This window comes from Achromobacter sp. PD1 (genome assembly GCF_048541815.1).
GTDB classification, from domain to species: Bacteria; Pseudomonadota; Gammaproteobacteria; order Burkholderiales; family Burkholderiaceae_B; genus Achromobacter; species Achromobacter bronchisepticus_A.
In genome coordinates, this window is the sequence record NZ_CP183349.1 from 6729084 (window position 1) to 6840391 (window position 111308).

The 111308-nt window shown below is 66.7% G+C and carries 104 protein-coding genes and 2 tRNA genes (2 of these 106 cut by a window edge); 50 read left to right on the forward strand and 56 right to left on the reverse strand.

Going from position 1 to position 111308, the window contains the following annotated elements:
* The 4 genes in view from otnI (ACM1PE_RS31765) to otnK are tightly spaced (at most 46 nt apart) and all read left to right on the forward strand, a layout consistent with a single transcriptional unit that may run on beyond the window.
* Positions 1 to 598 carry the 3' portion of a 2-oxo-tetronate isomerase gene (gene otnI / locus ACM1PE_RS31765; protein ID WP_419342120.1) on the forward strand. Its footprint begins 203 nt before the window's first position, so only the last 598 of its 801 coding nucleotides appear in the window; its start codon lies off the left edge, out of view; it ends in the stop codon at positions 596 to 598.
* Complete coding sequence (denD, locus tag ACM1PE_RS31770; RefSeq protein ID WP_059378065.1) at positions 595 to 1569, forward strand: D-erythronate dehydrogenase; 975 nt, start codon at positions 595 to 597, stop codon at positions 1567 to 1569. Before otnI (ACM1PE_RS31765) ends, denD begins: the two co-directional genes overlap by 4 nt.
* A 46-nt stretch (positions 1570 to 1615) precedes the next feature.
* The gene (gene ltnD / locus ACM1PE_RS31775; RefSeq protein ID WP_280015735.1) at positions 1616 to 2524 is read left to right on the forward strand and encodes an L-threonate dehydrogenase; all 909 of its coding nucleotides are present in this window, start codon (positions 1616 to 1618) and stop codon (positions 2522 to 2524) included.
* Positions 2521 to 3777 (forward strand): 3-oxo-tetronate kinase, encoded by a 1257-nt coding sequence (otnK, locus tag ACM1PE_RS31780; protein ID WP_419342121.1) that lies wholly within the window; start codon positions 2521 to 2523, stop codon positions 3775 to 3777. Before ltnD ends, otnK begins: the two co-directional genes overlap by 4 nt.
* 36 nt (positions 3778 to 3813) lie before the next feature.
* Here otnK and ACM1PE_RS31785 read toward each other — a convergent pair whose 3' ends face one another.
* Positions 3814 to 4521, reverse strand: a complete 708-nt coding sequence (locus ACM1PE_RS31785) for a FadR/GntR family transcriptional regulator (protein WP_059378058.1) — start codon at positions 4519 to 4521, stop codon at positions 3814 to 3816.
* 242 nt (positions 4522 to 4763) lie between these two features.
* Here ACM1PE_RS31785 and ACM1PE_RS31790 point away from each other — a divergent pair, with 242 nt between their 5' ends.
* Positions 4764 to 6788 carry a TonB-dependent receptor domain-containing protein gene (locus ACM1PE_RS31790; RefSeq protein ID WP_419343873.1) on the forward strand — a complete coding sequence of 675 codons (2025 nt, stop codon included), beginning with the start codon at positions 4764 to 4766 and terminating at the stop codon, positions 6786 to 6788.
* A gap of 94 nt (positions 6789 to 6882) precedes the next feature.
* Here ACM1PE_RS31790 and ACM1PE_RS31795 read toward each other — a convergent pair whose 3' ends face one another.
* Positions 6883 to 7773, reverse strand: coding sequence for a LysR substrate-binding domain-containing protein (locus ACM1PE_RS31795; RefSeq protein WP_059378055.1), 891 nt, complete (start codon positions 7771 to 7773; stop codon positions 6883 to 6885).
* A 190-nt stretch (positions 7774 to 7963) separates the two neighbouring features.
* Here ACM1PE_RS31795 and ACM1PE_RS31800 point away from each other — a divergent pair, with 190 nt between their 5' ends.
* The 11 genes from ACM1PE_RS31800 to ACM1PE_RS31850 all read left to right on the forward strand — a co-directional run bounded on the left by ACM1PE_RS31800 (position 7964) and on the right by ACM1PE_RS31850 (position 20623).
* A complete protein-coding gene (locus ACM1PE_RS31800; protein WP_118931658.1) occupies positions 7964 to 9433 on the forward strand; it encodes an NAD-dependent succinate-semialdehyde dehydrogenase in 1470 nt (489 codons plus the stop codon).
* A gap of 18 nt (positions 9434 to 9451) precedes the next feature.
* Complete coding sequence (locus tag ACM1PE_RS31805) at positions 9452 to 11086, forward strand: GMC family oxidoreductase (RefSeq protein ID WP_306634383.1); 1635 nt, start codon at positions 9452 to 9454, stop codon at positions 11084 to 11086.
* 43 nt (positions 11087 to 11129) lie between these two features.
* The gene (locus ACM1PE_RS31810) at positions 11130 to 12332 is read left to right on the forward strand and encodes an ABC transporter substrate-binding protein (protein ID WP_118931660.1); all 1203 of its coding nucleotides are present in this window, start codon (positions 11130 to 11132) and stop codon (positions 12330 to 12332) included.
* A gap of 78 nt (positions 12333 to 12410) precedes the next feature.
* Positions 12411 to 13325, forward strand: a complete 915-nt coding sequence (locus tag ACM1PE_RS31815) for a branched-chain amino acid ABC transporter permease (protein WP_118931661.1) — start codon at positions 12411 to 12413, stop codon at positions 13323 to 13325.
* Complete coding sequence (locus ACM1PE_RS31820) at positions 13322 to 15088, forward strand: ABC transporter permease subunit (RefSeq protein WP_419342123.1); 1767 nt, start codon at positions 13322 to 13324, stop codon at positions 15086 to 15088. The genes ACM1PE_RS31815 and ACM1PE_RS31820 overlap by 4 nt, the downstream gene beginning before the upstream one ends.
* A 9-nt stretch (positions 15089 to 15097) precedes the next feature.
* Positions 15098 to 15820, forward strand: coding sequence for an ABC transporter ATP-binding protein (locus ACM1PE_RS31825; RefSeq protein ID WP_059378045.1), 723 nt, complete (start codon positions 15098 to 15100; stop codon positions 15818 to 15820).
* A gap of 10 nt (positions 15821 to 15830) precedes the next feature.
* Entirely contained in the window at positions 15831 to 17021 is a 1191-nt protein-coding gene (locus tag ACM1PE_RS31830; protein WP_059378044.1) for a CaiB/BaiF CoA transferase family protein, read from the forward strand.
* Positions 17022 to 17032: 11 nt separating this feature from the next.
* Entirely contained in the window at positions 17033 to 17986 is a 954-nt protein-coding gene (locus ACM1PE_RS31835; protein ID WP_059378042.1) for a hydroxymethylglutaryl-CoA lyase, read from the forward strand.
* Between the two features lie 70 nt (positions 17987 to 18056).
* Positions 18057 to 18842: a 2-oxo-tetronate isomerase gene (otnI, locus tag ACM1PE_RS31840; protein ID WP_419342124.1), complete on the forward strand. Its 786-nt coding sequence runs from the start codon at positions 18057 to 18059 to the stop codon at positions 18840 to 18842.
* Between the two features lie 112 nt (positions 18843 to 18954).
* A complete protein-coding gene (locus ACM1PE_RS31845) occupies positions 18955 to 19935 on the forward strand; it encodes a Bug family tripartite tricarboxylate transporter substrate binding protein (RefSeq protein ID WP_419342125.1) in 981 nt (326 codons plus the stop codon).
* A 112-nt stretch (positions 19936 to 20047) separates the two neighbouring features.
* Complete coding sequence (locus ACM1PE_RS31850) at positions 20048 to 20623, forward strand: hypothetical protein (protein ID WP_059378036.1); 576 nt, start codon at positions 20048 to 20050, stop codon at positions 20621 to 20623.
* Between the two features lie 36 nt (positions 20624 to 20659).
* Here the strand turns inward: ACM1PE_RS31850 and ACM1PE_RS31855 are convergent, their stop codons facing one another.
* Positions 20660 to 21565 (reverse strand): EamA family transporter, encoded by a 906-nt coding sequence (locus ACM1PE_RS31855; RefSeq protein ID WP_088143173.1) that lies wholly within the window; start codon positions 21563 to 21565, stop codon positions 20660 to 20662.
* 43 nt (positions 21566 to 21608) lie between these two features.
* Positions 21609 to 22253 carry a LysE family translocator gene (locus ACM1PE_RS31860; protein ID WP_419342127.1) on the reverse strand — a complete coding sequence of 215 codons (645 nt, stop codon included), beginning with the start codon at positions 22251 to 22253 and terminating at the stop codon, positions 21609 to 21611.
* A gap of 193 nt (positions 22254 to 22446) precedes the next feature.
* Between ACM1PE_RS31860 and ACM1PE_RS31865 the strand changes: the two genes are divergently transcribed.
* The 4 genes from ACM1PE_RS31865 (at position 22447) to ACM1PE_RS31880 (ending at position 24637) form a co-directional block, all read left to right on the forward strand.
* Positions 22447 to 22908: an Lrp/AsnC family transcriptional regulator gene (locus ACM1PE_RS31865; RefSeq protein WP_280015743.1), complete on the forward strand. Its 462-nt coding sequence runs from the start codon at positions 22447 to 22449 to the stop codon at positions 22906 to 22908.
* A gap of 120 nt (positions 22909 to 23028) precedes the next feature.
* A complete protein-coding gene (locus ACM1PE_RS31870; RefSeq protein WP_280015744.1) occupies positions 23029 to 23556 on the forward strand; it encodes a DUF4142 domain-containing protein in 528 nt (175 codons plus the stop codon).
* Positions 23549 to 23923 carry a cupredoxin domain-containing protein gene (locus tag ACM1PE_RS31875; RefSeq protein ID WP_240633189.1) on the forward strand — a complete coding sequence of 125 codons (375 nt, stop codon included), beginning with the start codon at positions 23549 to 23551 and terminating at the stop codon, positions 23921 to 23923. Before ACM1PE_RS31870 ends, ACM1PE_RS31875 begins: the two co-directional genes overlap by 8 nt.
* 21 nt (positions 23924 to 23944) lie before the next feature.
* Positions 23945 to 24637, forward strand: coding sequence for an RNA polymerase sigma factor (locus tag ACM1PE_RS31880; protein WP_419342129.1), 693 nt, complete (start codon positions 23945 to 23947; stop codon positions 24635 to 24637).
* Positions 24638 to 25030: 393 nt separating this feature from the next.
* Here the strand turns inward: ACM1PE_RS31880 and ACM1PE_RS31885 are convergent, their stop codons facing one another.
* From ACM1PE_RS31885 to ACM1PE_RS31910, 6 genes are all read right to left on the reverse strand, one after another.
* The gene (locus ACM1PE_RS31885) at positions 25031 to 27388 is read right to left on the reverse strand and encodes a copper-transporting P-type ATPase (protein WP_419342131.1); all 2358 of its coding nucleotides are present in this window, start codon (positions 27386 to 27388) and stop codon (positions 25031 to 25033) included.
* A 128-nt stretch (positions 27389 to 27516) separates the two neighbouring features.
* Positions 27517 to 27912 carry a hypothetical protein gene (locus ACM1PE_RS31890; protein WP_059378024.1) on the reverse strand — a complete coding sequence of 132 codons (396 nt, stop codon included), beginning with the start codon at positions 27910 to 27912 and terminating at the stop codon, positions 27517 to 27519.
* 135 nt (positions 27913 to 28047) lie between these two features.
* Complete coding sequence (locus ACM1PE_RS31895) at positions 28048 to 28815, reverse strand: hypothetical protein (protein ID WP_419342132.1); 768 nt, start codon at positions 28813 to 28815, stop codon at positions 28048 to 28050.
* 41 nt (positions 28816 to 28856) lie between these two features.
* Complete coding sequence (locus ACM1PE_RS31900) at positions 28857 to 30596, reverse strand: ABC transporter ATP-binding protein (RefSeq protein WP_419342133.1); 1740 nt, start codon at positions 30594 to 30596, stop codon at positions 28857 to 28859.
* Between the two features lie 116 nt (positions 30597 to 30712).
* A tRNA-Phe gene (locus ACM1PE_RS31905) sits at positions 30713 to 30788 on the reverse strand.
* Between the two features lie 35 nt (positions 30789 to 30823).
* Complete coding sequence (locus ACM1PE_RS31910; protein WP_419342134.1) at positions 30824 to 33322, reverse strand: mechanosensitive ion channel family protein; 2499 nt, start codon at positions 33320 to 33322, stop codon at positions 30824 to 30826.
* A 214-nt stretch (positions 33323 to 33536) separates the two neighbouring features.
* Between ACM1PE_RS31910 and ACM1PE_RS31915 the strand changes: the two genes are divergently transcribed.
* Both ACM1PE_RS31915 and ACM1PE_RS31920 read left to right on the forward strand, forming a co-directional pair.
* The gene (locus ACM1PE_RS31915) at positions 33537 to 34082 is read left to right on the forward strand and encodes a MarR family transcriptional regulator (protein WP_118931677.1); all 546 of its coding nucleotides are present in this window, start codon (positions 33537 to 33539) and stop codon (positions 34080 to 34082) included.
* The gene (locus tag ACM1PE_RS31920; RefSeq protein WP_306634362.1) at positions 34072 to 34755 is read left to right on the forward strand and encodes a hypothetical protein; all 684 of its coding nucleotides are present in this window, start codon (positions 34072 to 34074) and stop codon (positions 34753 to 34755) included. Before ACM1PE_RS31915 ends, ACM1PE_RS31920 begins: the two co-directional genes overlap by 11 nt.
* Positions 34756 to 34846: 91 nt before the next feature.
* On the opposite strand, the gene ACM1PE_RS31925 is transcribed toward ACM1PE_RS31920, so the two are convergent.
* A tRNA-Phe gene (locus ACM1PE_RS31925) sits at positions 34847 to 34922 on the reverse strand.
* Positions 34923 to 35223: 301 nt separating this feature from the next.
* On the opposite strand from ACM1PE_RS31925, the gene hemA reads away from it, so the two are divergent.
* The 5 genes from hemA (at position 35224) to ACM1PE_RS31950 (ending at position 39496) form a co-directional block, all read left to right on the forward strand.
* Positions 35224 to 36498, forward strand: coding sequence for a glutamyl-tRNA reductase (gene hemA, locus ACM1PE_RS31930; RefSeq protein WP_059378015.1), 1275 nt, complete (start codon positions 35224 to 35226; stop codon positions 36496 to 36498).
* 90 nt (positions 36499 to 36588) lie between these two features.
* Positions 36589 to 37671: a peptide chain release factor 1 gene (gene prfA / locus ACM1PE_RS31935; protein WP_419342135.1), complete on the forward strand. Its 1083-nt coding sequence runs from the start codon at positions 36589 to 36591 to the stop codon at positions 37669 to 37671.
* 8 nt (positions 37672 to 37679) lie between these two features.
* Positions 37680 to 38504, forward strand: coding sequence for a peptide chain release factor N(5)-glutamine methyltransferase (gene prmC, locus ACM1PE_RS31940; RefSeq protein ID WP_251878062.1), 825 nt, complete (start codon positions 37680 to 37682; stop codon positions 38502 to 38504).
* Between the two features lie 94 nt (positions 38505 to 38598).
* Positions 38599 to 38925, forward strand: a complete 327-nt coding sequence (gene grxD / locus ACM1PE_RS31945; protein ID WP_042797530.1) for a Grx4 family monothiol glutaredoxin — start codon at positions 38599 to 38601, stop codon at positions 38923 to 38925.
* A 7-nt stretch (positions 38926 to 38932) separates the two neighbouring features.
* The gene (locus ACM1PE_RS31950; RefSeq protein ID WP_054457626.1) at positions 38933 to 39496 is read left to right on the forward strand and encodes a UbiX family flavin prenyltransferase; all 564 of its coding nucleotides are present in this window, start codon (positions 38933 to 38935) and stop codon (positions 39494 to 39496) included.
* A gap of 72 nt (positions 39497 to 39568) precedes the next feature.
* Here ACM1PE_RS31950 and ACM1PE_RS31955 read toward each other — a convergent pair whose 3' ends face one another.
* The 6 genes from ACM1PE_RS31955 to ACM1PE_RS31980 are packed head-to-tail and all read right to left on the reverse strand — an operon-like array spanning position 39569 to position 43387.
* Positions 39569 to 40609 carry a cyclase family protein gene (locus ACM1PE_RS31955; protein ID WP_419342136.1) on the reverse strand — a complete coding sequence of 347 codons (1041 nt, stop codon included), beginning with the start codon at positions 40607 to 40609 and terminating at the stop codon, positions 39569 to 39571.
* Between the two features lie 5 nt (positions 40610 to 40614).
* The gene (gene pcaD / locus ACM1PE_RS31960; RefSeq protein ID WP_419342137.1) at positions 40615 to 41394 is read right to left on the reverse strand and encodes a 3-oxoadipate enol-lactonase; all 780 of its coding nucleotides are present in this window, start codon (positions 41392 to 41394) and stop codon (positions 40615 to 40617) included.
* 19 nt (positions 41395 to 41413) lie between these two features.
* Positions 41414 to 41710 carry a YciI family protein gene (locus ACM1PE_RS31965; protein WP_059378009.1) on the reverse strand — a complete coding sequence of 99 codons (297 nt, stop codon included), beginning with the start codon at positions 41708 to 41710 and terminating at the stop codon, positions 41414 to 41416.
* A 13-nt stretch (positions 41711 to 41723) separates the two neighbouring features.
* Complete coding sequence (gene catC, locus ACM1PE_RS31970; RefSeq protein WP_042796227.1) at positions 41724 to 41999, reverse strand: muconolactone Delta-isomerase; 276 nt, start codon at positions 41997 to 41999, stop codon at positions 41724 to 41726.
* Positions 42000 to 42056: 57 nt separating this feature from the next.
* Positions 42057 to 42701 carry a 3-oxoacid CoA-transferase subunit B gene (locus ACM1PE_RS31975; RefSeq protein WP_013396545.1) on the reverse strand — a complete coding sequence of 215 codons (645 nt, stop codon included), beginning with the start codon at positions 42699 to 42701 and terminating at the stop codon, positions 42057 to 42059.
* Entirely contained in the window at positions 42698 to 43387 is a 690-nt protein-coding gene (locus tag ACM1PE_RS31980; RefSeq protein ID WP_013396544.1) for a 3-oxoacid CoA-transferase subunit A, read from the reverse strand. The genes ACM1PE_RS31975 and ACM1PE_RS31980 overlap by 4 nt, the downstream gene beginning before the upstream one ends.
* 145 nt (positions 43388 to 43532) lie before the next feature.
* On the opposite strand from ACM1PE_RS31980, the gene ACM1PE_RS31985 reads away from it, so the two are divergent.
* Positions 43533 to 44315 (forward strand): IclR family transcriptional regulator, encoded by a 783-nt coding sequence (locus ACM1PE_RS31985; RefSeq protein WP_059378008.1) that lies wholly within the window; start codon positions 43533 to 43535, stop codon positions 44313 to 44315.
* A gap of 47 nt (positions 44316 to 44362) precedes the next feature.
* Here the strand turns inward: ACM1PE_RS31985 and ACM1PE_RS31990 are convergent, their stop codons facing one another.
* From ACM1PE_RS31990 to ppc, 7 genes are all read right to left on the reverse strand, one after another.
* Positions 44363 to 45091 carry an SDR family NAD(P)-dependent oxidoreductase gene (locus ACM1PE_RS31990; protein WP_054459427.1) on the reverse strand — a complete coding sequence of 243 codons (729 nt, stop codon included), beginning with the start codon at positions 45089 to 45091 and terminating at the stop codon, positions 44363 to 44365.
* Between the two features lie 152 nt (positions 45092 to 45243).
* Positions 45244 to 46584, reverse strand: a complete 1341-nt coding sequence (locus ACM1PE_RS31995) for a short-chain fatty acid transporter (RefSeq protein WP_118931682.1) — start codon at positions 46582 to 46584, stop codon at positions 45244 to 45246.
* Between the two features lie 179 nt (positions 46585 to 46763).
* Positions 46764 to 47699, reverse strand: a complete 936-nt coding sequence (locus tag ACM1PE_RS32000) for a 3-hydroxyacyl-CoA dehydrogenase family protein (RefSeq protein WP_419342138.1) — start codon at positions 47697 to 47699, stop codon at positions 46764 to 46766.
* A gap of 278 nt (positions 47700 to 47977) precedes the next feature.
* On the reverse strand, positions 47978 to 50437 hold the full coding sequence (locus ACM1PE_RS32005) for a TonB-dependent siderophore receptor (protein WP_419342139.1): 2460 nt from the start codon (positions 50435 to 50437) through the stop codon (positions 47978 to 47980).
* A 120-nt stretch (positions 50438 to 50557) separates the two neighbouring features.
* Entirely contained in the window at positions 50558 to 51559 is a 1002-nt protein-coding gene (locus ACM1PE_RS32010; RefSeq protein ID WP_419342140.1) for a FecR domain-containing protein, read from the reverse strand.
* A gap of 6 nt (positions 51560 to 51565) precedes the next feature.
* Positions 51566 to 52087 (reverse strand): sigma-70 family RNA polymerase sigma factor, encoded by a 522-nt coding sequence (locus ACM1PE_RS32015; protein WP_059377995.1) that lies wholly within the window; start codon positions 52085 to 52087, stop codon positions 51566 to 51568.
* 97 nt (positions 52088 to 52184) lie between these two features.
* Positions 52185 to 55034: a phosphoenolpyruvate carboxylase gene (gene ppc, locus ACM1PE_RS32020; RefSeq protein WP_419342141.1), complete on the reverse strand. Its 2850-nt coding sequence runs from the start codon at positions 55032 to 55034 to the stop codon at positions 52185 to 52187.
* 223 nt (positions 55035 to 55257) lie between these two features.
* Here ppc and queC point away from each other — a divergent pair, with 223 nt between their 5' ends.
* Positions 55258 to 55977 carry a 7-cyano-7-deazaguanine synthase QueC gene (gene queC / locus ACM1PE_RS32025; protein ID WP_306634348.1) on the forward strand — a complete coding sequence of 240 codons (720 nt, stop codon included), beginning with the start codon at positions 55258 to 55260 and terminating at the stop codon, positions 55975 to 55977.
* 33 nt (positions 55978 to 56010) lie between these two features.
* Here the strand turns inward: queC and ACM1PE_RS32030 are convergent, their stop codons facing one another.
* On the reverse strand, positions 56011 to 57201 hold the full coding sequence (locus ACM1PE_RS32030) for an MFS transporter (protein ID WP_059377989.1): 1191 nt from the start codon (positions 57199 to 57201) through the stop codon (positions 56011 to 56013).
* Complete coding sequence (locus ACM1PE_RS32035; RefSeq protein WP_059377986.1) at positions 57198 to 57743, reverse strand: GNAT family N-acetyltransferase; 546 nt, start codon at positions 57741 to 57743, stop codon at positions 57198 to 57200. The genes ACM1PE_RS32030 and ACM1PE_RS32035 overlap by 4 nt, the downstream gene beginning before the upstream one ends.
* Positions 57744 to 57856: 113 nt before the next feature.
* Here ACM1PE_RS32035 and ACM1PE_RS32040 point away from each other — a divergent pair, with 113 nt between their 5' ends.
* The 11 genes from ACM1PE_RS32040 (at position 57857) to ACM1PE_RS32090 (ending at position 71036) form a co-directional block, all read left to right on the forward strand.
* Positions 57857 to 58747: a LysR family transcriptional regulator gene (locus tag ACM1PE_RS32040; protein ID WP_251878052.1), complete on the forward strand. Its 891-nt coding sequence runs from the start codon at positions 57857 to 57859 to the stop codon at positions 58745 to 58747.
* Positions 58748 to 58811: 64 nt separating this feature from the next.
* Positions 58812 to 59627, forward strand: coding sequence for an AraC family transcriptional regulator (locus ACM1PE_RS32045; RefSeq protein WP_059377979.1), 816 nt, complete (start codon positions 58812 to 58814; stop codon positions 59625 to 59627).
* 107 nt (positions 59628 to 59734) lie between these two features.
* Entirely contained in the window at positions 59735 to 61603 is a 1869-nt protein-coding gene (gene ilvD / locus ACM1PE_RS32050) for a dihydroxy-acid dehydratase (RefSeq protein WP_419342142.1), read from the forward strand.
* 622 nt (positions 61604 to 62225) lie between these two features.
* The gene (locus ACM1PE_RS32055) at positions 62226 to 64577 is read left to right on the forward strand and encodes a bifunctional salicylyl-CoA 5-hydroxylase/oxidoreductase (protein WP_419342143.1); all 2352 of its coding nucleotides are present in this window, start codon (positions 62226 to 62228) and stop codon (positions 64575 to 64577) included.
* A complete protein-coding gene (locus ACM1PE_RS32060) occupies positions 64574 to 65365 on the forward strand; it encodes an SDR family NAD(P)-dependent oxidoreductase (protein WP_419342144.1) in 792 nt (263 codons plus the stop codon). Before ACM1PE_RS32055 ends, ACM1PE_RS32060 begins: the two co-directional genes overlap by 4 nt.
* Positions 65366 to 65406: 41 nt before the next feature.
* Positions 65407 to 66264, forward strand: a complete 858-nt coding sequence (locus ACM1PE_RS32065) for an enoyl-CoA hydratase family protein (protein ID WP_042796271.1) — start codon at positions 65407 to 65409, stop codon at positions 66262 to 66264.
* 2 nt (positions 66265 to 66266) lie between these two features.
* Positions 66267 to 67436 carry an acyl-CoA dehydrogenase family protein gene (locus ACM1PE_RS32070; protein WP_419342145.1) on the forward strand — a complete coding sequence of 390 codons (1170 nt, stop codon included), beginning with the start codon at positions 66267 to 66269 and terminating at the stop codon, positions 67434 to 67436.
* A gap of 62 nt (positions 67437 to 67498) precedes the next feature.
* Positions 67499 to 69139: an AMP-binding protein gene (locus ACM1PE_RS32075; protein WP_280016918.1), complete on the forward strand. Its 1641-nt coding sequence runs from the start codon at positions 67499 to 67501 to the stop codon at positions 69137 to 69139.
* A 20-nt stretch (positions 69140 to 69159) separates the two neighbouring features.
* Positions 69160 to 69585, forward strand: coding sequence for an acyl-CoA thioesterase (locus ACM1PE_RS32080; protein ID WP_013391343.1), 426 nt, complete (start codon positions 69160 to 69162; stop codon positions 69583 to 69585).
* Between the two features lie 42 nt (positions 69586 to 69627).
* Entirely contained in the window at positions 69628 to 70035 is a 408-nt protein-coding gene (locus ACM1PE_RS32085; RefSeq protein WP_042796274.1) for a RidA family protein, read from the forward strand.
* Between the two features lie 119 nt (positions 70036 to 70154).
* Complete coding sequence (locus ACM1PE_RS32090; RefSeq protein ID WP_059379131.1) at positions 70155 to 71036, forward strand: LysR family transcriptional regulator; 882 nt, start codon at positions 70155 to 70157, stop codon at positions 71034 to 71036.
* A 25-nt stretch (positions 71037 to 71061) separates the two neighbouring features.
* On the opposite strand, the gene lpdA is transcribed toward ACM1PE_RS32090, so the two are convergent.
* From lpdA to ACM1PE_RS32145, 11 genes are all read right to left on the reverse strand, one after another.
* Complete coding sequence (lpdA, locus tag ACM1PE_RS32095) at positions 71062 to 72459, reverse strand: dihydrolipoyl dehydrogenase (RefSeq protein WP_419342147.1); 1398 nt, start codon at positions 72457 to 72459, stop codon at positions 71062 to 71064.
* A gap of 8 nt (positions 72460 to 72467) precedes the next feature.
* The gene (locus tag ACM1PE_RS32100) at positions 72468 to 73754 is read right to left on the reverse strand and encodes a pyruvate dehydrogenase complex dihydrolipoamide acetyltransferase (RefSeq protein WP_419342148.1); all 1287 of its coding nucleotides are present in this window, start codon (positions 73752 to 73754) and stop codon (positions 72468 to 72470) included.
* Between the two features lie 10 nt (positions 73755 to 73764).
* On the reverse strand, positions 73765 to 74250 hold the full coding sequence (locus ACM1PE_RS32105) for a VOC family protein (RefSeq protein ID WP_118933923.1): 486 nt from the start codon (positions 74248 to 74250) through the stop codon (positions 73765 to 73767).
* Positions 74247 to 76430 carry an alpha-ketoacid dehydrogenase subunit alpha/beta gene (locus tag ACM1PE_RS32110; RefSeq protein ID WP_306634333.1) on the reverse strand — a complete coding sequence of 728 codons (2184 nt, stop codon included), beginning with the start codon at positions 76428 to 76430 and terminating at the stop codon, positions 74247 to 74249. Before ACM1PE_RS32110 ends, ACM1PE_RS32105 begins: the two co-directional genes overlap by 4 nt.
* Positions 76431 to 76468: 38 nt before the next feature.
* Positions 76469 to 77257, reverse strand: a complete 789-nt coding sequence (locus ACM1PE_RS32115) for an SDR family NAD(P)-dependent oxidoreductase (protein ID WP_059379121.1) — start codon at positions 77255 to 77257, stop codon at positions 76469 to 76471.
* Between the two features lie 34 nt (positions 77258 to 77291).
* The gene (locus ACM1PE_RS32120; protein WP_042795454.1) at positions 77292 to 78011 is read right to left on the reverse strand and encodes an ABC transporter ATP-binding protein; all 720 of its coding nucleotides are present in this window, start codon (positions 78009 to 78011) and stop codon (positions 77292 to 77294) included.
* Positions 78008 to 78760 (reverse strand): ABC transporter ATP-binding protein, encoded by a 753-nt coding sequence (locus ACM1PE_RS32125; protein ID WP_059379120.1) that lies wholly within the window; start codon positions 78758 to 78760, stop codon positions 78008 to 78010. Before ACM1PE_RS32125 ends, ACM1PE_RS32120 begins: the two co-directional genes overlap by 4 nt.
* The gene (locus tag ACM1PE_RS32130; RefSeq protein WP_118933919.1) at positions 78757 to 80025 is read right to left on the reverse strand and encodes a branched-chain amino acid ABC transporter permease; all 1269 of its coding nucleotides are present in this window, start codon (positions 80023 to 80025) and stop codon (positions 78757 to 78759) included. Before ACM1PE_RS32130 ends, ACM1PE_RS32125 begins: the two co-directional genes overlap by 4 nt.
* Complete coding sequence (locus ACM1PE_RS32135) at positions 80022 to 80963, reverse strand: branched-chain amino acid ABC transporter permease (RefSeq protein ID WP_054458937.1); 942 nt, start codon at positions 80961 to 80963, stop codon at positions 80022 to 80024. Before ACM1PE_RS32135 ends, ACM1PE_RS32130 begins: the two co-directional genes overlap by 4 nt.
* Before the next feature lie 169 nt (positions 80964 to 81132).
* Complete coding sequence (locus ACM1PE_RS32140) at positions 81133 to 82368, reverse strand: branched-chain amino acid ABC transporter substrate-binding protein (protein WP_059379114.1); 1236 nt, start codon at positions 82366 to 82368, stop codon at positions 81133 to 81135.
* Positions 82369 to 82410: 42 nt separating this feature from the next.
* Entirely contained in the window at positions 82411 to 83229 is an 819-nt protein-coding gene (locus ACM1PE_RS32145) for a shikimate dehydrogenase family protein (RefSeq protein WP_306634329.1), read from the reverse strand.
* Positions 83230 to 83469: 240 nt separating this feature from the next.
* Here ACM1PE_RS32145 and ACM1PE_RS32150 point away from each other — a divergent pair, with 240 nt between their 5' ends.
* Complete coding sequence (locus ACM1PE_RS32150) at positions 83470 to 84207, forward strand: SDR family NAD(P)-dependent oxidoreductase (RefSeq protein ID WP_059379111.1); 738 nt, start codon at positions 83470 to 83472, stop codon at positions 84205 to 84207.
* A 107-nt stretch (positions 84208 to 84314) separates the two neighbouring features.
* Positions 84315 to 85061 (forward strand): FadR/GntR family transcriptional regulator, encoded by a 747-nt coding sequence (locus tag ACM1PE_RS32155; RefSeq protein ID WP_059379110.1) that lies wholly within the window; start codon positions 84315 to 84317, stop codon positions 85059 to 85061.
* Between the two features lie 33 nt (positions 85062 to 85094).
* Here ACM1PE_RS32155 and ACM1PE_RS32160 read toward each other — a convergent pair whose 3' ends face one another.
* From ACM1PE_RS32160 to ACM1PE_RS32185, 6 genes are all read right to left on the reverse strand, one after another.
* Positions 85095 to 86432 carry an NAD(P)H-dependent oxidoreductase gene (locus ACM1PE_RS32160; protein WP_059379109.1) on the reverse strand — a complete coding sequence of 446 codons (1338 nt, stop codon included), beginning with the start codon at positions 86430 to 86432 and terminating at the stop codon, positions 85095 to 85097.
* A gap of 70 nt (positions 86433 to 86502) precedes the next feature.
* The gene (locus ACM1PE_RS32165; protein ID WP_059379108.1) at positions 86503 to 87063 is read right to left on the reverse strand and encodes a 5'-3'-deoxyribonucleotidase; all 561 of its coding nucleotides are present in this window, start codon (positions 87061 to 87063) and stop codon (positions 86503 to 86505) included.
* Positions 87064 to 87110: 47 nt separating this feature from the next.
* Complete coding sequence (gene thpR / locus ACM1PE_RS32170) at positions 87111 to 87662, reverse strand: RNA 2',3'-cyclic phosphodiesterase (protein WP_223283466.1); 552 nt, start codon at positions 87660 to 87662, stop codon at positions 87111 to 87113.
* A gap of 26 nt (positions 87663 to 87688) precedes the next feature.
* Entirely contained in the window at positions 87689 to 88435 is a 747-nt protein-coding gene (gene cheD / locus ACM1PE_RS32175) for a chemoreceptor glutamine deamidase CheD (RefSeq protein WP_059379106.1), read from the reverse strand.
* A 288-nt stretch (positions 88436 to 88723) separates the two neighbouring features.
* Positions 88724 to 89632, reverse strand: a complete 909-nt coding sequence (locus tag ACM1PE_RS32180; RefSeq protein ID WP_059379105.1) for a cell division protein FtsX — start codon at positions 89630 to 89632, stop codon at positions 88724 to 88726.
* Complete coding sequence (locus tag ACM1PE_RS32185) at positions 89629 to 90387, reverse strand: cell division ATP-binding protein FtsE (RefSeq protein WP_306634325.1); 759 nt, start codon at positions 90385 to 90387, stop codon at positions 89629 to 89631. Before ACM1PE_RS32185 ends, ACM1PE_RS32180 begins: the two co-directional genes overlap by 4 nt.
* A 290-nt stretch (positions 90388 to 90677) precedes the next feature.
* On the opposite strand from ACM1PE_RS32185, the gene ACM1PE_RS32190 reads away from it, so the two are divergent.
* The 6 genes from ACM1PE_RS32190 to ACM1PE_RS32215 all read left to right on the forward strand — a co-directional run bounded on the left by ACM1PE_RS32190 (position 90678) and on the right by ACM1PE_RS32215 (position 96903).
* Positions 90678 to 91694, forward strand: coding sequence for an amino acid ABC transporter substrate-binding protein (locus ACM1PE_RS32190; RefSeq protein ID WP_059379103.1), 1017 nt, complete (start codon positions 90678 to 90680; stop codon positions 91692 to 91694).
* Positions 91695 to 91824: 130 nt separating this feature from the next.
* Positions 91825 to 93015, forward strand: a complete 1191-nt coding sequence (locus tag ACM1PE_RS32195; RefSeq protein WP_118933915.1) for an amino acid ABC transporter permease — start codon at positions 91825 to 91827, stop codon at positions 93013 to 93015.
* Position 93016: 1 nt separating this feature from the next.
* The gene (locus tag ACM1PE_RS32200; RefSeq protein ID WP_059379100.1) at positions 93017 to 94117 is read left to right on the forward strand and encodes an amino acid ABC transporter permease; all 1101 of its coding nucleotides are present in this window, start codon (positions 93017 to 93019) and stop codon (positions 94115 to 94117) included.
* Between the two features lie 60 nt (positions 94118 to 94177).
* Positions 94178 to 94918: an amino acid ABC transporter ATP-binding protein gene (locus tag ACM1PE_RS32205; protein WP_042795434.1), complete on the forward strand. Its 741-nt coding sequence runs from the start codon at positions 94178 to 94180 to the stop codon at positions 94916 to 94918.
* 167 nt (positions 94919 to 95085) lie between these two features.
* Positions 95086 to 96102, forward strand: a complete 1017-nt coding sequence (locus ACM1PE_RS32210) for a Bug family tripartite tricarboxylate transporter substrate binding protein (protein WP_059379098.1) — start codon at positions 95086 to 95088, stop codon at positions 96100 to 96102.
* A gap of 438 nt (positions 96103 to 96540) precedes the next feature.
* The gene (locus tag ACM1PE_RS32215; protein ID WP_419342149.1) at positions 96541 to 96903 is read left to right on the forward strand and encodes a glyoxalase superfamily protein; all 363 of its coding nucleotides are present in this window, start codon (positions 96541 to 96543) and stop codon (positions 96901 to 96903) included.
* Here the strand turns inward: ACM1PE_RS32215 and ACM1PE_RS32220 are convergent.
* The 12 genes from ACM1PE_RS32220 to gtdA form a co-directional block, all read right to left on the reverse strand.
* The gene (locus ACM1PE_RS32220; protein WP_059379096.1) at positions 96900 to 97592 is read right to left on the reverse strand and encodes an ABC transporter ATP-binding protein; all 693 of its coding nucleotides are present in this window, start codon (positions 97590 to 97592) and stop codon (positions 96900 to 96902) included. The genes ACM1PE_RS32215 and ACM1PE_RS32220 overlap by 4 nt on opposite strands.
* Positions 97592 to 98344: an ABC transporter ATP-binding protein gene (locus tag ACM1PE_RS32225; RefSeq protein ID WP_419342151.1), complete on the reverse strand. Its 753-nt coding sequence runs from the start codon at positions 98342 to 98344 to the stop codon at positions 97592 to 97594. Before ACM1PE_RS32225 ends, ACM1PE_RS32220 begins: the two co-directional genes overlap by 1 nt.
* Positions 98337 to 99305 carry a branched-chain amino acid ABC transporter permease gene (locus tag ACM1PE_RS32230; RefSeq protein ID WP_251878031.1) on the reverse strand — a complete coding sequence of 323 codons (969 nt, stop codon included), beginning with the start codon at positions 99303 to 99305 and terminating at the stop codon, positions 98337 to 98339. Before ACM1PE_RS32230 ends, ACM1PE_RS32225 begins: the two co-directional genes overlap by 8 nt.
* A gap of 11 nt (positions 99306 to 99316) precedes the next feature.
* Positions 99317 to 100231 (reverse strand): branched-chain amino acid ABC transporter permease, encoded by a 915-nt coding sequence (locus ACM1PE_RS32235; RefSeq protein WP_419342152.1) that lies wholly within the window; start codon positions 100229 to 100231, stop codon positions 99317 to 99319.
* A gap of 61 nt (positions 100232 to 100292) precedes the next feature.
* Positions 100293 to 101468: an ABC transporter substrate-binding protein gene (locus tag ACM1PE_RS32240; protein ID WP_419342154.1), complete on the reverse strand. Its 1176-nt coding sequence runs from the start codon at positions 101466 to 101468 to the stop codon at positions 100293 to 100295.
* Positions 101469 to 101497: 29 nt separating this feature from the next.
* On the reverse strand, positions 101498 to 102709 hold the full coding sequence (locus ACM1PE_RS32245; protein WP_419342155.1) for a 3-hydroxybenzoate 6-monooxygenase: 1212 nt from the start codon (positions 102707 to 102709) through the stop codon (positions 101498 to 101500).
* An 18-nt stretch (positions 102710 to 102727) separates the two neighbouring features.
* Positions 102728 to 104080, reverse strand: coding sequence for an FAD-dependent oxidoreductase (locus ACM1PE_RS32250; RefSeq protein WP_419342156.1), 1353 nt, complete (start codon positions 104078 to 104080; stop codon positions 102728 to 102730).
* 46 nt (positions 104081 to 104126) lie between these two features.
* On the reverse strand, positions 104127 to 105116 hold the full coding sequence (locus tag ACM1PE_RS32255) for a Bug family tripartite tricarboxylate transporter substrate binding protein (RefSeq protein WP_059379085.1): 990 nt from the start codon (positions 105114 to 105116) through the stop codon (positions 104127 to 104129).
* Positions 105109 to 105492, reverse strand: coding sequence for a chorismate mutase (locus ACM1PE_RS32260; protein ID WP_059379083.1), 384 nt, complete (start codon positions 105490 to 105492; stop codon positions 105109 to 105111). Before ACM1PE_RS32260 ends, ACM1PE_RS32255 begins: the two co-directional genes overlap by 8 nt.
* On the reverse strand, positions 105489 to 106127 hold the full coding sequence (gene maiA, locus ACM1PE_RS32265; RefSeq protein WP_419342158.1) for a maleylacetoacetate isomerase: 639 nt from the start codon (positions 106125 to 106127) through the stop codon (positions 105489 to 105491). Before maiA ends, ACM1PE_RS32260 begins: the two co-directional genes overlap by 4 nt.
* A gap of 17 nt (positions 106128 to 106144) precedes the next feature.
* Positions 106145 to 106843 (reverse strand): fumarylacetoacetate hydrolase family protein, encoded by a 699-nt coding sequence (locus tag ACM1PE_RS32270; protein WP_059379080.1) that lies wholly within the window; start codon positions 106841 to 106843, stop codon positions 106145 to 106147.
* Between the two features lie 78 nt (positions 106844 to 106921).
* Positions 106922 to 107974 carry a gentisate 1,2-dioxygenase gene (gtdA, locus tag ACM1PE_RS32275; protein ID WP_251878022.1) on the reverse strand — a complete coding sequence of 351 codons (1053 nt, stop codon included), beginning with the start codon at positions 107972 to 107974 and terminating at the stop codon, positions 106922 to 106924.
* A 167-nt stretch (positions 107975 to 108141) separates the two neighbouring features.
* Between gtdA and ACM1PE_RS32280 the strand changes: the two genes are divergently transcribed.
* Together ACM1PE_RS32280 and ACM1PE_RS32285 are read left to right on the forward strand one after the other, a co-directional pair.
* A complete protein-coding gene (locus tag ACM1PE_RS32280; protein WP_419342159.1) occupies positions 108142 to 109077 on the forward strand; it encodes a LysR family transcriptional regulator in 936 nt (311 codons plus the stop codon).
* Positions 109077 to 109622 carry a hypothetical protein gene (locus ACM1PE_RS32285; RefSeq protein WP_059379077.1) on the forward strand — a complete coding sequence of 182 codons (546 nt, stop codon included), beginning with the start codon at positions 109077 to 109079 and terminating at the stop codon, positions 109620 to 109622. The genes ACM1PE_RS32280 and ACM1PE_RS32285 overlap by 1 nt, the downstream gene beginning before the upstream one ends.
* Before the next feature lie 207 nt (positions 109623 to 109829).
* On the opposite strand, the gene ACM1PE_RS32290 is transcribed toward ACM1PE_RS32285, so the two are convergent.
* Positions 109830 to 111308 carry the 3' portion of a ribonuclease catalytic domain-containing protein gene (locus ACM1PE_RS32290; RefSeq protein ID WP_059379075.1) on the reverse strand. The gene runs 426 nt beyond the window's last position, so the window shows 1479 of its 1905 coding nt (coding positions 427–1905); the start codon falls outside the window, past its right edge; the stop codon is at positions 109830 to 109832.

Consider the following 111308-nt stretch of genomic DNA (forward strand, 5'->3'; position numbering starts at 1 on the left):
AGGCGAGCGCGGCACCGCCTCGCTGCCGGGCCGCGCCAGCGAGTTCCGGCGCGGGGTCGACCTGGCCTTGGAATATGCCGCCGTGCTGGGCAACCGCAAGCTGCATCTCATGGCCGGGCTGATACAGCACGGGCAGGACCGCGCAGCGCATCGCGCGGTCTATCTGGAGAACCTCGCCTGGGCCGCGCGCGCCGCGGCATCCGCCGGGGTGACAGTGGTGATAGAGCCGATCAACACGCGCGACATTCCGGGCTTTTTCCTCAACCGTCAGGACGAGGCCCAGGCCATATGCGCCGAGGTCGGCGCCGATAACCTGAAGGTGCAGTTCGACATCTATCACTGCCAGATCGTGGAAGGCGATATCGCGGTCAAGCTCAAGCGGGACATGGCGGGCATTGGCCACATCCAGATCGCTGGCGTGCCGGACCGCCACGAGCCGGACCAGGGCGAGCTGAACTATCCCTATCTGTTCGAACAGATCGATGCGCTGGGCTATGCCGGCTGGATCGGCTGCGAATACCGGCCCCGGGCCGGCACCTCCGCCGGGCTGGGCTGGGCCCGGTCCTATCTGACGCACACGGGGCATACCGCGATATGAAGATACTCATCACCGGCGGCGCCGGATTCCTGGGGCAGCGCCTGGCCCGCAAGCTGCTGGAGCGCGGCACGCTGGCATTGGATGGCGGCAAGCCTGAAGTCATCACGCGGATCGACCTGCTGGACGTGGTGCTGGCTCCGGGGCCGGACGATCCGCGCATCCATGCGCAGGTCGGCGATATCGCCGATCCCGCAGTGTTGCGGCAGGCCATCGACACCGAGACTCGCGCCATCTTCCATCTGGCGGCCATCGTCAGCGGGCAGGCGGAGGCCGATTTCGATCTGGGCATGCGCATCAACCTGGACGCATCGCGCGCGCTGCTGGAGACCTGCCGCGCGCTGGGCCACAAGCCGCGGGTGATCTTCACCAGTTCGGTCGCGGTGTACGGCGGCGCGCTGCCCGACACCGTGCGCGACGATACCGCGCTCAATCCCCAATCGTCCTACGGCACGCAGAAGGCCATTGCCGAACTGCTGCTGGCGGACTACACGCGGCGCGGCTATGTGGACGGGCGCGTGCTGCGCCTGCCCACCATCAGCGTGCGTCCGGGGCGGCCCAATGCGGCGGCTTCCTCGTTCGCCAGCGGCATCATCCGCGAACCCTTGAACGGCCTGGAGGCCGCCTGCCCGGTGAGCGCCGACACGCGCCTGTGGCTGCTGTCGCCGCGCGGCGCGATCCAGGCCCTGATCGCCGGCTGCGAACTGGAAGCGGCCGCCGTCGCGGACCGTGCGCCCATCAATCTGCCAGGCGTTTCGGTCACGGCAAGCGAGATGGTGCAGGCGCTGCGCCAGGTCGCGGGCGAGGAGGTCGCCGGCCGCGTCGGCTGGCAGCCTGACGAGCGCGTCGAGCGCATCGTGGGCAGCTGGCCTGGCCGCTGGGACACCGCTCGGGCCGAGCGCCTGGGCTTGCGCGGCGACGCCGATTTCGCGGACATCATCCGCGCCTACATGGCCGACGACCTGCCGCGCTGAGCGCAGGCTGCTCTCCATTCCTACCGTAGCCGGGACCGCCAACGATATGAGCAATCCTCAAACCCCCTCCCGCCGCGTCGGCGTCATCGGCCTCGGCGCCATGGGCGCGGGCATCGCGCAAAGCCTGCGCCGGGCCGGCCACGACGTGCACGTGTTCGACGTCCGCCAGGAAGCTTGCGCGGCATTCGCGGCGCAGGGCGGCGTGGCCTGCGCCACCCTGGCCGACATGGCGGCCGCCTGCGACATCGTCATCAGCGTGGTCGTCAATGCCCAGCAGACCGAGGAGGTGCTGTACGGGGAAGGCGGCCTGGCCGCCGCGCTGCGCCCGGGGGCGGTGTTCGTGATGTGTTCCACCGTGGATCCCAACTGGTCCATCGCGCTGGAGGCGCGGCTCGAAACGCAGGGCATCCTGTACTTGGATGCGCCCATCTCGGGCGGCGCCGCGCGCGCGGCCTCCGGCGAGATGACCATGATGACTGCGGGCCGCGCGGCGGCTTACGCCGCCTGCGGCGCGGTGCTGGAATCCATGGCCGGCAAGGTCTACCGCCTGGGCGATCGCGCCGGCGCGGGCAGCAAGGTCAAGATCATCAACCAGCTGCTGGCGGGCGTGCACATCGCCGCTGCGGCGGAAGCCATGGCGCTGGGCCTGCGCGAGGGCGTGGACGCGGACGCCCTGTATGAAGTGATCACGCACAGCGCGGGCAACAGCTGGATGTTCGAGAACCGCATGGCCCATGTGCTGGCGGGCGACTATACGCCGCTGTCCGCGGTCGACATCTTCGTCAAGGACTTGGGACTGGTGCTGGACACCGCCCGGCATACCCGCTTTCCCTTGCCGCTGGCTTCCACCGCGCACCAGATGTTCATGCAGGCCTCCAGCGCCGGCCACGGCCGCGAGGACGACAGCGCGGTCATCAAGATATTCCCGGGCATCGCCTTGCCGGAGGCCAAATGAGCATCAAACTGGGCTGCATCGCCGATGACTTCACCGGCGCCACCGATCTGGCCAACAACCTCGTGCGCGCCGGCATGCGCGCGGTGCAGACCATAGGCGTTCCTGGCGAACCCCTGCGCGGCGAGGCGGATGCGGTGGTGGTCGCGCTCAAGACCCGCACGCTGCCTGCGGCCGAGGCCGTGGCGCAGTCGCTGGCGGCGCTGGACTGGTTGCTGGCGCAGGGCGCGGAACAGATCTACTTCAAGTATTGCTCCACCTTCGACAGCACGCCCGAGGGCAACATCGGACCGGTCGCGGATGCGCTGATGGCGCGGCTGGGCACGGATTTCACCATCGCCACGCCGGCCTTTCCGGACAACAAGCGCACGGTGTTCAAGGGCTATCTGTTCGCGGGCGACGTGCTGCTGAACGAATCGGGCATGCAGCACCATCCGCTGACGCCCATGACCGATCCCAATCTGGTGCGCGTGTTGTCCGCGCAGACTTCGCGCCGCGTCGGGCTGATCGACTACAGCGTCGTGGCGCGAGGTAGCGAGGCCATTCGCGCCCGCATCCGGGAGTTGCGGGCGCAGGGAGTGGAGATCGCGATCGTGGATGCCGTGTCCAATGCCGACCTGCTGGCTTTGGGACCCGCGCTTGCCGGCATGCCGCTGGTGACGGCGGGTTCGGGCGTGGCGATCGGACTGCCCGGCAACTGGGGCCTGACGGCGGCGTCCGCAGACGCGCGGCAACCGCGCGCGCCCGGTTTGCAGGCAGTGGTCGCGGGCAGTTGCTCGGCGGCGACCAATGGCCAGGTGGCCGCGTTCATGGAAAGCGGCCGGCCGGCGCTGGCGCTGGATCCGTTGCGGGTGGCGGCGGGCCACGACGTCGTGGGAGAGGCGCTGGCCTGGGCCGATGCGCGCATGCATGACGGCCCGGTGCTGATCTACTCCACCGCTCAGCCCGAGCAGGTGCGGCAGGCGCAGAGCGAACTCGGCGCCGCGCGCGCGGGCGCCATGATCGAGGACGCCATTGCGCGCATCGCGGCGGGCCTGGTCGAACGCGGCGTGCGGCAACTGATCGTGGCGGGCGGCGAGACCTCGGGGGCGGTGGTACAGGCCTTGGGATTGCAGCAGGTCGTCATTGGCGAGCAGATCGATCCCGGCGTGCCCTGGTGTTCCGGCCATGCGCCCGCGGCGCAAGGCGACATCAGCATCGCGCTGAAATCAGGCAATTTCGGCACGCGGGATTTCTTCATCAAGGCATTCGGCTAGGCGCCGGCCGCAGCGCGCGCGCCGCGGCTTTCCCGCCTAGCGGTGCGCCTGGCTCAAGCGCTTGGCCGCGTTCACCATATGGATGCGCGCGGCCTCGCGCGCGCCGTCCACGTCCTTGCTGCGTATGGCTTCGACGATGGCGACGTGTTCCTGCAGCACGTCGCGCATCAGGCTGGCGTGGCGGGCCTCGTTGGCGCGCGTGACGCGTGTGGCCGCTTCCAGGAACTGGCTGACGAAGGCCAGGGTCGTCAGGAAATAGGGATTGCCGGTGGCGCGGGCGATGCTGCGATGGAAGGCTACGTCTTCCTGCACGCCGTCGCCGCCGTTTTCCACCGCCTGCGAAATGGCGGCCAGCGCGGCGTCGATCTCCGCCATGTCCTGCTTTTTCCGCACTGCCGCGGCTTGCGCTGCGATCTCGGTTTCCAGCGCGCGGCGCAGGTCCACGATATGCAGCACGGCGTCCAGCGAGGACAGGTCGGCCGCATCGATGCGCAGGGCGCGGTTGCCGGCGTGGCCGGTGACGTACACGCCGCTGCCTTGCCGCGCTTCGACGATACCGTCCTGCCTCAGCCGCGAAACCGCTTCGCGGATGACCGTGCGGCTGACGCCGAATTGTTCGGCCAACGCGGTCTCCGTGGGCAATTTTTCCCCGGGCGGCACGCGACCCTCGTCAATCTCGGCGAGCAGGCGCTTGGCGACCGTGTCGGTCAGCGTGGGAGGAGTCGGGAGTCGGGGGAACACCATCGCCCTATGATACGCGCGCCCGCGCCGGCCCGGCCATGAGCCGCGGCGGCCGATTCACGGCGTCCCCGAGCTTGCGCCATTTTCGAAATGTTATATCATTCGCCTATTATTTGGTACATTATAACATTTGAAAGAGGGCGATGATGAATGGCAAGAAACTGGGGTGGCAGAGGGAACGCGGCGGCAGGGTTGCCCTGCGGGCGGGCCGCCGGGGCGCGCTGAAACCTCTGGTCTGCGCGTTGATGCTGGCCGCGCCCGCCGCGCAGGCCGACGAAGCTGCGGAAGCCGCCGCGGAACGTTCGGCCGCCAGAACCCTGGCGCCGATCACGGTTTCCGCCAACCCGCTGGGGCTGGACCTGAACAGCACCACCTTGCCGGCTTCGGTGCTGGAAGGCGACGCGCTGATCGAACAGCGCAACGGCACCCTGGGCGACACGCTGAAGAATCTGCCCGGCGTTAACAGCGACACCTTCGGCGGCGGCGCCAGCCGCCCCGTGATCCGCGGCCAGACCGCGCCGCGCGTGAAGGTGCTGTCCGACGGTTCCGAGGTCATGGACGCGTCCAGCATATCTCCCGACCATGCCGTGACCGTGGAGCCGCTGCTGGCCGAACGCATCGAAGTGCTGCGCGGTCCGGCTACGCTGCTGTATGGCGGCGGCGCGATCGGCGGCGTGGTCAATGTGGTGGACAAGAAGATCCCGACGGCGGTGCCGGAGAAGGGCATCGAGGCCGAGGCTGAACTGCGCGGCGCCACGGGCACCAAGGAACGTGCGGGCGCGGTCGGCATTACCGCGGGCGAGGGGCAGTTCGCCGTGCGCGTGGAGGGCCTGAAGCGCCGCACCAGCGACTACGACGTGCCCGACTGGCCGGGCGGCAAGCTGGAGGGCTCGTACAGCGAGTCGACGCAGGGCACGGTGGGCATGTCCTGGATTACGCCGCGCGGCTACGTCGGCCTGGCGTTCACGCATCTGGAAAGCAAGTACGGCCTGCCCGGACACAACCACGAATACGAAGGGTGCCACCCGCATGGCACGCACCTGCATTGCGGCGGCCATGATCATGGCCACGACGAAGACGGCCGCGATCACGACCACGAGCACGAACACGGCGGCGTGCCTTACGTGAAGCTGCGCAGCAACCGCCTCGATCTGCGCGCCGAGTACCAGGATCCGTTCGCTGGCTTCGAGAAAATCCGCGTGCGTGGCGGCCTGACCGACTACCAGCATGACGAAATCGAAGGCGGCGAGGTGGGTACCCGCTTCAAGAACAAGGGCTACGACCTGCGCGTGGAAATGCAGCACAAGCCCATCGCAGGCTGGCGCGGGGTGGTGGGGGTGCAGAATGCCTACAGCGATTTCCGCGCCGATGGCGAAGAGGCCTTCCTGCCGCGCAGCAAGACGCGCTCTTACGGCCTGTTCGTGCTGGAGGAGTACCAACTGAACGACTGGCGCTTCGAGCTGGGCGCGCGGCAGGACTGGCAGCGCATCTCGCCCACGGGCGGCGCGCAACGCAGCAGCCTGTCCGGTACGTCATTGTCGGCCGCGGCCATCTGGGACTTCGCGCCGCAGTATTCCGTGGCCCTGTCGTTGTCGCGCTCGCAGCGCCTGCCCACCGCGCAGGAACTGTATGCGGACGGCGTGCACCTGGCCACCAACACCTACGAACTGGGCAATCCGGACCTTGGCCGCGAGACCTCGCACAACATCGACCTGACCCTGCGCAAGCATTCCGGCGACACGACGTTCTCGGCCAGCGTGTTCCATAACCGGGTGAAGAACTACATCTACGCCAACACGCTGGACCGCTACGAGGACTTCCGCCTGATCGAGTACACCCAGCGCGACGCGGAGTTCACGGGTGTGGAAGGCGAACTGCGCCACCAGTTCACCCCGGTGTTCTCGGCCGCGGTGTTCGGCGACTATGTGCGCGGCAAACTGACGGGCGGCGACGGCAACCTGCCGCGCATCCCGGCAGCGCGCGCCGGCGTGCGCGCCGATATGAAGTGGCAGCAGTGGTCGGGCGGCGTCGAATACGCGCGCGTGTTTGCACAGAAGGACATCGCCGCCTACGAGGAAAGCACGCCTGGCTACAACATGGTCAATGCGGTGGTGGCCTATCGCGGCCAGTATGGCGCCACGGGCTATGAGGTCTATTTGCGCGGCACCAACCTGCTGAACAAGCTGGCGTACAACCATGCCTCCTTCATTTCGACGGTGGCGCCGCTGCCCGGGCGCAGTGTGCTGCTGGGCGTGCGCATGACGTACTGAGGCACCGAAACACACAGCAGCAGCGGAGACGGCAACCCCGTCTCCGTTTTTTTTACACGCGCGCCGATGCAGGGACCGGTTCCACGGCGTCCGCTCAGGGCTGGCGCTTGCTCAGATGGTTTACGAAGAGCTTGGCGGCGGTCGGCAGGGCGTCGAAGGAGCGCACGCAGATCTGGATCTGGCGCCGTGCCCAGGGCTCGGTCAGGGGAATGATGCGGATGTCGAACATGGCCGAGTAGCGGCGCGCGATGTCCAGTGGCAGCACGCCTATGCCCAGCCCAGAGTTCACCATGAAGCACAGCGCGTCGAAGCCAGTGACCTGCACCTTGAGCTGGATGTTGCGCTTTTCATCGCTGGCGGCGTTGGAGAGGATGCGGTTGATGGCGCTGCCGCGGTGCAGCCCCACGAAGTCGTATTCCAGCGCGTCGGCGAAACGAAAGCCAGGCCTGTCCTGCAGCGGGTGGTCAGCGGGCACCACCAGCGCCAGTGTGTCTTCGCGGTAGGGGTGGATCTCGACGTCGTGGTCCGGCGCGGTGCCCGAAAAGATGCCCACGTCCGCCGCGTTCTCGGCGACCGATTTGATGATGGTCGAGGTGATCTTCTCTTCCAGATCGACTTGCACGTTGGGGTAGTCGTTCAGGAAGAGCTTGATGTCCTGAGGCAGGAACTGGGTGATCGCGGAAATATTGGCGTGTACCCGGATGAAGCCCCGCAGGCCGCGCGAGTAGTCGCGCATGTGCACCGATATTTCATCGAGTTCATGCAGCGCGCGCCGCGCCATGGTGGACAGCGCGACGCCGGCCGGCGTGGGGCGGATGCCCTTGTTGGTGCGGATGAGCAGCCGGATCTTGAGGTTCTCTTCCAGTTCGCTGATGCGCTTGCTGATGGCGGCCGCGGCGATGTGCTCGTGTTCGGCCGCCGCGGCGATGGTGCCTTGCTCGACCACGCTGATGAAGAGCTTGAGGGAGGTGGGGTCGAGACGCATGGCGGGGCGGGCGGGAAAGCGGACGAGAGGTTCCATTGTAGCCATGGGCGGGCTTGTCATCGCGGATGGTGATGGCGGCATCGCTAATGACTGCTGTTGCGCAGGCGGGCGCCAGGGCTATCCTCCCCAAAAAATTTCGCACGGCCCAAGCGCGGACGGTGCGGAGCATGATGGATGGAGCGCGAGACAAATGAATTTGCAGAATAGCCAGCTGCTGCGGCAGCAGGCCTACATCGGCGGCGCCTGGTGCGACGCCGACAACGGCGCCACCATCACGGTGCGCAATCCCTTTGACGCCAGCGTACTGGGCACGGTGCCCAATCTGGGCCAGGCCGAGACGGCCCGCGCCATCGCGGCCGCCGATGACGCCCTGCCGGCCTGGCGGGCCAGGACGGGCAAGGAGCGCGGTGCCATCCTGCGCAAATGGCATGCCCTGATCGAGGCGCACGCCGACGACCTGGCGCTGCTGCTGACGCTGGAGCAGGGCAAGCCGCTGGCCGAGGCCCGCGGCGAACTGAATTACGCCTTGTCCTTCGTCGAATGGTTCGCGGAAGAGGCCAAGCGCGTCTACGGCGACGTGCTGCCCCACACGCGGGGTGACCAGCGCATGCTGGCCATCCGCCAGCCCGTGGGCGTATGCGCGGCCATCATCGCCTGGAACTTTCCGTCGGCCCTGGTCACGCGCAAGGTCAGCCCGGCGCTGGCCGCCGGCTGCACGGTGGTGCTCAAGCCGTCCGAACTGACGCCGTTCACCGCGCTGGCGCTGGCCTGGCTGGGCGAGCAGGCCGGCATACCGCCCGGCGTGCTCAACGTGGTCATTGGAGATCCCGCGCCAATCGGCACGGAACTGACGCAGAACCCCACGGTGCGCAAGCTGACCTTTACCGGGTCCACCCAGACGGGTCGGCTGCTGATGCAGCAGAGCGCCTCCAACATCAAGAAGCTGTCGCTGGAACTGGGCGGCAACGCGCCGTTCATCGTGTTCGAGGATGCCGACCTGGACGAGGCCGTGCAAGGCCTGGTCCTTTCCAAGTTCCGTAACGCGGGCCAGACCTGCGTCTGCGCCAACCGCGTCTATGTCCACGCCAGGGTCGCCGACGCCTTCAATGACAAGCTGCTGGCGGAAATGCGCCGCATGAAGGTGGGCGGCGGGCTGGAAGAGGGCGTTACCCAAGGGCCGCTGATCGACCAGCGCGCCGTGGACAAGGTGGCCCGCCTGGTGGACGACGCCACGGCGCGCGGCGCACACCTCTTGGCAGGCGGCAAGCTGCGCGAGCCCGGCTCGCTGCTGTATGAGCCGACCCTGCTGGCCGGCATCACGGATGCCATGGAACTGGCGCACGAAGAGATCTTCGGCCCGGTGGTGGGTATCAGCACCTTCGAGTCCGAAGCCGCCGTGCTGGCGCGGGCCAACGATAGCGCCTCGGGCCTGGCCGCCTATTTCTACACCGCCAACCTGGAACGGGTCTGGCGCATGATGGAAGGGCTGGAGTACGGCATCGTCGGCGTGAACACCGGCGCCGTGTCCAACGAGGTCGGGCCCTTTGGCGGCATCAAGGAGTCGGGCGTGGGCCGCGAGGGCTCCAAGTACGGCATCGAAGAGTTCCTGGAAATCAAGTACGTCTGCCTTGCCGGCAAGTCGTTCAACGCGATTCCCTGACGCCCGCGGATTCCAGACATGAGCCAAGCACAGCAGCCCTCCCTCCGCGACGCGGATCAGTTCGATTATGTGATCGTGGGATCCGGCGCGGCCGGTTCCATCCTGGCCAACCGCCTGAGCGCGGACGGCTCGACGGTCTGCGTGCTGGAGGCCGGCCCGCCGGACCGCAGTCCCTACCTGCACATACCCGCAGGCTTCATCAAGGCGGTATTCAACAAGAAGTACGCCTGGCAGTTCTCCAGCGAAGGTACGGCGCAGACCAACGGACGGCGCGTGCCGATTCCGCAGGGCCGAACCCTGGGCGGGTCGACTTCCATCAACGGCCTGGTCTACAACCGCGGCCAGGCGGCCGACTTCGACCACTGGGCCGCGCTGGGCAACAGCGGCTGGTCCTACGACGAAGTGCTGCCGTACTTCAAGTCCATGGAACGGCGCGTGGGCGGCGACGACCGCTACCGCGGCCGCAAGGGCGAGCTGCCGGTCACGGACATAGACTGGATCCATCCGCTTTGCGAGGCCTTCATTGCCGGTGCGGTGGAACAGGGCATCCCGCGCAACCCCGATTACAACGGCGCGGATCAGGCCGGCGTGGGCTACTTCCAGCGCACCATCGACCGCGGTTGGCGCATGAGCACGGCCAAGTGCTTCCTCAAGCCCGCCATGGGCCGCAAGAACCTGGAAGTGCGTACCTACGCGCAGGCGACGCGCATCCTGTTCGATGGCGGCAAAGCTGCCGGCGTGGCCTATTGCCACCCGGCGCATCCTTCACAGGTCCGCGCGGTGCGTGCTCGTCGGGAAGTGATCGTGTCCTGCGGCGCGATCAACACGCCCAAGCTGCTGCAGCTGTCGGGCCTGGGGCCGGCGGACCTGCTGCGCCAGCACAATATCGACGTGGTGTGCGACCTGCCGGGCGTGGGCGAGAACCTGAGTGACCATTATTCGGTGCGGGTCGTGGCGCGCGTGAAGAACAGCCAGACCATGAACCAGCTGGTCAAGGGTCTGAGCCTGGCCGGCCAGATCAGCCGCTGGATGATGAAGCGTCCCAGCATCATGGCCCTGAGTCCGTCGCTGCTGCATTACTTCTGGAAGTCCACGCCTGACCTCGTCTTGCCCGACCTGCAGGGCGTGTTCACGCCGGCCAGCTACAAGGAAGGCTATGTGGGCATGCTGGATGACTTCCCCGGCATGACAGCGGGCGTCTGGCAGCACCGGCCCGAAAGCCGCGGCCAGGTGCGCATCCGTTCAGCGGACCCGCTGCAGGACCCCGTGATCCTGGCCAACTACCTGGAGAACGAGCGCGACCAGATGACGTTGGTGCGCGGTATCCGGCTGGCGCGCCAGCTGCTGCGTTCACAGGCCCTGGCGCCTTACTTCGACAGCGAGGTGCTGCCCGGCCCGCTGTGCGAATCCGATTCCGAATTGCTGGACTTCGCGCGCCGCTATGGCGTGTCGTCTTATCACGTCAACGGCACGGCCCGCATGGGCCAGGCCGATGACAAGTACGCGGTGGTCGACCCCCAGCTGCGGGTGCACGGCGTGGGCAATCTGCGCGTCATCGACTCCTCGGTGATGCCGGCCATGCCGTCGGCCAATATCTGCGCGGCCACCATGATGATCGGCAACAAGGCCGCCGACCTCATCAAACAATCCTGAATTGCCAATCAGCGGTCACCAGAGTGATCCAGAAGGAGACAAGATGTACTTCAAACATTTCCCCAAGACCATGAAATCCCTGCTGCTGGCGGCGGCGTTGGCGGGCGCCAGCGGCGCCGCGCTGGCCGACGACATCAAGATCGGCTTCAACAGCGACATGTCGGCCACTGGCTCGGCGGACTTCGGCATTTCGGCCCTGGCTGGCGCGCGCCAGGCGGCCGACGAGCTGAACGCGGCCGGCGGCGTGCTGGGCAAGAAGGTCGTCATCGTTGAGCGCGATGACGTGGGCGCGCCGCCCAAGGCCATCCAGAACACCAACGAGCTGGTCGACAACGTCAAGGTCAACGCCATGCTGGGCGGAGTCAACTCCGGCAATATGCTGGCCTGGCTGCACCTGGTGCAGCAGAAGAAGATCCCGACGATCTCGCCGGTAGCCACTGCCACCGACATCACCGGCCGCTATGCCAAGTCGCCGCCGAACTACGTGTTCCGCGTGTCCATGCGCGATCGCGACCAGATCGCGTTGCTGGCGGCCTACGCCGCCCGCGCCAGCAAGAACGGCAAGGTCGCCATCATTGCCGACACCACCGGCTACGGCCAGCAAGGCGCCAAGGACGCGGTCGAGATCCTGGCCCTGCACAAGATCACGCCCGTGGCCAACGAGAAGTTTGGTCCCAAGGACACGGACATGTCGTCGCAGCTGAACAAGATCAAGAGTTCGGGCGCCGACACGCTGATCGTCTATGCGCTGGCGGATTCCAACGCGCACGTCATGCGCAGCCTGGAGAAGATCAGCTACTTCCCGACCACGCTGGCCTCCTGGGCCAACCTGAGCTCGCCGTTCCTGCGCATCGCCGGTCCCGAGCTGGCCAGCAAGATGATCTTCACGGCGTCGATCACCGAAGACTCCTCGCCCGAGTCCAAGGCGCTGTATGACACGTTGATGAAGCGCGACGGCCGCGTGCCGACCTACGTCATGGCCGCGCAGGCGTATGACTCCGTCAAGCTCATCGCTGCCGCCATGGAGCAGGCCAAGTCGACCGAAGGCGAAGCCGTGCAGGCCGCGCTGCAGAACCTGGCCCAGGCCAAGGGCGTCATCAAGACCTACGAGAAGCCGTTCACCGCGGAAAACCACGAAGCCCTGTCGGTGAAGGACTTCCGCCTGGTGCGCTGGATCGACGGCAAGGTGGTGTCGGTGGATGACGAATACACCCGCGCGATCAAGCCGGAAGACCTGAAGCTGTAAGACGGCGCGGCAACGAGAAAGATCTCTCCCCGGTGCGCCGCGGCGCGCCGGGGAGTCGTCAATAGGGGGGCATCCAGCATGCAAATACTACAAGCCATCTTGAGCGGGCTGGCCATGGGCAGCGTCTATGCCCTGGTCGCGTTCGGGTTCAGCATCACGTACACCACGACCAAGACCTTCAACTTCGGACAGGGTGCGTTCCTGGCGCTGGCCGGCCTGATAGGCATCAGCGCCATCCTGCTGGTCAGCCAGGGCAAGCTGATCGGCTTTCCAAATCCGGAGGACGTGACCTGGGGCACGTTCCTGTTCGCCCTGCTGGCCGCCATGCTGGTCCTGAGCTTGCTGGGGTACGTGCTCTACATCACCGCCATCCGCCACTTCGTGGGCGAGGCGGGGCTGTCATGGGTGATGAGCACCATCGGCTTTGGCATCATCATCCAGAACCTGGCGCTGCTGGTCTGGGGACCGGCGCCGATAGCAGTGGCTTCGCCGCTGGGCGAGGGCATCATCACGGTCCTGGGGACCGGCGTGCGGCCGCAGGAGATCCTGGTTTTCGGCACCACGCTGGCGCTGATGATCGTGTTCGATTGGGTCTTGCACAAGACCAAGATGGGCAAGGCCGTGCGCGCGGTGGCGTTCAGCAAGACCGCCGCGAGCTTGATGGGCATTAATGCCAACGCGGTGGCGATCGCCGTGTTCGCGATCAGTTCGGCATTGGCCGCGATCGCCGGCGTGATGGTGGCGCCGATTGCGACCGCCTCGGTATTCGTGGGCACGCTGTTGTCGCTCAAGGCCTTTTCGGCCGCGATCCTGGGTGGGTTGGAGAATCCGCGCGGCTGCATTTTTGGCGGCTTTCTGATCGGGTTGCTGGAATCGCTGATCGGCCTCTGGTATTCGAACCTGCGCGAAATCGCCGTGTTCGCGCTGATCATCGTGGTGCTGTATTTCCGCCCGGCCGGCATCCTCGGCCGCGTGCACGCGGAGAAAGTATGAAGCTCTCCAAGATTCTCATTCCGCTGGTCATCGCGGCGCTTGCCATCGGCTACGCCTATTCGGGCCTGAATGACTTCTATCTGTTGATCCTGTTCAACATCGGGGTCTATTACATCGCTGCCACCGGTTTCAACATCCTGGTCGGCCAGACCGGCCAGAAATCGCTGGGCCATGCCGGCCTGTTCGGCGTGGGCGCCTATACGGTGGCGCTCCTGACCGTGAATTACCAGGTTGATCCCTGGCTGGCGCTGGGCTGCGACGCGGTTGTGTCCGCGGTCTTCGGCGTGGTGATCGCCATCCCGGCGCTGAAGGTCAAGGGGCCGAGCCTGGCGATGGTGACCATCGCCTTCGGCCTGCTGATCGAGAAGATCGTGTCCGAATGGACCGACGTGTTCAAGGGCCAGGAAGGCTTCTACGGCATCACCGGCCTGACCTTCGGCGGCGCCACGCTGGACAGCCGCCAGTGGGTGGTGGTGGTCGTGGTGCTGGGCCTGGCGCTGCACGCCATGACCTCGCTGCTGTTGAACGGCCGTTTCGGCCGCGGCTTTGCCGCGGTGCGCACCTCTGAAATTGCGGCCGAGAGCGTGGGCATCAGCGTCTACCGCTTCAAGATCCTGGCCTTCGCCATCAGCGCCATCACCTGCGGCATCGCGGGCGGCCTGGTGGCGCAGCAGAACCAGTACATCAATTCGGACTTCGTCAATTTCAACTTGTCGGTGTTTTTCCTGGTGCTGGTGCTGTTCGGCGGCCGTACGCCGGCGGGCTCCTTCCTGGGCGCCGTGGTGCTGACGGTGATCGACGCCATGCTGGCGCGCTGGCCGGAAGTGCAGCATTTCGCCTACGGCCTGATCCTGCTGTTCGCGCTGTACGCCATGCCGGAAGGACTGGCTGGCTTGTTGGCCAAGGTGCTGCCCAAGCGCGGCCAGCGCGAGGCGCTGGCCGCCGAGGCGGGCGCGGCCGATTGGACGCCGGCGCCTCCTGCCGACCATGGCGGCGCGGCGTCCGGCTTCCTGGAAGTGAAGGACCTGTACAAGGCCTTCGGCGGCGTGGTGCCGACCAACAAGGTGTCGTTCTCGCTGGAGCGCAGTTCCGTCGTGTCGCTGATCGGTCCCAACGGCGCCGGCAAGACCACCACGCTGAACCTGCTGTCGGGCCTGGTGGCGCCGGACGCCGGCAGCATCCGCTTCAAGAACCGCCAGATGGTGGGCCTGTCGCCCAATGAGATTGCTGCGTCGGGCATTGGCCGCACGTTCCAGAACCTGAAGCTGTTCGACGGGCTGAGCGCCCTGCAGAACGTGATGGTGGGCTTCTATCGGGTGCAACAATCCAGCTTCTTCTCCAACCTGCTGGGCCTGCCCGGCAGCCTGGCGGAAGAGCGACGCATCCGCCGCCAGGCCTACGCCATCCTCAAGTTCTTCGAACTGGACCGCTACGCGGACGAGGCCGCCAACAGCCTGCCCTACGGCCTGCAACGCCGCCTGGAAATCGCCCGCGCGGTGGCGGCCATGCCGGACCTGTTGCTGCTGGACGAGCCTGCCGCCGGCCTGAATCCCGCGGAAACCGACCAGCTGACGGACCTGATCGTGAAGCTGAAGAACATGGGCCTGACCATCCTGTTGATCGAGCATCACATGGATCTGGTCATGGCGATTTCCGACCATATCGTGGTGCTGGATTACGGCGTGAAGATTGCCTCAGGCCTGCCGAACCACATCCAGGAGAATCCGAAAGTCATCGAAGCCTACCTGGGCGCGCCGGCATAGGAGACCGCAATGAGCCGTTTACTCGACATCAAGAACCTGGCGGTCAGCTATGGCGCCGTCAATGCCCTGAAGCAGGTGTCGCTGCATGTGGACACGAACGAGATCGTGACCATCATCGGCGGCAACGGCGCGGGCAAGAGCACCATGATGCGCGCGCTGTCGGGCATCGAAAAATCCACCGGCGACATTGCGTTCGCCGGGCAGGACTTGGGCGGAATCAGCGCGCACAAGCGCGTAGGGCTGGGTATCGCCCACGTGCCGGAAGGGCGCCAGGTGTTCCCCGACCAAACCGTCTACGACAACCTGATGCTGGGCGCGTTCCTGCGCAAGGAGCCGCCCGCTGAACTGGCCGCGCAGATCGAGCAGTGCTTTGCGATGTTCCCGCGGCTGAAAGAGCGCCGCACGCAGTACGCGGGCACGCTTTCTGGCGGTGAACAGCAGATGCTGGCCATCTGCCGGGCCCTGATGAGCAAGCCGCGCATCCTGATGCTGGACGAGCCTTCGTTGGGACTGGCGCCGCTGATCGTGGCCGAGATCTTCAAGATCATCAAGTCGTTGAAAGAGCGCGGCATGACGATCCTGCTGGTCGAGCAGATGGCCAACCAGGCGTTGGCTATTTCCGACCGCGCATATGTCCTGGAAGTGGGCTCCATTGTGATGGAGGGCACGGGCCAGGAGCTGTTGGCCAGCGAGCGCGTGCGCGAGGCCTATCTGGGCAAACACAAGAGCTGACGAGGCAATCATGTCATCCAAACCATTGAGCGGTATCCGAGTGCTGGAGTTGGGCCAGCTGATCGCCGGACCGTTCGCCGCCAAGATGCTGGGCGAATTCGGCGCCGAGGTCATCAAGATCGAACCGCCCGGCAAGGGCGATCCGCTGCGCAACTGGCGCCTGATCCACGACGGCACTTCCGTCTGGTGGCAGGTGCAGTCGCGCAACAAGAAATCGGTCAGCCTGGACCTGCGCAAGCCCGAAGCGCAGGACCTGATCCGGGCCTTGGTCAAGGACATCGACGTGGTGGTCGAGAACTTCAAGCCCGGCACCATGGAAGGTTGGGGCCTGGGCTGGGAAGAACTGCGCGCCATCAACCCGCGGCTGGTGATGCTGCGCGTGTCCGGCTACGGTCAGACCGGTCCGTACCGCGATCTGCCCGGATTCGGCGCTATCGGCGAGGCCATGGGCGGACTGCGCCACCTGAGCGGCGAGCCCGACCGCACGCCGGTGCGCGTGGGCGTGTCCATCGGCGATTCGTTGTCAGCGTTGCACGGCGTCATCGGCATCCTGCTGGCGCTGCGCGCGCGCGACCAGAATGGCACGGGCCAGATGATCGACGTGGCGTTGTATGAATCCGTCTTCAACATGATGGAGAGCCTGTTGCCCGAGTATTCGGTGTTCGGCGAGATCCGCCAGCCGGCCGGCAGCAGCCTGCCGGGCATCGCGCCCAGCAATGCTTACCGCTGTCAGGACAACAAGTACGTGCTGATTGCCGGCAATGGCGACAGCATCTTCAAGCGCCTGATGGGCGTGATCGGCCGGCCCGACCTGGCCGAAGCGCCGGAACTGGCAAACAACGCCGGACGCGTGAAGCACGTGGTCATGCTGGACGACGCGATTTCGCAATGGACCGGCCAGCATCCGCTGGACCTGGTGCTGGAGCGCCTGAATGACGGGCAGATTCCCGCGGGCAAGATCTATGACGTGGCCGACATCGCGGCCGACCCGCATTACCAGGCGCGCGGCATGATCCTGGACGGCGCGCTGCCCGACGGCACGCCCGTGCAGGTGCCGGGCATCGTGCCCAAGCTGTCGGAAACCCCGGGCGAAGTGCGCAGCCCGGCGCCCGCCCTGGGCCAGGACACCGACGAGGTGCTGGCCGGCCTGGGCATCGGCGAGACGCAGCGCCAGGACTGGCGCACGCGCGGCATCATCTGAGGATAGCGGCCATGAATATGACCAACCCCGAAACCACTGCCAGCCGCCCGCGGCTGTACATCCAGGAAGTCGCGCCGCGCGACGGCTTCCAGAACGAAAAGCAGTTCATCGAAACGCAGGACAAGATCGCCTTCATCAACCGGCTGTCCGCCAGCGGATTCGCCAAGATCGAAGCTACGTCGTTTACGTCGCCCAAGGCCATTCCGGCCCTGCGCGACGCCGAGATCGTGATGCACGAGATCGAGCGCAATCCGGACGTCGTCTACACGGTGCTGGTGCCTAACGTGCGCGGCGCGCAGCGGGCGCTGGAGTGCAAGGTGGACGAGGTCAATCTGGTGATGTCGGTCAGCGAGACCCATAACCGCGCCAACCTGCGCATGACGCGGGAGCAGTCGTTCGAGCAATTGAGCGATGTGGTCAATGCGGTGCGCGGCAGCCGCGTCGCCATCAACGTGTCGCTGTCCACCGTGTTCGGTTGCCCCATGGAAGGCGACATCAATGCCTTCGAGGTGTTCGAACTGGTGGGGCGCTTCGCGGCGTTAGGCGTGGACGGGGTGACGCTGTGCGATACCACCGGCATGGCCTTTCCCACGCAGGTCGGCAAGATCGGGCGCGAGGTTCGCAAGCTGTTCCCGGGATTGATCACCACCATGCACTTCCACAATACGCGCGGCATGGCGCTGGCCAATACGCTGATGGCCATCGAGGCGGGCATCGACCGCTTCGACGCGTCGCTGGGCGGGTTGGGCGGCTGCCCCTACGCGCCTGGCGCCAGCGGCAACGTCTGCACTGAAGAACTGGTGCACATGCTGGAACTGATGGGCTATGACACCGGCGTGGACCTGGACGCCATACTTGGCGTATCGGCGACCTTGCCCGCGCTGGTGGGACACGACATTCCCAGCCAGCTGCTCAAGGCGGGACCGCGGCTGACGCTGCACCCGGCGCCGGACTTCGGCGCCTAGCGCCCCGGCGATGGCGGGGCGGGCGGTTGTGCTAATTTCCATGCATGCCGCCCGGTCCGGAGCCTCCGCCATGTTGAAGTTCGCCGCCAATCTTTCGATGATGTACACGGAACACGCGTTCCTGGACCGCTACGCGGCCGCCGCGGCGGACGGGTACGCCGGCGTGGAATGCATGTTTCCCTACGAGGCCCCGGCTGCCTTCGTGCGCGAGCGCATGGACGCGGCCGGCGTGACGCAGGTGCTCTTCAACGCGCCGCCTGGCGTGGCCGCTCGCGGCGATCGCGGACTGGCCGCGCAGCCGGGCCGGCAGGCGGAATTCCAGGCGGGCATTGAACAGGCGCTGTCCTACGCCACGGCGCTGGCCTGTCCGAATCTCCATGTGATGGCGGGGCTGGTCCAGCCCGGCGCGGCGCGCGAGGCCATGCTGGACTGCTATCGCGAGAACCTGGACTGGGCCGCGTGCCAGGCGCGCTCGGCCGGGGTCACCGTGCTGATCGAACCCATCAATACCCGCGACATACCCGGCTATTTCCTGAACCGCCAGGACGAGGCGCATGCCGTGGTGCAGGCGGTCGATGCGTCCAACCTGAAAGTGCAGATGGATCTCTACCACTGCCAGATCGTCGAGGGCGACGTCACCATGAAGCTGCGCGAATACCTGCCTACCGGGCGGGTCGGCCATCTGCAGATTGCCGGCGTGCCGCTGCGCCAGGAGCCCGACCGCGGCGAACTGGACTATGGCTGGGTGTTCAACGTGCTGCGCGAACTGGAATACGGCGGCTGGATAGGCTGCGAGTATCGGCCGGCCGCCGGCACGTCGGCGGGCCTGCGCTGGCTTGCCGCCGCGCGCACCTGACCCGTGCCGCATCCACGGACTCCGGGTTTCTCCCGTGGTGTGTACCTGCGTGCCGGGCCCGATAATAAATCATTAATATGTTAAATAAATAAGCAGGCGAGGAGAGCGCGTCATGTTCAAAGGCACACTGCATCGCGCCTTGCTGGCCGCGGTGCTGGCAGGGGCTGCGATCGTCCCGGGCCAGGCTGCGGCGGCAGGGTTTCCCGATCATCCGATCCGCTGGCTGGTGCCGTTCAGCGCGGGCGGGGGCAGCGACATCGCCACCCGCATCGTCGCCAAGCATGTGGGTGACGCGCTGGGACAGCCGGTGGTGGTGGAAAATCGTCCGGGCGCGGCCACCATCGTTGCCGCGCAGGAAACCGCCCGCGCGACGCCTGATGGCTACACCCTGCTGACGGCCGGCATGAGCACGCTGGCGCTGAACCCCTGGCTGTACCAGAAGCTGCCCTACGATCCGGGGAAGGACCTGACCCCGGTTTCCACGCTGGTGTCGCTGCCCATTGTGCTGGTGGTGTCGCCCGATTCCCGGATGCATACGCTGGCCGACGTGAAGGCTTACCTCAAGCGCGATCAGCCGGGCAGCTATGCGTCCCTGGGCGTGGGCAGCCCCCATCACCTGGCCATGGAGCTGTTCCTGGATACCGTCCAGGGCCGCGCCACGGCCATTCCCTACAAGGGTACGCCGCCCGCCCTGCAGGACGTGGCTTCCGGCGTGGTGCCGATGATGATGGCCGACCTGGCCGCCGCCCGGCCCTTGATCCAGGCGGGCAAGCTGCGCGCCATTGCGGTGCCGGCGGCGCAGCGTTCCGGGCAATTGCCGCAGGTGCCGACCTTCGCCGAGGCGGGTGGTCCGGCGTTCGAGGCGGCAGCCTGGCAGGGCGTGGTGGCACCCGCTGGCACGCCAGCGCCAGTGGTGGAGAAGCTCAGCCTGGCCATCGCGCAGGCCTTGCGTTCGCCGGAGGTGGCCGAGCAGTTGAAGCTGCAGGGCATGGAACCCACGGGCAGCACGCCGCAGGCCTTCGCGGACTATGCGCGCAAGGAATACGAGCGCTGGGGGGCGGTGATCCGGAGCAAGAACATTTCCGCCAACTGACGGCGGCCGGTAACAGCCGCCGCAAGGTGTAACCGGCGCGCGCGCGCAGGCGGCGCGGGCGTACGATAAAGACACGTACATCCTGCCCGGCAGCCCGGGCAAGGAGCACATCATGTCTCTGATCGTAGCAGCCCGGTTCGAGGGTTTCGAAGCGGCGAACGCCGCGGCCGAGCGCCTGTCCGCCAGCGGTTTTCCCGACTGGGACATCAATACGTTTTACGTCAATCCGGCCGGCGAGCATGGCCGCTACCCCTTGGGCGGCGACCGCCGCTCCGACCCAGACTCGGGACGCGCCGACATCGGCGCATTTCTGGGCGCGGGCGGGGTGGGCGCAGGTTTTGCGGTGTTTGGCGGGTTCGTGATGTCCGAGATCAGCGATTCCACGCCGCTGATCCTGGCCGCGGCCGGGGTCGGCGCCTATCTGGGATCGCTCTTTGGCGCCCTTTGGGTGACGGGCCACGGCAGCACCCAGCATGGTCATTTCAATCCCGATTCCCATGCCGAGATCCGGCAGGCCGGCGTGATGGTCGCGGTACGCACGCGGCCGCAGCGCGAAATGGTGGCATGCCGCGTCCTGCGCGATGCCGGCGGCGTGGACGTGGAACACGCCAACGGCCGCTGGCGCAACAACCACTGGGAAGACTTCGACCCGCTGGCGCCGCCCCAGCGCGAGATCGGATTCGGCTGAAGCGGCCTGGGCCACGGCGGCGGCGCGCGTCCGCGCTCAGTCCGGCGCGGGCGTGGGGGCGGTATTTTGCCGCCGGGCGGTCGCCGCGCAGCCTGCGGAAGCGACGATGATCCCGCAGATGGCCAGCCATTGCGTCTGCGACAGTTGCTCGTTCAACACGATCACGCCAGCCAGCGCGCCCATGGCGGGTTCCATGCTGAGCAGCACGCCGAAGGTCTTTTGCGGCAGGCGGCGCAGCGCAACCATTTCCAGCGAATAGGGCAAGGCGCTGGACAGCACGCCCACCGCGATGCCGGCCAGGATCAGGGTCGGGTCCAGCAGGGCCGTGCCGGCGTGCGCCGCGCCTATGGGCAGCGCCACCAGCGTTGCCGCGGTCAGTCCCAGCGAGGTGGCCTGTCCGCCATGCACGTTGCCGGCCATCTTGCCGAAGATGATGTAGAGCGCCCAGCACACCGCCGCGCCCAGCGCAAAGGCGATGCCGACGGGATCCAGGTCATGCACCGATTGCCCAGTGGGAATCAGCAGCACCAGCCCGGCGATGGCGCAGCCGATCCAGACGAAGTCGATGGCGCGCCGCGACAGCGCCACCGCCAGGGTCAGCGGGCCGATGAATTCGATGGCGATGGCCACGCCCAGCGGCAGCGTGCGCAAGGCCATGTAGAACAGCAGGTTCATGCAGGCCAGCGTCACGCCGTACAGCGCGATCTTGGCCGCGGCCTGGCGCGTCAGCGGAAAGCGCCACGGGCGCCAGATCGCCACCAGGATCAGCGCGCCGATGGCGATGCGGTAGGCGGTGGTGCCCTGCGCGCCCACCATCGGGAAGAGCGACTTGGCGAACGACGTGCCAACGCATAGCGAGGCCATCGCGCCGATCAACGACAGGATGGGGAGCAGGGTGGAGGACGACGCGTTGCGTCCGGTGTTCAGGGTTGCGGCGGTCATGGCAATGGCGGAAAGGCTGGATACGTACAGGACGGCGGGCGGCTCAGGGCGTCAGATTTGCGGCGGTGGAGTAAAGCACATACAGCGCCAGGCCGAGCATGACGGCGCCCAGCAGGCCTTGCTGCATGCGCAGGAACCAGGGATTGCGCCCCACCCAGCCGCGGATGCGCGAAGCGCCGTAGGCGAAGAAACTGCCGTAGGGCAGGCTCAAGACTTTCATCGTCACGCCCAGCACCAGCATCTGGATCCACACCGGCCCATTGTCCGGCGTGGTGAACTGCGGCAGGAAGGCGATCATGAACAACAGCACCTTGGGGTTCAGCAGATTGGTCGTGAAGCCCTGCCAGAATGCGTCGCGCGCATCCCCGGGGCGCGCGGCCAGCGACACGTCGGCCGAGCGCGCGCAGCGGACGATGGCCTTGATGCCCAGGTAGCCCAGGTACATGCCGCCGGCCGCCTTGATCCCCATGAACAGCGACGGGAACGCCTGCAGCACCGAGGCCAGGCCCAGCACCACCGCCGGCACCTGGATGAATCCGGCGGCGACGTTGCCCAGGACGCTATGGAAGGCGGGCCGGAACCCCTGCGTCATGCCCCGGGAAAGGGTCAGCGCCATATCGGGGCCGGGCGTGAGTTTGAGCGCCGCGTCGGCAGCGAGGAACAGCAGGAAAAGCTGGAGTGACGGCATGATACGGGGGGACGGACGTACCCGCGGCGCGGGCAGAGGGCTCTCAGTGTAAGCAAGCCTGCTGAATAATTCCTGCATCGCGGGACGCGGAAATGAAGTTTCCCGTCAAAATGGGGCCGGATTCCGGCGCGGCCGGGCTTAGAATCTGTTGGCGAGCCCTTTCCAGCCCGTTTCCAGCCGTTCCGAGACCCTTATGGAACTAGACGATTTTGACCTTCAGATCCTGCAAAGCCTGCAGGAAGACAACCAGCGCACCAGCCAGGAAGTCGCGCAGCGCGTGAACCTGTCGCCGGTGTCCTGCCTGCGCCGCATGAAGCGGCTGCGCGAATCCAAGGTCGTGCTGGGGGACGTTTCCGTGGTCGATCCGGTCGCCGTGGGCCGCGGCATCATGATGGTCGTGCTGGTGACGCTGGAAAGCGAACGCGCCGACAAGCTCGACCAGTTCAAGCGCGCCATGCAGTCCGCGCCGGAAATCATGCAGTGCCTGTCGGTGACGGGCGAGGTGGACTTCGTCCTGACCATTACCATGCGCGACATGGCCGAATACGAGGCCTTCGCCCAGCGCAATTTCTGGGGCAACCCCAACGTCAAGCGCTTTTCCACGCTGGTGGTGCTGAACCGCGCCAAGTACGGCATGGCGGTGCCGGTGGGCTGATTCCCCCCCCCCGTGCAGTCCGCGCCGGAACGCGGCGCGTTTTCGCGACATCCAACCCCATAAGCAGGCAAGGTTCATGGCCATTCCGGCCGCGCCTGCATTCATGGTTTGAGGGATGAGATGAAAGCGATTCAAGCAAGATGGTTCTATGCGCTGGCCCTGGTGAGCTGCGGCGTGTTTGCCCATGGCAACGGGCCGACGGATCCGCAGATCGCGGCCATAGTCGTGGTTGCCAACCAGGTCGACATCGACGCCGGCAAACTGGCGCAGGACAAGACCGGCAACAAGGATGTGCGCGAGTTCGCCGCGTTGATGGTGACCGACCATGGCGCCGTCAACCAGTCGGCCGGCGAACTGGTGCAAAAGCTGAAGGTCACGCCCGAACCCAATCCGACCAGCGACAACCTGCAGCAAGGCGGCGACAAGAACCTCGCCGCGCTCAAGGGCATGAGCGGCGCCGCGTTCGACAAGGCTTATGTGGATCACGAGGTGGCCTATCACGAGGCCGTGATCCAGGCGTTGGATACGACCCTGATTCCGGGCGCGACCAACGCGGAGTTGAAGGCCTTGCTGGTCAAGGTGCGGCCCGCGTTCATCGCGCACCTGGAGCATGCCAAATCCCTGCAAAAGAGGCTCAACGGTGGCTGAAAGAACGATCCCCGGCGCGCGCGGGTCCGGACGCGCAAGTCTGGCCGCGCTGGCTGCGGGCCTGTTGCTGGCGGGCGGGTTGGCCACCGCCCAACAGATCCCGCCCGCCACTCAGCAGGCCGAACATGTGGTGACCATCGAAGGGATGCAGTTCACGCCTGCGACGCTGACGCTGAAGCCGGGCGAAAAGGTTACTTGGATCAACAAGGACCTGGTCCCGCATACCGCCTCCGCGGTATCCAAGGCGTTCGACTCAGGGGTTATCGCAGCCGGCGCCTCATGGACCTACACTGTGCGGGAGGCGGGCAGCAGCGCTTATGTCTGCCTGTTCCATCCGACGATGCAGGGCACGTTGATTGCGCAATGACGCATGGCGGAGGTCAGACCCATGACTGCACTTGCGGCGCTGGCGGCACCGCTGGACGAAGATGAAGACCTGGCGCTCGCGCATCGTATCGTGGCGGGCGAGCAGACCGCGTTCGAATTGATGATGCGGCGGCACAACCGGCGGCTCTACCGCCTGGCGCGAGCCACCCTGCGCAACGACGCCGACGCCGAGGATGCCTTGCAGGAAGCCTACCTGGCGGCATACCGGAACATGGCCGCGTTCCGCGGCGAATCGACGCTGTTCACCTGGCTGACGCGGCTCTTGCTCAACGAATGCTACGGCCGGCTGCGCAAGCACAGCCGGCGCGAGGCATTGTTTCCCGTCGCCGACGACATCGAGAAAGAGGTTGATGCGATGACCATCAACGACTTCAACCCGCCTTACCATGCCGCTGCTCGAGCAGAGCTCAGGGGCCTGCTCGAAGCGCGGCTGGACGCCTTGCCGGTCTCGTTCCGGACCGTGTTCGTGCTGCGCTCGGTCGAGGAGCTTTCCGTCGAGGAAACGGCGCATTGCCTGGGCATCCCCGAGGCCACCGTCCGCAGCCGCCATTTCCGCGCCAACGCCTTGCTGCGCGAGGCGCTGGCGCGGGATGTGGGGGTGGTGGAGAAGAGCTTGTTTGAGTTCGATGGGGATGATTGCGACAGGGTGGTGGCGAGGACGCTGCAGCGGTTGGGCGAGTGTTCCGGAAACTAGGTAAATGTTGATATGTACCTACTTACAGGAACAAAAGCATCTGAGCGGAGGCATCTTATAGGCTGGAAATGTCCCATACGCCGTTGTGTGCATTGTCGATGCAGCGCCAGAATTGCAGGAATCCGCAACGAAGAGAGAAGCGCATGCAATCGACGAAGCAATGGTCTGTGTGTCAGTCTTATAGTGCAAGAACGGGCGTTTCCATTACCGAGCCTCTCGGTATACTGCGCTTAACAACACCCGCCACACTTCAGGCCAGTGCACGAGCGCAGGCACAGTGCTCCCAGGGCGGGTTTCTCATTTCTGCGATGAATCGAGTTTGGCCAGTGCGAGCGCATTGACGTGGCCGTTCGTACTACCCCAAGTAATGGACGTCCATGCAGTATGGGGCGTTTATTTTTCGCCCCGCAACCTCAACGCATTGAATATCACCGAAGCCGAACTCAGGCTCATCGCCAGCGCCGCAATCATCGGTGACAGCAGCCAGCCCGTGAACGGATACAGGACGCCCGCCGCTATCGGCACGCCGATGCCGTTGTAGACGAAGGCGAACATCAGGTTCTGCCGCATGTTGCGCACGGTGTCGATGGAGATCTGGCGCGAGGCGGCGATGCCGCGTAGGTCGCCCTTGACCAGCGTCACCTGCCCGCTGTTCATGGCCACATCGGTGCCCGTGCCCATGGCCACGCCCACGTCGGCGCGCGCCAGTGCCGGCGCGTCGTTGATGCCATCGCCCGCCATCGCCACCACATGGCCGTCCTGTTGCAGCTTTTCCACCAGCGCCAGCTTGTCGGCCGGCTTGACCTCGCCATGCACCTCGTCGATGCGCAGCGCGGCGCCGACGGCGCGGGCGGTGGTCAGGCCATCGCCTGTCGCCATCACGATGCGCAGACCGCTGCCGTGCAGGTTCTGGATGGCCTCATGCGTGCTGGGCTTGATCGGGTCGGTCACGGCCAGGATCCCGGCGAACTGGCCGTCCACGGCCAGGTGCATGATGCTGGCGCCTTCGCCGCGCAGGCGTTCGCCGTCAGCGCGCAGCGCGTCGACCTGCACGCCTTCCTGTTCCATCAGGGCGGTGTTGCCCAGCGCCAGGCGCTTGCCTTCCACCATGCCGCGCACGCCGATGCCGCTGCCGGAGTCGAAGTCCTCGGCCTTGGCCAGCGTCAGGCCCTGCGCGCGCGCCGCGCTGACGATGGCGTCGGCCAGCGGATGTTCGCTGCCCTGGTCCAGGCTGGCGGCCAGGCGCAGCACCTCGTCGGGCGTGTACCCGGGCGCGGCGACCGCGGTGTCGAAGGCGGGTTTGCCTTCGGTCAGGGTGCCGGTCTTGTCCACGATCAGCGTGTCCACCTCGCGCATCTTTTCGATGGCGCCGGCGTCGCGGAACAGCACGCCCTGTGCGGCGCCGCGGCCCGTGGCCACCATGACCGACATGGGCGTCGCCAGCCCCAGCGCGCAGGGGCAGGCAATGATGAGCACCGCGACCGCGTTGATCAGGCCATACACCCAGCTGGGCTCTGGCCCGAAAAAGCCCCATACCAGCAGCGTGGAGATCGCCACCAGCACCACGCCAATGACGAATTTTCCCGCCACCACGTCCGCCATGCGCTGCATGGGCGCCTTGGAACGCTGGGCGTTGGCGACCATCTGCACGATTTGCGCCAGCATGGTGGCCGCGCCGACCTTTTCTGACCGCATCACCAGGGTGCCGCTGGTGTTGAGCGTGGCGCCGATCAGCTTGTCGCCTTCGCGCTTGCTGACGGGTACGGGCTCGCCGGTAAGCATGGACTCGTCCACGGCGCTGCGGCCCTCGGTGACGACGCCGTCCACCGGGATTTTCTCGCCGGGGCGCACGCGCAGCAGGTCGCCCACGTGCACGTGATTCAGCGGCACGTCTTCCTCGCTGCCGTCGGCGTTGATGCGCCGCGCCGTCTTGGGCGCCAGGCCGAGCAGGGCCTTGATCGCGGCGGACGTTTGCGAACGCGCCTTCAGTTCCAGGATCTGCCCCAGCATGGTCAGCGAGATGATGACCACGGCGGCCTCGAAGTACACCGCCACGCGGCCCATCGAGACAAAGGAATCCGGGAACACGCCAGGCGCCAGCGTGGCGACCACGCTGTAGATGAACGCGGCCGCCGTGCCCAGGCTGATCAGCGTCCACATGTTCGGACTGCGATGCACCAGGGATTGCCAGCCGCGCACGAAGAACGGCCAGCCCGTCCAAAACACCACCGGCAGGGACAGCGCCAACTCCAGCCAGCTCTGGGTCGCCATGTCGAACCAGCCCAGGCGATGGCCGAACATGGCCATCACGGCCACGATGAGGGTCAGGGGCAGCGTCCACCAGAAGCGGCGCTGGAAGTCCTTGAGTTCGCTGTTGTCTTCCTCGTCCAACGGGATGAGCGGCTCCAGCGTCATGCCGCATTTGGGGCAGTTCCCGGGGTGATCCTGGCGGATCTCCGGGTGCATGGGGCAGGTGTAGATGGTGCCGGGGGGGATCTCGGGGGGCGCGGCAGGCTGGGCGGCGGCGTCGTGGCCTGCGTGGCGGCTACCGTGGTCGGGGCCGTGATGCTGGTGCGCTTCATGGTCGCCGTGTGCATGCGCAGCCTGATCCTGTACCTGTCCTTCTGGCACCAGATGCATCTGGCACTTGGGGCAGCGTCCCGGGTGGTCCTGGCGGATTTCCGGGTGCATGGGGCACACATAGAGCGTGCCGTCCTTCGATGCAGCGTCGCCGTGACGAGAGTGATTCATACCCATCCCTTTCGAGTGCCGGTGTGATCCTTCGTGCGCCTATTATGCCCAGGCCGGACGCCTGCGGCGCAACAGACTTGCCGCAGTGGTATCGCTGCGGGGCCGGCCGCAGCGATGACTCATGGCGGTCAGCCCTTGGCCGCCGGGGAAGTTGCGGGTTCCGCCGCCGACGGCGCATCGCCCGCCGGGTTCATCATCGATCCCATCATCTCTTGGCAGCCCTGCATGCGGGCGCCATTGGCGGGCATGGACTTCATGTGGTCGGCCATCAAGGCCTGGCGCTCTTCCGGCGTCTGGGCCGTAGCCATTTTCTGATGCATGCCATTCATGGCCTGCATGTGCGCCTCCATGTTCTTCATCATGCCGCCGCCCGGCGCCATTTGAGGCTTCGAGGCCGGCTCGCTCGCCGCGGCGGGAGTGGCGTGATGCGTGGAATGCTCGCCGCCCGCGGCCTGCGCGTGGGCCGCGCCGATCAAGCCCAGGCTCAACGCGCATGCGCTGAAAAAGGTGGTCAGGGTCTTCATGTTCAGCTCCTTTCTGTGGTCTGGAAGTGCATGGACCCCAGTGTGGGGGGCTGACGGGGGCGGGGAGGTTACGTGGGGATTACTTTTCTGTAATGTTGCGGCACAGGTGGGCGTACATCCGACACGATGCGCCGGTCATTGGTTATCAGGCCACCGCGTAAAAATCGCATCCTGCTCCAGCGCGCGCTTGCGCCACGCATTGAGCAGTTCGGCCAACGCTTCGTGGGTCAGCCCGTAAGTTTCACCCAGGCTGGAATTGCGGCCGACGAAATGCCGGTTGAGCCCCGTCGTGCCCGCCCGCTCGACCGCCGCGTCGTCGAAAACAATGAGCTTGGACACCGCGCGGCTGACGTTGATCACGCTGAACTCGCTGGTGTCTTGCCAGCGTATCGTCCTGCCGTTCCATACCTGTTGTGTTTCGAAGCCATCGCGGCCCAGGCGCAGGCTGGTGCCGTTCTTGGCGGCGCGCAGCAGCAGCATGACTGCGCCAAACAGAAAGAACGCGGCGCCTGGCCACAGGATCAATTGCTTCAGCGGCGGCAGCGATTCGTGCAGCAGCATCCACAGGATCACGCCGCCGAAGCCCGCCGACAGCAGGGAGAACACCAGCAGCTTGCCTTTTGCTGCCTTGAGCTCCAGGGGGCCTGGATACCGCACCAGCATCGTTGCGGCCGAGCGCGAGTCGCGCTGCAGCAGTTGCGGCCATATCTGTAGAACACCGGTCGCCGCGCAGATGCCGAAGAACAGCGTGACGGGAATGCCCGCCTCGGCGCCGTCTCGGATCATTTCCGTGCCCAGGTAGACAAACACCAGGCTGATGATCAGGCAGACGTAGACGAGCAGGCTGGTCCGCTTTCGGCGGGGAGGGCGCTGCGCGGTATGGAGGGTGGGCGGCTGTGTCATGGATGGTGAGTGTATTGGTCCCAGGCGGCCGTTGTCGCCCATCAAGGATGATGCCGGGCCAGCACTTCGTCGCGCGGTCCCGCATCGACCACGCGCCCCGCGTCCATCACCACGATGGTGTCGAAGCGGTTGAGCAGGCTGGGCCGGTGCACCGAGGCCACGATGCAAGCCGTGGGGAACGCGGCGTACATGCGGTCGAACACCCGGCCTTCGGCTTGCGGGTCGAGCGCGCTGGTGGGCTCGTCCAGCAGCAGCAGGGAACTGCCGTGCGCGGCCAGCGCCCCGCGCGACAGGGCCAGGCGTTGGCGTTGCCCGCCGGACAGGTTGCTGCCCCGTTCATTCATCGGACTGGCCAGGCCCTCGGGCATGCGTTGCAGCACTTCGTCGAACACGCCGGTGTGCACGGCGGCTTGCAGCGCGGCCGCTTCGGCAGGTTCGCCGAAGGTGAGATTTTCCTGCACGCTGGCTTCGAAGACTTCGGCTTCCTGCGGAATCAGCGTGGCCAACGTGCGCAGTTCGGCCCAGTCCACCGGCTTGCCGTCGAGCAGCAGCTCGCCCTGCTGCGGCGGATAGAGTCCGGCAAGGGTGCGCAGCAGGGTGCTCTTGCCGCCGCCGCTGGCGCCGATCAGCGCGACGCGCGAACCGCGCCGCAGCACCAGGTCGACGCCATGCAGGCCGCCGCGGCCTTCATCCGAATAGCGCCAGGTCGCACCGCGCAACTCCAGGGTCTGCCATTGCGCGTCGGCTTGGACCGCGGGGACGGCGGCATTGGGGTTGCCCGGGGCCTGCCAGATGGGTTCGGCGCTGCTGTAGTCGGTGTGCATGCGCGCAAAGCTCTGGAAGTTGGAAGCGATGGCGCTGACCACGGACGCGGCCTGCTGGGCGTATTGATAGATCATGAAGATAGTGCCCAGCAATAGCGCCTGCCCGGGTTCGCGGTGCCGCAGCACGTACTCCACGACGAGGATCCAGGTAAGGCACATGCCCGCCAGGTCCACCACGCACCATTTCACTTCGTTGACCCACAGGGCGCGGCGCAAGGGCTTCATGACCGCCTGCAGGCGGCGGCCCAGGACCTTGCGCGAGGCGGCTTGCAGCCGCAGGCCGATCACGGTGCCGGCATTGCTGACGAAATCGAGCAGTGCCGCGACGTAGCGGCGTTCCTGGTCGTTTTCGTCGCGGGCCAGCCGCATCAGCGCGAGGTCGAAGCGCAAGGTGACCAGGGCGATGATCAGGTAGCCGCTTACGGCGATGATGCCGCTGACGTGGGACAGCAAGGTCAGCGCCACCAGCGGGCCGATGAAATTCAAGGCGCTGTGCAGGTAGCCGTACATGCTGCGGGCGAACGTCGACAAGGCGCGGCTGGATTGCAGCACGCGGTGTTGCAGATCGCCGGAGTGGCGGCCGTCGCGCCAGGTCAGCGGGGCGGCGGCGATGCGGGCATAGAGATCGTCGGCCTGCCGTTCGCGGACATGCACGCCCACATTGCCTTCCAGGACGCGTCCCGGCCCGTGGAACACCCAGGACATCATGTAGCTGCCGACCAGGAACAGGATCCACAGGCCGGCGGTGGGCATGTCGTTCTGCTGCAAGGCATTGATGGCGTGCGAAGCCAGCCAGGGCAGGGTCAGCTTGACCAGTTGCGCGCCGGACAGCAGCGCGATGGCGCCCATCAGCTGCCGCCGGGCGCCTTCGGCGTAGTGCCAGAGCGCGCGATACAGCACGAGCGCCGCGCGGCCCATGCCGATGGAGGAAGAGGGGGAGGTGGAGTCAGGCTTCATCGCGTAGGGGGGGGGGAAGTCAGGGATGGCACGGCATGACTATGCTATCCGACATGCGCCGCCGCGCCCCAAAGCAAAAAGCCCCGCCAAAGGCGGGGCCAAGTGCTTGAATTCATTGGTGGCCTGGGGCGGAATCGAACCACCGACACAAGGATTTTCAATCCTCTGCTCTACCGACTGAGCTACCAGGCCAACGCGAAAGTCCGCCACTATACACAATATCCGCGTCATGTGGGCGGCGGCCCGCCATCCGGCGCCGCGCGGCGGGCTTGCGCTAGGACGGCGCCGGCTTCCGGGGAAATGCTGCGCAGGTGCAGATCGGTCTGCGGATAGGGGATCTCGATGCCGGCCTGCGTCAGCGCCTCGTACATCCGCGACAGCATGTCGCTGCGGATGGACATCCATTGGTCGAAGTCCGGCGTCCAGGCGCGGACGCTGAAATCCAGGGAGCTTGCGCCAAAGCCCATGAAGAGCGCGATGGGCGCCGGCTGGGTGGAGACGCCCAGCGTGCCGCGTGCCACCGAGCCCAGCAGTTCGATGGCCTGCGCGGGGTCCGTGCCGTAGGCCAGGCCAAGGTTGATTTCGCTGCGGCGGTTGCGGTCCAGCATGGTCCAGTTGGTCAGCTTCTCCGACAGCAGGGTGCCGTTCGGGACCACCACGTCGGCGCCCTCGAAGGTCCGGATGCGGGTGGCGCGCATCCCGATCTCGCGCACCTGGCCGGAGGTTTCGCCGATTTCCACCACGTCGCCGGGCTGGATCGGGCGCTCGAACATCAGGATGAGGCCCGACACGAAGTTGTTGACCACGTTCTGCAGGCCGAAGCCGATGCCCACGCCCAGGGCGCCGAGCACCAGGGCCAATTGGCTGGTCCTGACGCCGGCGGCCGACAGCGCCACCGCCAGGCCCAGCAGCAGCACCGAGTAGTAGGTCAGCGAGGCGATGCTGTTGCCCACGCCGCGCGGCAGCGGCATGCGGGCCAGCACTTCGTCGTGCAGTACCAGGCGGATCGCGCGCGCGGCCCAGAACGCGATCAGCACCGAGATCGCGAACACCAGGATGTTGCCCAGGCTGATGGTGATGTCGCCGAGCGCCAGCGTGTACGAAAGCACCTTCGTGGCGAAGGCGTAGGTGGCGCGCAGGATGCGGAAGCGGTCCATCGTGTAGATGGCCCAGCCCGCGACCGCGCTGGCCATCACCAGGCGGATCAGCAATTGCACCAGAGGCGGAGCATGCTCGCGCGCGATGCGAAAGCGCGACACCCCGGGCCGCGCCAGCATCAGTTGCAGCAGGGTGACGATGATGGTGACCCCGGCGTAGAGCATCAGGCCGAAATAGCCGCTGCTGATGACGGCGCTGGTGAGCATCTCGGCCATCGACAGGTTGCCGACGAGGTTGGCGATGCCGGCAATGGCCAGCAGCGCCACCGCGGCCCAGGCGCCGATGCGCACGGCCTGGTGCAGCCGGCCGGGCGCCTGGGCCGCGCTGCCGCGGCGCTTGGCCCGGGCATGCAGCCACAGCGCCGTGGCCAGGGCCAGCAGGGTGATGACGAGGTTGTGCAGCCGGTACAGCGTTTCGCTGGCCAGGAAGAAGATGCCCAGCCGCTCCGCCAGATACAGCCCGGTGATGGCGTAGGGCCACAGGTCGAGTTGCTCGCGCGCGGTTGGCGGCAGCAGGCGCAGCACGGGGACGACCGCCAGCAGCAGGGCGATCTGCAGCACGATCAGTGGCGCGTCCGACTCCAGCAGTTGCACGCCCATCATGGCTAGCAGCAGCCAGGCTGACAGCGGGCGCCCAAGCACCCGCGCGGCTGTCTCGCTCATTTCGCCGGCCCGGATGGCGTGGCGGCTGTGCCAGGCCAGCCACAGCAGCAGGGGCAGCAGCACCACTTGCAGCACGTGCAGGGCAAGTTGGTTGCCGGTATCGGCCGCCGCGTATTGGCGGGCGAAGCGCATTTCCATGTCCAGGCCGCTGCGCAGATAGGCCCTTGCGTCGCTGCGGGCGGTGGGCGTGAAGGTGGCGGCCCACAGCGGCGGTCCGTCCAGTTCGAGCAGGCGGGCGTCGATGTAGCTGATGGCGTCGGCTACCGAGCGCTGTCCGGCCTGGATGCGTTCTTCGACGGAGTTGGCGCGCTGGCCCAGCGCGATCTGGCGGCCCAGCGGCACCGACAAGGCTTGTTCGGCCCGGGCCAGTTGCGCGATGACCGAATCCATCCGCGCGGTCAGGGCAGGCGGCAGATCGGCGGCGCCGGGCGCGCCCTTGAGCACTTGCCATGCTTCGCGGCGGCGCGCCAGCTCGGCGGCATCGCTGGCGTAGGCGGCGGTCGCCTGGCGCATGTCCGCCTGCCAGTCGGCGAAACGCCTCGCATCGAACATCCAGTGCCGCTCCAGGCTTTCCAGCCGCATGATGGGCAGGGTGCGCAATTGAGCCGGCAGGAACTGCTGGAGCTTTTCGTCCACGGACCGGGAAATCGATTCCAGGCGCGGCGCCAGCGAGTCGGTGGGGTCGGCCCCCGAGATGCGCTCCATGACGCTTTCGGCATAGCGATGATCGGTATCCGCGCGCAGCGGGATCTCTGCCACCAGGATCGCGTGGGCCTGCGTGGAAGCCGGGACGGGACGGGCCGGCTCCGTCGCGGTGCCCTGGGCGTAGGCGGGGCCGAGCAGGCTGGCCAGCAGTGCAATCAGACCGAAAAGCGCTTTTGCTCTTGCCGTTGCTTGGGCGCGCATGTCGCGGCTCCGGTGGATGGATGCGGCGGGCTACGAAAAATGGCGTCTTACGATATCGCGGAAGCGCGCTTGAGGGAAAGGGGCGTCCGGAAAGCAAAAAGCCCAGCCGGTAAGGGCTGGGCTTTTTTTGGCCGCGGATAGAGGGTAGGGCACTTGCAAAAAAACGTCTCGTCAGCGATATTCGTAATTCGCGAATAGCGAATATCACCCTGAGATGGAACTAAAACCTCAAGACCTGCTGGTATTGCTAAAGGTGGCCGCCCATCCGCCGCAGCGCTGGACCTACGCCGCGCTGGGGGCAGCGCTGTCTATGAGCGCTTCGGAGGCCCATGCGAGCGTGAAGCGCTCCGTGGCATCGGGCCTGGCGGTGGCGCCGGCACGCGGTCAATGGTCACCTGTACGTGCCAATCTTCTAGAGTTTGTCGTGCACGGCGCGCGCTACGTCTGGCCGGCCACACTGGGGCCGGTCAAGCGTGGCGTGCCGACAGCCTTCGGCAGCGACCCTTTGGCCAGCCAATTGATGGCAGCTCCAGGAGAGGCGCCTGTCTGGGCACACCCCACGGGCTCATCAAAAGGGCCCACGCTTTCGCCGCTCTACCGCACAGCACCGCAGGCTGCTCTATCGGACCCGGCGCTGCACCGCCTGCTCGCGCTGTTGGATGCCTTGCGCACCGGGCGCGCCCGCGAGCGTGCGCTTGCCGCCAAACTGATGGAGACTGAACTGATGCGCGTCGACGCAGGAGCTGCCGATGCGGGCTGACGACCCTAACCTGCCTTACTTGCGCAGCATCGCCGAGGCACTGGGCGAACTGCGGGGGCAAGTCGTGTTTGTCGGGGGCGCCGTGGCGGGCTTGCTAATCACTGACCCATTGGCCGACCCCGTACGCGCTACGCGCGACGTGGATGCCGTGCTGGAGGGTAATCGAGCCAGGTTCCATCGCTTCGAAGAAGCCGTGGCGGCGCGCGGATTTGCGCGCGATGTGAGCAGCGATGTTATTTGTCGGTGGGTACACAAGAAATCTGGCGTGATCTTTGACCTTATGCCAATTCAGCCGGAGGTCCTGGGCTTTTCCAATCGCTGGTATCCCTACGCGGCCGAGACTGCGGGCACCATTGATCTGGGAAATGGTGTCACGATCAAGCTAATGAGCGCTGTGGCCTTTGTCGCCACCAAACTTGAAGCTTTCGCCAGCCGAGGGGGCGGCGATTTCATAAACAGCCATGACCTGGAAGATGTGCTGAACATCATCGATGGGCGTGGGGAACTGGGCGCAGAACTGGCCGTCGCCCCAGTCGAATTGCGCAAAGCCGTAGGCGATGCATTCGCCCGATTAGTCAAGAATCCTGACTTCGCGAACGTGCTGCCAGGTCTTATTGCCGAGCCAGAGCGCGCCGGCCTCATCATGGAGCGCTTGATCAGTCTCAGCCAATGAAATGAGCCGGCATCAGGGCGCCAAAAGTGGCAGAAGCCAACAGACCAAAGCAAAAAGCCCCGCTTGTGCGGGGCTCGTTGCTTGAATCTTTTGGTGGCCTGGGGCGGAATCGAACCACCGACACAAGGATTTTCAATCCTCTGCTCTACCGACTGAGCTACCAGGCCAACGAAGTCCGCAACTATACACAATTTTTGAGGCTTGCGCCAGTCGGGGAGAAAATCCCTGGATATTTCGCCGCCCTGCCGGGGCGTCGCCTGAATCAAGGGCCGAATTGTTGGGCGGACGGCACGAAAGGTGCGACCCAGGGTCGCGGCCCGGGGGTGAAATGGCCTGGGGATTACCCGCAGGGGTATAATGATTAGCGGTCTGACGCTGCATCCAGGTTTGTATATCCCCGGTGCGGCGCCTCGTTCTTAGTGGCAGTACTTAACGCTTACGCGCGGATGGCCCGGCCATCCTTCCCACATGTCGGTAGCTGTCCTTGCCTTCGGTCTGAATCACACGTCCGCGCCGGTTTCGGTCCGCGAACGCGTTTCCATGCCCGTCGATCTGGTGAAGCCCGCGCTGGAAGGCCTGCGTTCGGCGTTCGGCGGCTCGGTCCGCGAAGCGGCCATCCTGTCCACCTGTAACCGCACCGAAATCTATTGCGCCGCCGACGGCCACGTGGCCGATCAGCTGCCGGCTTGGCTGGCTGACTACAACCGCCTGGACGCCGGCACGCTGCGCCCGCATCTCTACCGCCATCATCAGGACGACGCCGTGCGCCACGCCTTCCGCGTGGCCAGCGGCCTGGACTCCATGGTGCTGGGCGAAACCCAGATCGTGGGCCAGATGAAGGATGCCGTGCGCGCGGCCGGCGAAGCCGGGTCGCTGGGCACCTTGCTGCACCAGATGTTCCAGCGCACCTTCTCGGTGGCCAAGGAAGTACGGTCGCAAACCGCCATCGGCGCGCAGTCGGTATCCATGGCCGCCGCCGCGGTGCGCCTGGCCGAGCGCGTGTTCGGCAACCTGGACCAGGCCCGCACGCTGTTCATCGGCGCGGGCGAAATGATCGAATTGTGCGCCACGCACTTCGCCGCGCAGCGCCCGCGCAGCATGGTGGTGGCCAACCGCACGGCCGAACGCGCCGAGGTCCTGGCCAACCGCTTTGCGGCCAGCACGATGAAGCTGTCGGACCTGACGGACCGCCTGTCCGAGTTCGACGTCATCGTTTCCTGTACGGCCAGCTCCCTGCCCATCCTCGGTTTGGGGATGGTGGAGCGGGCCACGCGCCTGCGCCGCCACCGCCCCATGGTCATGATCGACCTGGCCGTGCCGCGCGACATCGAACCCGAGGTCGGCCGCCTGGACGACGTCTACCTGTATTCGGTGGACGACCTGGGCCGCCTGGTGCAGACCGGCACCGACGCGCGCCGCGCGGCCGTGGTGCAGGCCGAAGCCATCATCGAAACCCGCGTCCAGGGCTTCATGCACTGGATGCAGTCCCGCGAAGTGGTGCCCGTCATCCGCGACCTGCACCAGGCCGCCGAAGACGTGCGCAGCGCCGAGCTGGAACGCGCCCGCCGCCTGCTGGCGCGGGGCGAATCGCCGGAAGCCGTGTTGGAACAACTGGCCCACGGCCTGACGCAGAAGTACCTGCACGGCCCGCTGGCGGCCCTGAACCGCAGCGAAGGCGAGGACCGCAAGCAGCTGCTTGCCTGGATGCCGCGCCTGTTCCCCGGCCGCGACTCCCGCCGTTAGCGACTCTGCCCCACGTCCCGCCTCCTGGCGGGCGTTCGTCTTTTGGGCGCCCGCTATCCGCTTTCCCGCTTTTCTTTTTGGTCATTCCCCATGAAATCTTCCATGCGCAGCCGGCTGGAGCACCTGTGCCACCGCCTCATCGAGGTCGACGCATTGCTCGCCGAACCGGAAACCGCGTCCGACATGGACCGTTTCCGCAAGCTCTCGCGTGAACGCGCGGAACTGGAGCCCGTGGTCGAGGCGTTCACCGCCTTTGCCCGCACCGAGGATGATCTGGCCGCGGCGCAAGAAATGCTGTCCGACCCGGACCTGAAATCCATGGCCGAGGACGAGATCAAGTCCGGCCGCGTCAAGCTCGAGGAACTGGAAGCCGCGCTGCAGTTGTTGCTGCTGCCGCGCGACCCCAACGACGGACGCAGCGTGTTCCTGGAAATCCGCGCCGGCACGGGCGGCGACGAAAGCGCGCTGTTCTCGGGCGACCTGCTGCGCATGTATACCCGCTACGCGGAGCAACGCGGCTGGCGCGTGGAGCTGATGTCTGAAAGCGCATCCGAGCTCGGCGGCTACAAGGAAGTGATCGCGCGCATCGACGGCGACGGCGCCTATGGCCGCCTGAAGTTCGAGTCCGGCGCGCACCGCGTGCAGCGCGTGCCAGCCACCGAGGCGCAGGGCCGCATCCATACCTCGGCCTGCACGGTGGCCATCATGGCCGAAGCGGACGAGATGTCCGAAATCGTCATCAACCCCAGCGATTTGCGCATCGACACCTTCCGCGCCAGCGGCGCGGGCGGCCAGCACATCAACAAGACCGATTCGGCCGTGCGCATCACCCACCTGCCGACCGGGCTGGTGGTGGAATGCCAGGACGACCGCTCGCAGCACCGCAACAAGGACAAGGCCATGCAGGTGCTGGCCGCTCGCCTGAAGGACAAGGAAACCCGCGAACGGCAGAGCAAGGAGGCCGCCGAACGCAAGAGCCTGATCGGTTCGGGCGACCGCTCCGAGCGCATCCGCACCTACAACTTCCCGCAAGGCCGCGTGACCGACCACCGCATCAACCTGACGCTGTACAAGCTGCAGCAGATCATGGAAGGCGACCTGGAAGAGCTGACCGGCGCCTTGATCTCCGAACACCAGGCCGAGCAGCTGGCGGCCCTGGGCGACGACATCTGAGACCGGCCATGACGCCGCCCCAGCTGAAAAGCCTGCTGCTCGACACCCGCCTGCCCCGCCTGGAGGTGCGCATGCTGCTGGAGCACGTGCTGGCCAAGCCGCGCGCCTGGCTGCTGGCGCACGATACCGATCCCTTGCTGCCCGAAACGGCCGCGGCCTACGAGGCCCTGGCCCAGCGGCGCCTGGCCGGGGAACCCATGGCCTATCTGCTGGGCCACCGCGAATTCATGGGCCACCGCTTCCGCGTGACCCCGGACGTGCTGATTCCGCGCCCGGACACCGAGGTGCTGGTGGAGACCGCGCTGGAATGCCTGGCCGGCCTGGCCGCGCCCGCGGTGCTGGATCTGGGCACCGGCAGCGGCGCGATCGCCATTTCGATTGCGCTGGCGCGCCGCGACGCCCGGGTGATGGCGTCCGACGTCAGCGCGGCCGCGCTGGCGGTCGCCGCCGGCAACGCCTGGGACCTGGCCGCCTCCGTGCGCCTGGTCGAAGGCAGTTGGTACGAGGCCGTGCCGGCCGGGGAGGGCTTCGACCTGATCGTGTCCAATCCGCCCTACGTGGCCTGCGACGACCCGCACCTGGACCAGGGCGACGTGCGTTTCGAGCCGCGCGGCGCGCTGACCGATGGCGCGGGCGGGCTGGAAGACCTGGCCCGCATCGTCCAGGGCGCCGGCCGCCACCTGAAACGGGGCGGCTCCCTGTGGCTGGAGCACGGTTGGGACCAGGCGCAGGCCGTGCGGGACCTGCTGGCCGCGGCCGGATTCCAGGACGTGCACAGCCGCCAGGACCTGGCCGGCATCGAGCGTATTTCCGGGGGGCGCCAGTCCGCCTGACCGCATTCCCGGCGGGACGCCCGGGGTATCCGGGCGGATTTTCCTGCTGTACCTATAATTGGCGTATTCCGTTATGCCTGTCCAAGAGACCACCATGAGCGACGTTCAAGAATTCATCCGCGAAACCGTGACCCAGCACCCCGTCGTGCTGTTCATGAAGGGCACCGCCCAGTTCCCGCAATGCGGCTTTTCCGGCAAGGCCATTCAGATCCTGAAGGGCTGTGGCGTGAAGAAGCTGGTCACCGTCAATGTGCTGGAGGACGACGAAGTCCGCCAGGGCATCAAGGAATTCTCCAACTGGCCCACGATTCCGCAGCTGTACGTGGCCGGCGAATTCATCGGCGGCTCGGACATCATGAACGAGATGAACGAGTCCGGCGAACTGAAGACGCTGCTGGACCAGTCCGGCGCAACGGCCTGATCAGCCCATGCGGCGATTGGTCATCGGCATCACGGGCGCCACGGGCTCCCTGTACGCCGTGCGCATGCTGCAGGCATTGCGCGGCGTGGACGATGTCGAAACGCATCTGGTGGTGTCGGCCTCGGGCGTGCTGAACATCAAGCACGAGCTGGACGTCAGCCGCCACGATGTCTATGCCCTGGCCGACCACGTGCACAGCGTGCGCGACGTGGGCGCCACGCTGGCCAGCGGCGCGTTCCAGACGGCCGGCATGGTGATCGTGCCGTGCTCCATGCGCACGCTGGCGGCGGTGGCCCATGGCCTGTCGGATAACCTGATTACTCGCGCCGCCGACGTCACCCTCAAGGAACGCCGGCGCCTGGTGATGATGGTGCGCGAGACGCCGTTCAATCTGGCGCATCTGCGCAACATGACGGCCGTCACCGAAATGGGCGGCATCGTATTTCCGCCGCTGCCCGCGTTCTATCACCGGCCCGCCTCCATCGAAGAGATGGTGGACCACACCGTGGCGCGGGTGCTGGAACTGTTCGATATCATCGTGCCCGGACCGCATTGGGAAGGCATGAAGTAGCGGTTGCTGCATGAAAAAGAGCTCCAGTCTGGAGCTCTTTTCATTTGCGTGATGGCGCTTGGTCGCGGACGACTACACCGTTGCGATCGGCGTGACCGGCGATCCAATGGCATGCGGCAGGCGCAGAGGCGGAGCGGTCAGCATGAAGTGGTGGCGGCCGTTGGCGTGCAGCCAGTCCGCCAGGTCCTTCAGGTACCAGAGTTCCGCCAGCGGCAATCCCAGCTTGAACAGGCAATGGTGATGCAGCGGCAGCATGGCGCGCGGGCCGGTCTGCTCGCGCGCGGGGTAGGCTTCCACGGCGTAGTTGTCGGCGCAGATGGCGGCGATGCCGCTGTCCGTGATCCATTGCAGCAGCGCCTGGTCGGTGCCGTCCAGCGCGGCGCCGTAGGCGTGCAGCGTTTCGGCGTCGGGCTTGCCGTTCATGGCGACCACCGCTTCCGCGTAGCCGGTGCGCAGCACCAGCATGTCGCCGGCTTCGACGCTGATGCCGTCCGTCGCCAGTACATGCATCAGTTCGGCGTGGCCGATCAGCGTGCGGCCGGGGCCGTAGTGGCGCAACAGGTCCACCAGCACGCCGCGGCCCTGCATGCCCTTCTGCGCCAGGTTTTCCACGCCCAGCTTCAGCGCCGCCGACGGGCCGCCGCTGTTGCAGCCGCAGCCGGTATGGTCGCCATCGGCCGGACCGATGACGTCCACGCCAGCCTGGTAGCCGTTGTAGTAGCGCAGTTCAGGCTTGCCGTCGCCGTCGGCGTCGAACAGGGCGCCCACGTGGGCCAGCGCGTCCCATTGCGTCGAATACTGCATCGACAGCAGCACCTGGTCATCGCTCAGCACGTCCACCGCGTCCGGGTTGACGTTGCGCAGCGGGAAGTTCAAGTACGGCGTGTCCGCCAGGCGCGTGGGGCTCAACTGCGGCGGATGGCGCCGCGGGTTGAGCACGTTGCCGCCGGGCAGGTCCAGCGGCAGCGACAGGCAGAAGGTCTTGCCGGCGCGGATCTCGCGTGCGCCCTTCAAGACCTGTTCTTCGGTGATGAGGTTCAGGCGGCCGAGTTGGTCGTCGGGTCCGAAGTCGCCCCAGTTGGAGCCTTCGGGCCGGTTTTTCCAGCGCTGCATGCCGCTTACCCCTTCAGGAAGTCGACGACCGTGCGGGTGAAGACTTCCGGTTGTTCCCAGTTCGAGATATGGGAGGTGTTCATTTCGAAGTAACGCGCGCCGGGAATGGCTGCGGCCAGTTCGCGGCCCTGGGCCGGGGTGGCGGCCAGGTCGTGCGTGCTGCTGATGACCAGCGTGGGCGCCTTGATCGAGGCCACCTGCTCGCGGAAGTCGGCGTCACGCAGCGCGGCGCAGTTGCCCGAGTAGCCGGCGTCCGGCGTGCGGCGCAGCATGTCGATCAGCACCTGGGTCAGGCCCGGCTCGGCCGCGCGGTAGCTGTCGGTGAGCCAGCGTTCGACCAGCGTGGGCGCCATCTTTTCCAGGGTCTGCTCGGCGATCGCGGCGATGCGGGCGCTCCAGCCTTCGGCCGAGCCGATGCGCGCGGCGGTGTTGCACAGGATCAGCTTGTCCAGCAGTTCGGGGCGCGCCAGCGCCAGCCACAGGCCGGTGGGGCCGCCCATCGACAGGCCGCAGAAGTGCGCGCGCTTGATGTTCAGGTGCGCCAGCAGCTCGGCGACGTCGTTGCCCAGTTGTTCGAAGCTGTATTCGCCTTCGGGGATCGACGACTTGCCGTGGCCGCGGGTGTCGTAGCGCAGCACGCGGAAGTGCTTGCTGAGTTCGGGAATCTGGCGGGCCCACATGTCGGAGCAGGTGCCCAGCGAGTTGGAGAGCACGAGCACCGGCGCGTCGGCGGGGCCATCGATGACGTAGTACAGCCGTGCCTGGCTGAGATCGGCGTAAGACATGTGGGTTTATTCCTTGCGATTACAGATGGCAGACGCCGTCGACGTAGGCCTTGCGCCAGCGCGTGATGGTCACGCGCTCGAACAGGTCGGCCTGGGAGAACGGGTCGGCGTCGATGAACTGCTGCGCGGCTTCGCGCGTTTCCAGGGCCACGATGTACAGGCCGCCGCCGGCGTCCTTGCCGTCGTCCTGCAGCTTGGCGCCGCAGGCCAGCAGCAGCTGCTTGTTGGCGTCCAGGTATTCCAGGTGCGCGGCGCGATGCTGCTGGCGCACTTCCTGGTGGCCGGGCTTGTCGAAGGTTTCGATGATGTAGGGCATCAGCCGCTCCTGGTCAGATTGCCGAGGGGTGGCGCGCCAGCGCCGTGACGTTGATGTCCATGTACGGGAACAGCGGCAGCGAGGACAGCAGCGTGTGCAGTTCGTCGTTGCTTTCGACGTCGAAGATGCTGACGTTGGCGTAGCGGCCAGCCACGCGCCACAGGTTCTTCCATTTGCCGTCGCGTTGCAGCTGCTGCGCCAGGGCCTTTTCGTCGGCCTTCAGTTTGTCGGCGCGCTCGGCGGGCATGTCGACGGGAAGATTGACTTGCATTTGAACCATGAACAACATGATGACTCTCTCCAGGAATGCCGCTCCGGCGGAGCCGGAGCGCGGGATCATGAAAACTCAGCGGGAAAACTTCAGCGGCAGGCCGGTCAGGCGCAGCAGCTCGTCGGCGGTGGTGTCGCCGAACATGTCGATGACGGTCACGCCGTCGGCGCGGATGTCGAATACCGCCACGTCGGTGTACACGCGCGACACGCAGCGCACGCCGGTCAGCGGATAGGTGCAGGCCTCGACCAGCTTGCTCTGGCCTTCGCGGGTTTGCAGTTCCATCATCACGAAGACGTCCTTGGCGCCGATCGCCAGGTCCATCGCGCCGCCCACGGCGGGAATCGCGTCGGGCGCACCCGTATGCCAGTTGGCCAGGTCGCCGTGCTGCGACACCTGGAAGGCGCCCAGCACGCAGATGTCCAGGTGGCCGCCGCGCATCATCGCGAACGAGTCGGCGTGATGGAAGAACGAGCAGCCCGGAAGTTCGGTCACGGGCTGCTTGCCGGCGTTGATCAGGTCGTAGTCTTCCTCGCCCTTGGCGGGGGCGGGGCCCATGCCCAGCATGCCGTTTTCGGTGTGCAGGATGACTTCGCGGTCCGCCGGCAGATGGTTGGCGACGAGCGTGGGCAGGCCGATGCCCAGGTTCACGTAGGCGCCTTCAGGAATGTCCTGCGCCACGCGGGCGGCGATCTGGTCGCGGGTCAGTTTGGTGCTCATTGCTGCTCCTTGGCGGCCGGGGTGGCTGCGATCTGCACGACGCGTTTCACGAAGATGCCGGGGGTCACGACGGTTTCCGGGTCCAGCTCGCCCAGTTCAACCACCTCGCGCACCTGCGCCACGGCCACGCGCGCCGCGCTGGCCATGATGGGGCCGAAGTTGCGGGCGGTCTTGCGGTAGACCAGGTTGCCCCAGCGGTCGCCGCGTTCGGCCTTGATGAGCGCGTAGTCGGCGTGCAGCGGATACTCCAGCACATACTGGCGGCCGTTGATCTCGCGGATTTCCTTGCCGTCGGCCAGCGGCGTGCCGTAGCCGGTGGGCGTGAAGAATGCGCCGATGCCGGCGCCGGCGGCGCGGATGCGCTCGGCCAGGTTGCCCTGCGGCACCAGTTCCAGCTCGATCTTGCCGCTGCGGTACAGGCCGTCGAAGATCTGCGAATCCACCTGGCGCGGGAACGAGCAGATGATCTTGCGCACGCGGTTCGCGCCCAGCAGGGCGGCCAGGCCGGTGGTGCCGTTGCCGGCGTTGTTGTTGATGATGACCAGGTCCTTCGCGCCCTGCTCCAGCAGGGCGTCGATCAGTTCCATGGGCTGGCCGGCGGTGCCGAAGCCGCCGATCATGACGGTGGCGCCGTCGGGTACGTCCGCCAGGGCGGCCGCCGCGCTTGCAACAAGCTTAGAAATCATGATGTTTGCTCATAGGTGGCGTGTCATAATTTGTTCTTAATTAGAACTTTCGTTCTTCTGAAGAACATCGTTTCATGGGGACGAGCCGAGCGTCAAGGCGAGCCGGCGCGGCGTCATCCCCATTTACTCTTTTTGCGGTAGACGGATGGCCGAGCAAGATACCCAGCAACCCAGCGACAGCTACGTGCAGTCCTTCGCGCGCGGCTTGTCCGTGATCCGGGCCTTCGGCCCCGACCGTTCGCAGATGACCTTGTCCGAGGTTGCGGCGGTGACCGGGCTGACCCGCGCCGGCGCGCGCCGCATCCTGCTGACGCTGGAGCACCTGGGCTATGTCACCGTCGACGACCGCAAGTTTTCGCTGACCCCGCGCATCCTGGAGCTGGGCTACGCCTACCTGTCCGGAACGCCGCTGTGGAACCTGGCGTTGCCGTACATGGAAGAAGTGGCCGAGCAGACGCGGGAGTCGTGTTCCGTGTCGGTACTGGAAGGCGCGGACATCGTCTACATCCTGCGCCTGTCCACGCACAAGGTCATGACCATCAACCTGGCCGTGGGCAGCCGCCTGCCGGCCTGGGTGACGTCGATGGGCCGCGTGCTGCTGGCGGGCCTGACGGAGCCGGAGCTGGACCGGGTGCTGGCGCTGAGCCAGATCCAGTCCTACACCCCGCACACCATCACCGACATCGCGGAGTTGAAGCGGGTGCTGGCTGGCGTGCGCGCCGACGGCTACGCCTGCGTCGCGCAGGAGCTGGAGCCGGGGCTGCAGTCGGTGGCCGTGCCCATCATGGACCGCAGCGGCCGCGTGATCGCCGCGATGAACGTCAGCGGCCATGCCAACCGCTTTACGCGTGAGGAAATGCTGGCGGCGTTCCTGCCGCCCTTGCGCCGCGCGGCTGACCAGATCAACCACGCCCTGCTGCGCCGCTAGGCGGCGCAGGGGATGGAGGAGGGCGGCGGACAGGCGCATGGCGGGCCTCAGATGGGCGCGACGCCCAGCGTCGTGCCGCCGCAGACGTACAGCATCTGGCCGGTGACGAAGCCGTTGTCCGGCGACAGGAAGAACATCGCGGCGCGCGCCACGTCTTCGGGCGTGCCCAGGCGCTTGACCACGATGCTGTTGATGATGCGTTCGGTCTGCGGCGCGCCTGCCGGGTTGCTCTTGGTGAACAGGTCGGTGGCGATGGGGCCGGGACCGATGGCGTTGACGGTGATGCCGTCGCCGCCCAGCTCCATGGCCAGCGTGCGGGTCAGGCCCACCAGGCCGGCCTTGGTGGCCGAATAGACCACGCGGTCAGGCTTGCCCAGCGCGGCCCGCGACGACATGTTCACGATGCGGCCGAAGCCGGCTTCGCGCATGGCGGGCAGCGCCGCCTGCACCAGGATCAGCGCGGTGCGCAGATGCAGGTTGACCACGTAGTCCAGATCCGCCAGCGTGGCCGTGTCGGCCGTGCCGGGGCGGGTGGCGCCAGCGTTGTTGACCAGGCCCACGATGTTGTAGGCCGCGGTCACCTCGCGGGCGACTTCCTTGGTGCGCGCTTCGTCGGTCAGGTCGGCCTGATACGACACCAGTCCCGCGGGCGGATTCTCGGGCAGCTTGTAGTCGATGTTGACGACCTTGTGTCCCGCATCCAGCAGCATGCGGATGATCGCCGCCCCGATACCGGCGCTGCCGCCGGTCACGAGATACGCAGTAGGTTTGCTCATATCGGTTCCCTATTCCAAATTCCAACGCTTGCCAAAACGCCGGCGGTACTTATTCGTCCGTCCCTCCCCTGGCGAGGACACCACCAGATCCGGCTTTGCCGGTCTGCAGGTGTCGCCCCCTGGGGGGCGCGCGCAAGCGCGTACGGGGGGGCTTAATGCGTCAGATAACCCCACAGGAGGACGGCGGTGATGTGGATCACGCCGACCCACAGCATCATGATGACGGTATAGCCCATCACGTCGCGCAGCTTGAGCTTGGACAGCGCCAGCGCCGGCAGGATCCAGAAGGGCTGCACCAGGTCGTTCCAGGCATTGCCCAGCATGACGGCCATGGTGGTCTGGTTGAGCGCGCTGCCGATTTCCTTGGCGGCGTCGATCATGAACGGACCCTGGATGACCCAGTGGCCGCCGGCCGACGGCGCGAAGAAGTTGATGACGAACGAGCTGATCAGGCCCCAGAACGGCAGCGACTCGGGCGTGGCCACGTCGACGAACACTTGCGAGATCGTGGTGACCAGGCCAGAGGCGGCCATGATGGCCATGATGCCGGCATAGAAGGGGTATTGCAGGATGATGCCGGAGATCGTCTTGATGCCTTCGGTCAGCTTGGCCACGTAGGCGGCCGGCGTGCCCAGCAGGATGATGCCCAGGAACAGGATGATGAAGTTGATCAGGTTCAGGTCCAGCGAGCCGCCGTCCATGAAGTGGAAGGTCACGTAGGCGATGCCCAGCGCGCCGATCAGCAGGCTCAGGATGCGGCTGTTGTTCAGCTTGGAGGCGATGGTGCCTTTTTCCAGCATGTCTTCGGCGGCGTTGGACGTATTGGCGTCGCGGTCGATGGCCGGGTCCACTTCAACGATCTTCTCGCCCTTCTTGGGGTGCAGCCAGGCGTTGAGCAGCGGCAGCGTCACGATGATCACCAGGCTGGTGATCAGCATCGGCACCGAGAAAATGGTCTCCGACAGCGGGATGGTGCCCATCTGCTTGGCGGTGGGGTGGTTGGGGGTGGCGACCAGCACGGGGATGCTGGCCGACAGGCCCAGGCCGTACATGGTGAAGCCGCTGTAGGCCGCGGCGATGATCAGGGGGTAGTGCACGCCCTTGACCTTCAAGGCCAGCTTCTTGGCGACGATGCCGCCGATGACCAGGCCGAAGCCCCAGTTCAGGTAGCTGCCGATGCCGCCGACCAGCGTTGCCACGATGATGGCGGTGTGCGGCTTGTGCACGTGGCTGACGATGCGGTTGAGCATGCGGTCGGTGAGCGGCGCGGTAGCCAGCACGTAGCCCATCGCCAGGATCACGGCCATCTGGGTCGTGAAGGCCAGCAGGCTCCAGAAGCCGTTGCCCCAGGCGCGCGTGATGTCGCCGATGCCCTTGCCCTCGACGCCCATGGCCAGCAGCACGGTAAGCAGGGTCAGCGCGATCGCGAAGACGAAGGGGTCGGGCAGATACTTGCGCATCAGCTCCGTAAAGAATGAAGCCAGTTTATTCATGATGCTTCCTACAAACTCCGGTCAGGCTGGTTTTCTTGCGTCTTGCGCCGCCCGGCGCCGGGTGTCGGCGGGGGCGGGTGGGACGATTGCTTTCTTTGTGTGGTTGGGCTTGTGGCCCGCTGGCGCTGGTGGCGGGATGCCCCGCGCCTTATGGTGTGAATGCTTTGCTTGCTCGGCCGTCAGGAGCCGCTGGCCTTGCCGTTGAGCCACTCAGCCAGTTCGCCCAGCGCGGCGCTTTTCTCGCGTAGCACGCGCTCGCGGCGTTCGGGGCTCCAGGTATAGAAGCCCTGGCCGCTCTTGGCGCCGATCTGGCCGCTTTCGACCTTGCTCTTCAGGAGTTCGGAGGGTTCGGTACGGTTTTCGAGGTCTTTGTAGAGATAGCTGGCGATCGCGTAGTGCACGTCGATGCCGTTCATGTCGCGTTGTTCCAGCGGTCCTGACAGGGCCAGGCGGATGCCCAGGCTCCACTTGACCACTTCGTCGATGTCCTCGGCGCTGGCCACGCCTTTCTCCAGCAGCGAGATGGCTTCGCGGGCCAGGGCGTGCTGGATGCGGTTGGCGATGAAGCCGGGGATGTCCTGGCGCACCAGCACCGGACGCTTGCCCGCGTAGCGCAGCGTGGCCATCACCCGGGCGACGGTGTCTTCAGACGTACCGTCGTTGCGCACCACTTCCACCAGCGGAATCACGTCCGCGGGCGTGAAGAAATGGGTGCCGACGAAACGGTCGCGGCGCACCACCGCGCTGGCGATGGCGTTGATGGACAGGCCGGAAGTGTTGGTGGCGAAGAGGGTGTGCGCGGGGCACAGGGAATCGAGCTTGGCAAAGATGCCGCGCTTGAGTTCCAGCTTTTCTGGCACGGCCTCGATCACCAGGTCGCTGTTGCAGGCTGCTTCCAGCCCGGGCGCGACTTGAATGCGCTGCATCGCTTCCTGGACGTTGCCCGGGGCGTACACATTCAGTTGGCGGTCTATGGTCTGCAGCGCGCGGTCCAGCGCGCCTTCCATCGGGTCGATCAGGACGACGTTCAAGCCCTTCGAGGCGAACAGCGCGGCGATGCCGCTGCCCATGGCGCCTGCGCCGACGATGGCGAGATTCTTGAGGGGAGTATCCATGATGGTTCGCTCGGTGCTGACACGCCGGGCTTGCGGGCGGGCACGGGCGGAACCAGGGTGCTTTCTGTCTCTTCCGGAGTGCCTTCCTGTGCGCCTGGCCAGAAAAATCGTTTTGTTCTATATACGAACATTTGTGCGTATATAGAATTTCTGAAAGAGATAGTACTAAAAGTCGCGGGGGGCGGACAAATGGGGAATTTTTGGTGTCCGACTGGTGGACGGTTCGCAGGCAGGGGACGCCGGCCCGCGCTCTGGCGCGAGCGCGGGCCGGCCTGACTTCACCAGCGGTAGGTGGCGGTGCCGATCACCCGGCGCGGTTCGCCGTAGAAGCAGCCGTAGGTGCAACTGCCGATATAGGTCTTGTCGGTCAGGTTGGACGCGTTCAGCGCGAACTTCCATGGCCCCGTCGCGTAGCTGATCATGGCGTCGAACAAGGTGAAGGATGGCACCTCCACCGGCATGCCGTGCGCCATGCCGCGGGTGCTGCCCACATAGCGCAGGCCAGCGCCGATTCTCAAGCCAGGCAGGCCGAAGTCGCCGAAACCATAGTCGCCCCATAGCGAGAACTGGTTGTAGGGGACCGAGCTCAGGCGCTTGCCTTCCTCGTCGGGTTGCAGGGGGCTGGCCTTGAGCGTGCGCGCGTCGGTGTAGGCGTAGGCGGCGATCAGGTTGGCATTGCGGCCGATGCGGGTGCGCGCCTCCAGTTCCAGGCCGCGGGTCCGCGCCTCGCCGGCCTGTATCTGATAGGACGTGTCCAAGGGGTCGGTCACGGTCATGTTCTTGCGGGTCAGTTGGTAGACCGCCGCCGACAGCATGGTGTCCGAGCCGGCGGGCTGGTAGCGCAGACCGGCCTCGTACTGCTGGCCGGTGGTGGGCTGGAAGCGGCTGCCCTGGCGGTCCTGGCCGCTGGTAGGCTCGAATGACTCGCTATAGCTGAGGAACGGCGCCAGCCCGTTGTCGGCCAGGTAGACCAGGCCGGCGCGGCCGGTGAAGGCCTTGCTCTTTTCGCCGTCCGCATATTTTTCGTCGGTGAAGAAGTTGCGCTCGTCGACCGTGACCCAATCCTGTCGTCCGCCCAGCAGGACGACCCATTTGTCGGCGATCTTGATCTGGTCCTGAAGGTAGATGCCCAGGCGCTTCATGTCGGTGACGGAGGAAGACCCGGGGAACGGCGCGACGGGGCCTAGCGGCATGCCATACACAGGATCGTAGAGGTCGATGTTGTTGTTGCTGCGGATATAGCGTTCGGTTTCGTGTTTGGGCAGCGAGTAATCGATGCCCGCCAACAGCGTGTGGCGCACCATGCCGCTGCCCACCTCGTACTGCAGGGACGTATCGGAGATCAGGGCGGAGGAGCGATCCCAGCGTGGCATGGCGCCGCGATCGGCGGTCCAGCGCTGGTCGGGCGCGAGCTGCCAGATGTCGGTGGAGTGATAGGTGCTGTCCGCATGGAAATAGCGCGCACTGTTGCGCAGCTTAAGCTGGCTGTTGAAGGCGTGTTCGAACAGATAGCCGATCGAATAGCGTTCCATGTTGAACTTGTCGAAACCGGGCTCGCCGGTAAAACGATTGCGTGGGATCCGGCCGTTGACGTTGGGGAGCACCGTGCCTTGCGCCGGCAGGCCATAAACGTAGACGGTGTGGTCCTTCTGGTATTCCGCAAGCAGGGTCAGCGAGGTGGCGGCGCTGGGCTGCCACGTGATGGCAGGCGCGATGTAGGTCCGATCGTCAGGCACATGGTCGATGAACGTATCGCTCTCGCGCAGCAAGGCGGTCAATCGGTACGACCACTTGCCATCTTCATCGAGCGCGCCGCCGAAATCGCCGGAGATCTGCTTGCGGCTGTAGTTGCCCGCTTCAACGTTCAGTTCGCGCAGCGGCTCCACGGTGGGGCGTTTGCTGACCGTATTGATGATGCCGCCGGGCGACGCGGAGCCGTAGAGGACGGAGGATGCGCCCTTGAGGAACTCGATGCGCTCCAGCCCATACACCTCCTGCCGCCCGTTGTAGATGTTCACGGTGTACAGCATGCCGTCGCGGTAGTAGTTGCCCAGGTTGCTGCGGAAGCCCCGCAGGAACAGGCTGTCAGACGTGCGGTCCATGCCTTCAGCGCGGCTGACGCCCGCCACGTAGCCCAGCGCATCTTGAATGCTCTGCGATTTCAGGGTGTCGATTTCCTCCGCGCCCACGACCGAGATCGATTGCGGCGTTTCGATGATGGGCGTGTCGGTGCGGGTGCCGGTCGCGCTGAGCCGGGCCGCGTAGCCATGCAGGGGGCCGGTGGCGGTCTCCGCGGCCTGCGCGGTGACGGTCACGGCTTCGAGCGTGGTGGCGTCGTGGTGCGACGCCGGCGCCGGGCGCAGCGTGTAGCTGCCGTTGCTTTCCGGCAGGGCTTGCAGGCCTTGGCCGCGCAGCAATTCACCGAAGCCTTCGCGCACCGAATAGCTGCCTGACAGGCCGTTGCTGCGCTTTCCATGCAGCAGCGCGGCGTCCATACTCAGTTCTACGCCGGCCGCGCTGGCGTAGGCATTGAGCACCTGGCTCAGCGGGCCGCCGGCGATGTCGTAGCTGCGCCTGGTCTCGACGCTCTGCGCCTGCGCGGTGGCGGTCGCGCCAGGGATGACGCAGAACGCCACGCTGAGAAACAGCGCCAGGCGCATCAGGCGGGGAATCGCGGGGCGGAGCGCTGGCGTGGCTGGCGCGTCGGAATGGGACCTGGGCTGCGGGTGACGGGACATTGGGTGATGCCTTGCGGTTCGTGCTGGAGATGAAAGGGGGTCACCCTATATCCCGAGCAAGAACGCCGAATCCGCAATTGCCGCCTCGAAAAGTTTGTAACGGCGACAGCCGGTTGGCCGTCATTGCGCTGCCTGCACTGTCACCCAGTAGCGCGTCCGGTAGCTCACCGCCACCGGCAGGGCCCGCGTGAGGTTGTCCAGCGCCCGGTCCGTGTTGCGTACGGGAAAGACGCCGCTCACCAGCAGGCCCGCAACGTCGGGATCGCAGCGCAGCAGGCCTGGCCGGTAGCGGGCCAGTTCTGCCAGGAATTCGTCCAGGCGCATGGCATCGGCCACCAATACCCCGCGGCTCCAGGCCGCCGCGCTTTCCTGCGCAGGACTAGGTGCCGCGGCCCCGCCTGACGAAAAGCGCGAACCCTGGCCGGCTTGAAGCAGGACTGCCTGTTCCGGTGCGCCGAGGGGACGGATTTCCACGGCGCCTTCGAACACGGCCACGCGGGAGGTTTCGGTATCGTCCCTGACCGAGAATCGGGTGCCCAGGGCCTGGATGGAGCCGTGGCGGCTGCGCACCCGGAACGGCCGGGCCATGGCTGCCAGATCTGGCGCGGTTGCTACCAGGATTTCTCCGGCGTGCAGCACCACCACGCGTTCGTCCGCGGTGAACCTGAGGTCGATGGCGGTCGCGGTGGACAGCGTCACGTTGGACCCATCCGGCAGGGTGACGGTCCGGATTTCGCCAGTGCCGCTGCGGTAGTCGGCCGTTGCGGTTTGCCAGGAGTCGGTGCCGCGCAGGACGTAGCCCACGCCCACGATGGTTGCGCCCAGCCCCAGCAGGCTGATCGCGCGGCGCCGCGAGACGCCAGCCGGGCGTTTGCGCAGAGCGTGGCTGGCGGCCTGCGGCGATACGCTGCCGAGCTTGTCCTCGAATTCCAGCAGCCGTTGCCAGGCCAGTTCATGGTCGGCATGTTGCGCGCGCCAGCGGGCGCAGTCGGACTGGTCGGTGGGGTTGACGTCTTCCGACCACAAGCGCGCCATCCATTCGGCTGCCCGCTGCACGATGGCGGGGTCGATGGCCCGATTCAAGCCCTGGGGATTTGACGGAATGCCGGGCGTGGCGGACATGCCCGGTCAGCCGCCAGGGGTCGCGTGCAGGGCCTGGTAGCAGGCCAGCAGCGCGGAAGCCACGTATTTCTCCACCGACGACACCGACACGGCCAGCCGCGACGCGATGTCGCGGTAGCTCAAACCGTCCAGTTTGCGCAGCAGCAGCGCCTCGCGCGCCTTGGCTGGCAGGCTCTGCAGCACGGCATCGATCTCGACCAGGGCTTGTACCGCCATGGCGCGGGCTTCTTCCGACGGCGCATGCGCCTGCGGCAGACCGGCGAGGGCTTCGAGATAGGCGGCCTCGATCTGGCGGCGGCGGTAGAGGTCGATCACCAGGCCGCGGGCGACCTGCGCCAGATGCTGGCGCGACTGGTGCGGTTCGGGCAGCCGGCCAGTGTGCAGGATGCGCAGATAGGTGTCGTGCGCCAGATCCGCCGCGTCGAACGCATTGCCCAGCCTTCGACGCAGCCAGCTTCTCAGCCAGCTGTGATGATCGGCATACAGGCTTTCGATGCCCTGCTGCGCTGCGGATTGGTTGGTCGACATGCGGGCCCCTGCAACGCGCGAAGGCGGCAAAAATGGCGCGGGTAAAAGATGAGAATCGGACTCATTCTATACCGCGCGCCATTTCGCCAGCAATGCGCTAGCCCGAGTTGCGCAGCCCCGCCGCAATCCCGTTGATGGTCAGGTGGATGGCGCGCTGCACACGCTTGTCCACTTCGGCCTCGGGATGCTTCTGCGCCGCGCGGTGGCGGCGGATCAGGTCGATCTGCAGGTAATTGAGCGGATCGATGTAGGCGAAGCGCTCGCGCAGCGAAGCCTGCAGCGTGGGATTGTCGGCCAGCAGTTCGCGCTGGGTCAGCAGCTTGAGCATGGCCAGCGTGCGGCCGTGCTCGGCGCTGATGGCGCCGAAGATGCGTTCGCGCACGCCGCGCTGCGGCACCAGCTGCGCGTAGCGCGCGGCGATCGCCAGGTCGGACTTGGCCAGCACCATTTCCATGTTGGACAGCAGCGTGCGGAAGGCGGGCCAGTCGCGCGCCATTTCGCGCAACTGGGCCAGGCGGCCGCGGCGCGAGCGGGGCGCGTCGGGGGCGCCGGTTTCCAGATAGGCCTCGATGGCCGAGCCCATGCCGTACCAGCCGGTCAGCATCAGGCGGCATTGCGCCCAGGAGAAGCCCCAGGGAATGGCGCGCAGGTCTTCGATGCGCTGGCCCTTCTTGCGCGAGGCGGGACGCGAGCCGATGTTCAGGCCGGCGATTTCGCTGATGGGCGTGGCGGCGAAGAAGTAGTCGGCGAAGCGCGGGGTGTCGTAGACCAGGCCGCGATAGGTGCGCTGCGCGGTTTCGGACATGAAGGACATGGCGGGGCCGTGCTGGGCCATGTGCGCGTCTTCGGCGCTGGTGGCTTCGGCGCGCGGCGCCAGGCTGGATTCCAGCGTGGCGGCGACCAGCAGTTCCAGGTGCCAGCGGCCGACCTCGGCGTCCTTGTACTTGCTCTGGATGACTTCGCCCTGTTCGGTCAGGCGGATCTGGCCGGCCACGGTGCCCGGGGGCTGCGCCAGGATGGCGTCGAAGCTGGAGCCGCCGCCGCGTCCGACCGAGCCGCCGCGGCCGTGGAACAGGCGCAGGCGCACGTTGCGGGCCGAGAACACGTCGACCAGCGCGCGTTCGGCCTGGTAGAGCGACCAGTTGGACGTGAGGAAGCCGCCGTCCTTGTTGCTGTCTGAATAGCCCAGCATGACCTCCTGCGCGCCGTTCTGCGCCAGCTTCACGCGCTGGCGGACTTCGGGCAGGTCCAGCCAGGCGGCCATGATCTCGGCGCCGCGCTGCAAGTCGGGAATGGTCTCGAACAGCGGCACCACCATCAGGCCGTCTTCGGGCTGGATCTCCTGGCCGGCGGGGGCGATGAGACCGGCTTCCTTCTGCAGCACCATCACTTCCAGCAGGTCGCTCAGGGTTTCGGTGTGCGACACGATGGTCTGGCGCACGGCCTGCTTGCCGTAGCGCGCGCGGCCGGCGGCGGCGGCGCGCAGCACGGCCAGTTCGCGCGTGGTGTCTTCGCTATAGGCGATCCAGGGCGAAGCCAGCGGACGCGCCTGCGCCAGTTCGGCGCGCAGCAGTTCGACGCGTTCTTCTTCGGTAAGCGCCAGGTAGTCCAGCGGCTTGCCGTCGCGCTGCGTGCCCGCGCGGGCGAACAGCTCGGCCAGCGCGCGCTCGTGCACGTCGGAACTCTGGCGCAGGTCCACCGTAGCCAGATGGAAGCCGAACACTTCCACGGCCTGCTGCAGGCCGGCCAGACGCAGCTTGGCGATGGGCGAGCCATGGTGGGCGGCCAGCGACGCGGCGATCACGGCCAGGTCGGCGGACAGTTCTTCCGGACCTTCGTAGGCGCTTGCTGCGACGGTGCTGCGGCGGGCCAGGTCCTGGCCCGTCAGGCGCTGCGCGGTGGCGGCCAGGCGGGCGTACACGCCGACCAGCGCGCGGCGGTAGGGCTCATCGCGGCGGTGCGGCGAATCGTCGCCGCTGGCGTCGGCCAGCGCCAGCAGTTCGGCATCCACGCCGATCAGCAGTGTGGTGACGGACAGCTCCGCGCCCAGGGCGTGGACCTCTTGCAGATAGTGCTCGAACAGCACGGTGGCCTGGCGCAGCAGCGCGCGTTCCAGGGTGCTGGCGTCGACGTTGGGGTTGCCGTCGCGGTCGCCGCCGATCCAGCTGCCCATGCGCAGGAAGGGCTCCAGCGGCGGGGGCGGAGCGGCGAAGGGCTTGGCGGATTCGCGGCTCAGCAGCTTGGACAGGTCGCCGTACACGCGGGGAATGACTTGCAGGAAGGTGCTGCGGTAGTACGACAGCGCGTTCTCGATTTCGTCGGCCACCGTGAGGCGCGTGTAGCGCAGCATGCGCGTCTGCCACAGCGTGGCGACACGGCCGAGCAGGGAGGCATCCAGGTCGGCCAGCTCTTCCGGCGTCAGCGTGCCTTCGCGCTGCGTCAGCGCGCCGGCGATCTCGCGGTGCACGTCCAGCGTGCTCTTGCGCTGCACTTCGGTGGGGTGCGCGGTCAGCACCGGCATCACGCAGGCCTCGGCCAACAGGCGGCGGATGCGGGCCACGCCCACGCCCTGGCGGCCCAGGGTCTGCACGGCGTCGCGCAGGCTGCCGCGCTCGGGCGCGCCGCTGGCGATGGCGCGGGCGCGCTGGCGGCGGTTCTGGTCGCGGTCTTCGGCGATATTGGAAAGGTGCAGGAAGTAGCTGAAGGCGCGCGCTACCGAGTTGGGGTCGCTGCCTTGCAGGCGCTTGACGCGTTGCTCCAGCAATTTGCCGTCGGCGTCGTTGCCTTCGCGGCGGAACTTCACGGCCGTGCGGCGCAGGGTTTCGATGGTGTCGAAGACGCGTTTGCCCTCACATTCCTCGATGACGGTGCCCAGTAATCGGCCTAATAGCCGGATATCGTGACGCAAGGGTTCTGCTGAATCGGACTGCGGGCGCATGGCATTCATCTGGCGGGGATCCGTCGAGGCTGCTGAGAGAGGGGGAAGGGGTGGGAAAGAAGAGGCGTTGCAGGTAAACCGGGAAAAAGAACCAGGAAGATTTTACGCAGACTTTTTACGCCAGCCGCCGGCGTCGGTTTAAAGTCCGCCAGCAGCATGTTTACACTAAAGGCAGGCCGTCACCCGTGCGTACAAGCCTTCAGTCCCTTCGTCTTTCCAGAAGCCCCCATTTATGCAAAATCATCAACGTCGCGCGCTCGTGCTGTTTTCGGGCGGCCAGGATTCCACTACCTGCCTGGCCTGGGCGCTGGACCGCTATGCCCATGTGGAAACCGTGGCGTTCGATTACGGGCAGCGCCATCACATCGAACTGACCGCGCGGCTGAACGTGCTGCGCGAGATCCGCAGCAACTTCCCTGACTGGGCACCGCGCCTGGGCGAGGACCACTTGCTGGACCTGAAGGTGCTGGGCCAGGTGGGCGACACCGCCATGACCAGCGACCGCGCCATCGAGATGCAGGCCAACGGCCTGCCCAACACGTTCGTGCCTGGGCGCAACCTGCTGTTCCTGACGCTGGCCGCCGCGCTGGGCTACCGGCGCCAGCTGGACGTGCTGGTGGGCGGCATGTGCGAAACCGATTTCTCCGGCTATCCCGACTGCCGCGACGACACCATCAAGGCGCAGCAGGTGGCGCTGGGCCTGGGACTGGGCTCGCGGGTCACGATCGAGACGCCGCTGATGTGGATCGACAAGTCCGAGACCTGGGCGCTGGCGCATCAGCTGGGCGGCGACGCGCTGGTGGAAACCATCGTCGAAGAAAGCCACACCTGCTACCTGGGCGAGCGCGGCGCGCGCCATGACTGGGGCTACGGTTGCGGCGAGTGTCCCGCCTGCAAGCTGCGCAAGATCGGTTGGGAAAAATGGGTGGTGGCTTCCGCCGCCGAAGGCTGAAACGCCGGCCGCCGCCATCGCGCGGCGGGCGCTTCAGGCAAATGCCGCGCGCGTCCTGGCGATGAACTTCCACCTTAGCGCGAACGCCGCCGCACCGATAGCCGCGGCTAGGCCCAGCGACAGCGCCATCGCGCCGCGCGCGCCGTAGCTGTCCACGATGTAGGCATAGGCAACCGGCGAGGCGGCGGTAAGCAGAAAGCTGGGGATCAGCAATGAACCCACCAGCGTGCCATAGCTGCGGAAGTCGAAGAGCGCCAGCGGCAGGGTGCCGCGGGTAATGGTCAAGAGGCCGTTGCAGGCGCCATAAAGCAGCGCGTAGGCGGCGGTGGCATAGAGGTTGCCGCCGGACAGCAGCGCCAGCAGGAAACACAGGGGCAGCATCGCGCCGACCGCCAGGGTCAAGGTCAGCGGATGCAGGCGCGAGCCCAACGCCACATCGGCCAGACGGGCCGCGAACTGGCCGACGCCCCACAGGGCCGCGACGCTGACCGCGGCGGCCGCGGCCAAGCCCAGGCCCGACAGCAATGAAATCAGATGAGCCGCGTTGCCCGCCGCCAGGAAGTTGGTCAGCATGGCGACCAGCGCGTACAGCGCGCCCGCCAGGCGGCGCTCGGCGGCGTTGCGGGTGAGGCCGGCGGGCGCCTTGTCCTTGCTGCCGGGCGCCGCGGCATAGCGTTCGCGCGGCAGCGCCAGGTAAAGCGGCACCGTGGCCAGCGCCAGACCGGCATAGGCCAACGCCGCGCCGCGCCAGCCCAGCCAGCCCGACAGCGCATGACCTACCGGCCACATCACCGTGGACGCCAGTCCGCCGAACAACGTGATCTGCGACATGGGCCGCCGCGCCGACGGTCCGGCCGCGCGTGCTAGCGAGGCGAAAGCCGCGTCGTACAGGCTCAGCCGCATGCCAATGCCCAGCACGGCCCAGGACAGGAAGTACCAAGGGATGGCGTGCGCGATCGACAGGCCCGCGCAGCCCAGCGCGCCCAGTACCGCGCCCAGCGGCATGACGCGATGTCCGCCCCAGCGGTCCACGGCCATGCCGGCCAGCGGCGACACCAGGGCCATCACCACGATGGCCGCCGAAAAGCCGCCGTAGACGGTGGCGGCGTTCCAGCCCAGGTCGGCGGCCATGGCCGGTCCCAGGGCGCCGATCAGGTAGTACGTCACGCCCCAGCCGACCAGTTGCGTCAGCCCCAGGCAGACGATGGCGCGCGGCGCAATCACGGCCGTTGCGGCGGCGTGTTGTCGCCTTCGCCCAGCGCGCGCTGCATCAGCACCGTGTCGCGCCATTCGCCGTGCTTATGCCCCACCGAACGCAGGGTGCCGGCGGGATGGAAGCCCTGGCTGGCGTGCAGCGCGAGCGACGCGGCGTTGCGGCTGTCGCCCACCACGGCCAGCATCTGGCGCCAGCCGGCGGCGGTGCAGCGTTCGATCAGCGCGGCCAGCAGCTTGCCGCCGATGCCCAGTCCGGAGCGGCCCGCCTTCACGTACACCGAATCTTCGACCGTATGGCGGTAGGCCGGGCGCGGGCGGTAAGGCGTGACGTAGGCGTAACCCACGACCTCGCCGTTGATCTCGGCCACCAGATAGGGCATTTCCTTTTCCAGTACGGCGCCGCGGCGCTGGCGCATTTCCTGGATGGACGGCGGCTCCAGCTCGAACGAGGCCGTGCCGTGCAGCACGTGGTGGGCGTAGATGGTCTTGATGGCGGGAAGGTCGGCTTCCGCGCTGTCGCGGATGAGGACGGTGGGAGCGGGGGACGACATGGGCGGGCCGTGAGCAGGAAAGAAAAATAGAAGCCGCCAGTGTCGCGCAAGCTTATTTATTAATAAAGCTTTGGTCCATTATGATTTGTATAAGTAAAACTTTGGATTGAGCGATGCGCGGTCTCAACCTAGATCACCTGCGCACCTTTGCGCAGGTGATCGAACTGGGCAGTTTTTCCGCCGCCGCGGAGCGGGGCGGCGTGACGCAGCCCGCCGTCAGCCTGCAAATCCGCCAGTTGGAGCGGCGCTTCGGCATGAAGCTGGTGGAACGCATCGGCCGCCGCGCCGGGCCGACAGCCGCAGGGCTGGAGCTGCTGTCGCACGTGCGCGTCATCGACGCGGCGCTGGCGCAGGCCGAACTTGCCATGACCGCGCATGCGTCGCAGGTGTCCGGCCGGGTCCGGCTGGGCACGGGCGCTACCGCCTGCACCTATCTGCTGCCGCCTATCCTGGCGGATCTGCGGCGGCGCTTTCCGGCATTGGACATCGTGGCCAGCACCGGCAATACGGCGGACATGCTGCGCGGGCTGGAGAACAACACGCTCGATATCGGCCTGGTCACCTTGCCCGCGCCGGGACGCATGTTCCAGGTCACGCCGGTGCTGGATGACGAGTTCGTGGCGATCTTTCCCGCCGGCGATGCTGCCGCCATTCCCGCGGCCGCCACGCCGCAGGCGCTGGCGCAGCTGCCGCTGGTGCTGTTCGAACCGGGCGCGCGCACCCGCCGCCTGGTGGACGACTGGTTCGAGGACGCCGGGCTGGCCGCCAAGCCCGTGATGGAGCTGGGCAGCACCGAAGCCATGAAGGAGATCGTTGCCGCCGGCCTGGGCTGCGCGATCCTGCCCAGGCTGGCGGTGTCGGGCGCGGGCCGGCGCCAGGCGCTGGAGGTGCGCTCGCTGGCGCCGCGCCTGGCGCGCAGCCTGGCCATCGTGCTGCGGCGGGACAAACCGCTCAGCCGGGGGTTGCGGCATCTGCAGGAGTCGCTGCTGGCGTTGCGTGGATGAATCCGAGGACGTGGGTACACTGGCGCAGACCATTCCACGCCACTTGAATCGCAATCATCGCAAAATGGACAAGCCTGCTGCCCGCAAGCCCTACAAGCCCGCAGAGCTGGACCTGTTTCCCTATGAGTCCTCGCGGCGTCCGGTGGCCGGGCTGGCAGTGGATTACGAAGACGGCCATCGCGTCCGCCGGCACCGCCACCGCCGCGCCCAATTGCTCTATGCGATCTCCGGCGTGATGGTGGTGGATACTGACGCCGGGATCTGGGTGGTGCCGCCCACGCGCGGCGTCTGGGTGCCGGCCTGGGTATCGCACGGCTTGCGCATGAGCGGCGAGCCGCGCATGCGCACCGTGTTCGTCGAGCCCGGCGCGGCCGCGCACTTGCCGTCCAGCTGCTGCGTGTTGTCGATTTCCCCCCTGTTGCGGGAGCTGATGGTCGCGGCCGCCGAGGTGCCGCTGGACTGGGCGCCCGACACGCGCGACGGCCGGCTGATGATGCTGCTGCTGGACGAACTGCGCCAGGAGCCGGTGCTGCCGCTGCATTTGCCGCAGCCCGCCGAGCCCCGCCTGGCGCGCATCTGCCGGGCCATCGTGCGCCACCCGGAACGCCAGGACGGCGCGGCCGATTGGGCGCGCGCGCTGGGGGTGGACCCGAAGACCGTGCACCGCCTGTTCCTGCGGCATACGGGCATGACTTTCGGCCGCTGGCGCCAGCAGGCGCGGCTCCTGGCGGCGATGGAGCGGCTGGCGCGCGGCGAGCGCGTGCTGGAGGTGGCGCTGGACCTGGGCTACGAAAGCCCCAGCGCCTTCGCGGCCATGTTCCGCAAGGCCGTGGGCGAGCCGCCCAGCGCCTTTGCGGCCCGTGGCATGGCGTCCGCCTGATGGCCGCGGCCGCGGCCCGGGGGCGGCCAGCGGGCGGGCGCGGCCCGAACCAGCGTATTATTTAACGTTTTGCCGCCTACGCTAACAGCTACAGCCAGAGACAAACCATGCCGCACTACCGCTCCCGCACCTCGACCCACGGCCGCAACATGGCCGGCGCCCGCGCCTTGTGGCGCGCCACCGGCATGAAGGACGGCGACTTCGGCAAGCCGATCATCGCGGTAGTGAACTCGTTCACGCAGTTCGTGCCGGGCCACGTGCACCTGCGCGACCTGGGCGCGCTGGTCGCCAAGGAAATCGAGGCCGCAGGCGGCGTCGCCAAGGAATTCAACACCATCGCCGTGGACGACGGCATCGCGATGGGCCACGGCGGCATGCTGTATTCGCTGCCCTCGCGCGAACTGATCGCCGACTCGGTCGAATACATGGTCAACGCGCATTGCGCCGACGCCATGGTCTGCATCTCGAACTGCGACAAGATCACCCCGGGGATGCTGATGGCCGCGATGCGCCTGAACATCCCGGTCGTGTTCGTGTCGGGCGGGCCGATGGAAGCGGGCAAGGTCAAGTCGCCCACCGATGGCAAGGTCATCGCCAAGATCGACCTGATCGACGCCATGATCAAGGCCGCCGACCCCAAGGTGTCGGATGCCGAAGTGGCCGAAGTCGAACGCAGCGCCTGCCCGACCTGCGGCTCCTGTTCCGGCATGTTCACCGCCAACTCGATGAACTGTCTGACCGAGGCCATCGGCCTGGCGTTGCCGGGCAACGGCACCATCGTCGCCACGCACGCCTGGCGCAAGGGGCTGTTCGAACAGGCCGGCCGCCTGGTGGTGGACCTGTGCCGCCGCTACTACCAGGAAGAAGACGAGTCGGTCCTGCCGCGCAGCATCGCCACCAAGAGCGCGTTCCAGAACGCGATGGCGTTGGACGTGGCCATGGGCGGCTCGACCAACACCGTGCTGCACTTGCTGGCCGCGGCGCAGGAAGCGGGCGTGGACTTCACCATGGCCGACATCGACCGCATTTCGCGCAGGGTGCCCTGCCTGTGCAAGGCGGCGCCCGCCACCGACAAGTACCACATCGAAGACGTGCACCGCGCTGGCGGCATCCTGGGCATCCTGGGTGAACTGGCGCGCGCGGACCTGCTGGATCTGTCCTGCGGCAACGTGCACAGCGGCACGCTGGGCAACGCAATCAAGCAATGGGACGTGGCCGGCGGCGCTGGCGAAGAGGCGCAGAAGTTCTACCGTGCGGCTCCGGGCGGCATTCCGACCACGGTGGCGTTCAGCCAGGACGCAACCTTCCTGACGCTGGATACCGACCGCAAGACGGGCTGCATCCGCAGCAAGGAAAGCGCCTATTCCAAGGATGGCGGCCTGGCCGTGCTGTACGGCAATCTGGCTGAAAAGGGCTGCATCGTCAAGACGGCGGGCGTGGACGAGTCGCAATGGGTCTTCACCGGCCGCGCGCGCGTCTTCGAAAGCCAGGACGATGCGGTGGAAGGCATCCTGGGCGACCAGATCGTTCCGGGCGACGTGGTGGTGATCCGCTATGAAGGCCCGAAGGGCGGTCCGGGCATGCAGGAAATGCTGTATCCGACGTCGTACCTGAAGTCCAAGGGCCTGGGCAAGACTTGCGCGCTGTTCACGGATGGCCGTTTCTCTGGCGGTTCGTCGGGTCTGGTGATCGGCCATGCTTCGCCGGAAGCGGCGGAAGGCGGCACGATCGGCCTGGTGGAAGAGGGCGACGTGATCGAGATCGATATCCCGAACCGCAAGATGCATCTGGCGGTGTCCGACGAGGAACTGGCGCGCCGCCGGGCGGCCATGGATGCTCGTGCTGACGGCTGGGAGCCGGTCGGCCGCGAACGTGTCGTGTCGCAGGCGCTGCAGGCGTATGCGGCGTTGGCGACTTCGGCGGATCGTGGGGCTGTGCGGGATTTGTCGCAGCTGAAGCAGAAGGGCAAGCGTTGATTTTGCTTGCTGGTGGATAAGAGGGCGGCGCTTTTTAGCGCCGCTTTTTTTTTTGGTCGTTTGGTGAGTGCTGGTTGGTGTTGACGCCGTGCGGGTGCCGGTGGTGGTGCCGTGGTGCTTCGTAGGCCGCCCGTCGACGTCGACGCGTGGGAGGCGAGCGCCCACGATTGCGGTCCGGAGCGTTCGCTCCGGACTGCCCCGTCGTCATCGTCGTTGCCGCCTGCGGCGGCTGCCTTCCGATTCCCTCGGGCGCATCGAGGTTGCTCGCCTCCCACGCGCCGGCGCCGACGGGCTACTTGAGTCTTGGCTTGTGGCGCTGCTGCATCCGTGGTCGGGGGCGGGGCTCTTGGTGCCCGTCATTATTGGCCGCGCGGGCGGCCAATAATGACATACGTGATTTCTTGCATTGCTATTGTGTTCGCTGGCGCGAATGCGGTGGGGGGAGGGGGAGGCGGCAAGCGCGTCCCTATTTAGGGGTTCAAAGTATCTAGATACTTTCCCCATTTGCGCCTCGGGACCTTCAGGTATATATTTCAAGCCTAAACTATCCAGGTTTAAATATCTGCGGCCGCCAGCTCCAGGAATTCAGAGCGGATGTCGCTTACCACGGAGCGCTACGGCAATGAAAATAGTCTGCATCGGCGGGGGCCCCGCCGGCCTGTATTTCGGTCTGCTCATGAAGCTGCAAGACCCCGCCAACGAAGTCACCGTGATCGAGCGCAACCGCCCTTACGACACCTTCGGCTGGGGGGTGGTGTTCTCCGACGCCACCATGCAGAACCTGCGTGAAGCCGACCCCGTTTCCGCCCAGACCATCGGCGACGCCTTCAACCACTGGGACGACATCGACATCAACTTCAAGGGCCGCAGCATTCGCAGCGGCGGCCACGGCTTCATCGGCATCGGCCGCAAGAAGCTGCTGAACATCCTGCAGGCGCGCTGCGAGGACGTGGGCGTGAAGCTGGTGTTCGAACAGTTCATCCAGGACGACCAGGCCATCGCCCGCGAATACGACGCCGACCTGGTCATCGCCTCGGACGGCATCAACAGCCAGGTCCGGACCCGCTACGCCGACACTTTCCATCCGGACATCGACCAGCGCCGCTGCCGCTTCGTGTGGCTGGGCACCAAGAAGGTGTTCGACGCCTTCACCTTCGCCTTTGTCCAGACCGAGCACGGCTGGTTCCAGGCACACGCCTACCGCTACGAAGACGGCATGTCCACCTTCATCGTGGAAACGCCCGAGGAAACCTGGCAGGCCGCCGGCATCGAGCAGATGAGCCAGGAAGAGGGCATCGCCTACTGCGAAAAGCTGTTCGCGCCCTGGCTGGACGGCAATCCGCTGATCAGCAACGCCACGCACCTGCGCGGCTCGGCCATCTGGATCCGCTTCCCGCGCGTCATCTGCAATACCTGGGTGCACTGGAACAAGCTGGATACCGCCCGCGGCGAGCGCCGCGTGCCCGTGGTGCTGATGGGCGACGCCGCCCACACCGCCCACTTCTCGATCGGCTCCGGCACCAAGCTGGCCCTGGAAGACGCGATCGAGCTGGCGCGCTGCCTGAGCGGCGCCGAAGGCAGCGTCGAAGCCGGCCTGAAGCACTACGAGGAAGTGCGCAGCGTCGAAGTGCTGAAGATCCAGAACGCCGCCCGCAACTCCACCGAATGGTTCGAGAACGTCGAGCGCTATGCCGACCTGGAGCCTGAACAGTTCGCCTATTCGCTGTTGACCCGTTCGCAGCGGATCTCGCACGAAAACCTGCGCCTGCGCGACCCGGCCTGGCTGGAAGGCTTCGAGCGCTGGATCGCGGAGCGCGCCGGCGCTGCCGCCGCGCCGGGCCAGCGGCCCGCGATCCCCATGCTGACGCCCTATCAGGCGCGCGGCGTGCGGCTGAAGAACCGCATTCTGGTGTCGCCGATGGCCATGTATTCCTGCACCGATGGCGTGCCGGGCGACTTCCACCTGGTGCACCTGGGCGCGCGCGCCATGGGCGGCGCGGGCCTCGTCATGGTCGAGATGACCTGCGTGTCGCCGGACGGCCGCATCACCCCGGGTTGCCCGGGCCTCTGGAGTGACGAGCAGCGCGACGCGTTTGCCCGCATTGTCGGCTTCGTGCATGGCAACAGCGATGCCCGCATCGGCCTGCAGCTGGGCCACGCCGGTCGCAAGGGTTCCACGCAGCTGGGCTGGCAGAAGATCGATCATCCGCTGGCCGAAGGCAACTGGCCGCTCTTGTCTGCGTCGGCCCTGCCTTACATCGAAGGCGTGTCGCAGACGCCGCGCGCCATGACGCGCGCCGACATGGACGACGTGCGCGACAACTTCGTGGCCGCCGCCCGCCGCGCCGAGCAGGCCGGCTTCGACTGGCTGGAGCTGCACTGCGCGCACGGCTACCTGCTGTCCAGCTTCATTTCGCCGCTCACGAACCATCGCACCGACGAATACGGCGGCAGCCTGGAGAACCGCCTGCGCTTCCCGCTGGAGGTGTTCCATGCCGTGCGCGCGGTATGGCCCGAGAACAAGCCCATGTCGGTGCGGATCTCCGCCAGCGACTGGGTCGAAGGCGGCATCACGGCCGATGACGCGGTGGAGATCGCGCGCCACTTCAAGGCTGCCGGCGCCGACATGATCGATTGCTCGTCCGGCCAGGTCAGCAAGGAAGAAAAGCCGGTCTACGGCCGCATGTTCCAGACCCCGTTCGCGGACCGCGTGCGCAACGAGGCCGGCATCCCGACCATCGCGGTGGGCGCCATCTTCGAGGCCGACCACGCCAACGGCATCATCGCCTCGGGCCGCGCCGACCTTTGCGCGCTGGCGCGTCCCCATTTGGCTGACGCCTCCTGGACGCTACGCGAAGCCGCGCGAGTGGGCTACCGTGATGTTTCCTGGCCGAGCCAGTACTTCGCCGGCAAGCGCCAACTGGAAACCAACTTCGAACGCGCCGCCGCGATGGCGCAACTGGATATCAAATGAACGCAACTCCGCTCCCGCTGGCCGGACGCCACGCCCTGGTGACGGGCGGCGCCCGCGGCATCGGGCTGGCCTGCGCCCGGGCGCTCTTGCAGCGCGGCGCGCGCGTCACGCTGCTGGGCCGTGACGGCGCCGCGCTGGACGCCGCGGCCGACAGCCTGGCCAGCCTCGGCCAGGTGCAGGCCGTCAGCGCCGACATCGCCAACGAAGCCTCGGTGCGGGCGGCCTTCGCCCAGGCCGAGGCCGAGTTCGGTCCGGTACTGGTGCTGGTGAACAACGCCGGCCAGGCCGTCAGCCAGCGCTTTGACCGCACCGACGCGGCGCTGTGGCAGTCGATGCTGGACGTCAATCTGACCGGGACCTTCCACTGCATCCAGGCGGCCTTGCCCGGCATGCTGCAGGAAAAATGGGGCCGCGTAATCAACGTGGCCAGCACGGCCGGCCTGATCGGCTACGGCTATGTCAGCGCCTATTGCGCGGCCAAGCACGGCGTGATCGGCCTGACCCGTTCGCTGGCGCTGGAAACGGCGCAGAAGGGCGTCACGGTCAACGCCGTATGCCCCGGCTACACGGAAACCGACATCGTGCGCGGCGCGGTGTCGAACATCGTCGACAAGACCGGCATGACGCCGGACGCCGCGCGCGCCAAGCTGGCCGAGCGCAACCCCCTGGGCCGCCTGGTGCAGCCCGAGGAAGTGGCCGAGACGGTCGCCTGGCTGGCCTTGCCGGCTTCGGCCTCGGTCAACGGCCAGGCCATCGCCGTAGACGGCGGCGAAGTGATGACCGGCTGAAGCCGGCGCCCCATCCACCCCAATTCACGAACGGAGACACCATGAGCACCCAGCCCGAAGAGCACACCATGAAACACCACAAGCGTCCGTTCGCCGGCTATCAGGCCAAGACGTTCCTGTGGCAGGTGTCGGCCGACGGCAAGATCGGCACGGTGACGCTGAATCGCCCCGAGCGCAAGAACCCGCTGACGTTCGATTCCTACGCCGAGTTGCGCGACCTGTTCCGCGCGCTGGTGTACGCCACCGACATCAAGGTCGTGGTGGTGACGGGCGCGGGCGGCAACTTCTGCTCGGGCGGCGACGTGCACGAGATCATCGGTCCGCTGACCAAGATGAGCATGCCCGAGCTGCTGGACTTCACCCGCATGACGGGCGATCTGGTCAAGGCCATGCGCGCTTGCCCGCAGCCCATCGTGGCGGCGGTCGACGGCATCTGCGCCGGCGCCGGCGCCATGGTGGCGCTGGCCTCGGACATGCGCCTGGGCACGCCCGCCGCGCGCACCGCCTTCCTGTTCACGCGAGTCGGCCTAGCCGGCGCCGACATGGGCGCATGCACCTTGCTGCCGCGCATGATCGGCCAGGGCCGCGCGTCCGAACTGCTCTACACGGGCCGCGCCATGACGGCGGAAGAAGGCGCCAGCTGGGGTTTCTTCAATGCCCTGCATGAACCCGGCGCGCTGGCCGACGCCGCGCAAACGCTGGCCGCGCAGCTGGCGGCGGGTCCGACCTTCGCCCACGGCGTGACCAAGAAGCTGCTGCACCAGGAATGGAACATGGGGGTGGACGAGGCCATCGAGGCCGAAGCCGAGGCCCAGGCCATCTGCATGCAGACGCGCGATTTCCGTCGCGCCTACGAGGCCTTCGTGGCCAAGCAAAAACCGGTGTTCCAAGGGGACTGAGCATGCGCGACGCAAGCTGGCTGGATTGGCCGTTTTTCGACGATGCGCACCGCAAGCTGGCGCACGAGGTCGACGCCTGGTGCGAAGCGTCCCTGGGGGACGTGGATCACCATGACGCCGACGCGGCCTGCAAGAAGCTGGTGCGCGCCATGGGCGAGGCCGGCTGGCTGCGCTACGCGGTCGCGGGCGGCCCCGGCGGCGCCTGGGGCGGCGCGCTGCCGGAAGTGGATTCCCGCGCGGTGTGCATCCTGCGCGAAACCCTGGCGCGCCATGAAGGGCTGGCCGATTTCGCCTTTGCCATGCAGGGCCTGGGCAGCGGCGCCATTTCGCTGATGGGCTCGGACGAACTGCGCCAGCACTATCTGCCGCGCGTGGCGCGCGGCGAAGCCATCGCCGCCTTTGCGCTGTCGGAGCCCGATGCCGGCTCGGACGTGGCCGCGCTGGCCTGCGAGGCCACGCTGGACGGTGACCATTATGTGTTGAACGGCGCCAAGACCTGGATTTCCAACGGCGGCATCGCGGACTTCTATTGCGTGTTCGCGCGCACGGGCGAAGCCCCTGGCGCGCGTGGCATCAGCGCCTTCGTGGTGGATGCCGATACGCCGGGCTTCGAGGTCAGCGAACGCATCGACCTGATCGCTCCGCACCCGCTGGCGACCATCACGTTCGACAACTGCCGCATTCCGGCGTCGCACCGGCTGGGCGACGCGGGCCAGGGCTTCAAGCTGGCCATGATGACGCTGGACATCTTCCGCGCCTCGGTAGCGGCCGCCGCGCTGGGTTTCGCGCGCCGCGCGCTGGACGAAGGGCTGGCGCGTTCCAAGTCGCGCCGCATGTTCGGCCAGACGCTGTCGGACCTGCAGCTGACGCAGGCCGCGCTGGGCGACATGGCGACCGCCATCGACGCCTCGGCGCTCCTGACATACCGGGCGGCCTGGATGCGCGACGTGCTGAAGCAGCGCACCACGCGCGAAGCGGCCATGGCCAAGATGACCGCCACGGAATCGGCGCAGACCGTGATCGACCGCGCGCTGCAGATGTTCGGCGGCGCGGGCGTGGTGTCGGGGATGCCGGTGGAGAAGCTTTACAGGGAAATACGCGCGCTGCGGATCTACGAAGGCGCGACAGAAGTGCAGAAGTTGATCATTGCCCGTGAACTGCTGAAGGCGTAAGGCAGCCATCGAGCTCCGTCGTCCCGGCACAGCAACTACACCGCAATAGCAAGGGGAATTCCATGGAAGCATCCGCCCACATCGACACTTTCGCCCGGGACAATCTGCCCCCGGGCGAACAATGGCCAGAGTTCCTGCTCGACGGCCCCGACGTGGCCTATCCGAAACGTTTGAACTGCGCGGTCGAACTGGTGGACGCCATGGTCGAGCGCGGTCACGGCGAGCGCGTCGCGCTGCGCTGGAGCCAGGACGGCAAGCACGCCACGATGACCTACCGCGAACTGGCCGCGCTGACCAACCGTATCGCCCGGGTGTTGGCGGAAGATATGGGCCTGGTGCCGGGCAACCGCCTGCTGCTGCGCGGACCGAACAACCCCATGATGGCGGCCTCGTGGCTGGCAGCGATCAAGGCCGGGCTGGTGACGGTGCCGACGATGCCGCTGTTGCGCGCCAAGGAACTCAAGCAGATCATCGACAAGGCGCAGATCCAGGCCGTGCTGTGCGATGCCCGCCTGAAAGACGAGGCGGAGTTCTGCACCCAGCCCAGCCATGAGCATTATTGCCCTGGCCTGACCAAGGTCATGTACTTCAACGACAAGGCGCCCGACGCGCTGGATGCGTTGGCAGCGGCCAAGCCGGATGATTTCAAGGCCTGCGATACCGCGGCCGACGACGTGTGCCTGATCGCCTTCACCAGCGGTACCACCGGCGCGCCCAAGGGCTGCATGCACTTCCATCGCGACGTCCTGGCGATGTGCGACCTGTTCCCCAAGCACGTCATCAAGCCGGGTCCGGACGACATTTTCTGCGGCACGCCGCCGCTGGCATTTACCTTCGGCCTGGGCGGCCTGCTGTGCTTCCCGCTGCGCGTGGGCGCGAGCACGGTGCTGGCCGAGAAGCTGTCGCCGGAAAGCCTGCTGCAGCTGATCCAGGATTTCCGCGCCACCATCGTGTTCACGGCGCCCACGTTCTACCGCCAGATGGCGGCATTGGTGGGCAAGTTCGATCTGTCGTCGCTGAAGAAGAGCGTGTCGGCGGGCGAGGCGCTGCCGGATGCGACGCGCCAGCTCTGGAAAAAAGCCAGCGGCATCGAGATGATCGACGGCATCGGCGGCACGGAAATGATCCACGTGTTCGTGTCCAGCCCGCCGGAGTCGGTCAAGGCCGGCGCCATCGGCCGCGTGGTGCCGGGTTATGTGGCGCAGATCGTCGATGACGATATGAATCCCGTGCCCAACGGCACGGTGGGCCGGTTGGCGATCAAGGGGCCTACCGGCTGCCGCTATCTGGCGGACGAACGCCAGCGGCGCTTCGTGCAGAACGGCTGGAACCTGCCGGGCGATACGTTCCTGCAGGATGACGACGGCTATTTCTTCTATCAGGCGCGCAATGACGACATGATTGTTTCGGCGGGCTACAACATTGCCGGACCCGAGGTCGAGGACGCGCTGCTGCGTCACGAGGCCGTGGCGGAGTGCGGCGTGGTGGGCGCGGCGGACGACGAGCGCGGCCAGGTGGTCAAGGCCTTCGTGGTGCTCAAGCCGGGCTATGAAGCCGGCAGCGAGCTGGTCGCGGCGCTGCAGCAGTTCGTGAAGGCCAATATCGCGCCCTACAAGTATCCCCGTGCCATCGAGTTTGTCGACGCGCTGCCGCGCACCGAAACCGGCAAGCTGCAGCGTTTCGCGCTGCGCAAGATGGCCTGAACCGGCAACAAGGAAATTCCATGGCAGCCCCTTTCATCAGCCAGGTCGAAGTCCGCTTCCGTCATTGCGATCCGGCGGGCATCGTTTTCTACCCTCGCTACTTCGAGATGATCAATGACTTTGTCGAGGAATGGTTCGACAAGGGCATGGGGTTGCCGTTTCATGCGCTGCACGTGGAGCGGCACATCGGCACGCCGATGGCGTCGGTGCAGTGCGATTTCAGCGCGCCCAGCCGCTGGCACGAGCGTCTGCGCCAGGTGCTGGAAGTACAGCGCATCGGCGGCGCGTCGTTCAAGGCGCTGGTGCGCTTCGAGGGGCCGGATGGCCAGTTGCGCTTGTCGGCGACGCTGACGATCGTAACGGTGGATTTGCGGACGATGAAGTCCATGCCGCTGCCTGCGGATCTGCGGGAACGCATGCAGGCTTATCTGGTTCCCGCAGCGTAAGCGGCGGGGATCGTTTGCTTTTCTTAAATATAGGATGACGTTATGAAAATTCTGCAACCGCCGGATTGGATGGCGCCCCGGGGCTATTCGAATGGCGTGCTCACCGAGATGCAGGTGGGCAGCAAGCTCGTATTTGTGGGCGGGCAGGTGGGGTGGAATGGCCAGCAGCAGTTCGAGACCGACGATCTGGCGGAGCAGGTGCGCCAGACGCTGGCGAACATCGTCGCGATTCTGGCCGAGGGCGGCGCCAAGCCTGAGCATATCGTCCGGATGACGTGGTACGTGACGGACAAGAACGAGTATGTGGCGGCTTATCCCGCCATCGGCAAGCACTATCGTGAGTACATCGGCCGGCATTTCCCGGCGATGACGGCCGTGGAGGTGGCGGACCTGGTCGAGGACCGCGCCAAGGTGGAGATTGAGGTTACTGCCGTGGTGCCGGCGCAGTAATCGCCGGTTGCTCCTGAGCGCCGAGGGCCGGCCATCGCCTGGCCTTCGGCGTTTTTTTTGCAGGCTTCTTGGGCGCTGGGGCTCGATACAATCGATCCATCAACCAAGGAGCCTGCCTCATGTCCCTGAACTCTGACGCGGTACGCCTGTTCCTGGGCGTGGTGGACGCCGGATCCCTCAGCGCCGCCGCCGAGCTTCTGGGCCATACTGCGTCGGGCGTCAGCCGCGGCCTGTCGCGGCTTGAGGAAGAGCTCGGCGTCATCCTGATCAACCGCACCACCCGGCGCATGGAACTGACCGAGGAGGGCAAGCATTTCCTGCCCAAGGCCCGGCACATCGTCGCGTCGCTGGACGAAGCCGAGGATTGCATGCGCATGGTGCATCAGCGCCCGGCGGGCCGCTTGCGGGTGGATGCGTCGGTGCCCGTCATGCTGCATTGCGTGGTGCCGCTGGTGGCGGAGTTCCGGCACGAGTATCCGGCGATCACGCTCGAACTCACCAGCAACGACCGCATCGTGGACCTCATGGAACACCGCACCGACGTGGCGCTGCGCATGGGGCCGCTGACGGATTCCACCCTGCATGCGCGCACGCTGCGGCCGTCGCCGCGCTGGGTGATGGCCAGCCCGGACTACGTGGCCCGGCGCGGCGCGCCGCAGACGGTGGAGGACCTGGCGGCGCATGAAGTGCTGGGTTTCACCCAGCCTGAGAGCCTGAACGTCTGGCCCTTGCGCCACGCGGGCGGGTCCAGCTATCTGGCGGTGCCGACGCTGGCGACGTCCAGCGGCGAGACGCAGCGGCAACTGGCGGTGCGCGGCGTGGGCATCGCCTGCCTGTCTGACTTCGTGGTGCGCGAGGACGTCAAGGCCGGCCGGCTGGTGAAGCTGATGGAAGCCGCGCACACGGACTATCTGCAGCCCATGCACGCGGTGTATCACCGCAACACGCAGCTCTCGCGGCGCATCGCCTGCTTCCTGGATTTCTTCGCGGCGCGGATCTGAACCCGCGCCGCGCTTGGCATGGCGCCTAGGCGTGCAAGGCGCGGCCAAAGGCCGACAGCACCGATTCGTGCAGCGTTTCCGACAGGGTCGGGTGCGCGAACACGGTGTGCATCAGGTCTTCTTCCGTGGCTTCCAGCGAGGCCGCCACGCCGTAGCCCGTGATCAGCTCGGACGCTTCGGGGTGGATGATGTGCGCACCCAGCAGCTCGCCGCTCTTGGCGTCGAACACCGTCTTCACCAGTCCCTGGTCCTCGCCCATGGCGATCGCCTTGCCGTTGCCGGCGAAGGTGAACTTGCCCACGCGGATGTCGCCGCCGGTCTTGGCGGCGTGTTCGCGGGCGCGGGCTTCGCTCATGCCGATGCTGGCGACCTGCGGGTACGAGTAGGTGCAGGCCGGGATGCGCAACGGATCGATGGGATGCGCGGGCTTGCCGGCGATGGCTTCCACGCACAGCACGGCTTCGTGGCTGGCCTTGTGGGCAAGCCACGGCGCGCCCGCCACGTCGCCGATGGCATAGACGCCGGGCTCGCCCGTGCGGCACAGGCCGTCGGTGACGATGTGGGTCTTCTCCACCTTCACGCGGGTCTGCTCCAGGCCCAGGTTCTCGACGTTGCCGACGATGCCGGCGGCGACGATGACGCGGTCCACTTCCAGCTCGCTGCGCTTGCCTTGCTGGTCCAGCGTCACCTTCACGCCGCTCGCGGTCAGCGAGGACGAGGCCACGGCGCACTGCGTCAGTACCCGGATGCCTTGCTTTTCGAAGGCCTTGCGCGCCAGCGCCGAGATCTCGGCGTCTTCCTGCGGCAGGATTTCCGCAGTCATGTCGATCAGCGTGACTGCCGCGCCCACGGCGCGGTAGAAGCTGGCGAACTCCGCGCCAATGGCGCCCGCGCCCACCACCAGCAGCGACTTCGGAATCTCGGCCGGGACCAGCGCCTGGCGGTAGGCCCAGACGCGTTCGCCCAGGGGCAGCGCCGGCAGCTCGCGGGCGCGCGCGCCCGTGGCCAGGATGATGTGCTTGGCCGACAGCGTGCTGCCGTTGTCCAGCGCCAGGCGGCCGCCGCCCGCCAGCTTGGCGCTGGCGGCGAACACGGTCACGCCGTTCTTCTTCATCAGGTGCGCCACGCCCTGGCCCAGGCGGCCCGCCACCTTGCGTGAACGCGCCACCATGGCGGCCAGGTCCGGACGCGCTTCGCCCGCGCCCGCGACGCCGTAGTACGCCGCCTCGCGGCAGGCGCGCAGCACGGTGGCGCTGTGCAACAGCGCCTTGGTGGGGATGCAGCCCCAGTTCAGGCAGATGCCGCCGAGTTCGGCGCGTTCCACCAGCGCGACCGACATGCCCAGCTGGGCCGCACGGATGGCCGCGACATAGCCGCCGGGGCCGCCGCCCACCACGACGAGATCAAACGTAGTCTTGGTCATGGCGGGGCTCACAGCAGGATGCGCACGGGGTTTTCGATCAGCGTGCGGAAGGCGGCCAGCCAGCGCGCGCCCACCGCGCCGTCCACCACGCGGTGGTCCGCGGACAGGGTCACGGTCATGACGGTGGCGGCGGCCAGTTGGCCGTCGCTGTCCACCACCGGACGCTTTTCTGCCGCGCCCACCGCCAGGATGGCGGCCTGCGGCGGATTGATGATGGCGGCGAACTGGCTGATGCCGTACATGCCCAGGTTGCTGACGGTCAGCGAGCCGCCGGTGAATTCCTCGGGCTTGAGCCGGTTGATCTTGGCGCGTCCGGCCAGCTCGACGATTTCGCCTGCAATGGCGGACAAGGATTTCACGTCGGCATCGCGCACGATGGGCGTGACCAGGCCGCCGTCGGTCGCCACCGCCACCGAGATGTCGGCGCCGGCATGGTATTCGACCGCGTCCTCGTGCCAGCTGGCATTGACCTCCGGCACTTCGCGCAGGGCCAGCGCGGCCGCGCGCACGATGAAGTCATTGACCGACAGTTTCACCGCGCCGCCCTGGTTGGCCTGGGCGCGCAGCGCCAGCAGCGCGTCCATCCGGCAATCCACCGTCAGGTAGAAGTGCGGCACGTTCTGCTTGCTCTCGGTGAGACGGCGGGCGATGGCGCGGCGCATGCCGGTATGCGGCACGCGGCGCGCGGCGGGACGGCCGGCCAGCGCTGCGGGCGCCGCGGCCGGGGCGCGGTCGCGCGCCGCTTCCACGTCGCGGCGCACGATGCGGCCGTGCGGACCGGTGCCGGTCACGCCCAGCAGATCCACATGCCATTGCGCGGCCAGGCGGCGCGCCAGCGGGCTGGCGAACAGGCGCCCGCCGGGGACCGGAGCGTTGCTGGCGGCGGCCGGCGCCTTGGGCGCGGCCGCAGCGCTGGCCGGGGCGGCAGCGCAGTTGGCCGGGGGGCAAGCGGCGGCGGCATTGCCGGCGGGAGCCGAAGCAGCGGCAGCGGCTGCCGGCTGCACGGCCGCGCCGGCTTCGGCCAGCGCGCGGTCGATGGCCGAGGCGTCTTCGCCCTGCGCCAGCAGCACGCCGATCACGGTGTTCACCGGCACGGAGGCCGCGCCTGCCTGGACCACGATGCGGCCCAGCACGCCGGCCTGCTCGGCATTGATCTCGACAATGGCCTTTTCGGTTTCGATTTCCGCCAGCGCATCGCCCACGGCGACCACGTCGCCTTCTTTCTTGAGCCACTGGTGCAGCGTGCCGCCCGAGGTGTCGGCGGCAACGGAGGGGAGCTTGATAAGGTGTGCCACGATGTTCGTCCTATTCAGCGGCGCCAGCCAGGTCCGGCCGGTAGGTGGCGGGATCGTCGTATTCGACCAGTTCCAGCACATTGCCTTCAGGGTCGCGGAAGAACGCCAGCCAGGTGCCGGGGCGCACTTCCATCGGCGCGGGCTTGCTGTCGAAGACCACGCCCCGGGCTTCCAGGTCGCGGACCACGCCGGGCAGGTCCCGCACGATGAAGGTCAGGTAGGTTGCGCCCTGGCGGTCCAGGATGGCCGCGCCGCGCGCAGCGGCCTCGGGTGCGGCGGCGGGTTGCAGCAGCTTGATGCGTTCGCCGTAGCTGGTCTGCAGGCGCGCCACGTCGTAGCCATGGCGCGTGAGGCCGGTGGCCTGCGCCTTGTCGGCCGGCACGTTCACGCGGTTGACGAGCTTCAGGCCCAGGATGCCGGTGTAGAAGGCCAGCTGCGCGTCCAGGTCGGCGCAGCAGATGCCGACTTCCATCGGCACGGTCATGTGCAGGGTCATGCCTGTTCTCCCAGGTCGGCCAGCACGTCGGCCAGGCCGGCCATGACTTCCTCGGTGTCGGCGAAGGCCGCGCGCTCGAGCACCTTGGAGATGCTGGGCGAGGCTTCGCCGCCGGTCACGCGCTTGACCGGCTGGTCCAGCCAATCGAAGTAGCGGCGCTGGATCTCGTCGGCCAGCATGGCGCCGTAGGAGGTGCCGCGCGCGCCTTGCTCCACGATCAGCACGTTGTTGGTCTTCATGATGCTGGCGCCGATGGTGTCCCAGTCCAGGCTGGCGCGGTCCAGCGTGCGCAGGTCGATGACCTCGGCGTCCACGCCGGCTGCTTCAGCCGCCTTGAGCGCGCGGCTGACCATGGACAGATAGGTCAGGATGGTGACCTTGCCGCCCTCGCGGCGCACGCGGGCCTTGCCAAACGGGATCGCATAGTCCAGGTCGTCCGCGGGCACCTCGCCCGAGGAGGCGTACAGGTCCACGTGCTCGATCACCAGCACCGGGTCCTTGGAGGCCAGCGCGGTGTTCATCAGGCCGACGTACTCGTAAGGCGTGGACGGCGCGACCACGCGCCAGCCGGGCGCGGTGGCGAAAATGCCGGCCGGATCCATCGAGTGCTGCGAGCCGTAGCCCGTGCCCATGGCGACCTTGGTGCGCAGCACGAAGGGCACGTCGATGTCGCCGCCGAACATGTGGCGGGCCTTGCCGATCTGGTTGAAGATCTGGTCGGCCGCGACCCACATGAAGTCGGGGTACATGAACTCCACGATGGGCCGGTAGCGGCCGTCCATCGCCAGACCGCCGCCCAGCCCGGCGAAGGCGTTCTCGGAAATGGGGGTGCCCAGCACGCGGTCCGGATACTTGTCCTTCAGGCCGCGCGTGGCGCCGTTGGTGCCGCCCTTCAGGCGGTGTACGTCTTCGCCCAGCACCACCACGCCGGCGTCGGTTTCCATGCGGCGGTCCAGCACGTCGGCCACCGCGTCGACGAACTTGCGCTCGGCGGATTGGCCGGCGTAGTCGGCGGCTTCCTGGTAGCGCAGGCCGGCCAGTTCCGAGCCGTCGCTGCGCAGGCCCACGTCGCGGAAGTCGGGGCTGGGCCAGAGGTCGGCGCGCACGCGGCGCTTGCCGCCGTCGGCGGCTTCGGTCAGGCGGCCGGTCACGTCCTTCATCACGTCCTTGCAGCGCTGGCGCAGGGCGTCGACTTCGGCTTGCGTGATCAGTTGGCGGGCGATCATTTCCGCGGCGATCTTGTCCAGCGGATCGCGACGGCGCCATTGCGCTTCCTCGTCCTTGCTGCGGTAGCCGAAGGCGCTGCCGGGGAACGGGCCGTTCTGGTGGAAAAAGCGGTACACGTCCACTTCGACGATGGTGGGACCGTTGCCGGCGCGCATGTGCGCCACGGCTTCGGACATGGCCAGGTGAACCGCCAGCGGATCCATCCCGTCCACCTTCCACGACGGGATGTTGAAGGCCAGGCCGCGCGCCGACAGGCGCGGTTCGGCGGTGGACTCTTCCACGGTGGTGGACACGGCGTAGCGGTTGTTCTCGATGAAGAAGCACAGCGGCGTCTTCCAGGCCGCGGTCAGGTTCATGGTTTCCAGCACCGAGCCGATGTTCACCGCGCCGTCGCCGAAATAGGTCACGGCGACGCGGTCGGTGCCGGCATGCTTGTGCGCCCAGCCCGCGCCGGCCGCCAGCGGCACGCCGCCGCCGACGATGGCGTTGGTACCCAGCGCGCCGGCTTCGAGCCAGCGCAGGTGCATGCTGCCGCCGCGGCCGCGGCAGTAGCCCTGGGCCAGGCCCATGATCTCGGCCAGCGTCTTCTGCAGGACCTCATCGATGGCGGGCGTGAGCGGATTGCGCGGGTCCAGGCCCAGCGGCGCGACGTGCTGCAGCGCCTTGGCCAGGAACTGGTGGTGGCCGCGGTGCGAACCATTGATCTGGTCGCCGGCGCCCAGCGCCAGCACCGAGCCGACCGCGCCGCCTTCCTGGCCCACGGACGAATGCGCGGGGCCGTGCACCAGGCCTTCGGCGGCCAGGTCGAGCACGGCTTCTTCAAAGGCGCGGATCCAGTGCAGCTGGGTCAGCATGGTGCCCAGCAGGGCCGGGTCCGCCTGTTGCCAGTCCTTGGCGTCTACCGTCAGTTGCCGCCAGGGCGCTTGGGGCTCAAGCGGTTGGTGGGTGGCCATGAGTGAATCTCCAGAGATGTGTGTATGCGTTCTTGCGATTAGAGGTAGCTGTAGCGGCTCCAGCCGCCGTCGGCCACCAGGGTGTGTCCGTTGACGTAGGCGGCCTGGCGCGAGGCCAGGAACACCGCCAGGTCGGCCATTTCGGCGGGTTGCGCCAGGCGGCGCAGCGGCGTGCGCTGCTTGAGGCGCTCGGGGTCGAGGCGGCCGCGCGCGGCCAGGTCGCGCACCAGGTCCGTTTCCACGTAGCCCGGCGCCAGCGCGTTCACGCGCACGCCCATCGGGCCCCATTCCACGGCCAGGGTCTCGGTCAGCAGCACCACCGCGCCCTTGGTGGCGCAATAGGCGGCGCGGTCGGGCGCCGCCACCACGCCGTACATGGAGGCCAGGTTGATGATGGCGCCTGCGCCAGCGGGCACCATGCGGCGGCCGGCGGCCTGGGCGCACAGGAACACGCCGGTCAGGTTGATGTCCACGGCGCGGCGCCATTCGTCCACGGTGACTTCCAGCGTGGGCTTGTTGGCGGAGACGCCGGCGTTGTTGACCAGCACGTCGATGCGGCCCCAGGCCTTTTCGACCTGTGCGAAAGCCTGCTCGACCGCGTCGGCGTCGGTGACCGAGGCCTGCACGGCCAGCGCTTCGCCACCCAGCGCGGCCAGGCCGGCGACGGCTTCGTCCAGCGCAGCGGCGTCCATGTCCAGCAGCGCCACGCGCGCGCCCTGGCGCGCGAAGGCCTGCGCCGTGGCCAGGCCTATGCCCTTGGCGCCGCCGGTGATGACGACGCTCTGGCCGCGCAGGTCGGGATGGATGACTTCCGGAGTTTGGTCCAAGATGTTTGCCTCTTAGCGATGTATTTGCCGGCGCTCAGACCGCCAGCCATTCCTGGACCACGTCCTGGCGCTCATGCAGCTGCGCGGGCGGTCCTTCGAAAACGATGCGGCCGTGGCCCATCACGCTGACGCGGGTGGAGACCTTCAGCGCGATGGTCAGCTTCTGCTCCACCAGCACCACGGACACGCCGCGCTTGTGGATGTCGCGGATCACGTCGGCGATCACTTCCACGATCTTCGGCGCCAGCCCTTCGGTGGGTTCGTCGATCAGCATGACCTTGGGGTTGCCCAAGAGCGAACGGCACATGGTCAGCATCTGCTGTTCGCCGCCCGACAGGTTGCCTGCCTTGGTGCCGCGACGTTCCTTCAGACGCGGGAAGTAGTCGAACATCTGCTCGGTCGACCAATAGGGCGCGTCGTCGCGCCTGGGCTGTTCGCCCATGCGCAGGTTTTCGTCCACGGTCAGGTTGGCGAACACCTCGCGCTCTTCCGGCACGAAGCCCAGGCCGGCGCGGGCGATCTCGAAGGGGCGCTTGTTGGTGATGTCGCGGCCTTCGATGGCGATGCTGCCGCCGGTCACGTCCACCAGGCCCATGATGCTCTTCATGGTGGTGGAGCGGCCCGCGCCGTTGCGGCCCAGCAGGCTTACGACTTCGCCGCGGCCGACCGTCAGGTCGATGCCGTGCAGGATGTGGCTCTTGCCGTAGTGGGCATGCACGCCTTGCAGGCTCAGCAAGGGGGATTGCGTCGTCATACCGTTTCCTCTCCCAGGTAGGCTTCGCGCACGCGGGCGTCGCCGCGGATGTCGGCCGGCGTGCCGGTGGCGAGGATCTCGCCATAGACCAGCACGCTGATGCGGTCGGCCAGCGAGAACACCACCTGCATGTCGTGTTCCACGATCAGCAGCGTGCAGTCGCGGGTCACGTCCTTGATGAGCTCCACCGTGTAGTCCACCTCGTGCTGGGACATGCCCGCCATGGGCTCGTCCAGCAGGATGACCTTGGGGCGCGAGGCCAGCGTCATGCCGATTTCCAGCGAACGCTGTTCCGAATAGTTCAGGTCGCCGGCGGCGGTGTGCTGCTTGGCGGCCAGGCGCACTTTCTCCAGCAGGCGGTCGACGTCTTCGTTGACGGCGCGGTTGCGGGCGATGGGGCGCCAGAAGTTGTAGACCAGGCCGTGCATGCGCAGCACCGCCAGCCGCAGGTTCTCGCGCACCGACAGGCGCGGGAACACGTTGGTGATCTGGAACGAGCGCGCCAGCCCCAGGCGGTTGATGCGCTCCGGCGGCAGGCCGCCGATGGAGCGCGAACGCAGGCTGATGTCGCCCGAGGTCGGCGCGAACGAGCCCGACATCAGGTGGAACAGCGTGGACTTGCCGGCGCCGTTCGGGCCGATGACGGCATGGCGTTCGCCGGCCTCGACCTTCAGGTTCACGCCGCGGATGATCTGCGCGTCGCCAAAGGACTTGCGCACGTCGGTCAGGGTCAGGATTTCGTGGCTCATTGTGCAGCCTCCAGCGCGGGAGCGGCTTGTTCGTCGTCGCGCCACAGGGCCAGCGCCCAGCGGCAGGCCGCCAGGCCCGCCACGAACAGCGCCAGCGGAATCAGCCAGGTCGACAGCGCCAGCGGCGCCCAGTCGTGGCCGAACAGCGGAATCTCGGGCCAGCCGGCCTCGGGGTTCATGGCCAGCAGCGAGCGGTAGTCGCGGGCGAACATGCGTTGCAGCAGCTCAACCGTGAAGACCGTGGCGCAGGTCAGCAGCAGGCCGCCCGCCACGGATACCGCGGCGCGCGGCAGCCAGTTGGCCAGGCCGCGCTCGCGCAGCGAACGGGCGGCGCCCTGCACCAGGCCGACTAGGCCGTCCGGCACGAACAGCATCACCAGCACGAACAGGATGCCCTGGTACAGCAGCCAGGAGCGCGTGATGTCGGCCAGCGTCTGCGACAGGAAGGTCAGGATGGAGGCGCCCAGCACCGGGCCGAGGAAGGCGTTGACGCCGCCGATGTAGGCGAACAGCACCGCGTCGGTGGACAGCTTGACGTCGAACAGCACGTAGTTGCCGGCCTCGATGTTCAGCGCCTGCAGGCCGCCGGCGATGCCGGCGAACATGGCGGACAGCGCGAACACCAGGGTCTTGAGCGTGTGCGGCCGATAGCCCAGGTAGCGCAGGCGGTTGGCGTTCTCGCGCAGGCCCAGCGTCAGCCGGCCCAGCGGCGTGCGCGTCAGGCCATAAAGCGCGGCCAGCGACACCAGCACCCAGGCCAGCACCAGGAAATAGACCTCGATGTCGGAACCGAAGGTGAAGCCCCAGGCCGGCATGCGCATGGCGGATACGCCCGCCTCGCCGCCGAACACGCCTTTCAGGTGCGGCGCCAGCGCATGCAGCAGCTCGGCCAGCGCCAGCGTGATCATGGCGAAGTAGACGCCGGCGCGCATGGTGGCGAACCAGCCCGCGACCAGGCCGAACAGCAGGCCGGCCACGCCGCCCGCCAACGGCATCAGCGGCGTGGGCAAGAGGCCCGCGCCGCCCAGCGCATTCATGGCGTGGATGGTGGCGAAGGTGCCCACGCCGAAGTAGGCGGCGTGGCCGAAGGACAGCATTCCGCCCTGGCCGGCCAGCAGGTTGAAGGCGCAGGCGAATAGCGCGGCGATCAGCATCTGCACGGCTGCCACCAGCTGGCCCGGGGGCAGCAGCCAGGGCAGCGCGCAGAGCGCGGCCACGCACAGGACGAGGAGCAGCAGGGCGGAAGTACGGCGGGTCTGGCTCATGCCTGTTCTCCCTTCAGGCCCGAAGGCTTGACCAGCAGCACCACCAGCATCAGCAGGAAGGGCAGGGTCGCGGCCAGGCTGGAAATCTTCACGGTCATCAGGCCGCCCACGCTTTCGGCCCATTCGCCGGCGCCGAACAGGCCGAACAGGGTCGCCAGGCTGGCGTCGATGCCGACCGAGAACGAGCTGATCAGGCCGATCAGCAGCGAGGCGATCATCGCGCCTTCGAGCGAGCCCAGGCCGCCCACCACCACCACCACGAACACCAGCACGCCCAGTTCCAGCGCCATGTTGGGGTTGGTGGTGTAGAAAGCGCCTGCGACCGCGCCGGCCAGGCCGGCCATGGCCGCGCCCACGCCGAACACGCTCATGAACACCAGCGGCACGTTATGGCCCAGCGCCTCGGCCATGCGCGGACGGTAGATGGCCGAACGCACCACGATGCCCACGCGGGTGCGCGACAGCAACAGATAGATCACGGCGAACATCGCCAGCGACACGCCGCCCATCAGCAGGCGGTAGAACGGATAGTCCGCGTCGAACACGCGGAAGGCCGCGAAGTTGAGGAACTGCGGCACGCGGTAGTCGACCGGGAAGTCGCCGTAGAACAGCTTGATCAGCTCCGCCACGATGAAGGCCAGGCCGAAGGTCACCAGCAGTTCCTGCGCATGGCCGAACTTGTGGACGCGGCGCAGGAAATAGCGCTCAACGCCCATGCCGAGCAGGCCGGCGATGATGGTGGCCAGGACCAGCGCGGTCCAGAAGCCGGTGACGGGCGTCAGGGTGTAGGCGGCGTACGCGCCTATCATGTAGAACGAGGCGTGCGCGAAGTTGAGCACGCCCATCATTCCGAAAATCAGTGTCAGGCCTGCCGACACCATGAATAGCAGCAGGCCGTAAATCACGCCGTTCAACAGCGAGACGGTAAAGTATTCCATGTCCGCTCCAGGATTCTTGCGCTAAGACGACGGACGTCTTGCGAGCGATTGCGCACCAGGTTTTTCCGGCCCGCGCCGGGGGTGCGCTTATTGGGGTTGCCAGGGGCAATGAGGGGGTGTGCGCGGCCGGGCCGTCACGCGCAAGCTGACGGTCCGGCCGCGCAACCCATCAGTTCGGCCGCTGCATCTTGCAGGTGGCTTGCGGCGGCGCCGACACGTCGGCCGCGGCCAGCACCTTGACCGGTTCGAAGCCCATGTCGGTGCCGTCGGCCTTGTACTTGGCGTTCTTGCCGACCTTGGACACCACCATCGGCAGCTGCACCTGGTGGTCTTCCGCGCGCATCGTGTAGGTGCCCAACGACGAGGTGTAGGTGACCTTCTCCAGCGCGCCGGCCAGTTGCGGCACGGACAGCTTGCCGTCCTGCGGCTGCACTTGCTTAAGCGCTTCGCCCAGGAAGCGGATGCCGATCACGGTCTGCGGCTCGGTATAGCTGGGGTAGTGGCCGGTCTTGGACTTGTAGTCCTCGGCGAACTTGGCGCCCTCCTCGCCCGCGGCTTCGATGTTGTAGGGGTGGGCGATGTAATGGCCCAGCGCGACTTCACCGGCGTTGGCCAGGTTGCCCACCTGGTCCAGGAACACGGTGGCGAAGCGGACCTTCAGACCCGCGGCCTGCGTGGCCTTCATCAGCAGCAGCAGGTCGTTGGACCAGTTGCCGGTGATGACGGTGTCGGGGTTGGACGAGCGGATGCGCGCCACGTAGGGCGCGAAGTCCTGGATCTTGTTGACTTCGTGCAGCGTCTTGCCGACCACTTCATAGCCGTACTGCTTGGCGAAGCGCTCGGTGGCGCCTTCCATGTCCTGGCCCCAGGAGTAGTTCTGGTTGATGGCGTACACGCGCTTGCCCAGCGTGCCGTCGGCCGACATGACCGAGGCCAGCGCCTTCACGCGCAGGTCTGCGTTGGTGGTGAAGCGGAAATGGTAGAAGTGGCATTTCTGGCCGGTCAGTTCCAGCGCCTCGCCGCCCACGTTCAGGAACACGACTTCCTTGCCCGGGTTGCGCAGGTTGTGCTTGCGCACGTCTTCGGTCAGCTGGCCGGAAATGGCGGACGACGAACCCTGCACCAGGATCTGCACGCCTTCGGCAGCGGCCGCGCGGAAGCGGTCGGACGCGCCCACCGGGCCGCCCTGGTTGTCGAACTCGACCAGTTCCAGCGGCTGGCCGTTCCAACCGCCGGCGGCGTTGATGCGGTCCAGCTCATATTTGACCGCGGCGCGGAACATCAGGCCGGTCGAGGCCTGCGGGCCGGACAGCGTCTCGATCAGGCCGATCTTGACGGGCGCGGCCTGGGCCGATGCGGCGATGCCGGCCAGGCACAGCAGGCCGGTGGTGAAAGCCAATTTCATGCGTGTCTCCTCCGTGGGACGGGAGTGTGGTGAATGTGTTGATCAGGCAAGCGCGCGGGCGGGCTTGCGCGGCTCTTCTATGCCCAGGAACCGGGCAATTTCGGCAATCTGTCCTTCCAGCATGTACAGGCCCGGATGCGTGCGGCAGCCGCGCGCGGCGGCGGCGCGCAGCAAGGGCGTATCGACGCGGCTCATGACGGCGTCGGCGATGACGGTGCCGGCGGCAAGCGCGTCCAGCTGGAAGGGCAGGGGATCGGTGTCGTTCAGGCCCAGCGAGGTCGCATTGATGGCGATGTCGCAAGCCTCGGGCGTGGCGCTGGCCACGCTGATGGCCAGGCCGGGATATTGGCGGCCCAGATGGGCGGCGAAGGACAGCGCCTTGTCGGCGCTGCGGTTGTACAGGCGCAGGCTGGCGGGGCCGGCGTCGGCCACGGCACAGGCGATGGCCTTGCCGGCGCCGCCCAGGCCGGCCAGGTAAACGTGGCGGCCGGCGGGATCGTGGCCCTGGCTGCGCAGGCCAGCGACGAATCCCAGTCCGTCGAAGTTGCCGCCGGTGAGCACGCCGTCGCGCAGGCGCACCGCGTTGACCGCGCCGCTCAATTGGGCCGAGGGCGTCAGCGCGTCGCACAGGGCGGCGGCATGCTCCTTGTGGGGCACCGTCACGACGATGCCGCCCAGATTGGCCAGCCCGCGGATGCCGGCGAACAGGCCGGGCAAGGCGTCGGGGGCCACATGGAACGGGACCATGACCGCGTCCACGCCACGCTCGCGCAGCAGGTTGTTGAGCCGCTGGGGCGTCTTGACGTGCGCGATCGGGTCCGCCGCGATCGCGAAAACGGTAGTGCTGCCGGTGATTTCCACCTGTTTGTCCCCTGCCTGGGTAGCGGTTTGCCGCTGTGTCGTTCCCGACTCTCTTGCCTGAAAGCGTCAGTTGCTTTACGCTTTCGGAATAAGTTGTCAGGCAACTTTATTAAGTTGTCCGATAAATCATAGGGCAAGCGTTTTTCCCGTGTCAAGCGGCGGTTTCGGGAGTCCAATCGGAATTTCCGCGGCCGTCGGAACGGCGCTCAGCCCGCGTACGAGCGTGCTACAGGAGACAGAATGATTTCGTTCGAAGGAAAGGTTGCCGCCATCACCGGCGCGGGCAATGGCATCGGCTTGGCGACGGCGCGGCTGATGGCGGCGCATGGCGCCCGGCTGGTGCTGACCGATATCGACAACGCGCGTCTGGAAGAGGTGGCGGCCGAGCTGGATCCCAGCGGGCAGCGCGTCTACACGCACGCGCTGGACGTGTCGGCATCGGCCGACTGCGAACGCGTGTTCGAGGCCGCGGCCAAGCATTTCGGCGGGCTGGACCATCTGGTGCATTGCGCCGGCATCTATCCGGAGCAGCTGGTCAAGGACACCAGCGACGAGGCCTGGCGCACGCTGATGCGCGTGAACCTGGACGGCACCTTCTATGTGTGCCGCGCCGCCCAGCGCCACTTGCGCCATGACGGCGCCATCGTGCTGCTGACCTCGCTGGCGGCCCAGCGCGGCAGCTATGCGCACGCGGCCTACTCCGCGTCCAAGGGCGCGGTGCAGAGCTTCACGCGCAGCCTGGCGCTGGAACTGGCGCCGCAGATCCGCGTGAACGCGGTGGCGCCGGGCATCATCGCTACCTCCATGACCCAGGACCTGATCGGGCAAAAGGGCGCGCAGCTGCTGGAAAGCACGCCGCTGCGCCGCTACGGCACGGCCGAGGAAATCGCCGGCTCCATCGCGTTCCTGTGCTCGCCGCTGGCCGGTTTCGTCACGGGCGAAGTCATGCAGGTCAACGGCGGCATCTATATCGCGTAAAGTCCCAGGATGGCGCGGCTGTCCATGCCGCGGCCGCTCTTCCGGGCATTCCCATAAACAAGAGGCGGCGCGCCTGCGCGCCGCCCGCAAGTTTCCACCATTCGACCATGCAGCCCAACCAAGAACAGGATCCGCCGCGCGCCGCGCCCAAGAGTTCGCTTTCGGCGGCGCTGGGCGACGCGTTGGCGGAGCAGATCCGCCAGGGCGTGCTCGCGCCCGGCGATCGCCTGCCCACGGAAAAGCAGCTGACGGAAACCTATTCGGTCAGCCGCGCCGTCGTGCGCGAAGCGCTGGCGCGCCTGAAGTCCGAAGGCCTGATCACGTCGCAGCAAGGCAGCGGAGTGTTCGTCGACCCGAACTTCCAGAAGAACGCCTTCCGCATTGCCGCGCCCACGCCGGGCGACAACCAGGAACTGGAACACATCCTGGAGCTGATGCTGTCCATCGAAGTCACCGCCGCGCGCTATGCCGCGCAGCGCCGCACCGATGCGGACCTGAAGAAGATGCGCCAGGCGCTGGTGGGCATGGAATATGCGCTGCTCAACGACAAGCTCGGCGACGAAGAGGACTACCAGTTCCACCACGCCATCGTGCAGGCCACCCATAATCCGCACTTGGTGGCCCTGAACGATTACCTGGAAGCCAATGTGCGCCGGGTCATCCGCAGCGCGCGCAACAACACGGCGCGCATGTACACCGAACGCATGGCCGCAGTGCAAAGCGAGCATCAGGCGATCTTCGCCGCCATCGACGCGGGCGATCCGGACGCCGCCGGCCGCGCCGCCGACCAGCACCTGCGCAACGCCGCGGATCGTCTGCGCCTGTTCCAGGCGGAGCGGCCGGCGCCGGTCTAGGGCGCCGGGGACTGCCCGCCGCGCGGGCGGACTCTAGGCGAAGGTCTGTTCCATTTCGCGGCGGAACTGCACCGCCGTGGACCTTTCGTCGTACTCCACGTCGGCCCAGCGGATCGCCTGGGACTGACGCACCGGGTTCTTCAGCTTGACCTGGTGCGACAGGCCCAGCGGCAGATAGCCTTCATCGACCGAATCGCGCGCCGGCATCAGCCGGCCGTACACCGTGTAGCCGCCTTCGCCGTCCAGGATCTGTCCGGCCGGCAGGTCGCGCTTGGCGGTGGCGACGACGTCGCCATGCCAGCCGGCGGGCGCGCCGGTGGGTTCGCGCCGCAAACCGACGCTGGCCACGCTGATGCCCAACTCCAGCCCGATCAGGTGATAGGGCTTGTACATGGCGGTGTAGTTGCCGCTGGGATCCGTGACCAGGCCGTATTCCTTGAAGCAGCGGCGCACGTAATCGCTGTCGGCGGCCAGTGTCACGTACACGCCCCAACGCAGGTCGCGGAACACCGGGCGGCCGTCGCGCTCCAGCGAGGAAATCACCTCGACCTGACCGCGGTGGTGCAGGATGCCGCCGCTTTCGCGCGGCCGCAGCACGCGCGCCAGATCGTCCACGCCGCAGGGCGGGAAGTGCAGGCCGGACGGCGAGGGCAGCAGCCCGGTGGCGTTGGAAACCGCGGCCATCTCGATGGCGCTCTTGGTGCCGTCGAGGAAGCTGTTGAACATCTGCGCGTTGAAGTCGCCGGCCGCGACCATCTCGGCGGTGAAGCCGTAATAGGGCCAGACGGTGTCCGGCGTGGAGGTATGGAATTCCGGCAGGTACTTGGTGCCCTTGCCCGCGGCCATGACCTCGAAACCGCTGGCGCGGGCCCAGTCCACCATTTCGCAGATCAGGGCGGGCTGGTCGCCGTAGGCCAGCGAATAGACAATGCCGGCTTCGCGTGCGCGCCGCGCCAGCAGCGGGCCGGCCAGCGCGTCGGCCTCGACGTTGACCATGATGATGTGCTTGCCGTATTCGCAGCAGGCCAGCACATGGCTGATGCCGGCGGCGGCCTGGCCGGTGGCGTCGATGACGATATCGACATCGGGGCTGGCGATCACGGCGTGGGGGTCGTCGCAGAAATAGACCTTGCCGTTCTTCAGCGCATCATTGGTGCTGGCGGCATTGAGTGCCGTGGCGGGCCAGCCGACGCGGGTAAGCGCCGCGCGGGCCCGGTCGGGTACCAGATCGGCGACCGCGACCAGCCTCATCCCGGGCGTGCGCGGGGCCTGGCTCATGAACATTGCGCCGAACTTTCCGGCGCCCAGCAATGCAACACGCAAGGGCTTGTGATCGGCTTCACGCTGCTTCAGAAGACGGTACAGATTCATGGCGCAGGCTCCTCCGGGGTGGGGCTACAGCAACACAGAATAGTCCCAAATCGCGGCTGCTGAACAGGACTCACTCATCTGCCGTATACAGCTCTCCGGCCAGTACGTTGCGCCAGTTCTGCCAGCTGATGCGGGGGCGGTCCGACACCTCGCGGTTGTAGGGCGCGTCGAACAGGATGTGCTTCCAGCGCGGCTTGACCGCGCCTTCGATCAGCGGCTTGTCGTCGATCAGCAGGTGGCCGTGCACCAGGGTCTTGTCCTTGGTCAGGATCAGGCGATTGGTCGCTTCGCGGCCCAGGTGCTTTTCCACCCACAGATACTTTTCCGCCACGCAGTTCTCGAACTGCGACAGGGGCGAGGAGCAGATGCGCACGTCCATGCCCAGCGCCAGCAATTCCTTGATGGCTTCCAGCGCGCCGGGCACCGGCGGCAGGTCGCGGATGAAGCCGGGCGCCGTGTAGATGGCTTCGGCCATGCCGCGCAGCTCAGGGGCGTAATCCTGGCGGATGTAGAAGGACTTGCGGTCCTCGAACGCCACTGGCGGGATGTCAGGATGGCGCGCGCGCCAGGCATCGATGAAGGCGTGTTCGAAATCGGCGAGCACGCCGTCTTGGTCCAGCAGGATGATCATGGCGGTCCCGGGGGGTGGCAACCGGCTGATTGTGCCAGAGCGGGAGGTCAGGAGGCTTGCGGCCGGGACTGCGTCACGATGCGATAGCGGCTGCCGCCCGATTGCGATTCGGAGGCGACCAGCACCATGCGGTCGTAGCGCCAGGGCAGGGGGGCGGGGGCCTCGGCAGGGGGGCTGGCGCGCTCGATGTTGCGCAGCAGGGTGACGTGCGGGCGGAAGGGCTGGGGCGGCGCGGCCAGGCCGAAGCCGGACAGCCACAGCCAGAGCTCATCGTGGGCGGCCTGCAGGCCCGCGGGCGTGTCGCCGGGGCCGGCCCACAGGATGCGCTGGCGGCCGAAGACGCCGTAGCGATCCAGCAGGATGTCGTCGGGGGCGAGGCGGCGTTCAGGAGTCGCCGCGGCCAGCTCGTCGGCGAGCGCCGCGTCCACCGGCCCCAGGAAGGCCAGGGTCAGGTGCAGGGTTTCCGTGCGCATGGCGCGCCCGCCGCAGCCGGGACGCGCCTGCTCCGCCCAGGTCGCGAGCTGGGCGGCCAGCGAGGGGGCAGGCCACAGGGCGTAGAACAGGCGGACGGTGGACATGCGCTGATTGTAGGGGCGCATGCGGCGCGATGCGCGTGCGCGGCCCTTCAGTCGCTTGTGGTCTCGGTGCGGCGCCGGCGGGTCAGGGCGGTGTCGAAGCGTTCCACGCCTGGGCGGGCGGGACGGTCGAAGCGTTCCACGCCCGGACGGGCCGGGCGGTCGAAACGTTCCACGCCGGGGCGGGTGAAGCGCTCGACGCGCTGCGGGGTTTCGGTCTTGGCCTGCACGCTCTGGGCGGCCGCCTGTTCGCGCTTGGCGATGATTTCCTCGGCGCGCTGGTGGTGCGGCGCCATCTTGCGGACCATCACCCGGCCGTCGCGCGGGAAGTAGTTGATGCGGCGCGCGTGCACGTCGCCCAGGTCTTGCGCCTTGACGGGGATGCCTTCGGTCTTGAGATAGCTCAGCACGAACTGGCCGTTGCGTTCGCCGATGTTCATCTGCTGCATGGCGGACAGCACGGCGCCGCCGCCGAACACCTTGGCTTCGAGCCGGTCGCGCACCGCGCCGGCCTTGAGCAGTTCGTTGATCAGCACTTCCATGGCGAAGGCGCCATAGCGCATGGTGGCCGAGGCGGGCGACTGCATGTCGCCCTCCGGCAACATGAAATGGTTCATGCCGCCCACGCCCGTGACCGGGTCGTGGATACAGGCGGCGACGCACGATCCCAGGACGGTCGAGATCATCAGGTCTTCGTTGGTGACGTAGTACTCGTTGGGCAGTACTTTCACCGCCTGACACTGGAACGCGCTGTCGAAATAGTGGCGCGTCGCACGGGCTTCAAGACGGGCGGCCATGGGACTCGATTAAGGGCAAGAACAACGATTGGGACACGAAGTTGGCAGCTCGGAAATCAGGTGTGTATCAAAATATGTAAAAAAATGTCGCTTTATTCTTGCATACTCAAGCTTCCAGCGGGTGAATTGCTATGTAACGGGCGCAGTAATGTGTCCTGTTTTTGCAGCGCGGCCCAAAGCCGAAGACGCCCGCGGGCAGGCATGCAAGCATCCTACACAGGCGGGCGGAAGTCGTTCCCCGGATCACGGGGAAGAAGGGGCTTTATACGGAGCTTTAGGCGCCGCGCGTCAGAAGCGAGTGCTGCGGGTAACCGACCAGCGGGCCGACAGGGCGCCCAGGGCGGCCGAAGCCACCACCGCGCCGATCAACACGGCCGGGCCAGGCAGGTGCAGGGCGAATTCGGCCCCGTAGCTGCGGGCCAGCCCGACCAGGGCGTCGTTCAGCGGCGACAGCGCGACCGCCGCCACGCCGATGGCCAGAAGCGAGGCCACCGCGCCCGATAGCGCGCCCAGGTAGAGGAAGGGGCGGCGCACGAAGGATTCGGTGGCGCCGACCAGCCGCGCCACGCCGATCTCCTCGCGTTGCGAGAGCGCCTGCATACGCACGGTGTTGAAGACCGTCGCCAGCACCACCACCGCCACGCAGGCGGCCAGGAAGGCCAGGCCGATGCGGGCAAAGCGCAGGATCGCCTCCAGGCGCTGCACCCAGGCGCTGTCCAGCTGCACCAGGTCGACGTGGTTCCATTGTTTCCAGGAGGCGGCCAGCTTGTCGGCCCGGCCGGCGAGGTTGTCGCCATCGGCCAGCGTCACCACCACCGCGTCCGGCAGCGGATTGCCCGGCAGCACGGCCAGCGCCTGCTGCCAGGCCGGGTTGGCGCGCAGATCCGCCAAGGCGTCCTCGCGGCCAACCACGCGCACGGCTCGGATGTCGTCCTTGAATTCGTCCTGGATGCGTTTGGCCACGTCCGCGGCGGCGCCCGCGGGGGCATCCACGCGCATGAAGACGGTGACTTCGGGGGTGACCGACATCTGGCGCGCCACCGGCTGGACCGAAACCAGGATGGCGCTGCCCAATAGCGGCAGCGCCAGCGCCAAGGCCATGACCAGCAGGTTGGCCAGGGAGGAGAACGGTTGCTTGATCAGCCGGCGCAGGGTGACCAGCAGCGCGTAGCGATGTTGCCGCAGCCAGGCGTTCATGCGGACTCTCCCGGGTAGGCGCGGCCGGACGCGGCGCCCGGCTGCTGTCCGATACCGGGTTGTCCCGCGCCGGCCTCAGGCGGCGGCGTTGCGGAACCCTGGGAGTCGGCGAATTTGCCCGGGTCGATGCGCAAGGTGCGGGTGGCGTAGCGCGCCATGAGGTCCTGGTCGTGCGAGGCGATCAGCGTGGTCACGCCGACGCGGTTGAAGTCGCGGAACACATTCATGATGCGCTGCGCGTTGTCGTGGTCGAGGTTGGCGGTGGGTTCGTCGGCGATCAGGATGGCGGGCCGGTTCACGATGGCCCGCGCGATCGCCAGGCGCTGCTGTTCGCCGCCGGACAGTTCGATCGGATTCAGGTCTTCCTTGCCGGACAGTCCCACCTTGTCCAGGGCGGCGCGGGCGCGCGCCGCGGCCGAGTCCCAGGCGTGGCCGGTAACCGCCAGCGGCAGCATGACATTTTCGAACGCGCTTCGATCGAACAGCAGATGCGTGTCCTGAAGAATCACGCCCACGGCGCGGCGCAGGTACGGCCGGGCGCGGGCGGGCAGCTTGTCCAGCCGCTGGCCGTTGACCTGGATCGAACCCCGGCTGGCGGGCTCCAGCCCGCCGATCAGCTTGAGCAAGGTGGACTTGCCGGCGCCGGACGGCCCGGATACGAAAACGAATTCTCCCGCGCTCACGCGGAAGTTGATGTCGGCCAGGATATTGCGGCCGCGACCATATGATTTGAATACGTGCTGGAATTCGATCATGGCGGCTGTCAGATGAAGCCGCAATAGTAACTCGGGGACACTAAGGTGGCCTAAACCGCCTGGACGAGGGGCGGACAAATATTTGCGCGCAAGGCGTCCGGGCGCGTTTGTCCCGGCTCAAACAGTGCCCCCATTTTTGGTAGAAAACAGCGTTTCATTTCACCCAGTGTCCCTATATTTCAAGGGAATTCCCGGATGCGCCGCGTGCTGCGCGGACGCTACCATCCGCCCCATACGTGGACCCAACCCGGCCTGCGTGCTACTTCGCTTTATCCCACACGGAGAACACGATGAAAGTACTGAAACTCGCTGCGATCGGCGCCGCTTTGTTTGCTGCATCCACGGCTGCCAATGCGGGCGCAACCTTCGATAACGTCAAGAAAAAAGGGTTTGTCCAGTGCGGGGTTTCGACGGGCATTCCGGGGTTCTCCATCGCTGACAGCAAGGGCGAATACAAGGGCATCGACGTGGACCTGTGCCGCGCCATCGCCTCGACCATGTTCGGCGACGCCACCAAGGTCAAGTTCACCCCGCTGAACACGCAACAACGCTTCACTGCGCTGCAGTCCGGCGAAGTCGACGTCCTCACCCGCAACACCACCGTCACGCTGACGCGCGACACGACGCTGGGCCTGATCGGCGTGGGCGTGAACTACTACGACAGCCAGGGCGTCATGGTCTCCAAGGACCTGAACGTCAAGAGCGCCAAGGAACTGAACGGCGCCACCATCTGCGTGCAGCCCGGCACCACCACCGAACTGAACCTGGCTGACTGGTTCCGCGGCCAGAAGATCGAATTCAAGCCGGTCGTGATCGACAAGTACGACGAAATCATCCGTGCCTTCTCGGCCGGCCGCTGCGACGCCTTCACCACCGACAAGTCGCAGCTGGCTTCCACCCGCACCACGCTCGAGAACCCGGACAAGTTCATCATCCTGCCGGAAGACTTCTCCAAGGAGCCGCTGGGCCCCATGGTCCGCCAGGGCGACGAGCAATGGTTCAACATCGTGCGCTGGTCGCTCAACGCCATGCTCGAAGCCGAGGAATACGGCATCACCAAGGCCAACGTCGATGAAATGGCCAAGAGCCCGAACCCCAACATCCAGCGCATCCTGGGCGTGACCCCGGGCATGGGCAAGAACCTGGGCGTGGATGACAAGTGGGCCTACAACATCATCAAGAACGTGGGCAACTACGGCGAGAGCTTCGAAAACACGCTGGGCAAGAGCAGCGCGATGAAGCTGGAGCGCGGTCTTAATGCTTCCTACAAGCAAGGTGGCTTGATGTACGGCTGGCCGGTGCGCTAACACACGGCTGCCTGGAAAAACGGAGCCCCGCGCTCCGTTTTTCCTCTCCCGTCCTCGGGCGGGTGGCAGGAGTGGGTGGCGCGGCCCTACCGGCTTCGCCGCCCGGTGTCCGACTTCTGTAGATTTACTCATGAATACTCCCAATAAAAGCGCGCCTGCATCGGCACCTCCCCGGCGTCTGAACTGGAACGATCCCGGGGTGCGCTCCGTGGTCTATCAAGTCCTGGCGCTGGCCGCGGTGGCCTGGGCCGTGTGGTTCCTGGTTTCAAACACGCTGCACAACCTGTCCGTGCGCAACATCGCCACGGGCTTCGGCTTTCTGGACCGCGAGGCCGGCTTCGCGATCGGCGAAACGCCCATCGCCTATACCCCTGCGGACACCTATGGCCGCGCCATCCTGGTGGGCCTGCTCAACACGCTGCGCGTGGCGGTCATCGGCATCGTGCTGGCGACCATCCTCGGTACGCTCATTGGCATCGGCCGCCTGTCCAAGAACTGGCTGGTCGCCAAGATCACCTCGGTCTACGTCGAGATAATGCGCAACGTGCCGCTGCTGCTGCAGCTGTTCTTCTGGTACGCGCTGATCACGGAAAACATGCCGGGTCCGCGCCAGGCGCACAATCCGCTGCCCGGCGTCTTCATCTCCAACCGCGGCTTGAAGGTGCCGGGGCTGGAAGGCAATTCGCTGGACTGGATGCTGGCCGGACTGGGCCTGGCCATCGTGGCGATCATCCTGCTGGGCCACTGGGGCAAGAAGCGCCAGGAGGCGACCGGCCGCGTGTTTCCGCTGGGCCGCGCCGCGATCGGCCTGCTCATCGGCTTGCCCATCGTCGGCTGGCTGGTCAGCGGCGCTTCGCTGACCCTGGACATGCCGGAGCTCAAGGGCTTCAACTTCTCGGGCGGCCTGACCTTGTCGCCGGAATTCGCCGCCCTGATGGCGGGCCTGGTGATCTACACCTCGGCCTTCATCGCCGAGGTGGTGCGTTCGGGCATCCAGGCGGTCAACAATGGCCAGTGGGAAGCTGCCGGCTCGCTGGGCCTGCGCCGCAAGCAGGTGCTGCGCCTGGTGGTGCTGCCGCAGGCGCTGCGCGTGATCATCCCGCCGATGACCAGCCAGTACCTGAACCTGACCAAGAACAGCTCGCTGGCGGTGGCCATCGGCTACCCCGACATCGTGTCGGTGGTGAACACCACGCTGAACCAGACCGGCCAGGCCATCGAGGGCATCCTCATCATCATGGCCGCGTACCTGACGGTCAGCCTGTCGATCTCGATATTCATGAACTGGTACAACAAGCGCATCGCGCTGGTGGAGCGTTGATATGAGCAGCACTTCGCATATCCCCGCCGAAGGCCTGCCGCCGCCCAGCACCCACGTGGGCGCCTGGGTCTGGATCAAGTCGCGCCTGTTCTCGTCGCCGCTGAACATCCTCATCACGGTGCTGCTGGCCTGGTTCCTGCTGATGGCAGTGCCGGCGCTGGTGGAATGGGCCTTCATCAAGGCGAACTTCTCCGCGGCCAACGCGCAGGAATGCCGCGCTTCCGGGGGCGCCTGCTGGGCGTTCATCATCGAGAAGCACCGGCTGATCCTGTTCGGCACCTATCCCTACGACGAGCAATGGCGTCCGCTGATCGCAACCATCATCCTGGTGGCTGTGATCGTCTGCAGCGGCATCCGCCGCTTCTGGAACTGGAAGCTCGCCGTCATCTGGACCGTGGGCCTGACGGCCGTGGCGCTCCTGATGTGGGGCGGCGTGTTCGGCCTGACCTACGTGGAAAACGCGCGTTGGGGTGGCCTGCCGCTGACGCTGATCCTGTCCACGTTCGGCATTGCCTTCGCCTTCCCCATCGGCGTGCTGCTGGCCCTGGGCCGGCGCTCCAAGATGCCTGCCATCAAGGCGCTGTGCGTCGTGTACATCGAGCTGATCCGCGGCGTGCCGCTGATCAGTCTGCTGTTCATGTCGTCGGTGATGTTGCCGCTGTTCTTGCCTGAAGGCTTCTCCATCGACAAGCTGTTGCGCGCGCAGATCGCGATCATCATGTTCGCGGCGGCGTACATCGCCGAAACGGTGCGCGGCGGCCTGCAGGCGATTCCCAAGGGCCAGTACGAGGGCGCGGATTCGCTGGGCCTGAACTACTGGCAGCAGATGCGCAAGATCATCCTGCCGCAGGCGCTGAAGATCGTGATTCCGCCGCTGGTCAGCATTTTCATCGCGCTGTTCAAGGACACCTCGCTGGTGGTGATCATCGGCATCTTCGACCTGACGCTGGCGGCCAAGGCGGCCTTGTCCGACGCGGCATGGCGCGGATTCGGGGTGGAGGCGTACCTGTTCATTTCGCTCATCTACTTCGTCTTCTGCTTCTCCATGTCCAAGTACAGCCAGGCGCTGGAAAAACGCCTGGCCACGGGACACGCACGCTAGAACTTTGCAGCGCGTCCGCCCCGGGCGGACGCGCACCGCGATACTTACGGGAGTACAGGCATGTCTGATGCCATCATCAAATTGCAGGACGTGAACAAGTGGTACGGGCAGTTCCACGTGCTGCGCAACATCAACCTGGACGTCGCGCCGGGTGAGCGCATCGTGGTGTGCGGGCCGTCGGGCTCGGGCAAGTCCACCATGATCCGCTGCATCAACCGCCTGGAAGAGCACCAGAAGGGCCACATCATCGTGGACGGCACGGAACTCACCAACGACCTCAAGCACATCGAAACCATCCGCAAGGACGTCGGCATGGTGTTCCAGCACTTCAACCTGTTCCCGCACCTGACGGTGCTGGAGAACCTGACGCTGGGACCCATGTGGGTGCTGAAGAAGCCGCGCGCCGAAGCCGAGGCCACGGCCATGAAGTACCTGGAGCGCGTGCGCATTCCGGACCAGGCCAAGAAATTCCCCGGCCAGCTGTCGGGTGGCCAGCAGCAGCGCGTGGCGATTGCGCGTTCGCTGTGCATGAGCCCCAAGATCATGCTGTTCGATGAGCCGACCTCGGCGCTGGACCCGGAAATGGTCAAGGAAGTGCTGGATGTGATGGTCAACCTGGCGCAGGAAAGCGGCATGACCATGATTTGCGTGACCCACGAAATGGGCTTCGCGCGCAAGGTCGCCAACCGCGTGATCTTCATGGACCGCGGCGAGATCATCGAGCAGAACAGCCCGGATGAGTTCTTCGACAATCCGCAGAACGACCGGACCAAGCTCTTCTTGAGCCAGATCCTGCACTGATGCTTCAAAACCGCCTTCGGGCGGTTTTTTCTTGGGGCGGCCTGTTGCCGCGGCGGGGGCAGCGGCGTGAACAGCCGGGGGTTGTGCTGGTATCTCTTTGTTACGCCTGATTCCTCGCTGCGGTATGCTACTGACCGCTATTGATCCGAAGCGAGGAGAACAACATCATGACGCAGACCCCCCGCAGCGCTGTGCGCCGCGCCCTGTTGCAAGGCGCCGTGGCGCTGGCCGCCACTCTGCCTTTCGGCGCTCCGGCGCTGGCCCAGGCCACCGATTTCCCGACCAAGCCGCTGCGCTTCGTCGTGCCTTACCCGCCCGGCGGCCCGCTGGACACCATGGCCCGCATGCTGGCCGAGAAGGTGCGCGGCTCGCTGGGGCAGCCGGTCATCGTGGAAAACCGTTCGGGCGCGGGTGGCAACATCGGCGCCGACCTGGTGGCCAAGGCGCCGGCCGACGGCTATACGCTGGTGATGGGCGCGGTCGCGACCCACGCCATCAATCCCTGGCTGTTCGCCAATCTGCCGTATGACCCGGTGAAGGATTTCGCGCCGGTGACCATCGTGGCCTCGGTGCCCAATGTGCTGGTGATGAACGTCGAGTTCGCGCAGAAGAACAAGATCGAGAAGCTGGCCGATCTGATCGACTACGCCAAGAAGAATCCGGGCAAGCTGAACTACGGTTCGGGCGGCAACGGCAGCGCGGGCCATCTGTCGGGCGAGCTGTTGAAGGCGCGCGCGGGGATCAATGTCGAGCACATTCCTTACCAGGGCGCGGCGCCTGCGCAGCTGGCGCTGCTGTCGGGCCAGTCGGATTTCATGTTCGATAACCTGGCGGCTTCGGCGCCGCTGATCAAGGACGGCAAGGTCAAGGCATTGGCCGTGACCACCGCCAAGCGTTCTTCTCTGCTGGCGGATGTGCCTACGGTGGAAGAGTCGGGGATCAAGGGTTTTGACCTGGGGACCTGGTTCGGAGTGTTCACGACGGGCGGTACGCCGGCGCCGGTGGTGGCGAAGCTGAACAAGGCTTACTCGGAGGCAATGCAGCAGGCGGATGTGAAGCAGCGCTTGCTGACGATGGGGTCTGAGGCTGCGCCGATGACGCCTGAGGCGTTTGCTGAGTTCGTCAAGAGCGAGAAGGCGAAGTATCAGGAGATTGTGAAGATCTCGGGTGCTAGTTTGAATTGATTGGTTTGTCTTGATGGGCGTTGTTTTGAGTTCTTGAGACGCCCATCGCGTCGGCGGCCCGCGGTGTGCGGGGCTGCGATTGCGGTCCGGAGCGTTCGCTCCGGACTTCCCCTGCGTCATCCTCGTCCGCCTTCGGCTCCCTACGGATTCCCTTGGGCTTATCGACGCCCCGCACACTGCGGGCCACCGACGCACCGGGCTCTGGCGGTTGAAACTTGACGTCAGCTGGGGCGATTGGCGTTCTTCTGGTTCTTGCCGACATCTGTGTGGGGGGCGTGTCTTGCGGGGCCCGCCCCAGGCCGGCCGCGCGGGCGGCCTTTTGGGGCTTACGCGGTGTCTTGCGTCGTGATGCTGTGTGCCTTGTGCCTTGTGCTTTGCGCTTTGCGGTGCGGCTTGTGATCTATGCTGAGCGTACTTGCTTTTTTATCTGGGGCCGTCATGCATCTGCAAGCTGCCATTCCCATTTTGCGCATTTTCTCCGTGGAGAAGGCGCGTGAGTTCTATCTGGATTTCCTGGGGTTCGAGTGGGATTGGGAGCATCGCTTCGAGCCGGGCATGCCGCTGTATGCGCAGGTGCATCGCGGCGACCTGGTGCTGCACCTCAGCGAGCACCACGGCGATGCCACGCCCGGGTCCGCGGTGTTCGTGCGGATGCAGGGCGTGGACGAGTTCCAGGCCGAGGTGAACGCCAAGGGCTATGGCTATATGCGGCCCGGCGTGGAAGAGATGCCGTGGGGGCGGGTGATGGCGGTCATCGATCCGTTCGGGAATCGGCTGAGCTTCTGCGAATCATCCGATTAGACGCCCAGGTAGCGCTGCGCCAATTCGGGCTGCGCGGCGAGTTCCGTGGGGCTGCCTTGCCAGACGACGCGGCCTTTTTCGAGAACGTGGTGGCGGTCGACGAGTGTCGCCATTTCCTTCAGGTTCTTGTCTATCACCAGGATGGTCTGGCCTTCTTCCTTCAGGCGGCGCAGGCAGTTCCAGATTTCGTGGCGGATCAGCGGCGCCAGGCCTTCGGTGGCTTCGTCCAGGATGAGCAGGCGCGGGTTGATGAGGAGGGCGCGGCCGACGGCGAGCATTTGCTGTTCGCCGCCGGACAGGGTGCGAGCGGATTGGGCGCGGCGTTCCTTCAGGCGCGGGAACAGGTCGAAGACGCGGCCGACGTGCCAGCCGGCGCGGGTGTTGCGGGCGGTGGCGATCAGGTTTTCTTCCACCGACAGCGAGCCGAAGACGCGGCGGCCTTCGGGCACCAGGCCTATGCCCAGTTGGGCGATGCGGTGCGGCGCCTGGCCCGCGATGGGTTGGCCGTCGAGCAGGATGCTGCCGCCTTGGGCGGGCAGCATGCCCATGATGGTTTTCACGGTGGTGGTCTTGCCCATGCCGTTGCGGCCGATCAGGGATACGACCTGGCGCGCGGCGATGTCCAAGTCCACGCCGAACAGCACTTTGCTTGCGCCGTAGCCGGCCTGCAGTTGCTTGAGTTGCAGCATCAGTCCTCCTCGCCCAGATAGGCGGCGCGCACGTCGGGGTGATGGCGCACCTCGTCGGGCGTGCCGGTGAAGATGGTCTTGCCATAAACCAGCACGGTGATGCGGTCGGCCAGGGCGAAGACGGCGTCCATGTCGTGTTCGACCAGCAGGATGGCGTAGCGGCCCTTCAGTTCCTGCAGCAGCGCGGTCATGCGCTGGGATTCCTCGGCGCCCATGCCGGCCATGGGTTCGTCCAGCAGCAACAGCGAGGCATCCAGCGACAAGGCCATCGCCAGTTCCAGCTGGCGTTTCTCGCCGTGGGCCAGTTCTGAAACTCGCACGTGGGTGCGGCCGCCCAGGCCGACGTGTTCCAGCGCCTCTCTGGCAGGTTGGCGCAGTTGCGGCAGGCTGCGGGCATTCTTCCACAGGTTGAAGCCGCCCGGGCTGCGCGCCTGCACCGCCATGGCGACGTTGTCCTCGGCGCTGAAGGCGGGATAGAGCTGGCTGATCTGAAACGAGCGCGCCAGACCCGCCGCGGGCCGCTTGTGGGCCGGCATGCGGGTGATGTCGCGGCCGTCGAGCAGGATGCCGCCCGCGTCCGGCAGGATCTCGCCGCTGATCTGCGACAGCAGCGTGGTCTTGCCCGCGCCGTTGGGGCCAATGAGCGCATGCAGTTCGCCGGGCCGGACCTGCAGGTTGACGCCTTGCGTCGCACGCACGGCGCCGAAGGATTTCTGCAGGTCGCGGATTTCCAGTTTGGGATGATCAGTCATGGTGCTTGCCTCCCACCAGCCAGCCATAGACGCCGCGCTTGCCGAACAGCACCACCAGCACCAGCACCGGGCCCAGGATCAGCATCCAGTGCTCGGTCCAGGCGGTGGCGATCTGTTCCAGGCCCAGGTACACGGCCACGCCCAGAACGGGACCGAAGATGGAGCCCATGCCGCCCAGGATCACCATGGCCATGAGTTCGCCGGACTTCTGCCAGGAAGTCATGTCGGGGCTGACGAAGAGCGCATAGTTGGCCCAGAGCGCGCCCGCCAACCCGGTGCCCGCGGCCGACAGCACGAAGGCGGTGAGCCGGTAGCGCAGGGGCGCCAAGCCCAGGCCGATGCTGCGGCGCGGATTCTGCTTGATGCTTTGCAGCGCCATGCCGAAGGGCGAGTTGACGATGCGGCGGCAGGCCAGGATCCATGCCGTCATGAGCGCCAGGCAGACGTAATAGAAGGTCGCGGGACGGTTCATGTCCATGCCGGGCAGGGTGTTGCGCACGTCGATGGACAGGCCGTCATCGCCGCCATAGACCATCAGGCCGACCAGAATGAAGTACAGCATCTGTCCAAAGGCCAGGGTGATCATGATGAACTGCACGCCGGAGGTGCGCAGCGACAGGAAGCCCACCACCAGGCCGGCCAGCGCGGCGGCAGCGATGGCCAGGGGCCACATCACCAGCGCCGCGTTGCTGCCGCTCCAGCCGAACAGCGTGTCGCCCTGGGCCAGGTGAAAGCCGGCGATGCCGATCACGTAGCCGCCCAGTCCGAAGAAGGCGGCATGGCCGAAGCTGACCATGGCGCCGTAGCCCAGGATCAGGTCCAGGCTGACGGCGGCGATGGCGTAGATGAGAAAGCGGGTCATCAGGTTGACCAGGAAGCTTTCGCCGGTGGCCGACGCGATGGCTGGCACCAGGGCGAACAGCAGCAGCCCGATCATGTTGACGAGTGTTTTTCTGGTCATGGATATCGTTCCTATCGCTGCGCGGGTACCAGGCCGCGCGGCTTGAACAGCAGCACGATGGCCATCAGGATGTAGATGCTGGCCGAGACCAGGCTGGAACTCGCCGAGTCCGACAGCTCTGGCGGCACCAGCCGCGACATCCAGAACGGGATGTAGGCGCGCCCCAGCGCATCGGTCATGCCTATCATGAGCGAGCCGACCAGCGCGCCGCGCACCGAACCCACTCCGCCCACCACGATGACGACGAAGGTGGTGATGAGGATGCGCTCGCCCATGCCGATTTCCACCGCCAGGAGCGGCGCCGCCATCACGCCGGCAAAGCCGCAGAGCAGGGCGCCCAGCGTGAAGATCAGCGTGAACAGGCGCTGGATGTTCACGCCCAGCGCGTCGACCATTTCGCCGTCGTCGGCGCCGGCGCGCACCAGCATGCCGACGCGCGTGCGCGAGATCAGCAGCCACAGCCCCAGCGCCACCAGCACGCCGGCGCCGATGAAAGCCAGCCGCATGAGGGGATAGTTAAGGCCGGGCAGAATCTCCACGGAACCTGACAGGAAGGGCGGAATGTCCATGAAAGGCGGGCTGCGGCCGAACAGAACCGTCACCATCTCGTTGGTGAACAGCGTCAGGCCCAGCGTGGCCAGCACCTGGTCCAGGTGGTCGCGGCGGTACAGATGGCGGATCACCAGCAGCTCCACCACCAGCCCATAGAGCGCCGCGCCCGCCAGCGCCGCCAGCAGCGCGGCCAGGAACGATCCGGTGGCCGCCGCCGCGCTGGCCGCGCAGAACGCGCCGACCATGTAGAACGAACCGTGCGTCAGGTTGATGACGTTCATGATGCCGAACACCAGCGTCAAGCCCGCCGACAGCAGGAACAGCAATGCGCTGTACTGCAGGCCATTCAAGACCTGCTCCAGGAACATCAGCATGGGGACTCCTTGTGGAGTGGGCCCGGCGGACTGCGCGCAATCCGCCAGGCGTCGTGCGGACTTACATCTTGCAGTCGGCGGCGTGCACGTCGGTATGGTCGCGGGCGATGACCTTCAGGTTCTTGTAGACCAGCTTGCCGTCCGGGCCATCTTCAATGTGCAACAGGTACCAGTCCTGGATCGGATGCTGGTTGGAGCCGAACTTGAACTTGCCGCGAACGCTGGGGAAGTCGGCGCGGCGCAGCGCGTTGCGGAAGTCGTCGGCGCGGCCGGTGATGTCGCCGTCCACCGCCTTGAGCGCGGAGCCGATCAGGTTGGCGGTGTCGTAGGCCTGCGCCGCGTAGGCGGTGGGCGCGCGGTTGTAGGCTTTGGTGAAGGCTTCGACGAAATGCTTGCTCTGCGGGTTGTCGAGATCAGCGCTCCACAGCGAGCTCAGGTAGAAGCCCTTGCCGGCGTTGCCGGTGGCGGCCAGCATGCGGTCGTCCATCGAGTAGATGGGCGTGATCATGCGGATCTTGTCGGCCAGGCCGGAGTTGGCGAATTGCTTGGTCAGGTTGATGCCGGCGCCGCCAGGGTGGAACTGGAAGATGGCGTCGGGATTGAGCGAGCGGATGCGCGCCAGTTCCACCGAGAAGTCGGCCTGTTCCAGCTTGGTGTAGATCTCGTCGGCGATTTCACCTTTGTAGGTGCGCTTGAAGCCGGCGACGGCATCGCGTCCGGCCTGGTAGTTGGGCGCCATGATGACCACGCGCTTGGCGCCCAGCTCGTTGGCGGCCAGGCCCGCGGTGTCGGCGTAGGAATCGTTCTGGAACGCCACCGAGAAGTAGTTCGGGTTGCAGGCCTTGCCGGCGTAGTTGGAGGGGCCTGCGTTCAGGCTGACGTAAAAGGCGCCCGCGTTCAGCACGGTCGGCCCCACGGCCGCCATGACGTTGGAGAAATTGATGCCGGTGAACAACCGCACGCCGCCCTGCACCATCTTGTCGGCGATCTGCTTGGCGTTGGCGGGTTTGAGCGCATCGTCCTCCACGCGCACATTGACCGGCACGCCGCCCAGCTTGCCCCCGCCTTCCTTCACGGCCAGCATGAAGGCGTCGCGCTCGTCTTCGCCGATGTAGCCGGCGGGCGTGGACAGGGTGCCGATGAAGCCGATGTCGACCGGCTTCTGCTGCGCGGCGGCCGCGAACGCGGTCAGCGCAAGCGCGAGGGCGGCGCTGCCGCGGATTGCGGTTTTTCTCATGGTTGTCTCCTTGGGTGCCTGCATTTTTTCTATTGAGAGGATTGCCCCGCGAGGCAGTTTTCCACCTTCCAGCCGTACAGCCACTGCAACGCGTCGTAGAACTGGGACTGGCTGCGGCCAGTCCACAGCATGTTGCGCACGGTGCGTTCGACGCCCCGCGCGTGATAGAGCCTGCCCATTTCGCGCGTGGACCACACCACCCGCGCGCTGCGCGGGATGCGGACGGATTCGTACAGGCGGAACGCGGCCTCCAGGTCGTGGCCGCACTGCTTCACGGCCTCGCCCAATGTCACCGCATCCTCCAGCGCCATGCAGGCGCCCTGGGCCATGTATTGGGTCATGGGATGGGCGGCATCGCCCAGAATGGTCACGCGGCCCTGACCCCAGCGCTCCACGGGCTCGCGATCGGCGGTGGCCCAGCGCTTCCAGGAAGTGGGGCGGTCCAGCATCTGGTGCGGACGCGGGTGGATGCCCTGGAAGTAGGAAAGCACTTCTTCCTTGCTGCCCTCGCGCACGCCCCATTCTTCTTGTTCGCGGCTGTGGAAAGTCACCACCAGGTTGTATTGCTGGCCGCCGCGCAAGGGGTAGTGCACCAGATGGCAGTGCGGGCCGGCCCACAGCACCGGCGCGTTGATGCGCAGCTCCTCGGGCATGTTCTCGCGTTCGACCACGGCGCGGTAGACCACGTGGCCGGTCACGCGCGCCGGGTCGCCCACCATGCGTTCGCGGATCACGGACTTCACGCCGTCCGCGCCCACTACGGCGTCGGCGCGATAGCGGTTGCCCTGCGTGTCCACGGCCTCCACGCCCTTGTCGTCCTGCGACATGGAGGCGATCTGGGTGGAGGTGCGAAAGCTGATCAGCGGATTCTGCTGCACGGCCTCCAGGATGGACAGGTGGATGTCGGCGCGGTGGATCACGGCGTAGGGGCCGCCGAAGCGCTCGCGGAAGGCCTCGCCTGTATCGATGCGCACGACCTCTTTGGCGTCGACCGCGTCCATCATGATGATGTGGTCGGTGAAGACGGCGCGGGCGCGCGCGGTCTGGCCCACGCCCAGGGCGTCCAGCGCCGCGAAGGCGTTGGGGCCCAGCTGGATGCCGGCGCCGATTTCGCCGATGTGCGCGGCCTGCTCCAGCAACTGCACGGCGATGCCTTGCCGGGTCAGCGCCAGCGCGGCGGCCAGGCCGCCGATGCCGCCGCCCACCACGATCACGGATTTATCGGTTTGCGTTGCGTTCATATGTGGCCTCCGCGCCGTTCAGTCCTGGCCGCCCAGGAACACGCCTTGTTTCAACAGCTGCGCCTGCAAGGCGGAAATGGGCACGTCGCCCGGTGCGATGCCGGCGCGCAGCGCCATGGCGGCCGCCGTGCCCGCGGCCTCGCCCATGACGAAGCAGCTGCCGCTTACGCGCGCGGCCGACTGGCCTTCGTGCGTCATGGAGGCGCAGCGTCCGGCCACCAGCACGTTGCGCGCCACGCCCGGGGCGCGTTTGGGGACCATCATGCGGAATGGCAGCTGGTTATAGCCGCGGGACTCGGGGATAGGCGGCCAGAGCCATTGCACGTCGCCGGCCGTGTGCATTTCCAGCGGCCAGCCGTTGACGCCGATGCTGTCCGGAAAGTCGGCGCAGCCCAGCACGTCTTCCTTGCTCAGGACGGCCTCGCCCACGATGCGGCGCGTTTCGCGGATGCCCAGCTGCGGTGCGATGTCCAGCACATAGGCGTTCTCGAAACCCGGCACCTTGGCGCGCAGGAAGGCGAGGTATTGCACGATCTGGCGGCGGCCTTCGAGTTCGCCGGCCGACAGGGAATCGGCGTCGGTGCCGTCGGCCGCGCTGCCGTCGGCGTTGGCCAGCTGGGTGACGTTGACCCGCCATTCGTAGTCATGTTTTTGCGGGCGCACGATGGCGCCGCGGCGCGGGAAGGTGAATTCGCCGCTGGCCGCGGCCTGGTCCATCAGCTGCGGAATGGTCTTCCAGGCTTCCTGGGCGCGGGCGCCGTCGACATTGCCGACCTTGAACATCAGCGTGGGGTAAAGCATGCCGCCTTGCTCGTCGCCCTTTTCGAAGGGCAGGCCGCCCCATTGGGCGATGTCGGCGTCGCCCGAGCAATCGATATAGACCTTGGCGCGCACGGCGCAGCGGCCGGACTTGGTTTCCAGGAACAGCGCATCCACGCTGCCGTCGGCGCCGCGCGCCAGGCCGGTGGCCAGCGCATGGAACAGCACCTGCGCGCCGCTGGCCTGGACCAGCCCGTCGGCGGCGCACTTGAAGGCCGAGATGTCGTAGGCCTGGGCGTGGATCTTGCCCAGGATCAGATGCGGCTCGTTGAGGCCGTCCAAGGCCCGCATGCGGTCCAGCAAGTCGTTCGTCATGCCGTGGACCACCTGGCGGATATTGCCGCGGACGTTCGCGTGCAGGCCGCAGAAGTTGGATACGCCGGCCGCCGTGCCCATCCCTCCCAGGAAGCCGTAACGTTCCACCAGCAGCACGCTGGCGCCGTTGCGCGCGGCGCTGGCGGCGGCCAGCAGGCCGGCGGGGCCGCCGCCCAGCACGACGACGTCATATTCGCCGTAGAGCGGAACCTGGCGGGCGGGTTCGGTGATGAGCATCCCGAGTTCTCCTTGTGTGGATTGCGAGGCGTGGCCGGGCGCCGGCTTACTGGCCCTTGATGCCCAGTTTCTTGATGAGCGGCTCCCAGCGCTTGAGTTCGTCATCCATATAGGCGCGGAATTCGGCGGGCGTGGTGCCGGCGGGATCCATGAACTGGGCCTGCAGGCGCTTGGTGACCTCGGGATCGCGTATGGCCTGGATCAGCGCGTCGGACAGCTTCTTCTGGATGTCGGCGGGAACCTTGGACGAGATCACAAAGCCGATCCACGCCGAGCCTTCGATTCCCGGCACGCCGACTTCGGCCAGCGTCGGGATGTCGGGCAGCAGGGCCGAGCGCCTGGAAGAGGTGACGGCCAGCGCCTTCAGGCGTCCGTCCTTCACCATGGGCATGACGGCGATGGGCGGCAGCGCGGCGAACTGCGTGTCGCCGGACAACAGCGAGGTCAGCGCCGCGGGCGACGAGGGATAGGGCACGTGGGTGGCGCGCGCGCCGGTCTGCTGCAGCATCAGTTCCACGGCCAGGTGCGACACCGTGCCGGCGCCCGTGGACGGGAAGTTGTACTTGTCCGAATTTTTCTTCAGCGCTTCCAGCAACTGGCCGATGTTGTCGATGCCGGCCGAGGCGGGCACGACCAGCACATTGGGCTGGTGCACCGCCAGCGTCAGCGGCGCCAGGTCGGTAGCCGGCGCATAGGGCAGCTTGTCGAACAGCAGCGTGTTGTTGACCAGCGGGCCGGTAATGGACACGCCGAAGGTGTAGCCGTCGGGCTTGGCGTTGGCGATGGCATAGGTGCCAATGTTGCCGCTGGCGCCCGGCTTGTTCTCGATGACGATGCTCTGGCCCAGGATGGCGCCGGCCTTTTCGCCGACGATGCGCGCCACCTGGTCGGGGCTGGAGCCCGGGCCGAAGGGCACGATGGCCTTGAGCGGCTGGGCCGGCCAGGCCTGGGCTTGCGCGGCGGCCAGCGGCGCAAGCGCGGCCAATCCCAGGATCAGCGCATGGGCGGCGATACGGCGCGCGTAGGGCTTATGCATGGGTGTCTCCGAGATCCTTCATGGTGTTGAAATAGGTTTGTTCGTTGGCGATGAAGGCCGCGACCATGGCGCGATAGGTGGCGTCCACGACCTGGTCCAGATTGGCGAAGCCCTGGTTGTGGCGTTCGGCCAGCAGGCGCGCCTTTTCGAAGACCTGGGCCTGGCGGGCCGGGGCGCTGACCTGGAAGGCGTCGCGCTTGAAGCGCGCGGCGTCCTTCACGTACATGGCGCGCTCGGCGATCAGGCGCACGATCTCGTCGTCCAACCGGTCGATGTTGGCGCGCACGTCCGCCAGGGTGGCGCATAGAGGGCGGTAGGCGGGATCGGTGTATTCGCGCAGCGGCGCGCCCTGGGTGTCGGGTTCCTGGTTGCTCACTTGGTGTAGTCCGGTTGCTGGGTGGGGGCCGCCTGCTGGAAGGCGGGCTGCGCATTGCAGTACTCATAGACGCGCATGGTGCGCGGATAGGCCGACAGGTCGCAGCCCATGCGCTGGGCATTGGCCATCTGCGGCACCAGGCAGCAGTCCGCCAGCGTGGGCGCGTCGCCGTAGCAATAGGCGCCGTGGCCGTGGCGCGCCAGCAGCGCTTCCACGGCCGTCATGCCTTCGCGGATCCAGTGGTGGTACCAGGCGTTCTTCTGTTCTTCGCTGGCGCCCAGCACGTCCTGCAGATAGCGCAGGATGCGCATGTTGTTGACGGGGTGGATGTCGCAGGAAATGGCGTCGGAAAGCTCCAGCACGCGGGCGCGTTCCAGTGTGCCGGCCGGGATCAGGCGCGGCTCGGGATGGGTCGCGTCCAGGTAGTCGATGATGGCCAGCGACTGCGACAGCTGGGTGTCGCCATCGATCAACAGGGGTACGCCCGCCGAGGGATTCTTGGCCACGTAATCCGCGGCGCGCTGCTCCTGCTTGCGCAGGTTCACGGGCAGGTACTCGTACGGCAAACCCTTGAGCGCCAGCGCGATGCGCACGCGATAAGAGGTGGAACTATTGAAGAAGCTGTGCAGTTGCATGCGAATTTCCGGAGGGTTCACGCCATCTGCACGCTGAGCGTGCCCAGGCCGTCCACGCCGCCGACCATCCTGTCGCCGCGCACCACCGGGCCTACGCCTTCGGGCGTGCCGGTGTAGATCAGGTCGCCGGCTTCCAGGCGGAAGTACTTGGACAGGTAGGCGACGGTTTCGGCGACTGACCAGATCAGCTTGCCGATGTCGCTTCTTTGTTTGTCGGCGCCGTTGACCTGCAGCCAGATGGCGGCCTGGTCGATGTTCTTGACTGCGCCAGCAGGATGCAGGGGGCCGATGGGCGCGCTCTGGTCGAAGGCCTTGCCCAGTTCCCACGGGCGGCCGGCTTCGCGCATCTTCATCTGCAGGTCGCGGCGGGTCATGTCCAGGCCCACGGCATAGCCCCAGACGTGTTGCAGGGCCTCGTCGACGGAGATGTTGGCGCCGCCCTTGCCAATGGCCGCCACCAGTTCGATCTCGTAGTGCAGATTGGCGGTCTCAGAAGGATAGGGCAGCGACAGGGTGCTGCCTTCAGCCACCGGCACCACGGCGTCGGCCGGCTTGCAGAAGAAGAACGGCGGTTCGCGGTCGGGGTCGAAGCCCATTTCGCGGGCATGGGCGGCGTAGTTGCGGCCGACGCAATAGACGCGGCGCACGGGGAAGCTGTCCTGGCTGCCGGCAACGGGCACGGCGATGGGGGCTGCGGGGTCGAAGACGAAAGACATGGGTCACCTTTAAGGAATGCGGAGCGGGGCCTGGCGCGGCCCCGGCCTGAAACGGAAGCGGAGGGAGCGCGCCGGCTTCTAGCCGATGCGCGCTTCGCGCCACACGCCCAGCGCGTCCTGCACGGGGCGGTCGGAATAGCTGAACAGGGTGGCGTCGTCCAGTGCGGCCAACTGCACCGGCTGCCAGGACGGCGCGACGAAGACGTCGCGCGGCCCGAAGTGGAATTCCTGGTCGCCGATGCGCGCGGTGCCGCGGCCTTCGACCACGCTGTAGACCGTGGAGTCGGTGCTGCGGCAGGTCTTGCCCTGGAATCCGGCAGGCAGGAATTGCATGAAGGTGGCCATGGTCGGCATGGGGTAGCCGCCGGTGGCCGGATTCAGGTAGCGCAGCTTCACGCCGTCCCAGGGATCCAGCTCGCCGTGGCGGTAGAGCTGGTCCAGCGCCTCGCGGCTGCGTTCATAGGGATAGTTGAAGATGGGCGAGGTGCCGCTGGCGGTCTGGTGGCGCACCGGCGCCATGTTGTGGCCGTAGCGCGCCATGCTGTCGCCCTCGGGGCGGGTCACGGGTTGTGTGGCCGAGGGATAGTTTTCGGCGAAACCCGCGTCCAGGAAGCGCAGCAGCGGAATGTCCAGGCCGTCCAGCCAGACCACGGGCTCGCCGCCTTCGGCGGTTTCGGCGTTGCCATGGTCGTGCCAGGTCCATGACGGTGTGATGATGAAGTCGCCGGGGTGCATGGTGGTGCGTTCGCCGTTGACCGCGGTGTAGGCGCCGCGGCCTTCGACGATGAAGCGCAGGGCCGACTGCGTGTGGCGGTGGCTGGGCGCGATCTCGCCGGGCAGGATCAGTTGCAGGCCCGCGTACAGGCTCTGCGTGATGCTGGCCTGGCCGGGCAGGCCGGGATTCTCCAGGATGAGCACGCGCCGCACGGCTTCTTCCGCCGTGATGAGCGAACCGGACGCCATGACGTCGTCGCGCACGTCTTCGTACTTCCAGATGGCGGGGACGCAACGCGGCGCGGGTTCGCGCGGCACCAGGTTGTGCAGCGACTCCCACAGGGGCGCCATGTGTTTTCTGGCAATGCGTGCGTAATAGGCGGCGCGGTCCGCGCCGGGGGGGTGACCGTCGGGCATGCTTGTCTCCGGAATGTCCGGCTGGCGCCGGCTTCGCGTGGCCGCCGCGTGGTTCGCGGCTGGTCCTGATATGGAGACGATTATGCGTAAGGAGCTATGTGTTTTGAAATGAATTTATCTTATTATCCATACCAATAAGAATATACATAGACGAGACGAGGGCCTGCATGGACTGGACCCACCGGTTGCGCCTGCGCAATCTGAAAATGCTGCTCAGCCTGGCCCAGACCCGCAACATCAGCCACTCGGCCGCGATGCTCAATACGACGCAGCCGGGCTTGTCCAAGTGGCTGAAGGATCTGGAAGACGACATCGGGCTGCCGTTGTTCGAACGGCATGCGCGCGGCCTGCGGCCCACGCCGCACGGCGACGTGCTGATCGCGCATGCCCAGCGGGTGGAGGCGCAACTGGATCGCGCCAGCGCGGACATGGCGGCCTTGCGCGAGGGCGGCGGCGGCCGGGTGGTGATAGGCGCGTCGGGCGCGTCGGCGTCGGACACGGTGCCGCTGGCGGTGATGAAGCTGCTCGAGCGTATGCCACAGGCCCGCGTCAAGCTGGTGGAGGGCACGACCGACCAACTGCTGGCGCAGTTGGCGCAGGGCGACCTGGACATCGTGGTGGGACGTTCGGCGCCGGAGCATCACGACCCGGCGATCCGCTTCGAGGCCCTGTACCTGGAACCCATCCATCTGGTTGCGCGGCCGCGCCATCCGCTGTTCGCGATCGAGCAGCCCTCTTGGCCGGACCTGCTGTCTTACCGCTGGATCCTGTGGCCCAAGGGCACGCCCATCCGCAATGCGGTGGACGCGGCGCTGGCGGCGGCGGGCCAGGCGCCGCCGCCGGACCACGTCGAATCGAATTCGGTGACCATCAATCTCACGTTGATCAACAACAGCGACATGATCGGCGTGGCTTCGCACCGGGCGGCGCTGCGATTTTCTCAGATGCGGGCGATGCGGATCATTCCGGTGCGGCTATCCGGCTTCGGGTCGGTGGCGATGTACTGGCGCGAGGACCCGTTCCGTCCGATCGCGGTGCAGGAGGCAATGGCGGCTTTGCGCAGCACGGTGGCGGAACACGCGCCGGGCGCGGTGAGGGCGTGATGGATGCGCCGCGAGCGGGGCTGAACGCGTTGATCGCGCAGTGCCGCAAACTGGAGGCGGCGCTGCCGCAGCGGGACCAGCTAGCCATGTCGGCGGCGATGCATCGCTTCGTGGCAGAGATGGATGCGCGTCGCGCGCCACCGGGGATGTGGTCGCCGCTGGTGTTGGCGGTGCTGGTGATGACAGGCGGGTTGGGTGTAGGGATAGGCCTGCTGAGCCTGTTGCTGCGCGGCGCGGGGCCGGCATTGGCGGCGTTCGCGCTGGTGCTGGTCTGTGCGGCGACGGCCCTGGCGTTGGCCATCGGCGTGGTCGCCTTCATGGGCGGGCACGCATTCGGGCTGGTGCTGCTGAAGCGGCTGTCCTTGGGCTTGATAGCTGTCGGCTTCCTGGGCTTGATCGCGTGGACGCAAGGGGATGTTCGGGCGGTGGGGCCGGTGGTTGCTCTGCTCGGCGGGCTGGGAGCTTGGCTGGTGCTCAATAGCAACGGGTTTTATGTGTTTGCGGGGTATCAGATGGCGCGGAGGTATATGGAGCGGCGGGGATAACAACTTTCAAAACGCCTCGCCCACAAAAATACGGACAGGCTCAGACCTGCCGTTTATGCCAGCCGAGCTGGAGGATCAATTTTTTTATCGCTTAAATAGCATCAACAGGCCTGATCTGAACAACGATCAGGCTTCCAACGCCTTAAACACAAAAAAACTGACCTCTCCCTGTTCGCTGCCCCCGGGCTGCCGCCAGAGCAGAAGGCTCTACTCCTGCCCGCCCACAGCCGGACTAATCTCCCCGATATACCGGCAATCCAGCTCCAGAGACAACTCATCCATCCCCAGAATATCGATCTCCACCGCAGTCCCCCGCTCCAGCTCCGGCATCCCGCCCACCCGAGTCACCAGCGGCGCATTCGCGAACCGCACCAGATCCTCGCGCAGCACGTGCGCCACGGTGCGGGTCACGTTGTGCTGTTTCAGCCAGCGCAGGCACCAGTAGCGTTCCATTGCGCTCTGGAACTCCGCCCAGGCCGCGTATTGCGCATCGAACGCGCCGATGATGGCGAACAGGTCCGCGTCGCGCGGCTTGAAAGGGGCGACCAGGCGGGCGGACACGCCGTGTTCGACCGCAGCGATCAACTGCCACTGGTTCACCAGGTCCACGTAGCGGCGTAGCGGCGAGGTGCTCCAGGCGTATTGCGGCACGCCGATGGCCTCGTGCGGCAGGGCCTGGGTGCTCATGCGCACGCGGCCCGCCTGTTGCGAACGGTAGATGCCCGGCACGCCGTGCTGGTGCAGCAGGCCGCCCCAGAGGTTGTTCGCCAGGATCATGTATTCCGCCACCATGCGGTCCAGCGGCGCGTTGCGCTGGCGCGGCACCAGGCGTACCGGCGTGTCGGGATCGTCGGGGTTGCCGTCCAGGTAGAAGCTGTACTCCACCCGCGAATTGTTTTCCGGCTTGCCGCGCACGTTTTCGCGTTGCGCCGACAGGGCCTGCGCCAGCTTCCACAGCGGGCGCAGCCAATGACCATAGGGCAGGTCGGCCGACGGATCGGACAGGCTGGCTTCCGTGACCTGGGCGTCCAGCATGTTGTGGCGCAGGTTTTCGCGCACCACGATACGTTCCAGGCGGGTTTCCGATTCGATGATTTCGCCGGTTTCCGGATCGGCCACGACGTACAGGGACAGCGCCGGCACTTCGCGGCCGGCATCCAGCGAGAACGCCTGGATGATGCTGTCCGGCTGCATCGGGATCTTGTCGCCCGGCATGTAGACGGTGGACAGGCGCGCGCGCGCCAGCTTGTCGAAATCGCTGTCGCGGGTCACGGTGATGCCCGGCGCCGCCACGTGCACGCCGACGCGCAGGCGGCCGTCGGGCAGGGTGGAGACGGACAGCGCGTCGTCGATTTCCGTGGTGGTGACGTCGTCCACCGAATAGATTTCGGCGTCGGACAACGGCAGCTCGCGGTCGATGGCAGGCAGTTCCAGGTCCGGGAACGCCAGCCCGCGCGGGAAGTTCACCGCCAGGAAGCGGCGCTTGTGCAGCGCCAGCGCGTGCGGCCAGGCGCCCAGCTCCAGCAGCAGGCGGTCGGGGCTCTTGCCCAGCTTGGCGCAGGCTGCATCCAGCGCCTTCCACTGCTGCGAATTCTTGTCGGGGCGGATCAGCAGCGATTCCGCGGCCTGGGCGATGGGCTCGGGCAGGCGTCCGGCAGCCATTTCATCCACCCATTCCTGCTGCTG

What these genes read in the sequence shown, in the direction of transcription:
- ACM1PE_RS32240 (WP_419342154.1), bottom strand. Translation starts at nt 101,468, where the DNA reads ATGAGAAAAACCGCAATCCGCGGCAGCGCCGCCCTCGCGCTTGCGCTG.
- ACM1PE_RS31850 (WP_059378036.1), top strand. Translation starts at nt 20,048, where the DNA reads ATGTCTCTGATCGTAGCAGCCCGGTTCGAGGGTTTCGAAGCGGCGAAC.
- ACM1PE_RS32215 (WP_419342149.1), top strand. Translation starts at nt 96,541, where the DNA reads ATGCATCTGCAAGCTGCCATTCCCATTTTGCGCATTTTCTCCGTGGAG.
- ACM1PE_RS32250 (WP_419342156.1), bottom strand. Translation starts at nt 104,080, where the DNA reads ATGCTCATCACCGAACCCGCCCGCCAGGTTCCGCTCTACGGCGAATAT.
- ACM1PE_RS31955 (WP_419342136.1), bottom strand. Translation starts at nt 40,609, where the DNA reads ATGCAGCGCTGGAAAAACCGGCCCGAAGGCTCCAACTGGGGCGACTTC.
- ACM1PE_RS31845 (WP_419342125.1), top strand. Translation starts at nt 18,955, where the DNA reads ATGTTCAAAGGCACACTGCATCGCGCCTTGCTGGCCGCGGTGCTGGCA.
- ACM1PE_RS32065 (WP_042796271.1), top strand. Translation starts at nt 65,407, where the DNA reads ATGAGCACCCAGCCCGAAGAGCACACCATGAAACACCACAAGCGTCCG.
- ACM1PE_RS32070 (WP_419342145.1), top strand. Translation starts at nt 66,267, where the DNA reads ATGCGCGACGCAAGCTGGCTGGATTGGCCGTTTTTCGACGATGCGCAC.
- ACM1PE_RS32110 (WP_306634333.1), bottom strand. Translation starts at nt 76,430, where the DNA reads ATGGCCACCCACCAACCGCTTGAGCCCCAAGCGCCCTGGCGGCAACTG.
- ACM1PE_RS31915 (WP_118931677.1), top strand. Translation starts at nt 33,537, where the DNA reads ATGGAACTAAAACCTCAAGACCTGCTGGTATTGCTAAAGGTGGCCGCC.
- ACM1PE_RS31985 (WP_059378008.1), top strand. Translation starts at nt 43,533, where the DNA reads ATGGCCGAGCAAGATACCCAGCAACCCAGCGACAGCTACGTGCAGTCC.
- ACM1PE_RS32285 (WP_059379077.1), top strand. Translation starts at nt 109,077, where the DNA reads ATGGATGCGCCGCGAGCGGGGCTGAACGCGTTGATCGCGCAGTGCCGC.
- ACM1PE_RS31910 (WP_419342134.1), bottom strand. Translation starts at nt 33,322, where the DNA reads ATGCGCGCCCAAGCAACGGCAAGAGCAAAAGCGCTTTTCGGTCTGATT.
- ACM1PE_RS32130 (WP_118933919.1), bottom strand. Translation starts at nt 80,025, where the DNA reads ATGAGCCAGACCCGCCGTACTTCCGCCCTGCTGCTCCTCGTCCTGTGC.
- hemA (WP_059378015.1), top strand. Translation starts at nt 35,224, where the DNA reads ATGTCGGTAGCTGTCCTTGCCTTCGGTCTGAATCACACGTCCGCGCCG.
- ACM1PE_RS31950 (WP_054457626.1), top strand. Translation starts at nt 38,933, where the DNA reads ATGCGGCGATTGGTCATCGGCATCACGGGCGCCACGGGCTCCCTGTAC.
- ltnD (WP_280015735.1), top strand. Translation starts at nt 1,616, where the DNA reads ATGAGCAATCCTCAAACCCCCTCCCGCCGCGTCGGCGTCATCGGCCTC.
- ACM1PE_RS32160 (WP_059379109.1), bottom strand. Translation starts at nt 86,432, where the DNA reads ATGAATCTGTACCGTCTTCTGAAGCAGCGTGAAGCCGATCACAAGCCC.
- ppc (WP_419342141.1), bottom strand. Translation starts at nt 55,034, where the DNA reads ATGAATGCCATGCGCCCGCAGTCCGATTCAGCAGAACCCTTGCGTCAC.
- ACM1PE_RS31975 (WP_013396545.1), bottom strand. Translation starts at nt 42,701, where the DNA reads ATGAGCACCAAACTGACCCGCGACCAGATCGCCGCCCGCGTGGCGCAG.
- ACM1PE_RS32220 (WP_059379096.1), bottom strand. Translation starts at nt 97,592, where the DNA reads ATGCTGCAACTCAAGCAACTGCAGGCCGGCTACGGCGCAAGCAAAGTG.
- ACM1PE_RS31980 (WP_013396544.1), bottom strand. Translation starts at nt 43,387, where the DNA reads ATGATTTCTAAGCTTGTTGCAAGCGCGGCGGCCGCCCTGGCGGACGTA.
- ACM1PE_RS32190 (WP_059379103.1), top strand. Translation starts at nt 90,678, where the DNA reads ATGAAAGTACTGAAACTCGCTGCGATCGGCGCCGCTTTGTTTGCTGCA.
- ACM1PE_RS32155 (WP_059379110.1), top strand. Translation starts at nt 84,315, where the DNA reads ATGCAGCCCAACCAAGAACAGGATCCGCCGCGCGCCGCGCCCAAGAGT.
- ACM1PE_RS31990 (WP_054459427.1), bottom strand. Translation starts at nt 45,091, where the DNA reads ATGAGCAAACCTACTGCGTATCTCGTGACCGGCGGCAGCGCCGGTATC.
- ACM1PE_RS32280 (WP_419342159.1), top strand. Translation starts at nt 108,142, where the DNA reads ATGGACTGGACCCACCGGTTGCGCCTGCGCAATCTGAAAATGCTGCTC.
- ACM1PE_RS32120 (WP_042795454.1), bottom strand. Translation starts at nt 78,011, where the DNA reads ATGACGACGCAATCCCCCTTGCTGAGCCTGCAAGGCGTGCATGCCCAC.
- ACM1PE_RS32150 (WP_059379111.1), top strand. Translation starts at nt 83,470, where the DNA reads ATGATTTCGTTCGAAGGAAAGGTTGCCGCCATCACCGGCGCGGGCAAT.
- ACM1PE_RS31815 (WP_118931661.1), top strand. Translation starts at nt 12,411, where the DNA reads ATGCAAATACTACAAGCCATCTTGAGCGGGCTGGCCATGGGCAGCGTC.
- prfA (WP_419342135.1), top strand. Translation starts at nt 36,589, where the DNA reads ATGAAATCTTCCATGCGCAGCCGGCTGGAGCACCTGTGCCACCGCCTC.
- ACM1PE_RS31835 (WP_059378042.1), top strand. Translation starts at nt 17,033, where the DNA reads ATGAATATGACCAACCCCGAAACCACTGCCAGCCGCCCGCGGCTGTAC.
- ACM1PE_RS32245 (WP_419342155.1), bottom strand. Translation starts at nt 102,709, where the DNA reads ATGAACGCAACGCAAACCGATAAATCCGTGATCGTGGTGGGCGGCGGC.
- ACM1PE_RS32270 (WP_059379080.1), bottom strand. Translation starts at nt 106,843, where the DNA reads ATGTCTTTCGTCTTCGACCCCGCAGCCCCCATCGCCGTGCCCGTTGCC.
- ACM1PE_RS32255 (WP_059379085.1), bottom strand. Translation starts at nt 105,116, where the DNA reads ATGCATAAGCCCTACGCGCGCCGTATCGCCGCCCATGCGCTGATCCTG.
- ACM1PE_RS31795 (WP_059378055.1), bottom strand. Translation starts at nt 7,773, where the DNA reads ATGCGTCTCGACCCCACCTCCCTCAAGCTCTTCATCAGCGTGGTCGAG.
- ACM1PE_RS31920 (WP_306634362.1), top strand. Translation starts at nt 34,072, where the DNA reads ATGCGGGCTGACGACCCTAACCTGCCTTACTTGCGCAGCATCGCCGAG.
- ACM1PE_RS31800 (WP_118931658.1), top strand. Translation starts at nt 7,964, where the DNA reads ATGAATTTGCAGAATAGCCAGCTGCTGCGGCAGCAGGCCTACATCGGC.
- ACM1PE_RS31855 (WP_088143173.1), bottom strand. Translation starts at nt 21,565, where the DNA reads ATGACCGCCGCAACCCTGAACACCGGACGCAACGCGTCGTCCTCCACC.
- ACM1PE_RS32195 (WP_118933915.1), top strand. Translation starts at nt 91,825, where the DNA reads ATGAATACTCCCAATAAAAGCGCGCCTGCATCGGCACCTCCCCGGCGT.
- ACM1PE_RS32205 (WP_042795434.1), top strand. Translation starts at nt 94,178, where the DNA reads ATGTCTGATGCCATCATCAAATTGCAGGACGTGAACAAGTGGTACGGG.
- ACM1PE_RS32015 (WP_059377995.1), bottom strand. Translation starts at nt 52,087, where the DNA reads ATGTCGACCAACCAATCCGCAGCGCAGCAGGGCATCGAAAGCCTGTAT.
- ACM1PE_RS32085 (WP_042796274.1), top strand. Translation starts at nt 69,628, where the DNA reads ATGAAAATTCTGCAACCGCCGGATTGGATGGCGCCCCGGGGCTATTCG.
- ACM1PE_RS32165 (WP_059379108.1), bottom strand. Translation starts at nt 87,063, where the DNA reads ATGATCATCCTGCTGGACCAAGACGGCGTGCTCGCCGATTTCGAACAC.
- ACM1PE_RS32140 (WP_059379114.1), bottom strand. Translation starts at nt 82,368, where the DNA reads ATGAAATTGGCTTTCACCACCGGCCTGCTGTGCCTGGCCGGCATCGCC.
- ACM1PE_RS32060 (WP_419342144.1), top strand. Translation starts at nt 64,574, where the DNA reads ATGAACGCAACTCCGCTCCCGCTGGCCGGACGCCACGCCCTGGTGACG.
- ACM1PE_RS32230 (WP_251878031.1), bottom strand. Translation starts at nt 99,305, where the DNA reads ATGACCAGAAAAACACTCGTCAACATGATCGGGCTGCTGCTGTTCGCC.
- ACM1PE_RS32075 (WP_280016918.1), top strand. Translation starts at nt 67,499, where the DNA reads ATGGAAGCATCCGCCCACATCGACACTTTCGCCCGGGACAATCTGCCC.
- ACM1PE_RS32200 (WP_059379100.1), top strand. Translation starts at nt 93,017, where the DNA reads ATGAGCAGCACTTCGCATATCCCCGCCGAAGGCCTGCCGCCGCCCAGC.
- ACM1PE_RS32040 (WP_251878052.1), top strand. Translation starts at nt 57,857, where the DNA reads ATGCGCGGTCTCAACCTAGATCACCTGCGCACCTTTGCGCAGGTGATC.
- ACM1PE_RS32135 (WP_054458937.1), bottom strand. Translation starts at nt 80,963, where the DNA reads ATGGAATACTTTACCGTCTCGCTGTTGAACGGCGTGATTTACGGCCTG.
- ACM1PE_RS31890 (WP_059378024.1), bottom strand. Translation starts at nt 27,912, where the DNA reads ATGAAGACCCTGACCACCTTTTTCAGCGCATGCGCGTTGAGCCTGGGC.
- ACM1PE_RS32010 (WP_419342140.1), bottom strand. Translation starts at nt 51,559, where the DNA reads ATGTCCGCCACGCCCGGCATTCCGTCAAATCCCCAGGGCTTGAATCGG.
- ACM1PE_RS31810 (WP_118931660.1), top strand. Translation starts at nt 11,130, where the DNA reads ATGTACTTCAAACATTTCCCCAAGACCATGAAATCCCTGCTGCTGGCG.
- queC (WP_306634348.1), top strand. Translation starts at nt 55,258, where the DNA reads ATGCAAAATCATCAACGTCGCGCGCTCGTGCTGTTTTCGGGCGGCCAG.
- ACM1PE_RS31830 (WP_059378044.1), top strand. Translation starts at nt 15,831, where the DNA reads ATGTCATCCAAACCATTGAGCGGTATCCGAGTGCTGGAGTTGGGCCAG.
- ACM1PE_RS31885 (WP_419342131.1), bottom strand. Translation starts at nt 27,388, where the DNA reads ATGAATCACTCTCGTCACGGCGACGCTGCATCGAAGGACGGCACGCTC.
- pcaD (WP_419342137.1), bottom strand. Translation starts at nt 41,394, where the DNA reads ATGTCTTACGCCGATCTCAGCCAGGCACGGCTGTACTACGTCATCGAT.
- maiA (WP_419342158.1), bottom strand. Translation starts at nt 106,127, where the DNA reads ATGCAACTGCACAGCTTCTTCAATAGTTCCACCTCTTATCGCGTGCGC.
- ACM1PE_RS32090 (WP_059379131.1), top strand. Translation starts at nt 70,155, where the DNA reads ATGTCCCTGAACTCTGACGCGGTACGCCTGTTCCTGGGCGTGGTGGAC.
- denD (WP_059378065.1), top strand. Translation starts at nt 595, where the DNA reads ATGAAGATACTCATCACCGGCGGCGCCGGATTCCTGGGGCAGCGCCTG.
- ACM1PE_RS31965 (WP_059378009.1), bottom strand. Translation starts at nt 41,710, where the DNA reads ATGCCCTACATCATCGAAACCTTCGACAAGCCCGGCCACCAGGAAGTG.
- catC (WP_042796227.1), bottom strand. Translation starts at nt 41,999, where the DNA reads ATGTTGTTCATGGTTCAAATGCAAGTCAATCTTCCCGTCGACATGCCC.
- ACM1PE_RS32080 (WP_013391343.1), top strand. Translation starts at nt 69,160, where the DNA reads ATGGCAGCCCCTTTCATCAGCCAGGTCGAAGTCCGCTTCCGTCATTGC.
- ACM1PE_RS32210 (WP_059379098.1), top strand. Translation starts at nt 95,086, where the DNA reads ATGACGCAGACCCCCCGCAGCGCTGTGCGCCGCGCCCTGTTGCAAGGC.
- lpdA (WP_419342147.1), bottom strand. Translation starts at nt 72,459, where the DNA reads ATGACCAAGACTACGTTTGATCTCGTCGTGGTGGGCGGCGGCCCCGGC.
- ACM1PE_RS31785 (WP_059378058.1), bottom strand. Translation starts at nt 4,521, where the DNA reads ATGGTGTTCCCCCGACTCCCGACTCCTCCCACGCTGACCGACACGGTC.
- ACM1PE_RS31820 (WP_419342123.1), top strand. Translation starts at nt 13,322, where the DNA reads ATGAAGCTCTCCAAGATTCTCATTCCGCTGGTCATCGCGGCGCTTGCC.
- otnI (WP_419342124.1), top strand. Translation starts at nt 18,057, where the DNA reads ATGTTGAAGTTCGCCGCCAATCTTTCGATGATGTACACGGAACACGCG.
- ACM1PE_RS32055 (WP_419342143.1), top strand. Translation starts at nt 62,226, where the DNA reads ATGAAAATAGTCTGCATCGGCGGGGGCCCCGCCGGCCTGTATTTCGGT.
- ACM1PE_RS31870 (WP_280015744.1), top strand. Translation starts at nt 23,029, where the DNA reads ATGAAAGCGATTCAAGCAAGATGGTTCTATGCGCTGGCCCTGGTGAGC.
- ACM1PE_RS32000 (WP_419342138.1), bottom strand. Translation starts at nt 47,699, where the DNA reads ATGGATACTCCCCTCAAGAATCTCGCCATCGTCGGCGCAGGCGCCATG.
- ACM1PE_RS31860 (WP_419342127.1), bottom strand. Translation starts at nt 22,253, where the DNA reads ATGCCGTCACTCCAGCTTTTCCTGCTGTTCCTCGCTGCCGACGCGGCG.
- ACM1PE_RS31880 (WP_419342129.1), top strand. Translation starts at nt 23,945, where the DNA reads ATGACTGCACTTGCGGCGCTGGCGGCACCGCTGGACGAAGATGAAGAC.
- ACM1PE_RS32035 (WP_059377986.1), bottom strand. Translation starts at nt 57,743, where the DNA reads ATGTCGTCCCCCGCTCCCACCGTCCTCATCCGCGACAGCGCGGAAGCC.
- gtdA (WP_251878022.1), bottom strand. Translation starts at nt 107,974, where the DNA reads ATGCCCGACGGTCACCCCCCCGGCGCGGACCGCGCCGCCTATTACGCA.
- ACM1PE_RS31790 (WP_419343873.1), top strand. Translation starts at nt 4,764, where the DNA reads ATGCTGGCCGCGCCCGCCGCGCAGGCCGACGAAGCTGCGGAAGCCGCC.
- ACM1PE_RS31895 (WP_419342132.1), bottom strand. Translation starts at nt 28,815, where the DNA reads ATGACACAGCCGCCCACCCTCCATACCGCGCAGCGCCCTCCCCGCCGA.
- ACM1PE_RS32180 (WP_059379105.1), bottom strand. Translation starts at nt 89,632, where the DNA reads ATGAACGCCTGGCTGCGGCAACATCGCTACGCGCTGCTGGTCACCCTG.
- ACM1PE_RS32185 (WP_306634325.1), bottom strand. Translation starts at nt 90,387, where the DNA reads ATGATCGAATTCCAGCACGTATTCAAATCATATGGTCGCGGCCGCAAT.
- ACM1PE_RS31865 (WP_280015743.1), top strand. Translation starts at nt 22,447, where the DNA reads ATGGAACTAGACGATTTTGACCTTCAGATCCTGCAAAGCCTGCAGGAA.
- prmC (WP_251878062.1), top strand. Translation starts at nt 37,680, where the DNA reads ATGACGCCGCCCCAGCTGAAAAGCCTGCTGCTCGACACCCGCCTGCCC.
- ACM1PE_RS32005 (WP_419342139.1), bottom strand. Translation starts at nt 50,437, where the DNA reads ATGTCCCGTCACCCGCAGCCCAGGTCCCATTCCGACGCGCCAGCCACG.
- ACM1PE_RS32235 (WP_419342152.1), bottom strand. Translation starts at nt 100,231, where the DNA reads ATGCTGATGTTCCTGGAGCAGGTCTTGAATGGCCTGCAGTACAGCGCA.
- cheD (WP_059379106.1), bottom strand. Translation starts at nt 88,435, where the DNA reads ATGGCCGCCCGTCTTGAAGCCCGTGCGACGCGCCACTATTTCGACAGC.
- ACM1PE_RS32105 (WP_118933923.1), bottom strand. Translation starts at nt 74,250, where the DNA reads ATGACCCTGCACATGACCGTGCCGATGGAAGTCGGCATCTGCTGCGCC.
- thpR (WP_223283466.1), bottom strand. Translation starts at nt 87,662, where the DNA reads ATGCGCCCCTACAATCAGCGCATGTCCACCGTCCGCCTGTTCTACGCC.
- ACM1PE_RS31805 (WP_306634383.1), top strand. Translation starts at nt 9,452, where the DNA reads ATGAGCCAAGCACAGCAGCCCTCCCTCCGCGACGCGGATCAGTTCGAT.
- ilvD (WP_419342142.1), top strand. Translation starts at nt 59,735, where the DNA reads ATGCCGCACTACCGCTCCCGCACCTCGACCCACGGCCGCAACATGGCC.
- ACM1PE_RS31995 (WP_118931682.1), bottom strand. Translation starts at nt 46,584, where the DNA reads ATGAATAAACTGGCTTCATTCTTTACGGAGCTGATGCGCAAGTATCTG.
- ACM1PE_RS32125 (WP_059379120.1), bottom strand. Translation starts at nt 78,760, where the DNA reads ATGAGCCACGAAATCCTGACCCTGACCGACGTGCGCAAGTCCTTTGGC.
- ACM1PE_RS31900 (WP_419342133.1), bottom strand. Translation starts at nt 30,596, where the DNA reads ATGAAGCCTGACTCCACCTCCCCCTCTTCCTCCATCGGCATGGGCCGC.
- ACM1PE_RS31825 (WP_059378045.1), top strand. Translation starts at nt 15,098, where the DNA reads ATGAGCCGTTTACTCGACATCAAGAACCTGGCGGTCAGCTATGGCGCC.
- ACM1PE_RS32045 (WP_059377979.1), top strand. Translation starts at nt 58,812, where the DNA reads ATGGACAAGCCTGCTGCCCGCAAGCCCTACAAGCCCGCAGAGCTGGAC.
- grxD (WP_042797530.1), top strand. Translation starts at nt 38,599, where the DNA reads ATGAGCGACGTTCAAGAATTCATCCGCGAAACCGTGACCCAGCACCCC.
- otnK (WP_419342121.1), top strand. Translation starts at nt 2,521, where the DNA reads ATGAGCATCAAACTGGGCTGCATCGCCGATGACTTCACCGGCGCCACC.
- ACM1PE_RS32225 (WP_419342151.1), bottom strand. Translation starts at nt 98,344, where the DNA reads ATGACTGATCATCCCAAACTGGAAATCCGCGACCTGCAGAAATCCTTC.